The following is a 115,343-nucleotide window of genomic DNA, read 5'->3' as shown; positions in this document are numbered from 1 at the left end:
ACCGGTTGCGGGGCCACCAAATCAGCAAAGGGGAGGTGAAAATCAGCCGGCCTTAACCATGCTGGTCGGGGTCGGCGGCGGCTTCCAGCGCTTCCATATCCGCGTCGGAGAAGCCGAAATGGTGCCCGATCTCATGGATCAGCACATGGCGGACCAGATGGGTCAGATCCTCCCCCGTCTCGCACCAGTAATCCAGAATCGGCCGGCGATAGAGGAAGATCAGGTCCGGTTCCAGCCGGGGCTGGGTGACGCTTTGCCAGGGCATTCCCACGCCGCGATACAGGCCCAGCAGATCGAACGGGCTTTCCAGCTCCATCTCCTGCGCCGTCTCCTCATCGGGGAAATCCTCCACCCGGATCAGCACATTGCGCACATGCTGGCGCAATTCGGCGGGGATGCCGGCGGCGGCCTTCTCGGCAATGGCCTCCAGTTCGGCCAGTGTGGGGGCGGTGGTGAAACGGCGCAGCGACGACATGGGCGGGGTCATTTGTTGTATTTGCAACGATCAGGCTTGACGCGGCGGGGGCCAACGCCACACCTATCCCCCAAACATAGGCGATGGGAAAGGTGGATAGAATGGCACAGCAGCAACGGCCGGCCCGGTTGGCAGACCCGGCGGTGACGGAGGCCCTGACGGGCTTGCCCGGCTGGACCCCGGTGGAGGGACGGCGGGCGATTGCCAAGGAATACCGGTTCCAGGATTTCAACCAGGCCTTCGGCTTCATGACGCGCGTGGCAATGCTGGCGGAAAAGCTGGATCACCATCCGGAATGGTTCAATGTTTACAACAAGGTGGCGGTGACGCTGGCCACCCATGACGCCGATGGTGTGACCGAGCTGGACCTGACCATGGCCCGTTTCATGGAACAGGTCGCCGGGAAATGACCGGAGGGGCGGGCGGCGCCCGCCCGCCCGCCCCTCTCCCTTTAACCCATATCCCAATAGCCGCGGATCAGATTCTTGAACTCTGCCAGCAACCGCTGCTTCAGGGCGATGTCCGCTGCTTCGTCACCGCGCGACAGGCCGGCCAGGGCTTGCAGGAACTGCCAGGTCAGATGGTGGCCCATCTCAAACTTGACCGGGTCTTTCTGCTGATAGCTGCCATACAGCTCCACCGACAATGCTTCCCAGCGGCGATAGAATTCGGCCTTGGCCGGCCCCATCACGCCGGCCAGTTCCGCATCGGTGCGGGCAGCGGCCTCCAACTCCTTCCAGGCGGTCCAGAGCGGGTGGTGCCCCGCCTGCCAAAGGGCATCCAGCCCCTGGTCCAACCCCTCCCCACCCTCTTGCGGGCGAGCCGCGGCAAGGGCGTGGAAATATTCCATGAATTGCTGGGTGATATGGTCCACCGTGGCCCGCAGCACCGCCGGCGTGGTGGGAAAATAATATTGTACCGCGCCGCGCGTCACCCCAGCCAGCTTGGCAATCTCAGAAGTGGTGGTGCGATGATAGCCCAGATCAAGAAAACAACGGATCGCCGCATCAATGATCTTATGATGAGTGGCAATACTTTTGGGCGTCTGGCGCACGCGCGATGCCACCCCCTGGATGGAGCCCTTGCCCACATCGGCGTTAATCTCTTTCATTGCCTTCCTGCTGACTGATGCCGGTCGCCACCGCCGGTTCCTGTCTTCTGTATAAGGATATCGTATCCCATCTTCAATTGGCCGATATCGGCCCGTTACGATGAACCGCCTTGTTGACGAAGCGGGGGCGGGGCGGTCGGTTCTGTCTCGACACCCCGCCCCTGCCTGCGCTATGGGGAACCTGTCGGCCGTTCCGGCCCCGGACTTACCCGCCCGCCAGGGCAGCCCGGTGAGGGAGTGCAAGCGCCCGTGACCATGCGCCAAGAGGCACTGGACCTGCTGCGTCGCATCGGCGGCGCTGAGGATGATGCCATCGACCTTGCCGGGGCAGCCCTGTCGCTGGCCCTGCTGGACCATCCGGTTCCCGACCTTGCCCCCTATCGCGCCCATCTGGCCCAGATGTGCGCCGATCTGGCCGCCATCGTCGATGCCGGTGAAGCCGACGATCTGACTGGCCGCATCGCGGCTATCCGCCGCGTGCTGGTGGATCAGCATGGCTATGCCGGGGACAGCGAAACCTATGAGGATTTGCAGAACGCCAACCTGATCCGGGTGATCGACCGCAAGCGCGGCCTGCCCGTGGCGCTGGGCATCCTGATGATGCATCTGGCCCGATCCCAGGGCTGGGAAATTTGCGGCCTGTCCTTCCCCGGCCATTTCCTGATCCGGATGGATCTGGACGGCCAGCGCCTGATCCTGGACCCGTTCGAAGGCGGCAGCATCTGCGAGCCGCACACGCTGCGGGAGCTGCTGAAACAGACGGCTGGGCTGGAGGCTGAGCTTTCGCCAGAACATTACGCCCCCGTATCGAACCGGGAGGTTTTGTTACGGCTGCAAAATAACCTCAAGCTGCGCCATCTTTCCACCGATCAGCCGGCCAAGGCGCTGGAGGCGGTGGAGGTGATGCTGCTGTTCGCGCCCGATCATATCGGGCTGTGGCGGGAATCCGGCCTGCTGAATGCCCATGCCGGCAAGCTGACCGCCGCCATCGCCGCCTTTGAACATTTCATGGAACTGGCGCGTCAGCGCGGCGCCTCCCCGGCGCTGATGCAGCAGACCGCCACCTTGTTGCAGCAATTGCGCAGCCGCCTGAACTGAGCGGGGAAGTGACCGGGCGCACAGGGCAATCCGCCGGTGCGCCGTTACCATCCCGCCCCTGATCGACCCTGATTTTCCCGCCTGCCCGCCGGAGTGACAGCGATGACCCTGAAGGTCGCCATCCAGATGGACCCGATCCAGTCCATCAATATCGATACTGACAGCACCTTCATGATGGCGCTGGAAGCGCAGCGGCGCGGCCATGCCCTGTGGCATTACCATCCGCGTGATCTGGCGCTGCGCGGCAACAAGCTGTTTGCCCGCGTGGCGCCCGTGCAGGTGCGCCGGCAGAAGGGAGACCATTTCACCCTGGGCGCCTCGGAAATCATCGAGCTGTCGACCATGGATCTGGTGCTGATGCGCCAGGACCCGCCGTTTGACATGGCCTATATCACCGCCACCCATCTGCTGGAACATATCCACCCCAAGACGCTGGTGGTGAATGACCCGGCCGCCGTGCGCAACGCCCCGGAAAAGCTGTTCGTCACCCATTTCCCGGACCTGATGCCCCCCACCGTCATCACCTCTTCCAAGGAAGAGGTTCTGGCGGCGCGGGCGGAATGGAAGGACATCATCGTCAAGCCGCTGTTCGGCAATGGCGGTGCCGGCGTCTTCCACCTGAAGCCGGAAGATGAGAATCTGGGCGCCCTGCTGGAGACCTTCACCCAGCTCTACCGCGAACCGGTGATCGTGCAGAAATATCTGCCGGAAATCCGCCAGGGCGATAAGCGCATCATCCTGATCGATGGCAAGCCGGCTGGTGCCGTCTCCCGCATCCCGCAGGAAGGGGAGGCGCGGGCCAATTTCCATGCCGGCGGCAGCGCCGGCAAGACGGAACTGACCAAGCGCGAGCAGGAGATTTGCGAGGCCATCGGCCCGACGCTGCGCGCGCAGGGGCTGATCTTTGTCGGTATCGACGTAATCGGCGATTATCTGACGGAGATCAACGTCACCAGCCCCACCGGCATTCAGGAAATCAACCGCCTGAACGGATCGGCCTTGGAATCCGTGCTGTGGGACGCCATGGAAGCCCGATTCGCCGCCACGCGCAGCTAGAGCGGATCGCGGAAAAGCGGAATCGCTTTGAAGCGTGAATCCGCTCGCTGAACAAGGACTTAGCGCCGGGTGCGTTTTCGGTTAAACGCACCCGGCGCTAATTAAGGTTTACTCATTCCCCGCCTTGCGCACCGCCGGGCTGCCATTGCTGTTGGCGGCCGCACTGGCGGCGCTGGCGGCATGGGCCTGTTGCTGCTGGTACTTGGTAATGCCCATCAACATCAGCTCCGCCAGACGTTCCTTCGACGGCGGGGCCGAAGCGGCGGCGGCCTGATCGGCTGTCGGCGCGGCTTCGGCCGGCGGGGTGGCCTGGGCGGGCACCGGGGTTGCGGCGGTGGGTGCCGGCGCCGGGCTGCGGGCTGCGGCCGGTGCCTGTGTGGTCAAAACGGCGCGCGCACCGGGCATACCGCCATGCTGCTGCACCAGCTGGGCAGCGGTGGAGGGGATCAGCGGCTTCAGACCCATGCTGCCGGTCTGCACGGCATTGGCGCGGTAATCGGCCAGGGTCATGCCCTGGGCCGGGCCATTCTTGCGGTGACCAGCGCTGCCGCTGCTGACGGCGGCCGGCTGCTGATCCTGCTGCGCCAGGGCGGCCACGGCATTGCTGCCCACACCCGCCCCCGGTGTCGGCAGGCTGGCCACAGCGGCCGACGCCCCCAGACCGGAAGCGGCCGTCGCGGCGGCGGAAGCGCCCGGCAGGCTCTGCAAATCCTTCAATTGCTGGGCATTGCCGATGCCACCCAAGGCCTGGGTGGGCTTGCTGGCGGCGGGGGTTGGGGCGGCTGTGCCCTGGCTGGCGGCCATCAGCCGTTCCAGCGCGGCGGCCTGCCCGTCCGTCAGTTCCTGCACCGGCAGGGTGGCCACCTTCTGCGGCATGTCGCCCGCTGCTTCCGCCTTTTGCGGGCGCGGTGCGGTCACGGTCAGCGGATCATCCTCCCCGGTGGGGGAAGCGGGGGCGCTTTCGCCCCCCTTGCCGCCGATACCCAGCCAGCCGGTGACATTATCCACCGTATCCTTGCCCGTCTCCTTCTCCACCACCGCATCAGCCGCGGCGGCGGCCAGCCCAATCGGGCCGAAGAACAGGGCACTGCCAGCCAGTTTAGCCGGGGTCTTGATGGTATCGCCGGTGACGGCCTGATAAATCTTGTTGACGATGGGGATATGCTGCAGCGGGTTCACCACATCCAGCACATCCCAGAACGACATGCCCTCTTCCTTGCTGTCCGCCTTTTGCGGGGTGGGGGTGCCGGCCGATTCCGCACGCATCGCCTGCTGCGTGGCGCGGATATGATCCATATGGATGCTGCTCGGCGGCATGGGCGTTCCCCCTGGTTTCACCCACAACCATGCAGGGATCGTGCCAAAATGTGCCGTAATGGAATCAATGGTTTGGTGGGGAGGCCTCTGCTGCCCGGCGGTTTTTGCCGGGCAGGTTCATCAGAACAGATGGCCGGATTTTTCCGCCTTGGTCTTCAGATAGGCCTCGTTATGGCCATTGCTGGGGAAGATGTGCGGCACGCGTTCCGTCACTTCCACGCCCCAGCGGGTCAGCTGGGCGATCTTGTCCGGGTTGTTGGTCATCAGCCGCACCTGGGTGAAGCCCAGCTGTTTCAACATGCTGGCGGCGGGCAGATAGACCCGTTCATCCGCATCAAAACCCAGGACCGTATTGGCATCCACCGTATCCAGCCCGCCATCCTGCAGGCGATAGGCGCGCAGCTTGTTCATCAGGCCGATGCCGCGCCCCTCCTGGGCCAGATAGAGCACGATGCCGCTGCCGGCCTGCGAGACCTCCCGGATGGCGCCGCGCAATTGCGGGCCGCAATCGCAGCGCAGGGAGCCCAGCAGATCGCCGGTGAAACATTCCGAATGCAGCCGCGCCAGCACCGGCTGGCCCGGCGTCGGATCGCCGATGATGATGGCCAGATGTTCCGGCCCGCCATCGCTGGGCCGGAAAGCCACCAGCCGGGTCCGTTCGGCATCTTCCAGCGGCACGGCGGCATCGGCCACCCGCGCCAGCGACCGGGCGGACCGGCGCTGATAATCCAGAATATCCGCCGCCTCGGCCGACAACAGGTCATGCCGGCGGGCAAAGGCCCCGGCATCGCCGCTGCGGCCGGATGGCAGCGGGGCCACCACCGTGGCCGGCAGCAGACGGGCCAGCTTGGCCAGCATGATGGCCGCCGCCTCTGCCCCATCGGCGCTGTCCAGGCTGCGCACGGCGGCGCGCTGGGCCAGATCGGCCGGGGCGGGCCAGCGCGGACGCGGGCGGGTGGGGTCGGCCAGATCGCGGGCCAGATCAGCTGTCAGCCCGGCGGGCGGGGCCAGCAGCACCGGCCGGTCGACCGCCACATCCAGCCCCAGCGCCCGGCCACGCTGACCACTGACCAGCAGGGCCGGCGCGCCGCCAGCCATCGCCGCCAGCCGGTTCAGCGCATCGGTGCTCACCGCCTCCGCCGCCATCACCAGCAGGCCGGGGGCAGCGCCACCGCCCAGCACCAGCACCGGTTCCCCCCGCCGCAGATCGGACAGGGCACGATCCACCCGCCGCTGCGCAATGCGATCAGGCGACTGGGTGATGTCTTCGGGGGCGAGTTCCAGAACCATGCGATCCATTATTCAAATCCATCGGCGCGGCGGCCGTGGTGTATCAACCAAACCGTATCGGCCGCGAAGGAGAAAAGCAAAAGGGCAAAGGCTGCACCGGTGGCAACGCTGGTCAGCGGAGTTTCGATCCATGGCGTGGCGGCGGCCGCCAGCGTCACCACCTGCACCACACAGATGACCCGCCGCCGCTGGCTGGGCGGCAGGGGGGCTGCCAAGCGAGGCCACAGCTTGCCCGCCAGGATGAAGCCCGGCCGCAGCAGCCCCAGACCCAGCACCCAGGCCCCCACCTCCCCCGACAGGGCCAGCAGCAGACAGAGCAGCAGGATCAGCAGCGCATCCAGTTCCATATCGAACCGCGCGCCATAGGGGCTGGCCAGCCCCCGCCGGCGCGCCACCCAACCATCCACCCCATCCAGCAGCAGGGCGGTGATGGCAATCACCGCCACGGCCCAGGACTGGTCCTTGTCCAAAACCGGGGCCAGCGGCAGCGCCCCGCCGACCAGGGCGATCAAGCCGCCGCGCAACAGGGTGATGCGGTTGGCGGCCCCCCAGCGTTGATGGATGGTGTGCTGGCGCAGGTCCAGCCAGGAGAGGCCGGCCACCGGCAGGAAACACAAGGCGGCGCTGGCGGCATACCAGCCGGGCAGGCCCAACCAGCGGGCCAGCACCGCCCCGCCCAGCGCCACCAGCGGCCACGCCAGCAGCAGATGCAATGTCAGTTGCAGCCGCAGCCCCGGCAACCGGGCGGCACAATCAGGCGAAAGGTTGGCAGGGCCGTGCAACAGGCCGGGGCTGGTCAAGGTCATGCAGGAAAAGTTGGCGGTTTGGGCGATTTGACAAGGGGTTTCCCATCGGAACATCACCGATCCATGCTATGGCTTCACCACCCGGCCCCTTTCACGAAGCAGGGAGTATATAACCAACCATGCCCATTACCGCCCAAGCCTTCTGGGTGCTGTCGCCCGGCCGTGGCGCCATCTGCCGCCAGGAACTGCCGCCCCGCAGCCCCGATCAGCTGCTGGTGCGCACGCTGTACAGCGGCATCAGCCGGGGCACCGAAAGCCTGGTTTTCCGCGGCGGCGTGCCCCAGGACCTGGCCGACAGCATGGCCTGCCCGATGCAGGAAGGCGGCTTTCCCGGCCCGGTGAAATATGGCTATGCCCTGGTGGGGCAGGTGGAGGCAGGGCCGGAGGCGCTGATCGGCCGGCGGGTCTTCGCGCTTCATCCCCATCAGGATCTCTGCCTGATCGACGCCACCGCCTGCCGGCCGATCCCCGATGCGGTGCCCGACCGCCGCGCCGTGCTGGCCGCCAATATGGAAACGGCGCTGAACATCCTGTGGGATGGCGGGGCCGGCCCCGGCCAGCGCATCGCCATTGTCGGGGCCGGGCTGGTCGGCTGTCTGGTGGCGCGGCTGGCGGCAAGGCTGCCGGGGGTGGAGCTGACCCTGGTGGATATCGACCCCACCCGCGCCGATCTGGCCCGGCATCTGGGGGCCGGATTTGCCCTGGCCGGTGAATGCGGCGCGCTGGCCAAGACCTGCGATCTGGTGATCCATTGCAGCGCCAGCGGCGAGGGGCTTTCCACCGCCATCGCCCTGGCCGGGACGGAAGCCACGCTGGTGGAAGCCTCCTGGTATGGTGACCGGCCGGTGACCATCGCGCTGGGCGGGCATTTTCACCCTTCCAGATTGCGTATTATTTCCTCACAGGTCGGTATGGTTGCCAACAACCAGCGTCCGCGCTGGAATTTCGCGCGAAGACTGGACAAGGCGCTGCAACTGCTTGACGATCCGGCGCTGGACAGGCTTCTGGGTGCGGAAATCCCCTTTGCCGAACTGCCAGCGGCCATGGTGGCGCTGGCCGATGGTCGGGGGATGCCACCCGGTTGCCCGGTCGTATGTTATCCACCCGTGGATTTACAGGAAGCCGCATGTATTCCCTGACCGTCCGCGATCACATCATGATCGCCCACAGTTTCAAGGGGGCTATTTTCGGCCCAGCGCAGCAGTTGCACGGCGCCACCTTTGTCGTTGACGCCGAATTCCGCCGCCCCGCCCTGTCAGCCGACGGGCTGGTGGTGGATATCGGACAGGCCGCCGACCTGTTGAAGCAGGTGCTGGCCCCGCTGAATTACCGCAATCTGGATGACGTGCCGGAACTGGCGGGCCGCAACACCACCACGGAATTCCTGGCCGGGGAAATCCATCGCCGCCTGTCGGATGGCATCCGGGCAGGTGCTTTGGGGGCGGATGGGCAACAGGTGGCCAGCCTGAAGATCAGTTTGCATGAATCACATACGGCCTGGGCCGCCTTTGAGGCACCGGTCGCGGGAGAAGTCGCATGAACCGGCGTATCGCTGTTCCCGTCCATATCATCTCCCCCGGTGCCATCAACCAGTTGACCGGCGGCTATGGCTTCCTGCGCCGCATCCGCGATGGGCTGATCGCGCGCGGGGAGGAGGTGCAGGTGCATGAGCTGACCGGGCCGCACCCGTTCGTGGATGAACGGTCGCGCAGCAATGCCGACCAGATCATGAGCATGATCCCCGACGGGTCGGTGGTGCTGGTGGATGGGCTGGCCCTGCCCGTGGCCGCCCATGCCCTGTGGGTGGACCGCTATCGCCTGCGCATGACCGCCCTGGTGCATCACCCGCTGCATCTGGAAGCCGGGCTGGATGTGGAGGAATCGGCCCTGCTGCGCCGGCTGGAACGCGACACGCTGGCCTATGTCCGCCGTGTCATCGTGCCCAGCCGGGCCACGGCAGCCGATGTCATGGCGCTGGATGTGCCAGAAAGGCGCATCACCATCGCCAATCCGGGCACCGACCCCGCCAGCCCCAGCACCGGCAGCGGCGGGGAAACCCCTGTTCTGCTCTGCGTGGCCAGCCTGACCCCGCGCAAGGGCCATCTGGTGCTGGTGGAGGCTTTGTCCCGCCTGCGCCATCTGCCCTGGCGGCTGGCGCTGGTGGGGGCGGAGCGGCATCCCGGCCATGAGGCAGCCCTGCGGGAGGCTATGGCCGAACGCGGCATTGCCGAGCGGGTGGAACTGGCAGGCGAACTGGCCGCCGAAGCGCTGGAGGCACAGTGGCGCGGGGCCGACATCTTCGTGCTGCCCACCTTCCATGAAGGCTATGGCATGGTGGCGGCCGAGGCACTGGCCCGGGGCCTGCCAACCGTGGTCAGCCAGGTGGGCGCGCTGGCGGAATTCGTACCGGCGGCGGCGGGCGGTCTGGTGCCGCCGGGTGATGCCGGGGCGCTGGCCCGCGCGCTGGAACCGCTGATCGCCGACGGCAACGCGCGGGGGCGGGCGGCCGAGGCAGCAAAGGCCGCCGGTGCCGGCTTGCCAAACTGGGAGGATACGATCAGCATCATCCGGTCTGCCCTGGCCCAGAGCCTGGCCAGCAATCCGGAAATCGAGCGGATCGCATGAGCAATGAATTTGATGCCGACTGGCTGCGCCTGCGCGCCCCCCTGGATGAGGTGGCGCGTGTCGCCGCCTTCGCCTGGGGGTTCGGCCGCGTACTGCCGGCCGAACCGATGTTGATCGATCTGGGGTCCGGCACCGGCAATAATGTTCGCCAGTTGGCCCTGAAGCTGGGCCGGGCGCAGCAGGATTGGACCCTGATCGAAAAGGACCGCAAGCTGCTGGCCAAGGCACCGGGGGAGATGCAGCATTGGGCGGAGCGCAATGGCTGGACCCTTAAGGAACAGCGCCGCGCCTATCATATAAGCTGCGAGGATATGGGCATCCGGGTGGAGATGCGGAGCTGCGACATTGCCCGCAACCTGACCGATCTGGGGCTGAACCAGTATGATGGCATCACTGCCAACGCCCTGTTCGATCTGGTCTCCGCCCCCTGGGTGGAGAGCTTTGCCGATGAACTGGCGGTGGCGGGCTATCCGCCGCTGCTGTTCACGCTGATGGTGGATGGGCGCGTCGCGTTTTCCACGCCCGACCCGGATGATGGATTCGTGCTGGAGCGGTTTCACGCCCATATGGGCAAGGACAAGGGGTTCGGCCCTGCCCTGGGGCCCACCGCCCCCGCCGCCCTGGCCAAGGCGCTGGCCCGTGTCGGCTATAAGGTGGAACAAGGAAAATCGGACTGGGCCATCGGGGAAAAGCGGTTGGCCGCCCATCTGGCCCTGCTGCATTTCCACGCCAAGGCCGCCACGGAGATGGAACCCGCCGCCGCCGCCCGCATCGGCGAATGGCAGCAGCGCCGGCAGGCAATGGCCCGCGATGGCATATCCGGGCTGAGTGTGGGGCATATGGATATTTTCGCACGGCGCTGAAAAGCCGCCGCCATCCATGCTATCAATCGCACCGGTTCCCCCTGCCCGCCCCAACGCATGACCGGCCCGTTGATCCTTCTGGTCGATGACGACCTGCCGCTGCGCCAGTCCGTCGCGGAACAGTTGCTGCTGCGCGACATGCGGGTGGTGGAGGCGGCAACGGCGGCCGAAGCCACGGCGGCGCTGTCCGGCAGCGGCCCCTTCACCGCCATCCTGCTGGCCGGCACCCTGCCGGATGGCGACGGGGCCAGCCTCTGCACCCTCTGGCGGGGCCAAGGCATCACCTGCCCCATCATCCTGCTAGGCGGCAAGACGGTGGCCGCCGCCAATGACCATATCACCAAGCCTTTTCGGCTGGGCACCCTGCTGGGCCGGCTGGAGGCGTTGTTGCGCCCGCCAACAGCGGTGACCCGCCCGCCGCCCCTGCCGCTGGGCCCCTATCAGTTCCATGCCGATGACAAGCTGCTGGTCCGGCCGGCGGATGGCGGCAAGATCCGGCTGACGGACAAGGAAGCCGCCCTGCTGCGCCTGCTGCATGATGCGGCCGGGGCGGTGGTCGCGCGCGAAACCCTGCTGGAACAGGTCTGGGGCTACCGCCAGGGGATCAGCACCCATACGCTGGAAACCCACATTTACCGATTGCGCCGCAAGATGGAGGCGGACGCCGCCGCCCCTGCCCTGTTGCTGACCGAAGGGGGCGGCTACCGTCTCGCCCCCTGATCCGTCCTTGCCTGCCCTTTGCCCCTTACTGTCGCCGCCGGAGCCCACCCTTGCCCTTTTCCTGCCGTCACCTGTTGTTCCTTCTGCTGACCGCCGCCGCCCTGGCCCTGGCCGGCTGCACCAGCCGGCCGCTGCAACCGCCGCCGGAACCGGAAGTGGTGCTGCCGCCGCTGCCCGATGTGCGGCGCGTGGTGTTGACCTATCCACGGTCAAAGGAGATGGTGGACGTGATCTATTTCCATAATGGTGATTACGACCGCGATGCCATGGTCAAGATCAGCCATTTGCTGCGTGACCGGCGCACGGGGGAGGAACGGCCCATCGACCCGTTGCTGATGGATTTCCTGTTCGACCTGCTGATGCGCACCGGCCTGCCGCCCACCACGGTGGTGGAGGTGACGGACGGGTTCCGTTCCGCCGGCACCAATGCCGATCTGGTGAAGGTGAATGGCAATGCGGCGCGCGAAAGCTATCACCTGCAGGGAAAGGCCATGGATTTCCGCGTGCCGCTGCTGCCCGGCCCGGCCTTGGGCGAAATCGCCAAGACCATGCAGCGCGGCGGTTCCGCCTATTATCCGTCCACCGGCCATACCCATATCGATACCGGCCCCAACCGCACCTGGCGGACGCGATGAGGCAAATGATCCGGCAGGGTTTGGCCCGTACCCTGGCGGTGATGGCCGCCTGCCTGCCGCTGGGCGGCTGTCTGCTGGGGCAGAGCGCCACGCCGCTGCTGCCCACGGGGGAGGCGCTGCCGCATGGCGTCTTCTCCCGCGATATGCCCAGCGGGCTGGGCGATACGCTGACGGTGCGGGAAGAGACGATGCGTGCCGGCAGCCGCTATGTCGTTTCGGGAGCCGGTGGCCGCGTCGGCTCCGTCGCCTTCGCCCGCATCGTTGATGCCGACTTGTCGCGCCTGTCGGTACCGGGGGGTGAGGCACGGGCGCTCTACCTGGCGCAGGTGCGCCTGACCGGGGAAGGCCTGCAACGGCTGGACAGCCGCACCCGCCTGCCCGCCGCCCTGAAGGATGAGGATGCGGAGCGCTATGCCTATCTGCCCCTGGCCCTGGTGCGCCAAGGCACAGACGCGCCGACCCTGGTGCTGATGGAATGCAGCGGCCCCGACCCGGCCGCCCTGCTGCGCAAGGCGGGGCCGGAATTCAACCTGCGTTTCAGCGCCGACGGGCTGTTGCGCATCATCGACCGGGCGCAGATCCTGCGCGCCATCAATGCCGTGCTGAACCGGCAGCTGGCCAGCGGCAGCTGCCGGGCGGAACGGCGGCTGGAACTGTCGCCCCACACACCGCTGAAACTTCCCTGATCGCGAGCCGTCCCAGGTCTGCCGCGGGCGGACGGGGGCGTCAGCGGGCCGAATGCAAGCGGGTCGAAAAGAAACAGCAAAAAGGCCGCCGGGTTGCCCCGGCGGCCTTTTCACTACTCCAACAACCTGAACAGATCAGGCTGATCCGTTGCCGGATCAGTCGTTCTGCTGGCGGCGCTTCAGAGCCGCACCTAGGATGTCGCCCAGCGAGGCGCCCGAGTCGGACGAACCGAATTCGGCCATCGCGGACTTCTCTTCCTCAACTTCCTTGGCCTTGATCGACAGGCCGATCTTGCGGGAACCGCGATCGACCTGGGTGACCTTGGCATCGACCTTTTCGCCAACGGCGAAGCGGTCGGGGCGCTGCTCGGAACGCTCACGGCTCAGGTCGGACTTGCGGATGAAGCCGGTGAAGCCTTCACCAACCTCAACCTCGATCCCGCCTTCGGTGATCTGGGTCACGGTGCAGGTGACGACATCGCCCTTCTTGACGCCAGCGGCAGCCTGCTCGAACGGATCGGAAGCCAGCTGCTTGATGCCGAGGGAGATGCGTTCCTTCTCAACGTCAACGTCCAGGACCTTGACCTTGACCTGATCGCCCTTCTTGTATTCCTGGATCGCCTGCTCGCCGGGGGTGTTCCAATCCAGATCGGACAGGTGCACCATACCGTCGATGTCGCCCGGCAGACCAACGAACAGACCGAATTCGGTGATGTTCTTGACCTCGCCTTCCAGCTCGGTGCCGCCCGGGAACTTCTCGACGAAGGCTTCCCAGGGGTTCTGCATGGTCTGCTTCAGACCCAGGCTGATACGGCGCTTCACCGGATCCACGTCCAGCACCATCACTTCCACTTCCTGAGAGGTGGAAACGATCTTGCCCGGATGGACGTTCTTCTTGGTCCAGCTCATCTCGGAGACGTGCACCAGACCTTCGATACCCGGCTCCAGCTCCACAAAGGCGCCGTAGTCGGTGATGTTGGTGACGCGACCCTTGAACTTGGCCTGCGGCGGGTACTTGGCTTCCACGCCTTCCCACGGATCGGCTTCCAGCTGCTTCATGCCGAGGCTGATGCGCTGGGTCTCGGAGTTGAAGCGGATGACCTGGACCGTAACGGTCTGGCCGATCTGCAGGGCTTCCGACGGGTGGTTGATACGGCGCCAGGCGATATCGGTGACGTGCAGCAGGCCGTCAACGCCGCCCAGATCAACGAACGCACCGTAATCGGTGATGTTCTTGACCACGCCCTGCAGGATCTGGCCTTCCTTGAGGGAGGCGACCAGCTCGGAGCGGGCTTCCGCACGGCTTTCTTCCAGCACGGCGCGGCGGGAAACGACGATGTTGCCGCGCGAGCGGTCCATCTTCAGGATCTGGAACGGCTGCGGCGTGCCCATCAGCGGGGAGATGTCGCGCACCGGACGGATATCGACCTGGCTGCCCGGCAGGAAGGCCACGGCGCCATTGAGATCGACGGTGAAGCCACCCTTGACGCGACCGAAAATGATGCCGGTGACACGGCTCTGGTCGGTGAAGGACTTCTCCAGCAGGGTCCAGGCTTCCTCGCGCTTGGCCTTCTCACGCGACAGAACGGCTTCACCGTTCTTGTCTTCCATGCGCTCCAGATAGACCTCGACGGTGTCGCCGATCTTCAGCTCGACCGGCTGGCCCGGAACGGCAAATTCCTTGAGAGCAACGCGACCTTCAGACTTCAGGCCAACGTCGATCAGCACCATGTCGTTGTCGATATTGACGACACGACCCTTGACGACGGTGCCTTCCAGGCTGTCGGCGGAGCCGAACGATTCTTCCAGCAGGGCGGCGAAGCTTTCCTTCGCGGCGGAAACCTGTGCCATGTAAACTCCAATGGGCAGACTGTTTCGGGTTGATCCCAACGGCGCTTCCACCCATCCCCGGCACGCCCGAACCGGTTCTGTGGCTTCACCACCGCCGCGCCAGGCATCATACCCGGCGGCTTTGCCAAGCCAGCCCGAAGGCCAGCTTTCCTGTTCCCGAAGAGGGCGGCAGCATGGCCGCCCTTGATGAAAGCCCATGGCTACGCCACCATACCGGCGGCGAGGACGTTCAATAGCAGAACGCGAGCGATACCAGCGGGGCTGTTTTCCAGCCCCCGGCAACGCATCGCGTCATGATCTTTCATGCCCTTCGGGGCAAGGCGGGCTATATAGCCGGAAACTGCCTTCGCCGCAACCGATAGAGTCGGCATGGGCCCTGTCAGATCCGTGCGGATCAGTCGTTGGCGACGGCCCGCACTACAAATTGAAAGGGCAAGGCATCCTTGATCGCTATCTGCGCATTCCCGCCCTGGGCTTCGACGATGGCGGTAATGGCCTGCCGCATAAAGTCAGGCATGGTCTCGTCCAGTAAAACACCTTTAGCTTGTTCCACCCGATAACCGGTGGTGAATAACATCTCCAGCATCGTGACGCGCGTGAACCAGCGAAGATGGGTACGGTCCAGCAGACCCGATTCAACGTAGCGGAACTGACCAGTTGCTAACATTATCTGAACACTCCAATGCTGAACATTAGGAATGCAGATAATGAGATAGCCGCCGGGTGGCAGAATCGCACGGATGCGGGTGAGCACCTCCCAGGGATTCCGCAGATGTTCCAGCACATCGCCGAAAATCCAGGCTTGGGCACCTTGGAAAGCTGGCACCATGGCCAAATCCATCTGCTCGATATCACCTACCAGTATCTCGCTGCAGTGTGCGGCGGCGGCGGCGGCATATTGTGCATCAATTTCCACCCCCACATAATGGACCCCTGGATTGGTAGCGCGGTAAGCGGCGGCCAAGGCACCAGAGCTGCAACCAACCTCAACCACCCGCGATAGGCCTGAAGGGATTGTTGCCAACAGATTTTTGTTAATGAGTGGGTGCATCGGCGTCTGCTGCATGGCGCTTCACTCCCCCCATTTGGCCAGATAGTTTCGATATCCCTCTAACCAAGCGCCGCCGCCATAATTACCGGCGCTGGCGTGCAGAGCTGGGATTGGTGCCACGCCCATGCGTATGCCCAGAAGCTCCGCCTGTCGGCATAAATCCAGATCATAGAAATGGAAGGGAAAACCAACGTCGAACCGCAGACCGAAACGGCGAAATATTTCCGTGCGCGCGGCCAGAAACAGACCATCCATCAAGCGGCATTCCCGCCCAGGAGCCCCGTAATAACCAATGAGGCTGGGAAAGCTCAGTCCCGTTGATACGGCGCCACACAGATTTACTTCCTGGTCGGGCTCAAAATTCCCGCTTTCATTGAGAATATGGCCCCAGGTCGGCTGCAATGGGGTGCGGCGTACATTGCCGGCCAAGCCAACAATATCGAAAGTGCGCGTCCACTTCGACAATGTATCTGGCCAAAAAAAATCGAGCAGGGTCACATCATCATGGATAAAGACAAGTATAAGATCATCATCCCCCTCCTTCAGGGCCCGTTCGATCTCGTAATTGTATAGAAATGGCAGGCCCGTCTGGTTCTCCAGATATAAGGATAACTCGATCGGGAACTGGATACGCCAATGCCCCAACGACTTACCCAATAAACTATCCTTTTCGAACTGATCTTTCGCAGCGCGGGAAGCGCTCACCATACGTACGCGACTCATGCCGCCTCCTAAGGCGCCGAACAGGACGGGAAGAGAAAGGAAAAGCTGAACATCATTTGCCGCCGGCGAGGAAAAAAACGCGCAGCTTCAAGCCTGCTCTGTCATTACACCATTCTAAACAGAGTTGGATAGTGGCAAAGATATAATCAATGGAATATGGCCCACGCCCCAAAATAAAAAGCCGCCAGTTACCCGGCGGCGTCCTTGTGAAAATCAATTATGCGATGGTGATTATATGGTGGCGCGGATCACATCCATGGCGGCCTGAAATGCCGCATCGGGGCCCAGGTCGGAATTATCCAGCACCACGGCATCCTCCGCTGGTACCAGCGGGGCAAAGGCGCGGGTGGTGTCGCGTTCGTCGCGCGCCCGCATATCGGCCAGCACGGCAGTGAAATCCACACCGGCCGTGCCCCCGCCCAGTTCCCTGAACCGGCGTTCAGCCCGCACCTCCACCGAAGCGGTGACGAACAGCTTCACCGGCGCGTCCGGGCAGATGACGGTGCCGATATCCCGCCCGTCCAGTACCGCCCCCGCCGCCCCGCCCGGCGGGTTGGCCGCGAAGTCGCGCTGGAATTCCAGCAGCGCCTGGCGCACACCGGGATAGGCCGAGACGATGGAGGCGGCCTGCGCCGTTTCATCCTGGCGCAAGGCCGGATCAGCCGTCAGTTCGGCAATACGCTCGGCATCCAGCGCGCGCGCCGCCGCCATGGCCGCTTCGACATCGCGCACATCCTGACCGGCCCGGATCATCGACAGGCCCACCGCCCGGTACAGCGCGCCGGTATCCAGCAGCGCATAGCCCATGGCCTGGGCGACGCGGCGGGCAAGCGTGCCCTTGCCGCTGGCGGCGGGACCATCGATAGCGATGACAGGCTTGGTGGACATGGGCGTCAGGGCTCCCCAGAGCGGCAATGGACAATCACGGCGGCACCCTTGCCCGTACAGGGTCGAAGCGTCAAGCCATGCCGCTTATGCGCCAAGGGAGGCGAAAGGTCATTGACCTGCATCATCGGCACCAGCACCCCACAAAAGAAAAACCCGCCGGGCTGCCCCGGCGGGTTCTCTTTACTCAACGAAGCTGCTCTGGTCTGGCCTTAAGCTCAACCCAGCGCCTTCACCATGGTCGAGCCCAGGCTGGCCGGGCTTTCGGAGACATGGATACCGGCGGCGCGCATTGCTTCCACCTTGAACTCGGCGGTGTCGTTACCGCCGGAGATCACGGCACCGGCATGGCCCATGCGGCGGCCCGGCGGGGCAGTGCGACCGGCGATGAAGCCGACGACCGGCTTCTTCAGGCCGGAAGCCTTGATGTACTCCGCACCATTCACCTCAGCGTCACCACCGATCTCGCCGATCATGATGATGCCTTCGGTTTCCGGATCCTTGGCGAACATCTCCAGCGCGTCGACAAAGTTGGTGCCGTTGACCGGGTCACCGCCAATGCCGATGCAGGTGGTCTGGCCCAGGCCGGCCGCCGTGGTCTGCGCCACCGCTTCGTACGTCAGCGTGCCGGAACGGGACACGATGCCGATCTTGCCACGGCGATGGATGTGGCCCGGCATGATGCCGATCTTGCACTCGTCCGGGGTGATGACACCCGGGCAGTTCGGACCGACCAGACGGGTCGCACTGTTGGCCAGGGCACGCTTCACGCGCACCATGTCCAGCACCGGAATGCCTTCGGTGATGCAGACCACCAGCGGCAGTTCGGCATCAATGGCTTCCAGGATGGCGTCGGCGGCGAACGGCGGCGGCACATAGATGACCGAAGCGTTCGCACCGGTCTTCGACACAGCATCGGCCACGGTGTCGAACACCGGCAGGTCCAGATGCTTGGAGCCGCCCTTACCGGGCGTCACGCCGCCGACCATCTTGGTGCCATAGGCGATGGCCTGTTCGGAATGGAAAGTCCCCTGCGCGCCGGTAAAGCCCTGGCAGATGACTTTGGTGTCTTTGTTAACGAGAACGGCCATGTTACGCGGCCTCCTTCACGGCCTTCACGATCTTCTCGGCAGCGTCGGCCAGATTGTCGGCCGACAGGATGGGCAGGCCGGATTCGGCCATGATCTTCTTGCCGAGATCGACGTTCGTGCCTTCCAGACGAACAACCAGCGGAACATGCAAGGACACTTCGCGGGCGGCGGCAACGACGCCTTCCGCAATCACGTCGCAGCGCATGATGCCGCCGAAGATGTTGACCAGGATGCCTTCGACATTCGGGTCGGACAGGATCAGCTTGAACGCCGTGGTGACGCGCTCCTTGGTGGCGCCGCCGCCAACGTCCAGGAAGTTCGCCGGCTCACCGCCATACAGCTTGATGATGTCCATGGTGGCCATGGCCAGACCAGCGCCGTTCACCATGCAGCCGATGTTGCCATCCAGCTTCACATAGTTCAGGCCGTGCTTGGTGGCCTCGGTCTCCGACGCCTCTTCCTCGTCCTCGTCGCGGAGTTCTTCCACGTCCGGGTGACGGTAAAGGGCGTTGTCGTCGAAGTTCACCTTGGCGTCGAGCGCGATGACCTCACCCGCACCGGTCACGACCAGCGGGTTGATTTCCACCATGCTCATGTCCAGGTCGATGAACGCCTTGTACATGGCGGCCATGAACTTGGCCGCGGCGTTCACCTGCTTGCCTTCCAGGCCCAGGGCGAAGGCGACCTTGCGGGCGTGATAGCCCTGCAGGCCCTGCACCGGGTCGATGGCGACCTTGGTGATCTTCTCCGGATGGCTGTGGGCCACTTCCTCGATCTCCATGCCGCCTTCGGTGGAGGCGACGATGGTGACGCGGGAAGAGCCACGGTCCAGCAGCATGGACAGGTACAGCTCGCGCTTGATGTCAGCGCCTTCCTCGATATAGAGGCGCTTGACTTCCTTGCCTTCCGCACCGGTCTGCTTGGTGACCAGCACCTGGTTCAGCATGGCGGCGGCATTGGTCTGCACGTCTTCCACGCTCTTGACGACGCGGACGCCGCCCTTGCCGTTCGGGTCGTTCTGGAAACGACCAGCGCCACGGCCACCGGCATGGATCTGCGACTTGACCACCCAGACGGGGCCGCCCAGCTCCTGCGCGACCTTGGCCGCTTCCTCGGGCGTGTAGGCAACGCCGCCGCGCGGAACCGCGACACCGTACTTCTTCAACAGGCCCTTGGCCTGGTACTCATGAATATTCATAGGTCAGCCGTCTTGCTCTGGATGGGAGACGGGCCGGCCGCGACGGGGTGTCAACGGACCGCGCGCAGGGTCCGTCCCCACGCGGGCGGCACTTTAGCACTATGCCAACCGGGATCAACCGTCCAAAGGTCCCTCCCATGCACATTGATTTGCGCGCTGCCGCACAGGGTGGCGATGACCCCACCCTTGGCGGCACAAGGCTGAGGGACAGCCCACCCCTTGACGGGCACGCATCTGCAGCAAGGGTGCCATGTAACGGCGGCGTGGCCACTACAGCGGGACGATTGTTGCACTGGGCGAAACATTGCGTCCCAAATATGCCGGATAGTGGCAAAGCGGATTCTGGGTCATGCTGGCCCCCATGTTGAACCCCACCAAGACGGAGTTGCACACCATGTCCCGTACCCTTATCGCCGGTCTGTTCGGCGCCGCCCTGCTGCTGACCGCCGGCCAGGGCATTGCCCAGGATCTGACCCAGGATCCGGCGGCTGTGAAGTCCGGCACCTATGCGGTGGAGCCGACCCACACCAAGGTTGTCTTCGCCATCAACCACCTGGGCTATTCCACCTATTACGGCACGTTCCCCAAGGCCGAAGGCACGCTGGTGCTGGACGCCGCCAACCCGGCCAAGTCGGTGCTGGATGTGACGGTGGATGTCACCGCCATCTCCACCGACCTGAAGGAGCTGAACGAGCATCTGCTGTCGCCGGACTTCTTTGACGGCGCCAAGTTCCCCAAGGCCACCTTCAAGAGCACCAAGGTGGAGCTGACGGGCAAGAACAAGGCCAAGGTGACCGGCAACCTGACCCTGAAGGGCGTGACCAAGCCGGTGACCCTGGATGTCACCTTCAACCAGGCTGGCCCGAACTTCATCAATAAGGTCTACAGCGTCGGGTTTGACGCCACGACCACCATCAAGCGCTCCGATTTCGGCGTCAGCGCCTATGTCCCCGCCGTGGGCGACGAGGTGACGCTGCGCATCGGTTCGGAACTGCAGCTGAAGAAGTGATGTGATGCGGTGCGGGCGGTTTCCCCGCCCGCACCGCTCCATCTTTTTAAGGAGACCGGGGCCATGACGGGCACGGGAACGCATGATGGCCAGCACGACCCGCGCTATGGCGGGGTTGCGATGGCGCTGCACTGGGCGACGGCCGCCGCCATTTTCCTGATGCTGGCCAGCGGGTTGACCATGACCCGCATGGCGCCGGGCATGACGGCCTTCAATCTTTATCAATGGCACAAGGCGCTGGGCATTACCGTGCTGGCGCTGACGCTGATCCGGCTGGTCTGGCGCCTGGGCCATCGGCCGCCGCCTTTGCCCGATGCCATGCCGACCCTGGAGAAGCTGGGCGCGCGTTTGGCGCATCTGGGCTTTTACGCCCTGCTGCTGGGGCTGCCCTTGTCCGGCTGGCTGCTGGTCTCCGTCTCGCCCCTGAACCTGCCGACCAGCTGGTTCGGCTATTTCCTGATCCCGCATCTGCCAGCCCCAACGGATGCCGCCCTGCGCCAAACCCTGAACAGCCTGTCGGAAACGGCGCATGGGCTGGGCGGCTGGACCCTGCTGGCGCTGTTATTTGTGCATATCGCGGCCGCCCTGCGCCACGCGCTGATCCTGCACGACCATGTACTGCGCAGTATGCTGCCGCGCTGGCTGGCCCCCCGGAAAGGTTGATCATCATGATGTCCGCACTGAAACGCCTGCTGCTGGCGGGCTCCACCGTTGCCCTGTTGGCCCTGCCCGCCGCCGCCGGTGAATGGCAGGTGGAGGGGGCCCAGTCCCGCCTGGGCTTTACCGGCATCCAGCTGGGCCAGAGCTTCCAGGGCAAGTTCGAGAAATTCAGCGCCAAGATCGATTTCGACCCGGCCAAGCCGGAGGCGGGCGGCAAGGTGGAGGTGCTGATCGACATGGCCAGCGCCAAGACCGGCGATGCCCAGCGTGATGGCAGCCTGCCGGGGGCCGACTGGTTCGCCATCGATAAATTCGCCCAGGCGAATTTCACCGCGACCACGTTCCGCCGCACCGGTGACAATGCCTATGAGGCTGAGGGCACCTTGACCATGAAGGGCGTCAGCCGCCCGCTGGTGCTGCCCTTCACCCTGTCGCCCGACGGTGCCGCCACCCGCGCCAAGGGCAAGGTGACGCTGCTGCGCAGTGATTTCGGCGTCGGCCAGGGCCAATGGGCCACCGACCAATGGGTGGCCCTGAAGGTGGATGTCGATTTCGACCTGAAGGCGACACCGAAAGCCTGACGTTAAGGGGGCGGGCTTTCCCGCCCCTCCTTTATGCTCGCCCTCAATGTGCCTCCGCCCATGACGCCCCGTGCCCGGCCTCGGCCACCAGGGGCACGCCGATATCAGTGGCGGTTTCCATCACTTGTTTCACCAGGGCCGCCGTGGCGGTGATTTCTGCTTCCGGCACCTCGAACAACAGTTCGTCATGTACCTGCAACAGCATCCGCGCCTTCAGCCCGGCTGCCGCCAGGGCGGCGGGCAGGCGGATCATGGCGCGTTTGATGATATCGGCGGCTGTGCCCTGGATAGGGGCGTTGATGGCCTGACGTTCGGCATAGGAACGCCGCGCCCCCTTTTCCTGAATGCCGGGAATCCAGCATTTGCGGCCCAGCAGGGTGGTGACATAGCCCTGGGCGTGCGCTTCCGCCTTGGTCTTGTCCATATAGGTCTGCAATTCCGGGAAGCGCTCAAAATATGCCTTGATGAAGGCCCCGGCCTCGCCCGGTGAGATGCCCAACTGGCGCGAGAGGCCGAAGCTGGAAATGCCATAGATGATGCCGAAATTGATCGCCTTGGCCCGGCGGCGGATTTCCGACGTCATCTGGTCCAGCGGCACGCCGAACACTTGGGATGCCGTCATGGCGTGAATGTCGATCCCCTCGCGGAAAGCCTTTTGCAGGGCCGGGATGCCGGCCATTTCCGCCACCAGCCGCAATTCAATCTGGCTGTAATCCACCGACAGCATCACATGGCCCGGTGCCGCCACAAAGGCGCGGCGGATCTTGCGCCCCTCCTCCGTGCGGATGGGGATGTTCTGCAAGTTGGGATCGGTGGAGGACAGCCGACCGGTGGAGGTGATGGCCAGGGCGAAGCTGGTATGGACCCGGCCCGTCCTGGCATCAATCTGTTCGGCCAGCGTGTCGGTATAGGTGGATTTCAGCTTGGCGAACTGCCGCCAGTCCAGCACCTTCTGGGCAATCGGCACGCCCTGGTCGGCCAGTTCTTCCAGCACCGAACTGTCGGTGGAATAAGCACCGGTCTTGGCGCTTTTCTTGGCCCCGGTCAGCTTCATCTCATCAAACAGAATCTCGCCCAGCTGCTTGGGGCTGCCGACATTGAAGCTGCGGCCCGCCAGGGTGTGGATTTCCGCTTCCAGCTCCACCATGCGCTTGGCGAAATCGCCCGACAATTCGCGCAGCACGGCGCGGTCGATCAGCACGCCGTCGCTTTCCATCTGCGCCACCACGGGCACCAGCGGGCGTTCAATCGTCTCGTACACCGTCACCATGCGGTCGGCCAGCACGTCATGTTTCAGCACATGCCACAGGCGCAGGGTGATGTCGGCATCCTCCGCCGCATAGGCCGTGGCCTTGTCCAGCGGCACCCGGTCAAAGGTGATGCGCGCCTTGCCGGTGCCCGTCACCTCATCATAGGAAATGCAGCTATGGCCCAGATGGCGCTGCGCCAGCTCATCCATGCCATGGCCATGCTTGCCGCCGCCGATAACGTAGGAAAGCAGCATCGTATCGTCGATGGGGGCGACATTGACGCCATGCTTGGCGAACATCTGCCAGTCGAACTTGATATTATGCCCGACCTTCAGCACGCCTGGATGTTCCAGCAGCGGGCGCAGGATATCCATGGCCCGGCCCAGGGCAATCTGCTTGGGCGGCGGCGGGGCGGTGCCGAAATCCAAGCCCCCCTGATCGCCCTTGGGCGTGGACGGATCAATATGGGCGATGGGGATATAGCAGGCGCGGCCCGGCTTGGTGGCCAGTGAGATGCCCACCAGATTGCAGCGGGTCGGCGTCAGCCCGTCGGTTTCCGTATCCACGGCGACGATGCCGGCTTCCAGCCCTTCCGTCACCCAGGCTTCCAGGTCAGCCTCTTCCACCACCAGCAGATGTTCCACGGCACCGGGGCGGGGGATATGGGCATCGGCCCGCATCTCATCCGGGGCGGTGGCGGGCGTGGGGGCGTAGGATCGGCCATCGAGCGCCGCGCGCAGGTCGCGGCGCGGCTGTTCCGACCCGCCGGCGGCAATGGCGCGGGCCACGGCCCCATCGGCCAGCGTGCCGTCGGCGGCGATTTCCGCCTTCACCTTGGCGATGATGGAACGGAAACCCTGTACACCCAGCCATTCCAGCAGGCGGGCGCTGTCTGGCTCCCGCACCACCAGTTCTTCCACCGGCACCGGCACGGGGGCATTTTCTTCCAACTTCACCAGCCGCTTGGAAATGCGGGCCAGCTCGGCATTCTCGATCAGCTTTTGGCGGCGGCCCGCTTGTTTGATCTCCCCTGCTCGCTCCAGCAGGGTTTCCAGATCGCCATAATCGGTGATCAGCTGGGCCGCCGTCTTGATGCCGATGCCGGGGACGCCCGGCACATTATCCACGCTGTCGCCGGCCAGCGCCTGCACATCCACCACCTTGTCCGGGGTGACGCCAAATTTCTCAAACACCTCATCCGGGCCGATCACCCGGTTTTTCATCGGGTCCAGCAGGCGCACGCCATCGCGCACCAGCTGCATCAAGTCTTTATCGGATGAGACGATGGTGACGGGGCGGCCCAGGGCGCGGGCCTGGCGGGCGTAGGTGGCGATCAGGTCATCCGCCTCATAGCCTTCCAATTCAATACCGGGCAGGTTGAAGGCGTCCACCGCTTCGCGGATCAGGGCGAATTGCGGGCGCAGATCTTCCGGCGGCTCCGGGCGGTGGGCCTTATAGTCAGGATAGAATTCATTGCGGAAATTCAGCCGCTTGGCATCAAAGATGATGGCCACGGCCTCGGCCTTCAGTTCCGCCAGCAGCTTCATCAACATATTGGTGAAGCCCATCACGGCATTCACTGGCGTGCCATCGGGCCGGTTCAGCGGCGGCAAGGCGTGATAGGCGCGGAAGATGAAGCCAGACCCATCCACCAGATAAAGCGGGCTGCCATCGGCGGCCGGCAGGGCAGCGGGGTCAGCGGCTGGGATATCGGTGGGCATGGGGGAGGCCTGTCGTTCCGGGTGCGTTCACGCGCGGAACATGGCCCATGCCGCCGCCCCTGTCTACTGTTGAGCGGGAATGGCTATGGCCGGCGAGCCTTGCCCAAAGTAAAAGGCCCCGGCGCGTGGGATACGCCGGGGCCGCCGCGAATGGTGTGACTGGAGGGGGGACCGGCCCCAATGGGGGAGAGGGAGGGCCGGATCACACCATTCGAGGAGAGCTGGATAGGGGCGGAAACGCCCCTACCCCTGTTCCTGGAAACATCAGAAGCGGTACGCCACACCCACGCGGATCTGGCTGTCATCCGGCTGCAGGCTATAGGCGGTGCCACCAGCGGTATACTTCAAAGTCTTGTAGTCGGTGTAGTTATATTCCAGACGGGCCAGAATATTATCGGTCACCGCATATTCCACACCGCCACCGACGCGCACCCCGTTCAGCGTATCACTCTTGCTGACACTGTTGCCAGCCAGGGCAGACGTCACCTCGTAATTGGTGCGCTGCCAGCCAACGCGGCCATAGACCAGCGCATCATTGGTCACCAGGTAACCCGCACGGGCGGAAATGCCATAGGTCTCGTTACCATCCAGACCGGTGACACTGCCGCCGACCAGCTTGGTCTTGTCGCTCAGTTCCAGGCCGCCCAGTTCGCCTTCACCGCCGACATAGAAACGGTCGAAGGTCTTGCCATAGCCGAAGAAGCCGCCATAGGTCCAGCCATCCAGGTTCAGATCGGCCTTGGCGCCGGGGGCACGGGTGGTGTCGCTGCTGGTGGTGTAGCCCGTATAGACGCCGACATAGGGGCCGTCAAAGGCGGACTGGGCAAAGGACGGGGCCGCCGCAACGGTCATAAGGGCAACGCCACCAAGCATAGCATAAGCAAAACGCGACATTTTAATCTCCTCAAGGTTCCCTGAAGGCAGAGTCTGCCCGTGGCGTGAAATCATCACGCAGATCAGGACCACCTTCTTCTTTGGTCTTCCATTCACGTCGCCGGCCCGATGATTGATCGATCGCCGTGGCGCCGTGTTGTGTGATTGATATAGCCGGGGGTGAACGGTGTTCGATGTGCGTGGCATCACAGCAGCCATGAGCAGAGGCGATGGGCTGGTTGCGCGTGACGGATGGGCCCCTACTTGAATTGCCACAATTGAAATCCCATGCCGGCCCCGCCCAAGCGCCCGGCACAGCCACACCCGGTCAGCCGCCAGCGCCACCACCGCCGAACCGGTCCCGGTAATCGCGCGGGGACAGGCCGGTGGCGCGGCTGAAATGATGGCGCAGGGTGGGCGGGGCGCCGAAGCCGGCCAGCCGCGCCACCTCCTCCACCGGCAGGCTCGTCGTCTCCAGCAGGGTCTTGGCCAGTTCCACCCGTACCAGGGCAAGCCAGTCGCCGGGCGTGTGGCCCGTCGCTTCCTGAAAGCGACGCAGGAAGGTGCGCTCGCTCATCGCGGCGGCATCGGCCATGGCTGCCACCGTCCAGACCTGTTGCGGATCGGCGCGCATCTGGTCCAGCAGGGGGCTGAGGCGGCTTTGCGGCTGGCGCGGTACCGGGCGGGGGACGAACTGCGCCTGCCCGCCGCTGCGATGGGCGGGCACCACCAGCCGGCGGGCCACGCTGTTGGCGGCATCATGGCCGAAATCACTGCGGATGATGTGCAGCATCAGGTCAATCCCCGCCGCACTGCCGGCGGAGGTGAACAGGCGACCTTCCTGCACATAAAGCACATCGGCATCCAGCCGCACGGCCGGATAGGCCTGGGCCATGGCATCGGCATAGCGCCAGTGCGTGGCCAGCCTTTTGCCATCCAGCAGACCGGTGGCCGCCAGCACAAAGGCGCCGGAGCAGATGGAGGCCAGCCGGGCACCGCGATCATGCGCCGCGCGCAAGCGGTCGATCAGGAAAGGCGGCACCGGCACGCCGGCCCCCTTCCAGCCCGGCACAATGATCAGGTCCGCCTGATCCAACAGGTCCAGCCCGCCATCCACGGTAAGGCGCAGCCCGCCCTGCGCCTGCAAAGGCCCTGGTTCGATGGCGGCGGCCCCGAACCGGTACCAGCCCGGCCCCAGTTCCGGCCGGGACAGGCCGAAAATCTCCGCCGTGATGGCGAATTCAAAGGTGCAGAGCCCGTCATAGACGAGCGCCACAACGCGGGGGCCGGTGGGGTTTGGCGGAATATCATTCATCATTGGCAATCCTGCCACTTGGCTGCGCCCGGTGAAAGCGGGAAGCTTCGCCCTGCAACAAAGGGAGCCCTGATGATGAGTGCTGTCACCGAAATCCCCGCCGCCCCGTCCGATCTGGCCGTGGCGCATTTTGCCGCCGAATTCAGCTTTGAGACCGATTGCTGGGATGTGCATGACGCCCTGTCACGTGGCCCGGATTTCGTGCTGCTGGATGTGCGCGGGCCGGCGTTGTTTGCCCGTGGCCATGTGCCGGGCGCCATCAACCTGCCCCATGGCAAGATCACCGAACGGCGTCTGGCGGAATGGCCAGCAGAGACGCTGTTCGTCACCTATTGCGCCGGCCCGCATTGCAACGGGGCGGCGCGTGGGGCCCTGCGGCTGGCGCAACTGGGCCGCCCGGTGAAGATCATGGCCGGCGGCATCACCGGCTGGATCGATGAAGGGTTCGATCTGGCTACCGGGGAATAATACCAACCCGCCTAAAGGTTGACCTTTAGGCGGGTTGGAGGCCGGCGACGGCCGGCCCGCGCCCTCATGGGCGCGTAAGCCAAGCTGCCGGAGGCAGCGCCCGGCGACTGAGGGAGATTGGTATAAATGAAAAAGGCCGGCGGAATCGCTTCCGCCGGCCTTGAGAACAGCAACGAGTGTCAGCCCTTATTCCTTCACATCCAGGAAGCGGCTGGGGTGGCTGTCCAGCAGATTATCCTTCCAGCCGATCAGCTTGGGGCTAACCATGTGCTTGGAGCTGTAGAAATGCAGCGGGAAGACGGCCACATCCTCCACCATCAGACGTTCAGCCTGCTGCATCAGCTCGGCCCGCTGTTCTGCCGTCGGGGCAGCGGTGGCCTGATCCAGCAGCTTGTCATAGGCGGGGTTGCTGTAGCCGGACGGGTTCTGCTTGCCGATATCGCTGCGCGCCAGATCCAGGAAGCTGGCCGCATCGATATAATCGCCGATCCAGCCATGCCGGACCACATCCTTGAATTTCTTCTCATCACGCGTGTTCAGGAACACTTTCCATTCCTGATTATTCAGCGTCGTCTTCACCCCCAGCTTCTGCTGCCACATGGAGGCCACGGCGATGGCCAGTTTGCGGTGGTTTTCGTGGGTGTTGTAGAGGATTTCGATTTCCAGCGGCTTGCCACCCGGCCCATAGCCGGCCTTCTGCATCAGTTCCTTGGCCTTGGCCTCCCGCTGGGCCTGGGTCCAGCTGGCATAATCGGGCACCTGCTGGGTGTAGCCTGCCACACCCGGCGGCACGAAGCTGTAGGCCGGCAACTCCCCGCGCTGGTTGATCTTTTCCACCAGGATATTACGGTCGATGGCAAGGTTGAGCGCCAGCCGCAGATCCTTGTTGGACTTCCACGGTTCCTTGGTCAGGTTGGCGGCAAAGAAATAGGTGCCGAAATAGGGGGCCAGCCGCAGCTCGCTGGCCATATTGGCCCGCAGCCACTGCATCTGCGTCACCGGCACCTCATAGGTGACGTGCAACTCACCAGCGCGATAACGCTTCAGTTCCGCATCCAGATTCTCGGTCGGATAGAACATCACCGTATCAATGGGCGTCTTGGCCGCATCGGGGTGATAAGTGTTCTTCACCAGCTTCACATGGCTCTGCGGCACCGCCTCCGCCAGCTTATAGACGCCATTGGTGACCAGATTGCCGGGCTTGATGAAATCCGCGCCGAACTTTTCCACATTCGCCTTGGACAGGGCGTAGGTGGCATGGTGGTGCAGCATGGACAGGAAATAGGGGGTGGGCCGTTCCAACGTCACCTGGAACGTATAATCATCCACGGCGCGCACGCCCATCTGCTCCACCGGCAGCTTGCCCAGATTGATGGACTGGGCATTCTTCACCATCCAGAGGAAATAGCCGTACTTGGCCCCGTTCTTGGGATCGACCAGACGCTTCCAGGAGAAAACCCAGTCGGTCGCCGTCACCGGCGTGCCGTCCGACCATTTGGCGTTGCGGCGAAGATGGAAAGTATAAACCATCCCATCCGGCGAAATGTCCCATTTCTCCGCCGCACCAGGGATCAGCTTGTCGCTGCCATCGGGGATCAACAATCCTTCAAACAGGTCATATTGAATCCAGCTATCCGGCACCCCGCTGGACTTGGCCGGGTCCAGGGTTTCCGGCTCCGCGCCATTGCCCCGGTGCAGCACCTTTTCCGCCCAAGCGGGAGCCGTGGCGGCAGTCATGCTGGCACTGGCCAGCATCAGGGCCATGGTCATGCGGCGCAGGTGCCGGGTCAAAAATGACATGCGGGAACGCTCCTGTTCAAACGTCGGATTGCTGCTGATGGGTTGATTGGGGGCGGTGGCGGGCACCGCCCCCTGCTTTGTCACTTGGCGGCGACTTCCAGATAGCGCGAGGGCTGCACGCCCATCGGCGTCGGCCCCCAGCCCTTCACCCGCGGGCTGACCAGATTGCGATAGGCCTGGTGATAGATGGGGATGATCGGCGTATCGGCCAGCATGGCAGCCTCCGCCTCGGCCAGCAGCTTCATGCGCTGGGCCGGATCGGTATTGGCATTGGCGGCATCCAGCTTCTGGTCGAACACGGCATTGTCATAGCCCGACCGGTTCATCTTGCCCACATCGGAGCGCAGAAGCTTCAGGAAAGTATAGGGATCGGGGAAATCGGCGAGCCAGCCCAGCACGGCCGTGCCGGCATAGGATTTCTCGCCTGCATTCTGCAACACGATCTTCCATTCCTGATTGTTCAGGTTGACCTTGGCGCCCAGCTTGCTCTGCCACATGGAGGCGACGGCCACCATGATTTTGCGGGTGCTTTCATTGGTATTGTGCAGGATTTCCACTTCCAGCGGCTTGCCGCCCTTGCCATAGCCGGCTTCCTCGATCAGACGCTTGGCCTGGGCATCGCGTTCGGCCTGGGTCGCCTTGGCCAGGGCCGGCAGCGGCAGGCTGTAGCCGTCAATGCCGGGGGAGGTCAGCGTCCAGGCCGGCACGTCGCCGGCCTTGGTGATCTTCTCCACAATGATCTGCCGGTCGATGGCCAGATAAAGCGCTTCCCGCAGCTTAGGATTGGACTTGAACGGTTCCTTGGTCATGTTCACGGCCAGATACTGGGTGCCCAGCACGGGATAGAACATGATGGTTTCCGGCATGTTCTGGCGCAGCCAGTCGATCTGCGTCACCGGTGCCATCTGCACAATATCCAGTTCACCGGCGCGGAAACGCCGCAGTTCCGTTTCCGGGCTGTCGGAATGGTGGAAGACCACGGTATCAATCTTCACCGATGCCGCCTCGCGGAAATGCGGGTTCTTCACCGCCTTCACGAAGGATTGCGGCATATAGGCGTCCAGCTTATAGGCACCATTGGAGACAAGGTTGCCGGGCTTGACGAAATCCGCCCCGAACTTCTCCACATTGGCCTTGGAGATCGGGTAGGTCATGCGGTGCAGCAGGGAGCCCAGGAAATAGCCGGTCGGCCGTTCCAGCGTCACCTTGAACGTGCGGGCATCCACCGCCTGCACGCCCAACGCCGACACCGGCTGCTTGCCATTGCTGATCGCCTCCCCGTTCTTCACCGGCCAGAGGAAATAGGCATAGTCAGAGGCCGTCTTGGGATCGACCAGCCGTTGCCAGGCAAAGACAAAATCCGCCGCCGTCACCGGCGTGCCGTCCGACCATTTGCCATCGGCGCGCAGGGTGAAAGTATAGGTCAGCCCATCGTCGCTGACGGTCCATTTCTCCGCCGCCCCCGGAATGGCCTTGCCATCGGGGCCGAAGGTCAGCAGCCCTTCGAACAGGTCGTAGCCGATCCGGGCCGACTGCACATCGGTGCCCTTCTGCGGGTCGAGCGAGGTCGGTTCGGCCTGATTGCCCCGGTTCAGCACCATTTCCGCCCAGGCGGCGCTGGCGGAAAAGCCGGTGGCAAGGGTTAGGGCGACGAAGGCCGTCGCCAGACGGCGGGAAAGGCGCATTGTTATTCTCCAGGGCATCCAACTGCGGCCCCCAGCACCCATGTCCGACGGGGTGGGAATTCAGCTGTATGTGCGGTCTATCGCCCGGACTGTCCAGTGCTGGGGGCACGCTTTCCGCCGCCGAACGGCATTTTTCACCGGGCCGCGAGCGGTGACAGGAAGCGGCTGGGGTTGCAATCCACCGGATTGGGCTGCCAGCCCGCCAGCCGGGGGGAGACCAGCCGCACCCGTGCATAGGTGAAAAGCGGGATGATCGGCGCATCCGCGGCGGCCAGCGCCTCGGCCTGATGCAGAATCTCCAGCCGTTTGGCGGGGTCACGTTCCTGCACACTGGCCGCCATCAGCCGGTCATAGGCTGGATTGGCATAGGCGGCCGGGTTCTCCGGCCCCATCTCCGTGCGCAGGAATTGCAGGAAGGCATAGGGATCATCATAGGCGCCGATGATGCCGTGACGGGCAACACCGGCAAAATTATGCGTGCGCCGGCTGTCCAGAAACACCTTCCATTCCTGGTTGGTCAGGCTGGATTTCACCCCCAGCCGCTGCTGCACCATGCCAGCCACCGCCACGGCGATGCGGCGATGGTTATCGGCGGTGTTGAACAGGATATCCAGGGTCAGCCCCTGCCCGCCCGGATATCCGGCCTTGGCCAGCAGCGCCTGTGCCTCGGCCACCCGGCGTTCCATCGGCCAGTCGGCCCATGCCGGCCGGGCCGGTTGATAGCCCGTCACCGTCGGCGGCACAAAGGAAAGGCTGGGCATCTCCCCGCCCTGGCTGATCCGTTCGGTCAAGACCTCCCGGTCGATCACCATGGACAGGGCCCGGCGCAGGTCAGGCTTGGATTTCCAGGGTTCCTTTTCCGTGTTGAAGGCCAGGAAATAGGTGCCCAGCTGCGGCGACAGGCGCAGCGCATCGGGCAGGTTGGCCTTGGCCCAGGGGATTTGCGCGGGTGGCAGCGTATAGCTGGCGTCCAGTTCCCCGGCGCGGAAGCGCTTCAGCTCCGTTTCCTGATTCTCCGTTGGGTAGAAATAGACCGTATCGAAGAAGGCTTTGGCGGCATCGCGGTGGAACGGGTTGCGCTCCAGCTTCACATGACCCTGCGGCACCTGTTCTGCCAGCCGGTACCCGCCGGAAGAGACAAGGTTGCCGGGCTTGAAGAAATCCCGCCCCAGCGCCGTCACCCGGGATTCCGGCAGGATCACCAGCATGGGGTAAGAGAGCAGGGAGATGAAATAGGGGGTCGGCTCCTCCAGCGTGAAGCGCACGGTTTGCGCATCCAGCGCCGCCACGCCCAAGGTCGTCATATCCGTCAGCGTGCCGGTGCTGAGCGCGCGGGCATTCTTGATCGGCCAGACGAAATTATTGTTCCGGCTGGTCGCCGGGTTGGCCAGCCGGCGGAAGGAGAAGACGACATCGCCGGCCGTGATCGGGCTGCCATCGGACCATTTGGCCCCATCACGCAGATGGAAGGTCACCTGCAGCCCGTCAGCGCTGGTTTCCCAGCGGTCAGCGATGGCCGGCTGCGGCTTGCCATCGGGGCCACGGGACAACAGCCCTTCATAGATATCGTAGAAAATCATGGCTTCCGGCAGGCCGGTCGCCTGATGCGGGTCCAGCGTTTCCGGCTCCGCCCCATTGCCCCGCCGCAGCACCGTTTCCGCCCCCGCCAGCCCCGGCAACAGCAGACAGAAGAACAGGGCAGCGAACAGGCGCTTCATCATGCCGATGATCCTTGAAGGGCGTTGGGCCGGCCCGGATTGTGGGCAAAGCGAGGGGATGCCGCAATAGCGGGATGGGGGAAGCCCAAGGGTGAACGCGTGGAGGTGGAAGCCGGCGTGTCCGTCCATGAGCTTGTTAAGATTTTTCAGTTACTTAACCGTCATTCCCGCGAAGGCGGGAATCCAAAACCCGGGCTGTTGTATGGATTCCCGCCTTCGCGGGAATGACGGAGGTGAGGTAACAAAACGCCGGAGAACACAATAACAGTCCGAACAGATACGGAAACCTCCGTTTCGTTTCAGAAGAATCAAAGTATAAAAACCACCAAACGGCCCACTTTGAAAAACAATCCGTTTTATTTCAGACGAAACATCCGAAAAATTTAATAAATAATAATTTCCCAGCAAAACTAAATATACCGAATTCATCTATCAATTTGACTCACTGCTTCGCTGCGGCAAATTGTTACAGGGCGCGATCCATTGCCGCAGGCCGATACCCATGCGCATATTCAACAGGAAAGGCGGCAGCCAATGCCGCCGGTTGAAGATGCGGCAAGCAACGCTGGAAAAACCCCAAGAAGGTAGAAAATGTACGCCGACCGGATTCGCCGTCAGTCCCTGCTGGATAAGATCGTCACCCCCGAAGAGGCCGCCCTGCTGATCAAGGATGGCATGACCATCGGGATGAGCGGGTTCACCCGCGCGGGTGATGCCAAGGCCCTGCCCATTGCCATTGCCGAACGCGCGGCCAAGGAACCGATCCGCATCACCTTGATGACGGGCGCCTCGCTGGGCAACAATATCGACAAGATCCTGACGGAGGCCGGTGTACTGGCCCGCCGCCTGCCCTTCCAGTCCGACCCCACCCTGCGCGCCGCCATCAACCGCGGGGAGGTGATGTTCATCGATCAGCACCTGTCCGAGACGGTGGAACAATTGCGGTCGGGCCAGATGGGGCCGATCGATTATGCGATCGTGGAGGCAACCGCCATCACCGCCGATGGCGGCATTGTGCCCACCACCTCGGTCGGTAATACGGCCAGTTTCGCCATTCTGGCAGAAAAGGTGATTGTGGAGCTGAACCTGTCCCAGCCGCTGGAGCTGGAGGGGCTGCACGATATCTATATCCCCACCAAGCGGCCCTCGCGCACGCCGATCCCCGTGGTTTCCTGCGACAGCCGGGCCGGCACGCCCTATATCCCCATCGATCCGGCCAAGATCGCCGCCATCGTGGTGACGCATAAGCATGACAGCGCCGCCAATGTGGAACCGCCGGACGATGGCACCCGCGCCATTGCCGGCCACCTGATCGATTTCTTCAAGCATGAGGTGGCGCGCGGCCGGCTGGACATGACGCTGAACCCGCTGCAAGCGGGTATCGGTTCCATCGCCAATGCCGTGCTGCATGGGCTGATCGACAGCCCCTTCCATGATCTGCGCATGTATAGCGAGGTGTTGCAGGACAGCACGTTCGACCTGTTCGATGCCGGCAAGCTGAATTACGCCTCGGGCTCCTCCGTCACGCTCTCGGCGGAATGCGGCGGGCGGGTCTTCTCCCGCATCGCGCAGTATCGCAACCGGCTGGTGCTGCGGCCGCAGGAAATCTCCAACCATCCGGAGGTGATCCGGCGCCTGGGCGTGATCGGCATCAACACGGCGCTGGAGTTCGACATTTACGGCAATGTCAATTCCACCCATGTCGATGGCACCATGATGATGAACGGCATTGGCGGTTCGGGGGATTTCGCCCGCAACGCCTATCTGTCGATCTTCGTCACCAAATCCCTGGCCAAGGGCGGGGCAATTTCCTCTGTCGTGCCGATGGTCAGCCATGTCGACCATACCGAACATGATGTGGATATTCTGGTGACAGAGGTGGGGCTGGCCGATCTGCGCGGGTTGGCCCCGCGCGAACGCGCGGGCGTGGTCATCGCCAACTGCGTCCATCCCAGCTACCGCGACCAGCTTTCCGATTATTTCAATCGGGCCAAGGCGCGCGGCGGCCATACCCCGCACCTGCTGGAAGAAGCGTTTTCCTGGCATGTCCGCCGGCAGCAGACGGGCAGCATGAAGGGATAAACCCTACCACCGCCTCTCCCGCGCCAGCCCGAACCGGAAGCGCTGGCCCTGTTCCGTCAGGGCCAGCGTGCCGAACAGCCAGTCCCACAGGGAAAACACCGTGGCAAAGTTGCGGTCACGATGTTCCTCCGCATCGGAATGGTGCAGCTGGTGCATATGCGGCGACACCAGAATGAAGGACAACCAGCGCGGATAGCGCAGCGGCACCGGGCTGTGGCGCAGATGGACGAACCCCAGGCTCCAGGCCAGGGAAAAGACATTGACGCCCAGCACGGTCAGCGGCGTCACCGCCCCGCCGAACAGCCCGACCGCCAGCCCCAGGCCCAGGCCTTGGGCCAGCATGTTGGCAGACATATGGACCGCCTGCTCCCAGGGCCAGAAGCGGAAGGCCGTCAGCGGCGTCAGCACCGGCGGGGCATGGTGCAGCCGGTGCGCCCGCCAGAGCGGCGGGAAATGGTGAAAGGCGCGATGCGTCCAGTACAGCGCGAAATCCCCCGCCACGAAGGCGAAAGCCGCACAGGCCGCCAGGGCCGGCCAGCCGGGCTGCGTATCCCAGCCGCCCTGGATGCCGGATGTCAGGGCAATCCCCAGATGGCTACCCTTGACGCTTAACCAGAAGAAGAAGGGGGCCAGCAGGAAAGGCAGGGTGGAATTGACCAGAAAGCAGCCGGCATCCAGCGGCAGATGGCGCAGATAATCCCGCCATGTTCCCTGATCCCGCCACTGGCGCCATAACAGCAAGGCAGCCAGCCCTGCGATCAATAGACCTGGCCACCAGAAGACCGACGACGGCCCATCCAGCAGGCGCCCCATGGATTGCAGCCACGGGGCCAATTGGTCCGGTTGAGGCAGGAAATCATCCATGTCCCTGATAGTCGCAGGGCCGTTGCACGCTGCCAAATAAAAAGCGGCGCCGCCCCCTGTCGCAAAAGGAGCGGCGCCGTCAGCATTGCTACGGAGAAAGCAGAGAAGCAAACAAGAGCAGGAAGGGTGCCCCATATCAGGCCCGGCGGTATCGGCGATCCATCGCGCCGGCCATCCGGTATCCTGCCCCCCCTCCCATCCAGCGCGAAGGGGGTAGGATTGGTCCCGACAGGGGGCCAGGGGATGGGGGAATGCAGCCTCCCCTATCCCGGGGGCGTCCGCCCGTTCAGCCGGTGCGGACGCCGATCAGGTTCTGGTCCGTCCCGATCAATGGAACTGATCGGTCTCGGTGCTGTCCTTCATGGCGGTGGTGGAAGAGGTACCGCCAGAGATGGCCACGGCCACGGCATCAAAGTATCCGGTGCCGACCTCGCGCTGGTGCTTCACCGCGGTGAAGCCCTGTTCGACGGCAGCGAATTCACGCTGCTGCATCTCCGAATAGGCCGCCATGCCGCGTTCCTTATAGCCCTTGGCCAGTTCGAAGGTGGCGAGGTTGAGGCTGTGGAAGCCGGCCAGCGTGACGAACTGGTACTTGTAGCCCATGGCGCCCAGCTCGGCCTGATACTTGGCGATGGTCGTATCGTCCAGGTTGGCCTTCCAGTTGAAGGAGGGGGAGCAATTATAGGCCAGCATCTTGCCGGGGAACTTCTTGTGCACGGCCTCGGCGAAGCGGCGGGCATCGTCCAGATTCGGCTTGCTGGTTTCCCACCACATCAGGTCGGAATAGGGGGCATATTCCAGGGCACGGGCGATGCAGTAATCCACCCCCACCCCCTTCTTGATGCGGAAGAAGCCTTCCGGCGTGCGGTCATTGCGGTCGATGAAGGGATGGTCGCGTTCATCCACATCGGACGTGATCAGCTGGGCGCTTTCCGCATCGGTGCGGGCCACCACCAGGGTGCTGGTGCCGCAGACATCGGCGGCCAGACGGCCGGCATTCAGGGTACGGATGAATTGCTGGATCGGGATCAGCACCTTGCCGCCCAGATGGCCGCACTTCTTCTCTGATGCCAGCTGATCCTCGAAATGCACGGCGGCCGCACCGGCCTCGATCATGCCCTTCATCAGTTCAAAGGCGTTCAACGGGCCACCGAAACCGGCCTCGGCATCGGCGATGATCGGCGCGAACCAATAGGTGTCGCCCTTGCCTTCCGCCGTCTGGATCTGGTCGGCGCGCTGGAAGGCATTATTGATGCGCTTCACCACGGCGGGCACGGAATTGGCGGGGTAAAGCGACTGATCCGGGTACATCTGGCCGGCCAGATTGGCATCGGCTGCCACCTGCCAGCCGGACAGGTAAATCGCTTCCAGGCCGGCCTTGACGTGCTGGAGGGCCTGATTGCCGGTGAAGGCGCCCAGCGTATGAACATAGGGGCGGGTGTGCAGCAATTCCCACAGGCGACGGGCGCCCATTTCGGCCAGCGTATATTCGATCTTCACCGAACCGGCCAGACGCCGCACATCTTCCGCCGTATAGTCGCGCTTGATCCCCTCATAGCGCTTGGCGTGGATGGCGCTCAGGTCGATGGCAGAAGAAGGATTATCCAGCGGGGCCATGGTGTCACTCCTCGAAGATCGAAGCCTTGTTTCTGGCTTCTATTTTAAGGGCGCTGCACCTGTGCGCTTGTGCGGTGCAACGTTGATGAGGGGAGAATGACGCCGCGAAATAAAATGTTCAATACGCTGCGTTTCGTAAAATAGTGTTGCTGTCACGGCTTGTAACGCTGGTTGCTGTGATGTTGTAAATCTTGTAAATTGACAAGGTGAAGCGGCACTTCTGCGGTTAAGGGACAGGGCCATGTCTGAAAAGAAGGCGATGCTGGGCCACAAGGTCCGCCGGCTGCGCCGCGACCTGAAAATGACGCAGGCGCAGATGGCGGAGGAGATTGGCGTCTCCCCCAGCTATCTGAACCTGATTGAGGCGAACCAGCGGCCGCTGACCGTGCCGCTGCTGCTGAAAATCGCCTCTGTCTATGGCATCGACATGGCCAGCTTTGCCGAGGATGACGAGACGCGGCTGGTCGCCTCCCTGCGCGAGGTCTTCGCCGATCCGCTGTTTGAGGCGGGTGACATCAAAACCCAGGACATGAAGGAATTCGCCGCCGTGGCGCCGACACTGGGCCAAGCAGTGGTGGCGCTCTACCGCGCCTATCGGGAGGCGCGGGAGGATCTGGGCGGCTTGGCGGAGAAGGTGGCCGACCGCGACAAGCTGCAGGTGATGGGGGCGCAAGCCTTCCCACAGGAAGAAGTGTCGGAATTCTTCCAGGCCGAACAGAACCATTTCCCCGAGTTGGAGGAAGCGGCGGAGGAAATGTGGATCAGTGCCGATCTGGATAGCGGCAACCTGCAGGGCAGCTTGGCAGCCTATCTGGAAAAGCGCCATGGCGTGCGGGTGCGGCTGATGCCGCAGCCGGTGATGGGCGGGGCCGTCTGCCGCTATGACCGGCATTCCAAGCGGGTGCTGATTTCCGAAATGCTGGACCCGGCCGGCCGTATCTTCCACCTGGCGGCGCAGACGGCCCTGCTGAGCCAGGGGGCGGCACTGGAGGCTGCCAGCGGGCGCGGGGGCTTTGGGCATGAAGAATCGCGCCGGCTGGCCCGGGTCAGTCTGGCCAATTACTTCGCCTCTGCCCTGATGATGCCCTATGGACGGTTCCTGACGGCAGCGCGGGAGGTGCGGTATGATATCGAAATCCTGCAACGGCGTTTCGTGGCCTCTTATGAACAGGTGTGCCAGCGCCTGACCTCCCTGCAACGGCCCGGCGCCAAGGGGGTGCCGTTCTTCTTTGCCCGCACCGATCAGGCGGGCAATATGTCGAAACGGTTCAGTGCGGCGCCCGGCTTCCATTTCGCCCGGTTTGGCGGGGCCTGTCCGCGCTGGAACATCCATGATGCTTTCCGCCAGCCGGGGCAGATGCAAACCCAGATCGCCCGGATGCCCGATGGCAGCGCCTATCTCTCCATCGTGCGCAGTGTCTCCAAGCCCGGCGGCGGCTGGAAACAGCCGGCCCGGCATTTCGCCATCGCCATTGGCTGTGACATCGCCCATGCCGGCCAGCTTGTCTATGCCGATGGGCTGGACCTGTCCAACCTGGACGCGGCCACCCCGGTGGGGGTGAATTGCCGCGTCTGCCCAAGGCTGGACTGCACCCAGCGCGCCTTCCCGCCCTTGTCCCACCGGCTGGCGGTGGATGAACATATCCGGGGTATCTCCAGCTATGTCAGCGTCGGCGCGGGGGTTTAAGGGGGGGGGACTCCACCCGGTGGTAAAAACAACGGCTGCCCGCTGATAAAGGATTGACGACAACAGGATCGTTTGCCAGTCTATAGGAATAAATACCCCAACCATGCCCGGCCGCTCCCTGCGGACCGGGCTTTTTCTTTTCCACAACCCGCTGCGTGGTGCCGACGGATCAGCCGATCCGGCGACGGCGCACGCCCCTATGGAGCGAGCCGATGTCCGAATCCTTCAACCTTTTCAACCGCCTTTCCTCCACGTTCCGCGACGTGAAGGATTTTGTCGATCGCAATGTGGAGGGGTTCCTTGGTGATGATGAGGAGGAGGCTGACACCCCGCCTGCGGCCGATCCGGCCCCGCCGCCCGTCGATTACCGCAGCCTGTTCAATGACGAACCGGAGAAGGTGCCGGTCTATGGCTCCCCGCCTGCCGGCACACAATATATGGTGCGCCATCCCACCCTGGTGGAGGAAGCGGACGATCCCCGCTTCCCGGCCTTTCAGCAGGCCTGGCGGGAAGGCAAGCCGGTGGAAGACTTGCTGGGCGACACCCCGTTCGGCCTGAAGGCCAAGGTCGCCAGCAATGGCGGCGATAATTGGCGCCCCGATGTGGCCAAGGTTCAGGTTCTGCTGAACAAGGCCGGATACCATGATGTGATACCGGAAGATGGCCCCAGCGGCTATCACAGCACCAAGCTGGACCAGGATGTCCGCCGGTTCCAGCGGGACAACAAGCTGCGCGTCGACGGCAAACTCTCCCCCGGTGGGGAGACGATCCAGGCCCTGGAAAAACTTCTGGCGCAGAAGCCCAAGCCGGCACCCGCCAGTGCCGGGCAAGACGCGGCCACGATACAACCGACAAACAAGGCCCCCACCCCACCCGCCGCTTCTGGCGGCACAACCGCCCCGACCAGCAGCGACCCGTCCCGCCCCGACCAGCCGCCCCCGGTAAAACTCGCCCCCGGCCGCCGGCTGTTCAAGGAACCCGATTGGAAGAGCGAAGCCATGTTTGAAGAACTGGTGAAGAATATTTTTGAGAAGGAAGCGGGTTATTCAAATCATGAATACGATAAAGGAGGTGAAACAAATTATGGGATTACTGAGAGAACCCTTAAAAGCTATCAAATAATGCACGGAGGAATGGGGAAAGATGGTAGTTTTGTCGAGCCGAAAAATTTAAGCCGGGATCAAGCAAAGGAAATTTACCGCAACGAGTTTTTTTATGGCCAAAGGGTCAACGAAATTTCCGATCTGGGGGTGGCTTCTGCACTGATTGACTCGTTCGTTCTCCACGGTCCCAAATATGGGTGGCAGCTGTTTCAGAAATCTGCAAACGCGATTGACAAAGAGAATAATCTAGTAGAAGATGGTAACGGTGGATCAAAAACTATCTTGAAAATCAACAAGATACCGCAGAATCAGATATCCAATCTTTTGGAACAAAATTACACAGATAGATTAGATTTTGTTTCAAAAAATGCTGAAAATAACAAAAAACAAAAAGTATTCGAGAAAGGGTGGATAAACAGACTGGGGTGGGTAAATGAAAAATCAAAAGAACTGTCACGTAAAAAATACATTTCGTAGGTTGGTATTTTCTATTCTATGCACCATGTCTCTTTTCACGATGGCTGCCGCCGCTGAGTGCGACAGCTACAGCCTTGCGTGGTCCAAAGCTGCCAAGGCGGGCATAGTGAAGCCTGAGCAAGGGCCTCGCCTTTATTTCCAGCGGGTGGAGGCTGGGTGCCCTGGCAGCGACACCTGTAAAGCCAAAGCCTATCTGGTGCCGGGAGACAAGGTGATCCTGGATGACACCGGCGAAGCTTGGATTTGTGCCCATTTCCAAGGACCAAAGCGGGGCACCCTCGGCTGGTTGCCCCGCACCGCTTTGGCGATAGAGGACAAGCCGCCCGTGCCCAAGAAGCAGGATTGGGTGGGCCGCTGGCAGGTCCGTGAAAACACAATTCTGATTGATGACACGCAAGGGGCAAAGCTGCAGTTCGAAGGATGGGCAAGGCATATGGCCACCTTCTCCCTATCGAAGTTTGAGTTCACCAAATCACCGAACGGTAATAAGGTTGTCGATAAAAGCGGAGGTGGTAGATGCGTGGTGACGATTTACTGGTTGGCCGGGTTCTTACTGGTCAATAGCACTCAAGACTGCGTAGGTTCTGCCAACTCTTTTATCGGCGTATATCACCGCACCGCCCTGACGACTGATCCCAAGGATGAACAGTGAATGCGCCGTTCATCCCTTCTCACCCGGGCCGCTTTGGTCATCCTGATCGCAGCGTTGTTTCCGTTCGCAGCCTCCGCCGCTGAGTGTGACGACTATAGCCTTTCTTGGTCCAAGGCTCCCAAAGCGGGAACTGTCAAAGCCGACCAAGGGCCGCGTCTGCATTTCCAGCGGGTGGAGGCTGGGTGCCCCGGTAGCGACACCTGCAAAGCCAAAGCCTATCTGGTTCCGGGGGACAAGGTGATCCTGGACGATACCGGCGAAACCTGGATTTGCGCCTATTTCCAGGGGCCAAAGCGGGGCACCTTCGGTTGGTTGCCCCGCACCGCCTTGGCGATAGAGGACAAGCCGCCGGTACCCAGGAAACAGGATTGGGTGGGCCGCTGGCGCGTCGGTGAGAACTTAATTCTGATTGACGACACGCAAGGGCCAAAGCTGCACTTCGAAGGATGGGCAAGGCGTATGGCCACCTTCTCCCTATCAATGTTTGAATTCACCAAATCCCCCAGCAGCAACAAGGTTATTGATAAAAGTGGTGGCGGTACATGTGTGGTCAAGATTTACTGGCTGGCTGAATTGTTGCTGGTGAATAACACCATGGACTGTGCAGGTCTTGGTAATTCTTTTATTGGTGTCTATCGGCGTACCGCCCTGACGACTGATCCCAAGGCTGAACATTGAATGCGCTGTTCATCCCCTCCCGCCAGGGCAGCCTTGGTCATCCTGATCGCAGCGTTGTTTCCGTTCACTGCCTCCGCCGCTGAGTGTGACGACCACAGCCTTTCTTGGTCCAATACCCCCAAAGCGGGAACCGTCAAAGCCGACCAAGGGCCGCGTCTGTATTTCCAGCGGGTGGAGGATGGCTGCCCCGGTGGCGATACCTGCACGGCTAAAGCTTATCTGGTACCGGGCGACACAGTAGTGCTGGACGATACCGACGAAACCTGGATTTGCGCCTATTTCCAGGGGCCAAAGCGGGGCACCTTCGGTTGGTTGCCCCGCACCGCCTTGGACATTGATAATAAGCCGCCAGCGCCAAAGAAACAGGACTGGGTGGGGCGCTGGCGCGTGGGCGAGAACACAGTACTTATTGATGATCGGAATCGGGAAAATCTGCGTTTTAAGGGTTGGGCCAGGCACATGGCCAGTTTTTCACTATCCGATTTCGAATTCTTTACCCTGCCAAAGGGCAATAAAGTGGTCGATAAAAGTGCTGGAGGGGAGTGCGTCGTTACCATCCGATGGGTTGCCACATTACTGCTGGTAAATAGCACGCAATATTGCGTGGGGGCTGCCAACTCGTTTGATGGCGTCTATCGGCGCACCGCCCTGACCACTGATCCCAAGGATGAACATTGAATGCGCTGTTCATTCTTTCTCACTAGTGCCGCCTTGGTCATCCTGATCGCAGGGCTGCTTCCGTTCTCCGCCACCGCCGCTGAGTGTGACGACCACAGGCTCTCTTGGTCCAAGGCCCCCAAAGCGGGAACCATCAAAGCCGACCAGGGGCCGCGTCTGCATTTCCAGCGGGTGGAGGCTGGGTGCCCCGGCGGGGACACCTGCAAAGCCAAAGCCTATCTGGTACCGGGCGACAAGGTGGTGCTGGATGACACCGGCGAGGCCTGGATTTGCGCCTATTTCCAGGGGCCAAAGCGGGGCACCTTCGGCTGGCTGCCCCGCACCGCCTTGGACATTGACAACACAGCCCCCAACCCCAAGAAGCAGGATTGGGTGGGCCGATGGCGGGTCGGCTACAATACCTTCCTGATCGATGAAAGAAAGGGAAGGACACTGTATTTCTGGGGAAGTGCCGTAGAACCTACCGGCCTTTCGATGCCAGATATCGACTTCGATGCTACTCCTGAGAACAATAAGGTTGTCTTTAAGATACCCTATGATGGGTGCGACATGACATTACGCTGGGTCAATGGCTTGTTGCTTGTCGCCAGCACCTACCAATGCGGCTCCCTCGCCGCAAATTTTTCGGGCGTCTACCACCGCACCGCTTTGACGACTGATCCCAAGGATGAACATTGAATGCGCTATTCATTCTTTCTCACCAGGGTCGCCTTGTTCATCCTGGGGGCAATATCGCTTCCGTCTGAAGCCGCGGCGGAAAAATGCGACGACTTCAGTCTTTCCACCAGCAGCACGCCGAAAGCGGGGACCGTAAAGGCCGATCAGGGGCCGCGCCTGTATTTCCAGCGGGTGGAGGATGGCTGCCCCGGTGGCGATGCCTGCAAAGCCAAGGCCTATCTGGTGCCGGGCGACAAGGTGGTGCTGGACGATACGGGAAAGGCGTGGCTCTGTGTCTATTTCCAAGGCCCCAAGCGGGGTACTTTCGGCTGGTTGCCGCGAACGGCCCTGAAAATCGATAATCCGCCAGCAACGACCCGGAAGCAGGATTGGACAGGGCGCTGGGAGCTTGCCGAGAATTCGATTGTGATTGATGAGAGAAAAGACGGAAAACTTCACGTCGAAGGGGTGGCTATAAACTCATCAGAATTTGGGTTGTCAAAATTTGAATTCGATAAATCCATCAAGGGAAATCAAGTTATTGATAGAAGTTCTGGCGGGCAATGCATTGTCACCCTTCGTTTAATCAATGGCTTGATTTTGGCGGAAACCACATCCTATTGCGTTGGCGTTGCCACTTTTGAGGGCATCTATCGGCGGATGACGCTGACCGCCGATCCCAAGGACGAACGGTAGGCCGACAGCCCGGCCGCTCCGCGCACCCTGTCACACAAGCCACACTTGACCATCCGGCCCCACATCGGCTTGATGCGCGGACTGTCTCAACCGCCCAGCCCGCGAGTATCGCCATGGCCGTGTCTCCGCTTGCCCCCGCTTCCTTCCCGTCGCTGCCGCCCATCGCCGGCCTGCGTCTGGCCGGGCACCGTGCCGGCATCCGATACAAGACGCCGCGCAATGATGTGATGGTGGCGGTGCTGGATGAAGGGTCCAGCGTTGCCGCCGTGCTGACCCGTTCGTTGACGGCCAGCGCCCCGGTGCATCGCTGCCGCGACCATCTGAAGGGTGGGGTTGTGCGGGCGCTGGTGGTGAATGCTGGCAATTCCAACGCCTTTACCGGCAAGGCCGGGGAAGCGTTCGTGGATGCCACGCTGGACGCCGCCGCCGCACTGGCCGGCTGCAAGACCAGCGAAATCTTCCCCGCCTCCACCGGCGTGATCGGCCAGCCCATGCCGGCCGACCTGATTGCCAAATCGCTGCCGGAAGCCTTCACCAAGCTGGTGCCGGCCGAGGGGGAGGCCTGGGAAGTAGCCGCCCGCGCCATCATGACCACCGACACTTTCCCCAAGGGCGCTGCGGCCACGGCCACCATTGATGGCGTCACCGTCACCGTGGCCGGCTTTGCCAAGGGCAGCGGCATGATTGCCCCCGACATGGCCACCATGCTGGCCTATGTCTTCACCGACGCCAATATCGCCCATGCGCCGCTGCAGGCCGCACTCTCTGCCACCACCGACCGCAGCTTCAATTCCATCACCGTGGATGGCGACACCTCCACCTCTGACACGCTGGTGCTGTGCGCCACCCGCAAGGCGGCGCATCGGGCGATTGAAAGCGCTGATGATCCGCGCTTTGCCGCCTTCCAGGCCGCCTTGGATGCCGTCTGCCTGGATCTGGCCCAGCAGATCATCCGCGATGGCGAGGGGGCGACCAAGTTTGTCGAACTCCGCGTCAAGGGGGCCGACAGCGACGAAGCCGCCAAGCGCATCGCCATGACGGTGGCCAATTCCCCGCTGGTGAAGACCGCCGTGGCCGGGGAAGATGCCAATTGGGGACGCATCGTCGCCGCCGTGGGCCGTTCCGGCGAACGGGCCGACCGCGACCTGCTGGTGATCTCCGTCGGCGGCGTGCAGATCTGCGCCAATGGGATGGAAGTGCCGGGCTATGATGAAGCCCCGGTAGCCGCCCATATGAAGGGCCAGGAAATCCTGATCGAGGTGGATATCGGTCTGGGTTCCGGCAGCGCCACGGTGTGGACCTGCGACCTGACCCACGGCTATATCGACATTAATGGCAGCTACCGCTCGTGAGCCAGCACGACACGCCCTGTTGGCAGGAACCGCCTTCCCACCGTCCCAGCCGCATCGTGCTGGTGGCGGCGGTGGCCCTGGTGGATGTGGATGGGCGGGTGCTGCTGGCGCAGCGCCCGCCGGGCAAGTCCATGGCGGGCCTGTGGGAATTTCCCGGCGGCAAGGTCGATGCAGGCGAAACACCCGAAGCAGCCCTGGTGCGGGAATTGCGGGAGGAGCTGGGGATTGAGACGGCGGAAAGCTGCCTCTCCCCCATCGCCTTTGCCAGCCATTCCTACCCGGACTTTCACCTGCTGATGCCGGTTTTCGCCGCGCGCGTCTGGAAAGGCACGCCCACCCCGCTGGAAGGCCAGCAACTGGCCTGGGTGAAGCCGGCCCGCATGGGCGATTACCCGATGCCGCCGGCCGATATCCCGCTGGTGCCGCTGCTGCGGGATTTGCTGTAGCGGCCGACAGTGCCCCCGACCTGGAGCCACCTGCGCGCAGAGTCACGCCAAAAGGTGATTTCACCTTTTGGCGATCCGCTCTAGAGCCTGTGCTTCCATGTGAAATTCGCCCATCTCCCGCGCTTGACCGGCGGGGGCCGGCGGGTGAAAAGTCGCCTCACCAACTTTTGTAACTCCTTACAAGCTAGGGGAAAGCCATGTCTTCGGCTGAAGTGCCCGTTTCCAGCGCCCAGGTTGCCATTACGCTGCCCGATGGCAGTGTGCGGACCTATGCGCAGGGCACAACTACCGGGGCCGATGTGGCCGCCTCCATCGCCAAGTCGCTCGCCAAGGCCGCCGTTGCGGTCAAGATCAATGGCGAGGTGAAGGATCTGGCGACGCCGCTGACGGGGGATTGCCGTCTCGAAATCGTGACGGACAAGAACGAGGCCGACATGCTGGACCTGATCCGGCATGACTGCGCCCATATCATGGCGGAAGCCGTGCAGGAGCTTTATCCCGGCACGCAGGTGACGATCGGCCCCGCCATCGCCACCGGCTTCTATTACGATTTCGCCCGCGACACGCCGTTCACGCCCGACGATCTGGTGAAGATCGAAAAGCGGATGCATGAGATCGTGGACGAAAACCGCCCCTTCACGCGTGAAGAATGGGACCGGGCCGAGGCGATTGAGCATTTCAAGTCGATCGGGGAAAAGTACAAGGCCCAGATCATTGAAGATCTGCCGACGTCCGAGACGATCACCATCTACCGCCAGGGCAAATGGTACGATCTGTGCCGCGGCCCGCACCTGCCCGCCACGGGCCGGGTTGGCCATGCCTTCAAGCTGATGAAGGTGGCCGGTGCCTATTGGCGCGGCGATGCCAAGAACGCCATGCTGCAGCGTATCTATGGCACCGCCTGGCGGACCGAAAAGGAACTGGCCGAACATCTGCACCAGATTGAAGAGGCCGAGAAGCGCGACCATCGCAAGCTGGGCCGCGAGATGGACCTGTTCCATGTGCAGGAAGAGGCGACAGGCTCCGTCTTCTGGCACCCGAAGGGCTGGGCGCTCTATCGGGCGCTGGAGGAATATATTCGTGCCAAGCTGAAGGTGGCCGGCTATGTGGAGGTGCGCACCCCGCAGCTCTATGACAGCAGCCTGTTCAAGGCGTCGGGCCACTGGGACATGTATGGCGACAACATGTTCAAGATCCGCGAGTCGGTGGCAGAAGACGGCACGGAGAAGTTCTTGGGCGTGAAGCCGATGAACTGCCCGGCCCATGTGCAGATTTTCCGCCAGGGGCTGAAGAGCTACCGCGACCTGCCGCTGCGCATGGCCGAATTCGGCAATTGCCACCGCAATGAGCCGTCGGGCGCCCTGCACGGTATCCTGCGCGTGCGCAATTTCACCCAGGATGACGCGCATATCTTCTGCACCGAGGATCAGGTCGGCGACGAGGCGAAGGAATATTTCGCCCTGCAGCTGGGCGTTTACAAGGATCTGGGCTTCGACAAGATCGCGGTGAAGCTGGCGCTGCGCCCCGATGTGCGTCTGGGCACGGACGAGACCTGGGACAAGGCCGAAGAAAGCCTGCGCGTGGCGCTGCGCGCCAATGGGCTGGAATTCGAGGAATTGCCGGGCGAAGGCGCCTTCTATGGCCCGAAGGTGGAATTCCACCTGACCGACGCCATCGGCCGTTCCTGGCAGTGCGGCACCCTGCAGCTGGATTTCCAGCTGCCGGAACGGCTGGATGCCAGCTATATCGGCCAGGATGGCGCCAAGCACCGCCCGGTCATGCTGCACCGGGCCATCCTGGGCAGCCTGGAACGCTTTATCGGCATGATGATCGAACATTATGCTGGCAAGTTCCCGCTCTGGCTGGCCCCCACCCAGGTGACGGTGGCCACCATCGTGTCGGATGCCGATGCCTATGCCGAAAAGGTGGCGGCGCGGCTGAAGAAGGCCGGCATCCGGGTGGAACTGGATACCCGCAACGAGAAGATCAACCTGAAGGTCCGCGAACATTCGCTCCAGAAGGTGCCGGTCATGTTCGTCGTGGGTGCTCGCGAGGCGGAGCAGGGCACCGTGGCCGTGCGGCGTCTTGGCTCCAATGCGCAGGAATTCCTTGCCCTGGACGAGGCAATCGCTACACTTCTCACAGAGGCGCTGCCGCCTGCCAGTAGCGACTCGACCGAATCCGCGTTCTAAGCTAATCTGCCACCTAACCGTACCAACAAGGTGCGTCCTTGCCGTCCGGTACCGTTCCCTGTCAGGGGTTTTCTGACGGGGAACGGGTTCGCCGATCCAATGGCCGCAAGGGCCACCCTTTGTGAATAGGAGAAGTTTCCATAGCCAGGCCTACCAATCAGGACCGCGAACCGCAACGCGACGGTCCCCGCATCAACCGCGAAATCAATGTTCGTTCCGTGCGCCTTGTCGATGCCGAAGGCGAGATGGTTGGCGTCGTCAGCCTGCGTGACGCGCTGTTCGCCGCGGAGGAAGCTGGCCTCGATCTGGTCGAGGTGAGCCCGAATGCCGAGCCGCCGGTCTGCAAAATCCTCGACTATGGCAAGTACAAGTACGAGGCGCAGAAGAAGGCCAACGAGGCCCGCAAGAAGCAGAAGATCATCGAGGTCAAGGAAATCAAGCTGCGTCCGAATATCGACGAGCATGATTACGACATCAAGATGAAGGCCATGCGCCGCTTCCTGGAAGAAGGCGACAAGGTGAAGGTCACCATGCGCTTCCGTGGCCGTGAAATGGCCCACCAGGATATCGGCATGAATGTGCTGGTAAAGGTTCGCGACACGCTGGAAGACCTGGGCAAGGTCGAACAGATGCCGAAGCTGGAAGGCAAGCAGATGATCATGGTTCTGGCCCCGCGCTAAGAAACCGCTGATCCGGCTTGCTGGTGCGACGTAATGAACAGGCCGTCCGGGCAACCGGGCGGCCTGTTTGTTTTTCCAGCCCCTCGCCGACACGGCCTATGCCTTTCGTCTGGGTCACCGGCGGCGACCAGTTCGCAGAGAACTGCCATTTTTATGCTGCACCGCACACAATCACACTCACCCGTTCGGGTTACCACGAAAAGAGATATAGGCCGATATAGGACGAATGGTTGACTTGCGGTCACGGGTTTTGGTCGAAATAGTTATGCCAGTTTCGTGAAAAATTTGAAAAGACATGAAAGATACAATTTTAATAATTGTGTCGCCAATTCGTGCGCTTTTTTTCCGAAGCCAAATTACTTTTCTTGCCTCGCTGATCGAGACTGGCTCTAACCCTGGAGAATCGTCGATGATCGCCAAAATCCGTGATCTTTCCATCGGCAGGAAGCTGCTGATTGCTTTTGGAGCCTTGATCTTTACCGTGCTGATCGTCGGTGGAGTCAATCGGGCTCAACTTGCTGCAATCCGCAGCGGGAATGAGATGACCATCCACACCTATGAGGTTATCCGCAATCTGCGAACCCTGCTGACGGCGAAGGTGGACCAGGAAACCGGCCTGCGCGGCTATGCCCTGACAGCCAATCCCAGCTACCTGCAACCTTACACGGCCGGGCAGCGGCAATTTGCGGACCGGCTGAAGGACTTGCGCGATCTGGTCCAGGATAACCCGCCCCAGCTGACGCGCCTGGACGAGATCGCGGCAGCGTCTGGTGAATGGGATCGCACCGTCGCCGAACCGCTGCTGGCGAGGATGCAGAAGGAAGAGAGCCGGGCCGCCGCCCTGGCCGCCTTCACCGCCACCGACGGCCGCCGCCAGATGGACCTGATCCGGGCCAAGGTTGATGAGGTGCAGAATGTGGAGCGCACCCTGCTGACCCGGCGCAGTGAAGATTTGGAACACGCCTTCAGCACCGCCGCCTGGGTTACCATCGGCGGCGTGCTGGCGTCGCTGCTGATCGCCCTGGTGGCCGGCTGGGGGCTGGTGGGCAGCATCGCCAAGCCCATCAATGCCATGACCGGCCTGATGCGCCGTCTGGCCGGCGGCGACACCGCCATCCGCATCGAGGGGCTGGAGCGCCGGGATGAGGTGGGCGGCATGGCCCAGGCGCTGGAGGTGTTCCGCCAGAACGCCATCGAGGCGGGCCGGCTGGCCGCCGAACAGGCGGCCGAACACGCCGCCAAGGCCAAGCGCACCGCCGCCATTGAAACCCTGATCGCTGATTTTGACAGCAATATCGCCGAGGTGCTCAAAACCATCGGCAGCGCCACCGGCCAACTGGACAGCACAGCCCAGGGCATGTCCGGCATTGCAGAGGAGACCCGGTCCCAGGCCACCGCCACGGCGAGTGCTGCCGAACAGACCGCCGGCAATGTGCAGACCGTGGCCGCCGCCGCGGAGGAAATGGCCGGCTCCATCCAGGAGATTTCCCGTCAGATCACCCATTCCAGCCAAGTGAGCGACAAGGCCGCCGCCGAGGCCGCCCGCACCAATGACACGGTACAGGGGTTGGTGGAAGCAGCCCAGCGCATCGGCACCGTGGTGCAATTGATCGCCGATATTGCCGGCCAGACCAACCTGCTGGCCCTGAATGCCACCATTGAGGCCGCCAGGGCCGGCGATGCCGGCAAGGGCTTTGCCGTGGTGGCATCGGAGGTGAAAAGCCTGGCCACCCAAACCGCCAAGGCCACCGAAGAGATCGGCCAGCAGATTCAGGCCATTCAGAATGTCACCGGCGATGCCGTCGGGGCCATCCGCACCATCACCGGCACCATCAACGATATCAACGAGGCCATGGCGACGATCGCTGCGGCGGTGGAACAGCAGAATGCCACCACGCTGGAAATCAGTCGCAATGTGCAGCAGGCAGCCCTGGGAACGCGGGAGGTCTCGGCCAATATCGTGCATGTGACCGAAGCGGCGGGCGAAACCGGCATGGCCGCGACCCAGGTATTGGGGGCGGCCCGGGAGCTGGGCCGGCAGGCCGACCGGATGAAGGATCAGGTGGAAGGCTTCCTGTCCGGCATTCGGGCCGCCTGATCACGGCGATTACAAGTAAATTGGTGGACGCATAGCGAAGGGGGAAAGTCCCCCTTCGCGCTATTCCGCATCATTACCCGTAATTTTCCATTTTGAGACGAAAATAAATTGTATTTATTTTTCAATAAAAGAATAAATTTGTAAATAATTCACATGTATTCATTTATTTTTGAATGTTATAATTTCAACGCTTAGATAAAATCCCGGCTGGAAACATATACTTCGGAATAGATCAGGCAGATTCATAATATCTGCCCTTGATCAAAATACGCCCATATGTAGATAGTTAAAAAAGTCAGAACAGCAGATATCCGTCACTGGAACTGCCTAAAAATAAAACAATAAAATCATAGGGTTGTAATTCGCCCCCTTACGATAACCCGGACCCCTGGTGCCGGGCGCGTGGTCTTGTGCCTTATTGATCCTGCGGTTCTTCGGAGGGAAGAGATGTCGATACTGTATTTTCTGCAAAATCTTCGTATCGGCCGGAAATTCCTGCTCGCCTTCGGCGCGCTGGTCCTCACGGCGGGCATCATCGGGCTGTTCAATCTGGGTCAGCTTGCCAGCATCCGGCAAAGCAATGACGAGATGGTGACCAGCTACGAGGTCATGCGGGGGATGCGGTTGGTCATGGCAGCCAAGACCGATCAGGTCGCCGGTGTGCGGGGCTATATGTTGACGGGCAAGGAATCCTTCCTGGAACCTTATCAGACGGCACGGAAAATCTTCGACAGCAATCTGGCAAAGGTGCGCGGGCTGCTGACCGACCCGCAGCAACTGGCCAGCATTGATCGGATTGAACGCCTGTCCCAGCAATGGCGGGCGGAGGTGGCCGACCCGCAGATTGTCGGTTACCGCGATCCCGCCACCCGGGCGGCGACGCTGGAGGCGATCAGCGCCGGCAAGGGGGCCGAACTGGTGGCGGAACTGCGCCGGTTGGGCGAGGATATCCAGAATGGCCACCGCGATCTGCTGAATGAACGCCGCGCCACCATGGTGGATACGTTCGAGGTGGCGGAAAATGCGGTGGGCATTGCCGGCTTGCTGTCCCTGCTGCTGGCCGTATCTGCCGGCGTCGGGCTGACACGGATGATCGCCCAGCCGATTTCCGCCATGACCGACCAGATGGGCCTGCTGGCCGCCGGTGACCGTGCCGTGGTGATCGCCGGTACCGCACGCCGGGATGAAATTGGCGGCATGGCCCGCGCGCTGGAAGTGTTCAAGCGCAATGCTGTGGAAGCCGACCGGCTGGCCGCGGAACAGGCCGCGGAACAGGAGGCCAAGCTGGCCCGGTCCCGCGCCATAGAAGTGCTGATCTCCGGGTTTGACCATAAGGTTGCCGGGATTCTGGGAACCGTGGCCGGGGCAACCGGGCAACTGGACAATACCGCCCAGGGCATGACCGGCATCGCCCTGCAAACCCGGACGGAGGCCAATGCCTCTGCCAGCGCCGCCGAACAGACCGCCGCCAATGTGCAGACCGTGGCCTCCGCGGCGGAGGAAATGGCCAGCTCCATCCAGGAGATCGCGCGTCAGGTGGCCCTGTCCACCAAGGTGGCCGATACCGCCAACCAGGAGGCGGCGCGCACCGGCAGCATCATGGCGGAGATGGCGGATGCCGGCCACCGCATCGGCAATGTGGTGCAGCTGATCGCCGATATTGCCAGCCAGACCAACCTGCTGGCCTTGAACGCCACCATTGAGGCAGCCCGCGCGGGAGAGGCCGGCAAGGGCTTTGCCGTGGTGGCGGCAGAGGTGAAGAACCTGGCCGCCCAGACGGCCCATGCCACGGAGGAGATCAGCCAGCAGGTGGCCGCCGTACAGGCCGTTTCCGCCCAGGCGGTGCAGGCCATCGGCACCATCACCACCACCATCGGCCAGATTGATGAAGCGATGGCCGCCATCTCCGCCGCCGTGGAAGAACAGAATGCCACCACCCGCGAAATCAGCCGCAATGTGCAGCAGGCGGCGGTGGGCACGCGCGAAGTATCGCAGAATATCGCCAATGTGAATGTTGCCGCCGACAAGACCGGCCAATCGGCCAGCGACGTGCTGGACGCAGCCCGCCATCTGGGCCAGCAGGCCGCTGTGATGAAAGGGGAACTGGAAAGCTTCCTGGCCGGCATCCGGGCCGCCTGATCCCCCCCTCCCCCAGCCTCGAACCCTCCAACAGATGGTCGGCCCCGTCCCCTGTGGGTGGCGGGGCCGGCTTATTTACCGATAGGGTGATGTCTGCCTGTCCAATCCGGGGAACCCCATGCCCAGCCAATACCGCAGCACCGCCCTTGCCGCCGCCCTTCTGCTGGCTGGCTTCTTCCCTGTCACAGCACAGGCCGCCGCCAAATATGTCGCCATGGGCAGTTCCTTTGCCGCCGGGCCGGGCATCACCCCCTATGTGGCCGACGCCCCGCCGCGCTGTGGCCGGTCCACCCGCAATTACGCCCACCAGCTGGCGGAACGGCGCGGGCTTGATCTGGTGGATGTCAGCTGCAGCGGCGCCACCACCGCCGCCATTCTGGAACCCTGGAACGAGCTGCCGGCCCAGATTGACGCGGTGGATAGGGATACCGCGCTGGTGACGGTCACCATCGGCGGCAATGATGTGTTTTATATCGGCAATCTGATGTCGGCTTCCTGCCAGGAACTGGCGGGGCAAGGGAAGATCGCTGCCGATAAATGCCGCCCGCCCCAGACCGCAACAGAGGCCGATTATGCCCGGCTGGAAGAAGGCCTGCGCCGCATCGCCGCCGGGGTGAAGCAGCGGGCGCCCAAGGCGACCCTGGTGTTCCTGGATTATCCCGTCGTTCTGCCGTCCAAGGGAACCTGTGCTGCCACCCCGCTGCCGGACGAAGCCGCCACGGCCGCCCGTGCTGCCACCGCAAGGGTGGAGGCGCTGACCGCCAAGGTGGCGCAGGAAGCGGGGGCGAAGCTGATCAAGGTCTCCGCCCTGTCGCAAGGCCATGATGCCTGCGCTGCCGAGCCCTGGATGACAGGGTTTGCGTCGGCTGGCGGCGTGCCGTACCACCCCAACCTTGCGGGCATGACGGCGCAGGCGGCAGCCTTGGAGGGGCTGCTGGGCCGCCCGTGACGATCTGCTCCCTGCCCGCTTTTCGTCAGGCGCTGGCGCCGCCAGAGGCCGTGCAGGCCAGCTGCACCCGGTTACGCCCGGCCCGCTTGGCGGCATACAGCGCCATATCGGCGGCATGGTGCAGATCCTGCCAGTCGTACCCTGCCCGGTCGCAACGGGCCAGGCCGATGCTGGTGGTGACGGGGATCGGTTGCCCGCGATAAGAGACGGCCAGCGCGGCGATGGCCGCGCGCAGCCGTTCCGCCAGCATCAGGGCCTGTTGTTCCTCCAGTTCCGGCAGGAACAGCACGAATTCTTCACCGCCCATGCGGGCCAGACAATCCCCTTGCCGCAGGCTGTCGCGCAGCAGGCCGGCGACAGCCACCAGCGCGACATCGCCGCCGGCATGGCCGTGGCGGTCATTGATTTGCTTGAAATGGTCCAGATCAAGGCACAGGACCGTGTCGCCGGTACGCAGCGAGGTGGGCAGGCTGGCCGCCAGCCAGCGCCGATTGCCGATGCCGGTCAGGGCATCCAGGCTGGCCTGCCGGCGCAGCTGTGCCTCTGCCCGGTCGGTGGCCATGCCGCTGACCAGGATGACCAGGGTGAAATTACCCAGAATCTGCACGCAAAATTCCAGCGCTATCCAGGGAACGAAATTCGTCACCCAAAGAATGATGGCCGCCCCGGCAGCGAATGACAAAGCACTGCCCCCCAGCACCAGGGCCAGGGGGCCGCGGGACGGCAGCGGTTCCAGCCGCCGGCCCCGCCGGATGCCCCAGGCCGCCACGCCCAGCCAGAAGGCCGCATTCAGGTGAAAGATGATGGCACGCAGATGGTTTTCCAGGTGGAACTGCGTCAGCACGGCCGCCAGCCAGAACGGCAAAGGCCATAGCAGCACCAGCAGGCCCCAACGCCGGGGTGGCCGCCCACGGTCCAGACGGGCCATGCCGACTGCCAATAAGGCATGGCCCCACAGGCCAGTCGTGAGACTGCCCAGGGTCCAGAATTGCAGCGGCAAAAGCGCCTGTTCCCCCAGGCTGGCCAGCAAGGCCCCTGCCCCCAGCAGGCCCAGGGCCGCCGACAGGATACCCAGCCCCCGCGTTGCCCCTGTCTGGCGGCGATTCAACAGAAATGCCAGCGCCCCCACCAGCAGCGATGACTGGTAGAGAAACAGCACGGTGGCAATGTCGAGCGTGATCATGGCCGGCAGCGCAAAGGGGGAATCCAAGGGGTGGGGACGGCATATTCCCGCATGGAATCCCAAAGGGCCAAGTAAATCGACAGACGGGCTGCCAGCGGCCTGTTTTTAAACAATATTCAGCAACTATGCTGGAAAATTTCCAGAGTCTGTCTGGAAGGTTATCCTGCCTTTCAAACCTTGCCCTTTCTCCACTGACATTCCCGCGAAGGCGGGAATCCAAAATCCGCGCTATCGTATGGATTCCCGCCTTCGCGGGAATGACGGTTAATAGATTGGAAAAAAAGTGAAAGTTCCTGGATGGACACTTAAAGAATCGGCAAATCCTGAGCGCCCTGCAAACGGGCGTCCCGCAGGTCGCAATGGGTGAAATCCGCGCCCCGGCAGAGGGCGCCGGACAGATCGGCACCGACCAGATTGGCATCGGCCAGCTTCGCGTCGCACAGGATGGCGCCGATCAGATTGGCCTGGCCCAGCACGGCGCGGCGCAGGTCGGCCCCGGTCAGGTCGGCCCCGTCGAAACGTGCCCGCAGCAGATTGGCGCTCCACAGCCGGCTGGCATTGCTCTGTATCTGCACCGGCCCCAGCTTCCCCCCCGGCAGCTTGGCACCAGACAGGGTGGCGCGTTCCAGGGAGGCACCGCGCAGATCGGCCTTGGATAGATCAGCCCCCCGCAGGTCCGCCAGCGACAGGTCGGCCATGGGCAGGGTGGCCCCGGCCAGCGTGGCGCCGCGCAGCATGGTGCAATGCATCAGGGCAGCCGACAGAACCTGCCCCGACAGATCCTGGCCGCTGAGATCAACGCCCGACAGGTCAGCCCGCAGGCCGGCCTTGCCATTGCTGTCCACCCATTGCCGATGATCGGCCAGAATGCGGGCCAGATCGCGCCCATCCGCCCCCAGTTCCCGCGCCGTGACGGCACCGGCCAGATTGGCCGTGCGCCGGGTGGCATCATCCATGATGACGCCGATCAGATCGGCATTGATGAAGCGGGTGGCATTCAGGTCCGCCCCCGACAGGTTGGCACCGGCCAGCTTGGCCCCGGAAAGGTTGGCCTCCCGCAGGTCGGCCCCGGTCAGGTCACAGCCGGTAAGGTTGGAATTGGTCAGGTTGGCGCGGATAAATTTGGTGCCGCGCATGATGGCATCTGTCAGGTCCGTCTGCATGACGAAGGCATTGGACAGGCGGGCGCGCGACAGATCGGCCGCGCGGATGGTGGCCACCGACATTTCGGTCGCCACCTCAATTGCCTCGAACTCATGCAGGGAAATGTCGCCATTGCCGCGCACATGCATGATGGTGCCGTCGCGCAGATCGCTGTCGACCAGCAGCGCCTCTGACAGCACGGCCCCGCGCAGACAGGCCCCCCGCAGATCGGCCTTGCGCAGGTCCGCCCCTTCCAGATTGGCCAGACGCAGATCGGTGGCGTACAGATTGGCCCTGGCCAGATTGGTGCCCGTCAGCCGGGTGCCGAACATCTTGGCGCCCGACAGATCGGCATCGGCAAGATCGAAGCCCGACAGATCCATATGGCTGAGGTCGCGCAGCTTCAGGCTGGCGCGCACACCGCCGGCCTGACGGCGCAAAAAGGCCTGATGGCGGCCGAGAATCCCCTGCAGCTCCGCCACCGAAATGCGCGAACGGTCCGGTTCCTGCCCGATCGTTCCAGCCATGGTCCCCAGCTTCCCCACACCGCACAACAACGGGTTAACACTACTGTGATGACAGCTGGTTGTGGTTTCAACAAAGACTTTCTGAAAACCCACCCGAAATCGGTATATCGCGGCCGGGTGCCGGCGCAGACCAGCCAGCCGGGCCTGCATTATTGACTCAATTCCTTCCTCCCTGTATCACCCGCCCATCATTCCGGAAGAGGGTTGGCCTTTTCCGGTACGGTCTATCGGCGCCAAGGCGCCCCGCCAGTCCGCGAGTGTCGCGCACTGGCGCTTTTGCGTTTGGGGATACCCCATCTGCAAAGGCAGGGGTGTGGCGGCAAGGGCGACCAGGAGGATTTGGATGTTCGATGGTCTGACGGGACGGCTTGGCGATATCTTCGACCGCCTGCGCAAGCGCGGGGCGTTGTCGGAGGATGACGTCAATGCGGCGCTCCGCGAAGTCCGCATCGCCCTGCTGGAAGCCGACGTCGCCCTGCCGGCCGTGAAGGCCTTTGTGCAGGGCGTGAAGGAAAAGGCCATCGGGACGGAGGTGCTGCGCGGCATCAATCCGGGCCAGATGGTCATCAAGATCGTACATGACCATCTGGTGGAACTGCTGGGCAACACGGTTGAGGATATCAACCTGTCCGCTGTGCCGCCGGTGCCGATTCTGATGCTGGGCCTGCAGGGCTCGGGCAAGACCACCACATCGGCCAAGATCGGCCTGCGCCTGAAGAACCGGGAAAAGAAAAAGGTTCTGATGGCGTCGCTGGATACGCGCCGCCCCGCCGCCCAGGAACAGTTGAAGGTTCTGGGTGAACAAACCGGTGTGGCCACGCTGCCCATCGTCAAGGGCCAGACCCCGGTGGAAATCGCCCGCCGCGCCATGGAAACGGCGCGGCTGGAAGGCTTTGACGTGGTGCTGCTGGATACAGCCGGCCGCCTTGCCATCGACGAGGAGTTGATGGATGAGGTGGTGGCCATCCGCGACGCCACCCAGCCGGTGGAAAGCCTGCTGGTGGTGGATGCCATGACCGGCCAGGACGCCGTGACGGTCGCCACCAATTTCAATGACCGGGTGGGTATCACCGGCATTGTCATGACCCGTATCGACGGTGACGCGCGCGGCGGTGCCGCGCTTTCCATGCGCCATGTCACCGGCAAGCCCATCAAGCTGATGGGCGTGGGGGAAAAGACCGACGCGCTGGAGCCGTTCCACCCTGACCGTATCGCCGGCCGCATCCTGGGCATGGGCGACGTGGTCAGCCTGGTGGAAAAGGCCGCCGAGAGCATCGATAAGGAAGAAGCCGAAAAGCTGGCCAAGAAGCTGGAAAAAGGCGGCTTCGACCTGGAAGACATGCTGACCCAGATGCGCCAGATCACCAAGCTGGGCGGCATGGGCGGGATGCTGAACCTGTTGCCCGGCGTGGGCAAGATCAAGGAACAGCTGAAAAACGCCAATATCGACGAGAAGATTCTGAAGCGGCAGGAAGCCATCATCCTGTCGATGACGAAGAAAGAGCGCAAGAAGCCGGAAATCCTCAACGCCTCGCGCCGCCGCCGCATTGCGCTGGGGGCCGGGGTGACGGTGGCCGACGTCAACCGCCTGATCAAGCAGTATCAGGACATGTCGGAAATGATGAAGAAGATGAAGAAGCTGGGCCAGAAGGGCCTGATGCGCCAGGGCCTGGGTGCCCTGATGCCCAAAGGTATGCGCTGATGGTTCTGCCGGTGGGTCAGGATACGGGTGTGGCGGCCTCGTCCCCCGATCATGCGACGCTGATGACGGCGCGGCTGGTGCTGCGCCCGCTGTCGCGCGCCGACCTGCCGGCCATGCACGCGCTGCTGTCCGATCCGGACAGCATGAAATACTGGTCCCACCCGCCCCATACCAACCTGGACCAGACGGAAGCCTCGCTGGATCGGGCGCTGGTGGAGGATGGCACCTGCCGCACCTGGGCCATCACCACCGACGGGCAGCATTGCCTGGGCTGGACCACCATCTTCGCGGTCAAGGACCGGATGGGCTGGGTCGGCTATATCCTCTCCCCCGCCCTGCGTGGCCAGGGTTACGCGGAAGAGGCGATGCGCACCGTGCTGGATTACGGGTTCGAGGTCTGGGGCCTGCACCGGCTGGCCGCCAATATCGACCCGCGCAACCATGCATCCGGCGGGCTGCTGCGACGTCTGGGCTTCACCCAGGAAGGGCTGCAGCGCCGCGATTATCTCTATGACGGGGATTATCTGGATACCGGCGTGTTCGGCCTGCTGGCCGATGAATGGCGGGCCAAACGCAACCTGCCCAGTCGCGTGCCAGTGCTGCATGAAGGGCCGGTGGTGCTGCGCCCGCTGCGCAACAGCGATGCCGACGCGCTGCACGCCGCCTATGGTGATGAAGACAGTATGCGGTACATGCCGCACGCCCATTACACCAGCATCGACCAGACCCGCGCCAAGATTGCCGGCATCGTCGCCGGTGCGACTGGCAGCCGCAACTGGGCCATCACCACCGATGGCGGCGAATGCCTGGGCTGGGCGCTGCTGCACAAGGAAACCACGGCGCAGATTGAGCTGGGCTATATCCTGGTGCCGGCGGCCCGCGGTCGCGGGCTGGTCAAGGCCACCGGGGCCGCCCTGCTGCGCCATGCCTTTGTCGATCTGGGCAAGCACCGGGTGGAAGCCGTGCTGGACCCGCGCAATCTGGCCTCTGCCGGGGTGCTGCGGGCGCTGGGTTTCACCCTGGAAGGCGTGCGCCGCCAGGGCTTTGCCCGCGACGATGAATTTGTCGACAGCGCCATTTACGGGCTGCTGGCCCCGGAATGGGCCGACACGCAATTGCGGGGGAAGGGCTGATGCGCCACCCCCGCTTTCCCATGGTGGCCGAAGGGGCATTTACCTGCCCCGGCCTGCCATCCCGTGATGCCGGCATCCGGCGTCACATCTCTCCCGTCTTTCGTGCCCGATCTGGACGGGCACAGGCTTCAGACGGTCTGTCCCATCCAGAGAACAGCTTTTAAACCAAGGAAGTAATCAAATGTCCGTGAAGATCCGTCTGGCCCGTGGTGGTTCCAAGAAGCGCCCGTTCTACAGCATCGTCGTTGCCGACAGCCGCGCCCCGCGCGATGGCGCCTTCATCGAGAAGGTTGGCACCTACAACCCGATGCTGGCCTCCGATCACCCGGAGCGCGTGGTGCTGAAGGAAGAGGCCATCAAGGGCTGGCTGTCCAAGGGCGCGCAGCCGACCGACCGCGTTGCCAAGTTCCTGGGCAAGGCCAACCTGATCGAGGCCCCGGCCATCATCGAAAGCCCGAAGAAGTCCGCCCCGAAGGCCAAGGCCCAGGAGCGCGCCAAGCTGGCCGCCAAGGCCGCTGAAGCCGCCGCCGAGTAATGAGGCGACGGGCCGGGATGGTACCCCCATTCCGGCCCGGTGGTTTCTAAGGAACGAGTAATGACCGATCGCGTTTGCGTCGCCCAGATCATTGGATCGCATGGGGTTCATGGGCGTCTGCGGGTGAAGAGCTTCACCGCGGACCCGGAAGCCCTGTTCGATTACAACCCGCTGACCGACGAGACCGGCACGCGCCAGTTCACCCTGCGCATGACCGGCATGGGCAAAGACCATCTTCTGGTCGAGGCCAGCGGCGTGAAGGGGCGTGATGCCGCCGACGCGCTGAAGGGCGTGCGCCTGTTCGTTGACCGCGACCGCCTGCCCGCGATCGAGGATGAGGACGAGTTCTACCATACCGACCTGATCGGGCTGGTGACTGTCACGGAAGGCCCGGAAGGCGATGTCGCTTTCGGGACCATCAAGGCCATCCATGATTTCGGCGCCGGCGACATGCTGGAGATCAACCATGTCTCCGGCAAGACCGTCTTCATCCCCTTCAGCCGCGCCTGCGTGCCGCTGGTGGATGTGAAGGCTTCCCGCGTCGTCGTCGATCCCCCCGTCAACCTCTTCACCCCGGCCAGGCCGGACCCGGAAGAGCTGGCGGAAATGGGCGGCAAGCTGGACCTGGATGACGAGCCGGCAGCGGGCGAATCGGAAGCCGACGCGGTGGAGGAGACGGGCGAGGCCCGTTGATCCCATGTCCGACGTGCAAAGCCCCCATACGCCGGCCGAACAGCCCGCCTTCCATGTCAGTGTCTTGACCCTGTTCCCGGAGATGTTTCCGGGTCCGCTGGGGTTGTCACTGGCCGGAAAGGCGCTGGAACGCGGCACCTGGGCGCTGGAAACGCTGGACATCCGCGAATTCGCGCGCGATAAGCATCGCTCCGTGGACGACACCCCGTTCGGCGGTGGCCCTGGCATGGTGATGCGGGCGGATGTGCTGGATGCAGCCATCCGGGAAGCATTGGCCCGGCAGGAAGCCAAAGGCATCAAACGGGGTCGGCTTGTCTACCTCTCCCCGCGCGGTCGCGTGCTGGATCAGACTCTTGTGCGAGAGATCGCGCAGGAAGGGTCTATCACCGTGCTGTGCGGGCGGTATGAAGGGGTGGATGAGCGGGTCATCGAGGAACATCACCTGGAGGAGGTTTCTCTGGGTGATTTCGTGCTGTCCGGTGGTGAACCGGCGGCCCTCTGTCTGATCGACGCCGTGGTCCGGCTGCTGCCGGGCGTCATGGGCAACGTGGAGACGGCAGGGGAAGAGAGTTTTGAGCGGGGATTGTTAGAGTATCCCCATTATACGCGGCCACCCGTCTGGAATGGCCGTGCGGTGCCGGAAGTCCTTTTTTCCGGCCACCATGAGAAGGTCCGGGCTTGGCGGCTCGACCAGGCAGAACAGATCACAGCGGCCCGACGGCCGGACCTGTGGTCCGCCTATCTGGAAAGCCGCCCGGTCCCAAAGGTGAAGAAACGCCGCACCCGCAGGGTAGCGGCCGAGCCAACAACAGCCGTTGTATCCCCGGACGGGAACAGCGGCAGCAGTGAAGGATGAGTATTATGAACATTCTGCAGAAGTTGGAAGCCGAACAGGTTGCCAAGCTGTCCGAAGGCAAGAAGATCCCGACCTTCTCCCCCGGCGACACCGTGAAGGTGAACGTGAAGGTGACCGAAGGTACCCGTGAGCGTATCCAGGCTTACGAAGGTGTCGTGATCGCCCGCAAGAACGCCGGCATCAATTCCAGCTTCACCGTCCGCAAGATCTCCTATGGCGAAGGCGTGGAACGCGTGTTCCCGCTGTACAGCCCGCGTCTGGACAGCATCGAGCTGGTCCGCAAGGGTCAGGTCCGTCGCGCCAAGCTGTATTACCTGCGTGGCCTGACCGGCAAGTCCGCTCGTATCGCCGAGCGCACCACCGGCCGCGGCATGAAGAACGGCCGCTCGATCGCCGAGTAATTCATCACTCCCCTTCGGGACTGATGCGCAACACCCCGCCGGACGCTGTCCGGCGGGGTGTTGTCGTTTTGGGCCCAGGCGGGGCGATGGTTGGAGTCGCAGTCAATTGTATCCCGAAGCATATCTACAGCTACGCCCGCCAGCGCGATAACCTCTACCGCTAAATCGGACATTTTGTTGAAGCCCGGACCGGGCGACGGAACGCGAGAGAGTGCCCCCATGCATTGGACCATCCGTCGCAAGTTGCTGCTTGTCTGGTGCATCGCGCTGGCGGGGCTGAGCATCATCAGCGTCAGCACCTATTGGATGAATGGGGTGCTCTCGGCCAAGATCAGCCAGACCAACAGCCGGCAGGCCCAGGTGGCGGAGGTGGAGGCGGCCCGGCGTAGCGCGCTGGAACTGGCGCTGGTGGCCATGGATATCATCGTCGACCGCGCCGATGGCCGGGTCGACGATGAACGGCGCAAGATCATTGATAAGGAACTGGGCCAGCTTTCCACCCATATTGCCGACTGGCAGCGCCAGAGCATGGCCAGCGGGGAAACGGCTGCCATCCGCGCGGCCGCTGAACAGGTGGCCGTGTTGCACCGCGCCCTGCTGGAAGGGCTGGTGCCTGCCGTGGATAAGGGGGCCGATGATGCCCGTTTCGCCGCCCTGGATGATGAAATCGACACCGCAGCTGCCACATTGAATGATGAGTTGGGCAATCTGAACAACCTGATCCAGAAGGAACTGTCCCAGGCCCGCACCGAACAGGAGAACTGGCTCGCCCAGTCCAGCCTGCTGGTCGGCAGCAGCTATCTGTCAACCCTGGTGCTGGTTTCCCTGGCGTTGTTGCTGGTGGGGCTCAGCATCATCCGGCCGGTCCGGCGCCTGACGGCGGCGATGCGCCAGCTGGCCCAGGGGCAGCTGGAAACCAGCGTGCCCGTGCTGCGCAGCGGCGACGAGCTGCAGGAGATGGCCGAGGCCACCAACTTTTTCCGCGCGCAGGCCGTGGACAAGCAGGCGCTGGAGGCCAGCCAGGCGGCCAGCGCCATCGCCGCACGAGAGGAACAGCAACGCCTGCTGCTGGGCGTGGCAGATGCCATCGAGGCACGGGTGCGCGATACGGTACGACAGATCGGCGATGGCATCGCACAACTGCACACCCTGTCCGCCGATATGGCCGCCAAGGCCCGTGACGCCGAGGGGGCAGCCGCCCGCATTGCCGGCGATGCCGATCAGGCCGCCACCAATGTGCAGTCCGCCGCCGGGGCGGCGCAGCAGCTGGATGCCAGCAGCGGGGAGATCACCCAGCAGGTGACCGGGGCCGCCCGCACCAGCCAGGAGGCGGCGCAGGAGGCGCGGGCGGCCCGGCAGGTGGTCGACGGGCTTTCCACCGCCGCCACCCAGATCAGCGATATCGTGGCCATGATCAATGATATTGCCGGCCAGACCAACCTGCTGGCCCTGAACGCCACCATCGAGGCGGCGCGGGCCGGCGATGCCGGCAAGGGCTTCGCCGTGGTGGCCACAGAGGTGAAGGCCCTGGCCAACCAGACCGCCCGCGCCACCGATGAGATCGGGGAGCAGATCGGCCGCCTGCAGGCCAATGTCGCCCAGGCCGTGGCCAGCATCGGCCGGGTGGCCAGCACCATTGATGCGGTGAATGGCAATGCCAGCGCCATCGCCGGCGCCGTTCACCAGCAATCACAAGCCATCCGCGAGGTGGGGCAGAATGCCGGTGCAGCGGCGCAGGCGGCCCGGCGCGCCTCTGAACGGGTGAAGGAAATTTCCAGCGGGGCCACCGCCACCCTGCGTTCTGCCGATGGAATCGAAGACTGGATCGGCACTCTCGGCAGTCTTTCCGCCGACCTGAACCGCGAGATCGAACGGTTTGTACAGGATATCCGTCAGCGCGGCCACTAGGCCTAGGATTTTCCACCGGAAACCCCTGTGGCGAGCGCGGAATCCCCACCAAACGCAGCCCACCTATCCCTTTGATGCATGGATGCAGTGGACAGGCCCCCCGTCTGACAGGCACCATCCATCACCTTTGACATGACGGGCCACCTTCATGGCTGCACACGAAATGATGGGGAGGGCTGCCGCGACCCAGCGCGCGCCGCAGCCCCCCCTGCAAACCGGCGAACCGGCAAGGCTGCCGGTGCTGCAATCACTGTTGCCCTGGTGGCGGCAATTGCCCCGGCTGGAAGAGGGGTTGCCGGTCTGGAATGGCGACCTGATCGCCCCGCTGCGGCCCTGGCTGGCCCATCTGCTGATGGTGCGGTTTCCCCGCAACGGCGCCATGCCCCGCTTTACGCTCTATGGCAGCGCGCTGACGCGGTTCAGCGGGACGGACGCCACCGGACGGGACATTGATACCGGGCTGATGCCGGCCTTCGAGGGGGCCGCCGCCTCTTACCTGCGTACCCATGGCGCCGCCCGCCCGAACTGGAGCCGGGTGCGGGTGGAACTGCCGGGCGGCCTGGGCGTTCGTTACAGCCGGCTGCTGCTGCCCTTTGGCTGCGACGACGGCGACCGGCGGCTGCTCGGCATCATCCATTTTGATGACCCGCCGCCGGAAACCGCCGCTGGTGCGCCCGTGCGGCTGCTGATCGAGCAGGAGGCGATGCTGGTCTGTTGAGCCGGGGGCTCAAGCATTGCCGATCGGCCCGCCCTCATCATCATCGTCATCCTCCTCGTCCTCCTCGTCCTCATCCAGCAGCCCCTCTTCATAGGAGCTGGGGAAGAAGGGAAGCGATGGGTCGGCATCGTCATCCTCTTCATCCATATCGTCGTCGTCATCGGCATCCAGCAGGTCGGCCAGGCTGAAGCCGCCGCCATCCATGCCGGGGATGGCGGCAGCAAGGTCGTCGCCATCGCCCTCTTCCTCGCTGGCGGGGCCGATCATGGCCTGACGGATTTCCCGTTCCAGCATGGTGACCAGTGTTCCCTCCCGCTCCCCCCCGCAGGCGGCCAGCGGATAGGCGAAGCTAAACAGGGCGACGATGGTCTGGCCTTCCTGTGCCACGCCCCGCAGCCAGAGGAAGAAGCGCAATTTCTCGCCATCCTCCTCCCCGTCGGTGACGAATCGGGCCATTACCTCCCCATGTTCCAGCCATTCCAGGCTGCCATGGCCGATACGGCCATCCGGGCCTTCGGCGAACTGCTCCGCCGTCTGACGCAGCACGGTGCGGGCCAGCAGCTGGGCTTCCGGCCCTTCATGGTTGAAGCCATGGACGGCGACGCGCAGGGTGCCGCTGCCCGTCTCTTCCCGGTGGAACAGGGTCAGTTCGTCCTCCCGCACGCTCACCCAATCCCAGGGCAGGCGGAAGCGCACCTGATCCCCATGGCTGACATTGCGCATGGTGACGCGCTGCACCGGCCCCTGCACGGGGGCCGGGTAGAACTTGATGCGCGCCGCCTCCTCCCCCAACCGGTCGATCAGGGCGCCCAGGTCGGGTGCCGCACTGGACAGGGCCGGCACATGCAGTTGCAGGGAGACAACGCGCACATGGTCCGGTGGCTGGAAATCCGCCACCTTCCAGACGAAAATCTGCCGGTCGGGCGGCTGGGCCACGGCATAGGCGATCCAGCGCCGCTCCTCATCCCCCGCCGGGCCTTCATCATCGGACGGGACAATGCCGCGCGGCAGCACATTTTCCCGGTCCAGATACTGGATGGCCTCATCCGCATCGACGCCATAGGGATTGCGATAGGTGGTGACGGAGACCAACAGATCGACCGGATTCGCCCCCGGCGACTGGAAAGCCAGCCCGCCATCATCGCGTGACAGGCGTTGCCAGCTGGCCGGCACGCGCAGGCTGGCAACCCCGCCCCGCAGGGCGATGGAGTTCCAGTCGGCGTCCAGGGCCGGGTCGCTATCGTATGGCTCGTCCCTCATGGTCGATAAACTAGGCGCAGCCGGGCACGGTGTCCATGTCCGGGATGCGGAGATGCGGCAAAGACAGATGAAATTTCGATGCGATCCCCCCGGATTATCACCCAAAGGGCGGGGAACATTTCCACATAGGAAATGTCTTATAACCATATGGCGTCATAATACCTTCGACAACCCATTGTCACATACAAGTAGATTCAATATGTTCCGCACAACTGTGAACCAACCTTGAAAATAGGACGGACGGTCCCCGTATGGCAGCCAAGCGTCGCCCCCCGTCTCAACCCGATGATGTCGCCCCGGAATCGATGCGCGCCGTGTGCCGCAATGTGGTCGTGGGGGGCCGCCGAACCAGCGTGCGGATGGAACCGCTTTTATGGGATAGTCTGGCGGATATCTGCCGACGGGAGGCCCGCGGCGTTCACGAGATCGTCACCATGATTGATGGGCGACGCGGCGACAGCGCGCTGACAGCAGCGCTGCGCATCTTCATCCTGTCCTATTTCCGCACCGCGTCGCAGCCAATCGCCGTGACCGGGCTGGCGGAGGAACAGGCGCCATTCGGCACCACTGCAGGATATTCAACCACTTTCCGTCAAGCCCTGTGCATTTTCGACGAAGAGTAGCAAAAATAATCCATCGACCCGAGAGGTATGATCCGCCGGGGCTGGAAAAAATATCCAAAAAGGAAACGATTTCGCCAAAGATTGACAGGCGGTGATATCCTTGCTGGGCATCACCGCCCTTGAAAGCGCTTCCTTTACCAGCGCAGGCCCGGAATCGCCGCTACAGGGCGGTGGCCGCTGGTTTCCACCAGCCGGCCCAGGGATTGCGGATCGGGATGGCTGCCCCAATTCGCCCCCAGCTCCTCCCGGTGGATACCACCGGTCACCAGCAGCCCATCGATACCGGCTTCATTGGCGCCGGCAATGTCGGTGCGCAGGCTGTCACCCACCGCCAGAATGCGCGACGGGGCCAGATCGCCCAACAGCTGGAAACAGCGGCGATAGACCGGCGCGTGGGGCTTGCCGTGATAACGCACCTCCCCGCCCAGATCCTCATAGCGGCGGGCCAGCTCCCCGGCGCAGATCACCAGCTTGTTATCGACCACCACCACCAGATCGGGGTTGGCGCACAGCATCGGCAGGCGGCGTTCCACGCAGGCCGTCAGCACCGGCTCGTAATCGGCCAGCGTCTCGTCAAAATCATCAATGCCGGTATTCAGCACGAAATCCGCCTGATCGGGCGTATGCACCCGGCGGCGATTGGGCAAGGTCTCATAGACATCATTGTCGCGCGGCGGGCCGATATGGAACAGGTTGCGACCCAACCCCTGGTGCCATTCATCCGGCGGGTCCAGCAACGCCTCATAGGTCGCCTCACCAGAGGTGAAGATCGCGTCATAGAGGTCAACATCCACGCCCATATCATTCAGCTTGGCCACGGCGGCCGGCACGCGGCGCGGCGCGTTGGACAGCAGGCAGACCCGCTTGCCGCGGTTGCGCAGTTCCGTCAGGCAATGGACGACGCCGGGATAGGGCCGGACCCCGTCATGGATGACACCCCAGAGATCCAGGATGAAGCCGTCATAACGGTCAACAATGGCGGACAGTCCGTCGATCAGCGGCAGGGCGGTCATGCGTGCTTCCGGCTGGAGGTTGTTTGCTGGCCGGAAGGGTGGGGCCTGACCGCGTGAGGGACAAGGCCGGGTACGGCATGGCAGATGCGAGTGGTTGGCAGCCAACCGCCAGGGGCGGGGCGGGCGTTAAGCCAAACCGCTACCCCTGCTTCTTGGCCAATCGCGGTTCGCCGAACAGATAGCCCTGGCCGAAATCGATATAGAGGTCGAGCAGCTCGATCAGCTGGGCATCGGTTTCGATCTTCTCCACGATCAGGTCGATATTGGCCCGGTCCAGTTCCTGGCGCAGGTCGCGCACGGCGCGCGGGTCGGCGAAGCGGCCATCGGGGTCCAGCAGGCGGGCGGCATCCAGCTTCACATGGCGGATATCGTGGCGGGCCAGTTCCGACCAGTCCATCTCCAGCCGCCAGACCTGATCCATGGAGAATCGAAAGCCCAGCCGCCGCAGCCCATCCAGAAAGCCGGTGGCAAACAGGCCACCCTGCATCAGCTGATCCTGGCTCAGTTCAAAGATCAGCTTGGAGGCCAGATCGGGATGCTGGCCCATATAGGAGACGAATTCCCGCATGAAGCCGGCATCATTCAGCGTGGCGGTGGAGATATTGCAGAAGAAGCCGACATTCTGGTGCCGCTTCTCCGTCTCCCGCACCAGCTGGATGCAGCGGAACAGCAGCAGATTGTCGATGGTGGCGATCAGCCCCGCCTCTGCCGCCACGCCCAGATATTGTTCGGGCAGCAGGTAAAGCGGCTTGCCATCCGCCCCCTCCCCCGCCCGGATGCGGGAAAACAGCTCGTAATAGCGATGCCGGCGCTGCGGCAGGCTGACCACGGGCTGTAAGAAGATATCCACCTTGTCGGTGCGCAGGGCATCGCGCACCTGATCCAGGATGGCGGCGGCATCGGCCGCCGGGGGCGGATAGGATGAGACCGGCGCCGGCATGGCCGTCAGCGGCGGCCGGGCGGGGGCGGCGGCGGTCCGGGGGGCGGGGGGCGGCTCGGCCGGGGCGCTGCGCAGCGGCGGCAGCTGGCCGGCCAGCTGTTCCAGCACCCGCGCCTCCGACAGCACGGCCTGCACCTCCCCCCGGACCAGGGGCTGGCCATCCTCCAGCCGGCGTTCCAGGGCGGCCACCATCTCCATCACCTCTTCCTGCTGTTCGCGCAGGTGCCAGAGGCGGCGGTCATTGCGTTCCTGGGCATCCTGGCGGGCCCAGAATTCATGCAGCAGCCCGCCAAAGGTGAGGATGACCAGCCCGAACAGGATGCCGGTATGCCGGTCCATCCCCTCCACCGACAAGGGCAGGGTCAGCGCCACGGTAACGGCCAGGGCCACATAAACACCGGCAAAGACAAGGTGGCGGAACCAGCGCATGGGCGGGGCCTATTCCTGTGCCGTGCGGCGGGGTGCGCGATGATCGGCCCCCACGGCTTCCGCCACCGTGAGGTAACCATCGGCAGCCAGCAGGCGCGCCAGCTCCGCCTTGACCCGGCCCACCAGCCCCGGCCCTTCATAGACCATGGCGGAATAGAACTGCACCAGGCTGGCCCCGGCGCGGATCTTGGCATAGGCATCAGCGCCTGAGGCAATACCGCCCACGCCCACCAGCGGCAGCCGCCCGCCCAGCAGGCGGTAAAACTCGCCCAGCACGCGGGTGGAGGGCGCCATCAGCGGCACGCCCGACAGACCGCCGGCCTGGGATGCCAGTTCCGCCGGAATCTCGGCCGGGCGGGCCAGGGTGGTGTTGGAGACGATCAGCCCGTCAATGCCGCTGTCCAGCACCACCGCGGCAATATCGGCCTTGTCCTCCTCTGTCAGGTCGGGTGCCACCTTCAGCAGCAGCGGCGGGCGCGTGCCCGACCGGGTGCGCGCTTCCAGGCACTGGCCCAGCAGATGGGCCAGTGCGTCGCGCGATTGCAGCGTGCGCAGGCCCGGCGTGTTGGGGGAGGAGACATTGACGACCAGATAATTCACCAGCGGGGCCACCCGTTCGATACAGGCGACATAATCGGTGGCGGCGTCCGCCGTTTCCTTGTTCTTGCCGACATTGCCGCCCACGATGCCGGGGCGGCCATGGCGCTGGCGCAGATGGGTGCAATAGACATCCAGCCCGGCATTGTTGAAGCCGAACCGGTTGATCACCCCGCGCACGTTGGGCACCCGGAACAGCCGGGGCTTGGGGTTGCCATCCTGCGGGCGGGGTGTGACCGTGCCGCATTCAACAAAGCCAAAGCCCAGGCCCAGCATGGCGTCCGGCACCTCGGCATTCTTGTCGAAACCGGCGGCCAGCCCGACCGGGTTGGGGAAATCAATCCCGAAAACGCGGGTGGCCAGCACGGCCGGATCGCGCCCGCCCAAGGGCGGCAGCAGGCCGGTCTTCAGCGCCTTGATCGTCAGGTTATGGGCCTTTTCCGCATCCATCGCCATCAGCAGCGGGCGGGCCAGATGATAGAGGTTGAAATCGGCCATCACACAGCCTCCCCGGCAGCAGCGGCCGCCACATGGGCCGGCATGATATGCAGGCCATCATCGCCCAGCGGCAGCGGATCGACCCGCAGCACCGCACCCGGCAGCAGCGGGCCGTACAGATGCGGGAACAGCTGGCCGCCCCGCGACGGCTCCCATTTCAGCGCATCGCCGCAGGCAGCCGCATCCACGGTCAGCAGCAGCAACCCTGTCTGGCCTGTGCGGTGACGGGCGGCACTTTCCGGCAGCTGGGCAGCGGTGGAAAAATGGATGAAGCCATCCGCCTGATCCTGGGAAGAACCGTCATAGCGGCCGGCGGTCTGGGCCGCCTGCCATTCCAGGCTGCGGCACATGTGAAAGATGGGGTGAGCCATTTTGTCCAATCAGGCGGGGCTGTTCCGGATGCGACCGACACCCTAGCTATAATGCATTGATTTCGCCAGACCGGTGGCGGGATCGACCAGGGTGGATTTAACCCCACGGTCACGGTTGCAGCCGCCACCCTGTACGAATGTCGGGTGAGGATATCGGACCTCTATACGTCCGAATAGTAGTAATGAGCGGGTTTGTCAGCATATAGTTCAGTCATGGCCAATGGCCGACCGAGCAGCGCCAAATTAAGGAATGCCACGATGAAAGATGCCGCCCGTTCCCTTCAGGCTGTGAATGACGCCGCGTTGAGCGACCGTATGCAACAGGCGCTGAACGAGGTGGAACAGATGGGCATTCGTGGCCTGACGGCCGTTCCGGTCAAACCAACCCAGGAAATGCTGACGGCAGGCGCGCAGGCCGGCAGCATCAGCATCGAGGCGGCGATGGCGGTTTACACTGCCATGTTGCGTGCCGCTGATTGATGCAACCTTCAGCGCGGTTTTGTGTTCCTGTTCTCGTAGTCTCTCTTCTCTCCCTGTTCTGACCTTAACGCCGCCGGGGTTAGCCACCCCAGCGGCGTTTTCTTTTATGCATTATTGCTGATGCTCAGGCTTGATTACATAGAAGATGATGCCAGCGACTTCCGCAACCGGTTTGGCCCTGGCCTCCCAGGCTGGCAAATCGCCGCTGGCATGAAAACAGGTGGCCCCCCGGCTGGGGTCGGGCTGGCCGGGGGGTGGGGTCATGGCCCGCCGGGCAATGCGCAGGGCCATGGCAAAAGTGGGATTGCGGCTGTCCGCGTCCTGCATGGCCGTGTTAAGCGGATGAAAGGGCAGCTGGCAGGCAAACAATTCCCCATCGCGCGCCACATGGCCGGGGCTGACGCCCAGCAACCGCGCCCGGTTGACCGCCATGGCGGCCAGCGCCTCCATCGCCCGCACGCCCAGCGCCGCCGCCGTGGCCCAGATGGAACGGGCCAGTTCATAGGCGGGGTCACTGCTGCTGATGCGCGGCGGGGGCAGGGGTGCGGCGCTATCGGGGGTCAGACAGGGCCGGCTCATCGCACACCGCCATCGGCCAGACGGCCATCCAGCTTGGTTTCGATGCGCAAAAGATGGCTGGTCAGCCGGTCCTCCAGCGCCTTCACATCGGCGATGGAGGCATAGTTCTTGGCCACTTCCAGCTTATAGGCGGCCAGCGCCTCCCGCAGCTGGGCTGAGGTGGTTTCCAGCCCCCGCCGCAGCGGGTCGAGGGCCTGTTCATTATCCTTGCGCGTCTGCTGCACCATCCAGAACAGCCCGGCCAAGGCCGGCAGTTCAATGGCGGTGATCCACCAGATCAGGTCAAGGGTGGGGGCGGGATTCATTTTGGGGGAGACTCCTGATTGGGGGGATGTTGGTGATGATCCCACTAAGGCCTATCGGCGCTGCCCTTGGAGATTTTCCGCACGAATTCCACCCATTCTCCCGTCGCCCCGGCGAAGGCCGGGGTCCAGAAGCACAGGCACTCTGCCTTACGAAACTGGACCCCGGCCTTCGCCGGGGTGACGGTGGATGATAACGGGAAACCAACGGTCAACTTCTTGAACAGGCGTCGACAGGCAAAGGCGGGACCAATGGAAGCGATGGGGTGACAAAAGAAACCGGCACAACAGGGGACAAAACGCCCCCCGTCACACCGCAAAATCCCCCGCCGCCACCACCATCGACCGGGCCGGCCGGTTCTCGGGCAGTTGCGGGGGGCAGGCCAGGATGGCGCCGGCGGCGGCGTCCAAGCCATCATCATGGCCCTTGCCGCCGGGCCGCCATTCCCGCATTTCCGCCAGGAAAGGCGTGTCGCGGGCGCTGTCATGGATGAACAGGTCACCGCGATAAAGCGGGGCATCCAGGGCCGACAGGATGCGTTCCTCCTTGGGCCGGTTGGAGTTTTCGGCCATCACTCGCGCCTTCAGCCCGCGTTCCGCCAGCACGCCGCGCAGGGTTTCCGGCAGGAACGAGCCGATGCCATTGGCTTCCACATGCACAGTGGGGATGGCATGGTCGGCCACCATGTCGGCGATCTGGCCGCATTGCACGGCCCCGGCCTGTTTCTCCATCCCCGCCGGCACCGCCAGATAGCGGATGCGGTGCAGGAAGAACCGGCCCCTGCCATCCTCGCCCAGCAGCACGGCAACGCTGCCGTCACCGGCCTTGTGGGCATGACGGCGGCGGATACCCAATGCTGGATCCCACCACAGGCGCAGGGTGCGCAGCGCCCGGTCCGCCAGCCGGAAGCGGGTTTCTCCACCGGCCCGGATGATCTGCAATTCCGCCTCATAGGTTTGCAGCCGTTCCAGTTCCAGCCGCCCATCCTCGGTCGACACCGGGATCAGCAGCATCTGGCTGGCGAATTTGTTCGGGCCGTTGCGACGGCGGATATTCTCAATCACCTCCGGCGGGAAGCGTTCCGGCCAGGCGGACATGCCGTCCGCATTCAGCACCGGCTTTTCCAGCCGGGTGAACCCGTCCAGAAACGGCACCTCCTCCCCCAACTCCGAACAAGGGAGGCGGCTATAGATGGAATGGAACGTGTGCGGCGTGCCGATATAGAGCACCAGACCCTGCGGGGAGATCACATTGGCGATTTCTGCCAGACGCTGGCGCAGGCTGGCGCGCTTATCGGCGCTGTTGGCGCTGTTGGGCACCTCCACATCGTCACAGACAATGATATCGGCATGGGAACCGGTGAAATTCGCCGTTATCCCCTTGGCCGCCATGGAAGGATCACGATCCACGCGGCTGCGGGCGATGATGAATTCTTCCGCCCCCCACAGTTCCGGCTTGGCCGGCTTCAGGCCCTGGCAGGCGGGGTGGCGCTCCACCACCAGCTTGACCATGCGCACCATCTTCTTGGCCAAGTTATAGTCGGCGGCCAGCACCAGCACCCGCCGATCCGGGGCCAGATAGAGCAGCCAGGCGCAGAACAGGCCCACAAGCGTGGATTTGCCGCTGTCGCGGAAGGCCAGCAGCAGCAATTCCCGCCTGTCCTGCCGCCATTGATCTTCCAACCATTGGCAGATATCGGCGTGCAGGGCCGGCGTGCCCATCCCCTGTTCCCCGTTCCAGACCGCGACGAATTGCTGGAAATCCAGCATCTCAGGCGGCGGCGCTGTCATCGGCAGCGCCCGACCAGATGCCAGGCCGCCCCGTTGGAGAGCGCCACCACCCCGTCATACTGGGCCGCCAACGTCACCCGCCCACCATCCGGCCCGGTGGTGCCATCGCCGCTGCTGATGGTGACGGGATGGCTACCGGGGTCAGTCTTCTTGATGGTGACGGCGATGCCGCTATTGCCCTCTGCCGGTGCCGGCAGGCGCACCTCCACCGGGCCGGCATAGGCCGACACCAGATAGAAAGCCGCCCCCAGATCGGGCTGGAACAGGCCCGCCGCTTCATGGAAATGCAGCGGGGCCGGGCTGCGGCTGGCCGCCGTCACCCACCAGCCGGCCCCGTTGGAAAACACCCGCACATATTCATAGCGCTTGCCCAGCCGCCAGACGCGGCCATCCGGCCCGATGCCGGTGGCCGCGGTCACCGTCACCACGCCGTCACTGTCATCGGCCTTCTTGATGGTCAGGCTGCGGCCCACGGCGTGGCTGGCCGATGGGCTGGGCAAGCGCACCTCCACATCGCCATCAGCCCCGCTGATCAGATAGAGCGCCTTGGCCAGATCGGGTTCGAACAGCCCGGCCACATCGCGGAATTCCGCATTGCCGGGCTGGGCCGTGCCGCCGGTGACCCACCAATTGGCCCCGTTGGAAATGACCGACACGCTGTCATAACGGCTGGCCAGCACCACCGGCCTGCCATCCGGCCCCGGCCCGCCCAGCTCCGTCACCCGCACCGGGTGGGCGCTGGCATCGGTCTTCTTGATGGTCAGCATCCGGCCATTGGCGGTACCGGCGGCCGGCAGGCGGAATTCCACCTCTCCCCCGAAGGCCGAGACAAGGTGAGAAGTGGAGGTCAATTCCGCCTCCACCAGCCCGCCGGCTTGCGGTTCCACATAGTTGGTGTCGACGCTGAACCCCTCCACCCGCAGGTCGGTGATGTGGGTTTCCTTCAACAGGTTGCGCAGCGGATAACCCGCATTCATGGCGGTATAGGCGCGGGCCCCCGTGGGATCCCAGATGGGCTGGCCCGCGGTGGCGCTGAACAGGTTGACGATACCGCTATTCTGGCTGCCATTATCAATGCGGATGCCGGGCAGGGCTCCTAAGCTTTCGGCATAGAAATTGACGATCAGATTCTGGTCCGTCGCCGCCCCCAGCCGCATACAGGCTTCCGCCCCTGGATGCAGGTTAGCCTCACAGTCGGTGAAGGCATTGTTGAACCGCCCCGCTGAAACAAAGAAGCCGCAGCCGCTCATGGGGGCGGACAGGCTGTAGACGCGGACATCCTGGAACTTGTTGGCGTTGGGCGTGTCGCCATCGCCTTCCACCGTCAACAGCACACCATGCAGGGCGGGACGGGCCACCAGCACGCGGGCGATATGGTTCCAGTAACAGGGGCGGTTGGTATCGTCATAGCCATCCAGCACCAGCCCGATCAGGCTGTCCCAGATGGAAATATTCTCCACCACATTCTTCACCGCCGGCCCGTCACGGCCATAGATTTTCACCCCCGATGCCCCGCCGACAATGCGCAGGTTGCGAAGCGCGGCGTAACCATCCACCATCTCCACCGCATTGAATTGGCTGGGATATTCCGGCAGGTTGACGGGGTCATAGGCACTGGCGCGCGCCTGGATCACACTGCCCTCCCCCTCCCCATACAGCGTCTGGCCATAGCCCAGCGTGATGGTGGCGCTGGTGCGATAGGTGCCGGCGGGCAGAAAGACGGAGCGATGGGCGGCCAGTGCGGCCAGGATGGCACCGGTATCATCAGCCACCCCATCACCGACGGCCCCGAAATCCCGCACGGAAACCAGATCGCGCAGCTTGTCCGCCACCGGGCGAGCGACGGCCCCGGCGCCATGGGCGCTGGCCTGGGCGGTGGTGGGCAGGGCCTCCAGGCCCAGCGCCACCGGGTTGCCCGCTTCATCAAAGCCCAGCGCCTTGCCGGCGCGCACGGAACGGCCTGGCAGCAGGGGAGAGGCCGGCAGGTCGGTGGCGGCCAGTTTCAGCATCTTGTCCTGGTCGGCGGCCAGTTGCTGCACCATGGCGGTCAGCCGGTTCAACTGGGCATTCAGGCTGCGGGCGGAAATCGCCCCGCTTTCCAGGAAATCGGCCTGCCGGTCCAGTGAGACACGGCGCTGAATGGTGATGCGGCTGCCGGCTGCCGGCGGGGTGGCAAAGCGGACGGCCCCGCCACCCGGTTCCCCCAGCCCATCCAGGCTGAAGCCCATGGTGACGGGCGCATCATCCAGATGCAGGGTCAGGTCCGCCGCCGCATAGACGGGAAAGGCAAAGGCAAAGCGGCTGGCCACGCCATCCGCCAGATAATGCACGCGCGGGCTCACCGCCGGCACGGGGATTGTGTCGGTTGTCATGGGGGGGGATTCCTTTTGGGGGGATCAGGTGGGGTACGGGTGGGGATGCGTGGGCGTTGTGTGCGCCTCTGTGCCTCTTCCGCTCACGCGCAAAGGCTTTGACTTGACGGGCGGTCCGCCACAGTCCCGCCTTCTCCACCGTCACCCATGCTGCGGCATAGGCGCTACGTTAGTCCCATGGAATAAAGTGCCTTCCCCGCGAAAGCGGGGATCCAGGGGCCGCCAGTGTCAACGCTTCGGTGCCTTTGCCCCCTGGACCCCCGCTTTCGCGGGGGAGGCAGGGAGAGGGCCATGGGCAAAGTTAGCGCCTATGCGCGAAGGCCGGGGTGAGGGTTGGGATATGTGAACGGGGACGATGAAGCCCTACCGCCGCGCCAGCCGCTCCAGCCGCTGGCGTTCCTGCAGCTCCGACAGTTCCAGCAGGTTGCGCTGATATTCGCTCTGCTGCTGCTGTTCCAACGCCTTGATCCGCAGGGCGTTCAGCCGGTCGGCATCGGCTTTCTCCTCCCCCGCCTCCTGCATCTGGCCCAGCAGGATCGCCTCCCCCGACCCATCGGCGGTGGAAATCCCCTGTGACCCCAGTTGTGCGCGGGTGCGACCCACCGCCCGGCGCAGCGCCTGCTGGCGCTTGCGTTCGTCGGCGGCGGCATTGGTGGCGATCTGGTCGGCCTGGTTCTGCACAGTGGCCCGCAACGCCACACTGTCGGCATCCTGGCGGGCGCGCAGGCTGTTCAGGGCGGATTGCTGACGCTCGGCCAATTGCCGTTCCGCCTGGCGTTCATTGGCCCCGGTCAGGTCGCGCACCTGATCGATGGTGCCCTTCACCGTATTGACGCCGGAAAGCACGGTCTGAACCGGGGTGGTGACGGCAGACAGGGCGGAAAGGGCGGGGGTGGTAATACCAGCCATCAGTCATTCACCTTCATCTCTTGGGTCACGGACAGCAATGTGAAGGGCAGCGGCCGGTCCTCCATGATGCGCCAGGGCGGGCGCACCGGATCCAGCGACCAGCCCAGCGTGGCGATGCGTTTTTCCCCGGTGAAGGGGGGCGGGGCCGTATCGGTCAGGGTGGGCACGGCCAGGGGGCCGGTGGTCCGCCGCAGTGGCACTTCCACCGGCCCCCGCCCCAGGTCGGCGCGCAGCAGGGGCGTGTCCTTCAAGCGGAAGGTCACGGCCAGCAGACGGGCCCGCCGTCCCTGTCCCTCCGCCGCCACAGGGTTGGGCGGCATGGGTTCGATAATATGGCTGAAGGGCAATCCTGCCTGGATGCTGCGGGCCGCTTCCGGCAGGCGGATGCGCCCGGCCGCCACCGGCCGGTCAGGCATCAGCTTGCCATCGGCCAGCACGCGGGCCTTGCGCCCATCCAGATGGTCCAGCCCCTTCCAGCGGCGGGTGGCGCTGTCGGCCGATCCGGTCAGGCCGCTATCCACGCCCAGCGTGGCATCCCAGGCCTCCACCGCCACCGCCCCGTCGCGTTCGACCAGCCAATAGATCACCCCGCCCACCAGCGCGATGGAGAGGATGCGGCCCTGCGTGGTCAGCCTTGTCCAGGCGCTGACCTGTTCGGCGCGGTAGAGCGTCAGCGCGGCCAGCGTGCCATCTTCCTGCACCGCCAGCAGCAGCCGACGCCCCGCATCATGTTCCAGTTCCACCGTGCCGGGCAGCAGATGGCGGGCCATGACGGACAGGTCGGTGGCGGCATAGGAACGGTCCAGATCGGTCCAGAGAAATTCGCGGATGCTGCCATCGGCGGCGGCAAAGATGGTGGCACCATCCACTTCCCTGGGCGGGATTTGCCGGCTGGCCGGGCTGCCGATGCGGGTTTGCCGGTCCAGCCGGATGGCGGCCGGGGTCAGCGGTTCCCCCGTCACCGCCCATTCGCCGCCGGTGGTGAAGACTTGCAAATGCCGGCCGGAGAAGATGCGGCGGATCGGGTTCACCTCATCCGACAGGATGGCGAATTCAATGGCGCTGTCATCTTCCCCCTTGCCCAGGTCGAAATTGAACAGGTCGCCGGATTTGGACAGCCACAGCCGGTTGGGCAGATCGCGCGATCCGCCAATGACCAGCCGGTCCTGGTGGAACCCCACACTGACCGGCCAGCCGCGCATGGCGGAAAAGGCGGCCTCATCCCAATCCGCCGTCGGGTTCAGATGGGGCAGGCTGTCCACCACATCCCATTCCACCTCTGTGGGGGATCGCACGGCGGCAATCCGCCCCGGCTGGCGATGCACCCGCAGCGCCATGCCTTCATGCCCCAGCCCGAAGACCGGGGCCGATGCCCGCAGCCGCACCCGCCCGGTCAAAGCTGATGGCGTCAGCGTCACCGCCGCCTCGGCAAAGCGGTAAAAGGGGATGCGGGGACGCCCTTCCTCCTCCACAAAGCTCCAGGGCTGCAACCGCCATTGGTCAGCCCCCAGCCGGGTCAGCCGCTGCGGCGGCACCACCGGATGGCAGACCAGCAGCACGTCACCACTCTGCGCCCATTGGATGGCGGGCAACTGATCCAGGGTCCAGGGCGTGGGCAGGCGGGCCAGCACCGCATCATTGGCGAAGATGGTGACCTGCCGGTCGGTGAAGGCCAGCAGATGCGTCTGTTGGGTGGAAAAGGTGAAGGCGACCAGCCGGCCCCGCCCCGCCAGGCTGGCGATGAAGGCCGTACCGGGCCGGCGGGTGACGCCGCCGGTCGGCTCCACCAGCACATTGGTCAGGTCCAGCGCGCCATTGTCAAAGGCGCGCAGATCGCCACGCCCCAGCAGGGCACGGCTGACACAGCCACCGGTAAAGCTGGTTTTGACGGGGCGGACACGGGTCATGTGAATCGGGCCTCGATCAAAGAGAAATCGGTGAAGCCGGGCTGGCTGTCCTGCCCGGCGTCAATCTGGCGGGCGCGGCGGAATTCCGTTTCCGCCAGCCGGTTCAGGCTGTCGGCACGGCTGCTGTTTTCGGTCAGCGGCACACAGAATTCCGCCGCCAGCCGGGCGATCAGCGCCTGGGCGAAGAAGGCGGGGAACGTCTCCTCCGCCACCCGGGCGATATAGGTCAGCACCACGGCCGGCGCGTCGCAGAGCAAAGCTGCTCCCTGGATGCGATATTCCAGCCCCCGCCCGCGCCCGGCGGTGCCCAACGACAGGGCGCGCAGGAAATCATCCGGCAGGGCGAAACCATGGGCGAAATCGGCGGGCGGGGGCTCTGCCAGCCGCGCCAGGGGAGCCTGACGGGTGGCAAAGCTCCAGCCATTGGCGGCCAGCAATGCATCACGGCAGCCGGGATAAAGCCCGGCGGCCAGTTCGGCCTCCGCCGTGCCGTCCTGAAAACTGGCAAGCGGGGCCGCCCCGATCTTCATCAGGGCGCGGGCACACAGCCCGACGGCGGGGTCGGTCATGGGGGAAGCCTTTTTGTGGGGGGGCCACGGATACCATCCCCCACCACCGTCACCCCGGCGCAGGCCGGGGTGACGGTAGAGAGAGGGGAACGGGTGCGGAAAACAGGAGTGATAACGCCTATCCCCCCTTAATCGCTGTCCACCGCCCCCACTTGCGTCAGGTCGGACACGTCGACCGTGCCGCCATTGTTGCCATTGACCAGCAGGATGCCGGCAACCGGCGTGCCACCGGTGCCAGTATTGGCCAGGATCATGTCGCCCAGCCGCAGCATGTGGTTGGCCGCGTTGAAATAGCCCGTCACCCGCACCGACGTGTGGGCATCGGGCGTGGTGTAGTGCCAGAGCGTGAAGCCATTGGCATAGGCCAGCACGCCCAGGTCTTTCGGCAGAAAGGCCATGGATCAGATTCCTTCGATGAGGGCAGAGGACAGAAGACCGGCTGGGGGCACCCCCGCCGCTTATTCCTTGCAGGCCAGCGTCACCACGCCGTCGCCATCAATCAGGCAGGCGCCCTGCGACATCATGTTGTTGACGAAATGGGCGGCCCGGTCGCCATGCCAGGTGACATCGGTGGAGACATCCGCCCCGCTGGCATGGCCGATGGCGGTGCGGTGGTACCAGTGGCAGAGCCGGGCGCCGCTGGCCGTGCGGGTCAGGCCGGAATGCGGCATCCACAGCGTGCCCAGCCAGCGCTTGGCCTGGGTGCCGCGCCAAGGCAGCTCACCATCGCCGACATAATTGGCATTGGCAAATTCCTCGATCCCCAGCAGCTGGCTCCATTGTTTCCAGCCGACAATGGCGAAGCGCTGGCCATCATCGGGCACGTCGCTGCCGCCCAGCAGCTCAAACGCCGTCAGCACCTTGTCGCGGGTCAAGCCGTCACTGTCGGCCCCGGCCAGCCGGGTATTCTTATCCAGCTGGGCGATGATCAGCTCATCCGTCTTGCGGCCCAGCGCATAGGCGCCGGCATTGGCGATGACGCCGCGCTCGTCACCGTTGGTCTTCAGCTCATCCAGCTTGTCGACCCAGTCGCCGGCATAATAATCGGCCAGCAGACATTCCACGCTGCCATGGTCGACATTCATCACCGGCACCGGCGCATTGCGCGCCTTGGTGGAGGCGGTGCCTTTGCCGACCTTCTGGAAGGTCGTGCTGGCGCCCTGCACCGTGCCCTTTGACCGCACGGTGGCGCGCAGCTTGGACCCCTGGCGCTGATAGGCTTCATGCACTTCGCGTTCGAACTGCTTCACAAAGGCCTTTTCAATATCGATGGCCATGCTCTGGATTTCCTTCCTATGGAAAAGGCAGCCAAGCGCGGTTGCCGGGCGCCAGAAGGCGCATCCGACCGGTATCGGTGCTGCGGGAATGGGGGGCCTCCCCCTGTCATCCCAAAAGACCGCCGATGAAGCGGGGCGACGGGCACCAAGCGGCACCCGGCGCTTATCCATCACCGGCGGCAGTGGGGAACAGGGGAGCGGACAGAGGATCAGCGCCCGACCCGCACCAGGCATGGCTCGGGCGTTGACAAAAACAGTTATAGGATATTGATCCTAAAACCGTCAATCAAAAATCCATCACCCTGAAAACCTTCTCCTTTTGGAGACGAGATGGCATCCTAGAACCATCACTACCAAGGGATGCAATCCATGGAAATCTATCAGCCGAACCTGTTCGTCCCGACCTATGCCCCGATCGAGCGGACGGACTGGCGGATTTCCATCAACGCGATGGTTTTGTCCAAAGGCTATTGGAGCCCGCCACGCCTGTGCCTCAACATGGCCGCCCTGCTGCGCCGGGGGCCGGACGGGCAAATGGAAACCTGGATGTCCACCAGCCCGATGGAGCTGGAAAGCCAGGAACTGGGTTGCCTGGCGGCATCGGGCCATGTGGTGGTGATGGGCATGGGCATGGGTTGGGCGGTGGCCAATACCGCCCTGAACCCGGCCGTCACCCGCGTCACCGTGGTGGAAATTGATCCCACTGTGCTGGAAATCAGCCGGGAACTGGGCGTGCTGGAACAGTTGCCGGCGGACGTGCAGGCGAAAATCCAGATCGTGCAGGGCGATGCCTATCAATATCGGCCCGACCAGCCGGTGGACCTGCTGATGCCGGATATCTGGCTGTGGCTAATGAATGATGAGCGGCTGGCGGAGGTTCGCCAGATGGCCGCCAACTGCCAACCGAAGCAGATTTATTTCTGGGGTCAGGAAATGGAAATCGCCCGCCATGCCCGCGCTCGTGGCATCGCGCTGGATGAGGCCGGGGTGCAGCAGGTGATTGACGGTTTCGGCCTGCCCCTGCTGGTACCGGCAGGGGTGGATTACCCCACCCTGATTGGGCGGGCGGCAGAGGCCTGGATGCGCGACCGCTGGCTGCCCGCCGTGGCGTGACAACAGAGAAGGCGGGAGAAGTATTCCGCCCAAACCAGCGCTTAAAGCGCCTCGCCCCGCACCAGCCGGGGCAGTTCGCCGACAATGCCCATGGCGTGGCGCATGAACAGCTTTTTCATCGGCTTCAACGGCGGCAGCCGGTCAATCGCCGCCATGCCCAGCCGGCGGGCATGGGCCAGCGGGGCGATATCATTGCTGAACAGGCGGGTCAGCGTGTCGGTGGTGGCCAGCAGCGACACGGTGTCGAACCGCCGCCAGCGCTGATAGCGTTCCAGCACATCCGCCGCACCGGGGTCCAGCCCGACACGGATGGCATCCACCACCACTTCGGCCAGAGCCGCCACATCGCGGATGCCGACATTCAGCCCCTGACCGGCGATCGGGTGCATCCCATGCGCACTTTCGCTCACCAGCGCCAGCCGCGTGTCGGTATAGCGTTCAGCATGGGACAGGCCCAGCGGCCAGGACCAGCGGCCGGGCACCGGCGTTACCCGGCCCAGCCAGTCGCCGACGCGGGCCTGCAGCTCCGCCTGGAAGCGGGATTCGGGCAGGTTCAGGTAGAAATCCACCATGCGCGACCGTTCGGTCCAGACGATGCTGGTATGGTGCCCGCCGGCCAGCGGCAGCATGGCAAAGGGGCCGGCGGGCAGGAACAGTTCCACCGCCACCCCGCCATGATCAATCTCATGCTGCAACGTGCAGACAATGGCGTGCTGCTGATAGGACCAGCCGATCTGGCGAATGCCGGCATGGTCGCGGCAGAAGCTTTTCTTGCCATCCGCCCCCACCACCAGCCGGCCAGCCACACGCCGCCCATCAGCAAGAGTGACGGAGACGCCGCCGCCATCGCGCACCATGCCGGTCACCGCCATCGGCGCCAGATGGGTGACGGTACCCGCCAACTCTGCCAGCCGGCGGAACAGAGCGCGGCGCATATGCCGATTCTCAATGATCCAGCCGAAGGGCTGGTCCCCCACCTCCCGGTGGTCATAATGCAGGAACAGGGGCGAATTCTGGTCCGTCACCCGAATGTCCAGCATCGGCCCGACCTGGCCATCCAGGTGCTGCCAGATGCCCGCCCCTTCCAGCACCATGCCCGATCCATAGGCGATGGCCGTGGTGCGCCCGTCAAAATCAGGCAGCAACTGGTCGTCTGGCGCGTCCCGGTCGATGACAATGCAGGGCACGCCCGCCGTGCCCAGGGCACAGGCCAGCGTCAGCCCGGCCAGACCACCGCCGACAATGATGATGTCGGCCTGCAGGTCGGCACCGGTCGCCAGGGCCGGGGACGGGCGGTGACCGGCGGTGCCGCTGGCGGGGGCGTCGGTCGGGCGGGTTGTGTCATGCGTCGTCATAAGGCGCAGAATTAGGCACTTGTCGCAGCTTGTCCAGACCGCCATCGGTCGCATCTGACAAACAACCGCGACATGCCCAAATTTTAGCCAGACCGCGCCACCATCTGCGCCCATTACGGGCAGTGTTCCGTTATTTTTGCCCGTCTATGGCGGAAAATGGCTGCGGCACGTTTCTTGTAAGTTATCATCACTACGCGCCGGGGCCACAGCAGCGGCCAGCGCCGGGAACCAGTGGTTGATACCTGTTCACGCCAGAGGAAGGGAGAGCGCAATGAAGCTCGTCATGGCCATCATCAAGCCGTTCAAGCTGGACGAGGTGCGCGAGGCCCTGACGGCGCTCGGCATCCAGGGCCTCACCGTGTCAGAGGTCAAGGGCTTTGGCCGTCAGAAAGGGCAGACCGAGATTTACCGTGGTGCGGAATATTCCGTCAGCTTCCTGCCCAAGGTGAAGGTGGAAGTCGCCGTCACGGATGAGCTGGTGGACAGCGTCGTTGATGCCATCCAGAAGGCCGCCAATACCGGCCGCATCGGCGACGGCAAGATCTTCGTGCTGGACGTGGTGCAGACCGTGCGCATCCGCACCGGCGAGCAGAACGCCGACGCGCTGTAATTTCTTTATAGCCGGGCGGACCTTGCCAAACTGTCAAAGGCTTGTCCTTTGGCAGTTTGGAGGCTGGCGACCGCCAGCCCGGCGCCCATGCGCCGCAAGCCAAGCCCGCGGATGCGGGCGCCCGGCGCTTGAGGGAAGATGAAATCTCTCTTGATCGCTCCGATCAAGAGAGATTGTGCCTAAACCGGCCGGGCGATCCCATCGCCCGGCCGGTTTCATTTCAGGACTCTGCCGTTAACCCATTCAAACTTCCCCTTCCATCCCAAGGGGATAAGCTGTGGATAACCCTGTTCGCGGAAGGTTCCATGAACGGTTTTTCCTGATTCGTTCACTAAAATTTCTGAATCAGATCAATGGCTTAGAAAAGTTTTCAACGTTTTTCTCAGTTTTTATCCACAAGCCTTTGGAATCACGGGACTCTCCACCCCTTTTGGTGGGGTGGCACCCGGCTTGTGCCGCGCAAGGCCGGCGGGTTACAATCAGCGCGGCCAGATGCCGGTGGTGAACCGGCATCACGAAGCGGTTCCAGATCCATAGGCATGTGATGCGTGAAGCGGACACGGGTGCTGTGATGCCCGCCCTTAATGACAGGCTGGGCGGCCTCAGCGATTATCCTTTCCCCCGGCTGGCGGCCTTGCTGGCCGATGTGAAGCCGCGTGCCAACACGCCCCCCACCATCCTGACGATTGGGGAGCCGCAGAACCAGCCGCCCGCCCTGATGCTGGAAGCGATGGCGGCGGCGTCCACCCTGTGGGGCAAATATCCGCCCGTGGCCGGCACACCGGAATTCCGCGCCGCCGTCTCTGCCTGGCTGAACCGGCGTTACCAACTGCCCCCCGGCATGGTGGAGGCCGACAGCGCCATCCTGCCGGTCAGCGGCACGCGCGAAGCGCTCTATCTGCTGGCCCAGATGGTGGTGCCGGCGGAGAAGGCGGGCAGGAAGCCGGTGGTGCTGATCCCCAACCCGTTCTACGCCGTCTATCAGGGCGCGGCCGTGATGGCCGGGGCCGAACCGGTCTTCCTGAATGGCACGCGCGAAACCGGCTTCCTGCCCGATCTGGATGCGGTGCCAGAGGAGACCTGGGCGCGGACATCGCTGTTCTATCTCTGCACCCCCGCCAACCCGCAAGGGGCCGTGGCCAGCCTGGATTATCTGAAGCGCGCCATCACCCTGGCGCGAACCTTCGGATTCGTGCTGGCCATCGATGAATGCTATGCGGAGCTGTGGGACAAGGCGCCGCCGCCGGGCGGGCTGGAAGCGGCGCTGGCCCTGGGGGGCAGTCTCTCCAACCTGCTGGTTTTCCATTCGCTGTCGAAACGGTCCAGTGCGGCTGGGCTTCGTTCCGGTTTCGTAGCGGGTGATACGGATTTAATCCGCACATTTACCCGCTTGCGTAACTATTCCCTGCCGGGGGTGCCGCTGCCATCCATGGCGGCAGCCACCGCGCTTTGGCAGGATGAAACGCATGTGGAACTGAACCGGCAGCTGTACCGTGCCAATATCGATGCGGCGGAGGCGGCCCTGGCCGGAAGGCTGGGCTTTTACCGCCCCGATGGCGGCTTCTTCCTGTGGCTGGATGTCGGCGATGCCTGCGGCAGCGGGGAGGAAGCGGCCCGGCGCCTGTGGCAGGAAGGGGCGATCCGGGTGCTGCCCGGTGCCTATCTGACCCAGCCGGACGCCACCGGCTATAATCACGGGCATCGCTATATCCGCGTCGCCCTGGTGCATGATACCGAAACCATGGCCCGGTCGCTGGACCAGCTGGGCCGCATCCTGGCCTGACCCATCCGGTTTGGAAGCAGCAAGAGAGCATGATGTCGAGCCGCCCCGCCCCCCGTTCCCCCCAGACCGGCCGCCCCACCGGGCCACGCGGTGCGGCCCCCGGTCCGGCTGCTGCCCCCGCACCGGCACGCGGCCTTTCCAAGGGGCGGCTGCTGCCGGAAGGCACGCTGGTGTTTTTGAAGCGCCGGCTGCGGGAAGCGGGCGGGCTTGGCATTCTCGGGTTCGCCCTGGCCCTGTCGGCCGCCCTGGCCAGCTATAATTCCCGCGACCCTTCCTTCAGCACGGCCGTGCCGAACGAGGCGGCGCTGGTGCGCAACATGTTGGGCCTGCCCGGCGCCTATACGGCCGATCTGCTGTGGCAGACGCTGGGTTTTGCCGCTTTCAGCATCGTTTTCATCGCCGGGGGCTGGGGCCTGTCGCTGCTGCGGCATCGGGCGATCCGGCAATGGCCCTGGCGGATTCTGGCCGCCATGCTGACCGTGCTGCTGTCGGCCATGCTGCTGATCGCCATCACCGGCGCGCCGGCCGCCGGGGGCAGTGCCGGGCTGATGCTGATCAACCCGCTGGCCCGGCTGGCGGGCGATCTGCTGGGGGTGCTGGCCCTGCCTGTGCTGGCGCTGACCCTGCTGCTGCCTTTCCTGCTGGCCCTGCTGGCCGCCCTGGGCATCCGCCTGTCCACCGCGCGGGACTGGCTGACGGATTTGCGCGGCTGGTGGAAGGCGCGCAAGGCGGCAGCTTCGGCAGCGCCCGCCCCCGCCACCCGTTGGACCGACGCCCCGGCCGACGATCATCCCACCGAAGCGCCGGCCGGCCTGCTGGCCCGCTGGCGAGACGGGCTGGCCGGGCTGAAGGCCCGCCTGCCCGGCCGTCGTGCAGCGACCCCGGTGGCGGCCCCCATTTCCAGCGGCAGCCGCGCGGCGCCGAGCTTCGGCACGATGCCGCCGGTCGCCACCGATGAACTGCCCCTGGCCGCACCCCCGCCGCCGCCGGCCCCCGCCGCCCCCGCGTCCAGCGGGGCAGAGGAACGCCGCCGCCCGGCCCCGGTGGTGGAACGCGGGCCCAAGCCCATCCTGCCGGACGTGGCCCGCAAGATGGAAAAGGCCCGCCAGCCCGGCCTGCCGATGGAAGCGGAAATCCGCGGCGACCATGAATTGCCGCCGGTCGACATCATGCAGATGCCGCCCCCCGGCATCGGCCCCGCCATGGATGAGGCGGCGATCCAGCGCAATGCGGAGATGCTGGAGACGGTGCTGGATGATTTCGGCGTGCGCGGGCAGATCGTGAAGGTCAGCCCCGGCCCGGTGGTGACCCTGTATGAGCTGGAACCCGCCCCCGGCGTGAAGTCCGCCCGCGTCATCGGTCTGGCCGATGATATTGCCCGGTCGATGAGTGCGGTGTCGGTGCGTGTGGCCGTGGTACCGGGCCGCAATGTCATCGGCATTGAAATGCCCAACCAGCGGCGCGAAACGGTTTACCTGCGCGAATTGCTGATGTCGGACGCCTATGAGAAGAGCCAGCAGAAACTGGCCCTGATCCTGGGCAAGGATATTGGCGGCGGGCCGATCATCGCCGATCTGGCCCGGATGCCGCACCTGCTGGTGGCTGGCACCACCGGTTCGGGCAAATCGGTGGCCATCAATACCATGATCCTGTCGCTGCTCTACCGGCTGCCGCCGGACAAGTGCCGCTTCATCATGGTCGATCCCAAGATGCTGGAACTGTCCATTTATGAAGGCATTCCGCACCTGCTGGCCCCCGTCGTCACCGATCCGAAAAAGGCGGTGGTGGCGCTGAAATGGGCAGTGCGGGAGATGGAGGACCGCTACCGCAACATGTCCAAGCTGCAGGTGCGCAATATTGACGGCTATAATGCCCGCCTGCGCGAAGCCCGGCAGAATGGGGAGATCCTCACCCGCCGGGTGCAGACCGGTTTTGACCCCGATACCGGCAAGCCGATTTTCGAGGAACATCCGCTCGACCTGACGGAACTGCCCTATATCGTTGTCATTGTTGACGAAATGGCCGACCTGATGCTGGTGGCCGGCAAGGATATCGAAGCCGCCATCCAGCGTCTGGCCCAGATGGCGCGTGCCGCCGGCATCCACCTGATCATGGCCACCCAGCGCCCGTCGGTGGATGTGATCACCGGCACCATCAAGGCCAATTTCCCCACCCGTATCAGCTTCCAGGTGACGTCGAAGATCGACAGCCGCACCATCCTGGGCGAACAGGGGGCCGAACAGCTTCTGGGCCAGGGCGACATGCTCTATATGGCCGGCGGCGGCCGCATCACCCGCGTGCATGGCCCCTTCGTCCGGGACGAGGAGGTGGAACAGGTGGTCCGCTTCCTGAAGGCTCAGGGCGAGCCCGCCTATGTCGATGCCGTCACCGAGGAAGAGGATGAAGAAGCCGGCGGCGGGGACGATGGCGGCAGCGGTGGCGGCGGTACCCTGGCCACCGGCGATGATCTCTATGATCAGGCCGTGGCGGTGGTGACGAAGGAGGGCAAGGCCTCCACCAGCTTCATCCAGCGCCATCTGCGCATCGGCTATAACTCCGCCGCCCGCCTGATTGAACGGATGGAAAAGGAAGGCGTGATCAGCAAGGCCAACCATGCCGGCAAACGCGAAGTGCTGGCCCGCAATATCGATGATAATGAACGGGTGAATTAGCGCCGGGTGCGTTTAAACGGAAACGCACCCGGCGCTAAACCCTTGTTCAGCGAGCGGATTCACGCTCCAAAGCGATTCCGCTTTTCCGCGATCCGCTCTAACGTCGGTTGGGCAGCGGCAGGGGGCACCACCCCCTGCTTAAGTACCAAGGCGGAAAGATCAGCCCTCCATCCCCTCCGCCAGCACCTCGCACAGGTTCACCAGCATTCCCGCCGTGGCCCCCCAGATATAGCGGTCGCCATAGGGGAAGGCCCAGAAATGGCGGATGGTGCCCTTGAACTCCCGCCCCTCCCGCTTGCGGTTGGCGGGGTTCAGGATGAAGGAGAGCGGCACCTCGAACACCGTATCCACCTCATAGGGATCGGGGTTCAGGATGAAGGGCGGGCGCACCAGCCCCACCACCGGCACCACGCGGTAACCGGTGCGGGTAATATAGGTGTCCAGATTGCCCAGCAGCTCAATATGGTGGCGGGGCAGGCCCACCTCCTCCTCCGTCTCCCGCAGGGCGGTGGCCTGGGGATTTTCATCCTCCGGCTCCACCCCGCCGCCGGGAAAGCTGATCTGGCCGGCATGGCTGGCCAGATGGGCGGTACGCTGGGTGAACAGGATGGTGAAACCATCCGGCCGGTCGACCAGCGGCACCAGCACGGCGGCATCCCGCAATTCGGCCGGGATCATCAGGCCGGGATTGCCATCCCCATCGCCGCGCACATCAATCAGGCGTGATGGTTGATGCCGGCGGCGCTGGAACACCGACCGGATGTCATTTTCGCCGATGCTCAGCCCTCCGGCATCGGCCCCAGTGGAAAGAACTCCCCCTTGCTCCATAACCCGATTTCGACCCCGCGCTCTGTCTCAACCGTTTCGGCCCGTTCGACCAGCTCATAGAAGACCGCACGGTTGATGCGTGCTTCCAAGGGCGTCGTCTCAGGCCCACGGATCAGGATATAGGGGTTCGGCTCCCCTGTCGCGGGGTCCGTTGATACCCGGATGGGATGATCCTTTCCGGCAGTGACCTCTTCATCCAGGTTGGTGCGGAAAATCAGTGTCTGATCACGGCCCTGGCCGGTGGCCTCCACCGCCACTGCGACAAAGGGCGCATCCTCCACCAGGATGCGCCCGCGTTCGGCCGGGGTGATCAGCCAGAAATCACCGGCCTCATCCCGTCGCAGCACGGTGGAAAACAGTTTCACCATCGCTGGGCGGCCGATGGGGCTGCCGTGATAGTACCAGGTGCCGTCACGGGCGATGCGGATATCATAGGCTTCGTCTTCCGCACTGGGGCCCTTGCGGGCACCAGCCAGCAGGCCGGCGGCCTGATCGGCAGAAACGGGGGACTTTGCCTTATTCTGCTTGCTTTCCGGCATGGTGGCATCAAACCATGTGGTAGAGGATGGGCAGGCGATGGCCTGCCCTATTGATAACATAGTCGTGACGGCTTGGTTCTGGTACCCACTGCACTTAAGTGGATTAAAGGGCCGCCGGCCTGCCGCCCCATTTCCGGTTTCAAGGGAAGATGATGGTAGACACCCTGGATTTCAGCCGTTCGACCGACCCCCAGGCCCTACTGCGGGAGGTGGAGGCGTTGGGCGTGAAGCTGGCGGCGGCGCGCGACGCCATCGGTCGGGTGATCTATGGCCAGCAACAGGCGATTGACCTGTCGCTGGTCACGCTGCTGGCCGGCGGGCATCTGCTGCTGATCGGCGTGCCGGGCTTGGCCAAGACGCGGCTGGTGGAAACGCTGGGCACGGTGATGGGGCTGGATGAACGCCGCATCCAATGCACGCCCGACCTGATGCCGGCCGATATTCTGGGCTCCGAAGTGCTGGAGGAAGGGCAGGATGGCCGCCGTTCCTTCCGCTTCATCCCCGGCCCGGTATTCAGCCAGTTGCTGATGGCCGACGAAATCAACCGCGCCAGCCCGCGCACCCAGTCGGCCCTGCTGCAGGCGATGCAGGAAGGGCGGGTCTCCGTCGCCGGGCATTATCACCCGCTGCCCCGCCCCTTCCATGTGCTGGCCACCCAGAACCCGCTGGAACAGGAAGGGACATACCCGCTGCCCGAGGCGCAGTTGGACCGGTTCCTGATTCAGGTGGATGTGGATTACCCGGATCGGGAGGCGGAACGCCGCATGATGATCGCCACCACCGGCGCCGATGCCGCCACCGCCCCGGCCGTGCTGACCCCGGTGGATTTGATGGCGGCACAGGCCCTGGTCCGCCGCATCCCGGTGGGCGACAGCGTGGTCGATGGCATTCTGGACATGGTACGCAATGCCCGCCCCGGTGACAGCAGCCTGGCCGCCGTGCGCCAGCATGTGGCCTGGGGCCCCGGCCCCCGCGCCTCGCAATCCCTGATGCTGGCCGCCCGCGCCCGTGCCCTGCTGGAGGGGCGGCTGACGCCCTCGCTGGATGATGTGGTGGAACTGGCGGGGCCGGTGCTGCGTCACCGCATGGCGCTGAATTTCTCCGCCCGCGCCGACGGGGTGACGCTGGACGATGTGATCGACCAGCTCTGCGCGCCGCTGCGCTGACGGCGGTTTGCCCATGGCCCCCCGCCTGCCCTATGATCACAGCGCCCAGGCGCTGCGCGCGCAACACCGGGCCGAGGATCTGGCGCTGGCCCTGCCGCCGCTGCTGGTTGCTGCCGAACGGGTGGCGGCCAGCGTGGCCCAGGGGGCCCATGGCCGCCGCCGGGTGGGCACGGGCGAAACCTTCTGGCAGTTCCGCCGCTATCAGCCCGGTGACGCGCTGACGCGGGTGGATTGGCGGCAATCCGCCAAGACCGCGCATATTTTCGTGCGGGAAAATGAGTGGGAGGCGGCGCAGACCGTCTGGCTGTGGCGCGATGACAGCCCGTCCATGCATTGGCGTTCCACCAAGGCGCTGCCCACCAAGCGGGAACGGGCCGACCTGCTGGCCCTGGCCCTATCGGTGCTGCTGGTGCGCGGCGGGGAGCGGGTGGCGCTGGCCGGCAGCGATGTGCCGCCCTCTGCCGCGCGCAGCATCATGCCCCGGCTGGCCCTCTGGCTGACGGGGCAGAGCGCGTACCACCAGGGCAGCGGCCTGCCGCCCGATGAACCTTTGCCGCGCCATGCCCGCGCCGTGCTGATCGGCGATCTGCTGGCCCCGCTGGACCCGGTGCGGGCTGCGGTGTCGCGGCTGGCCGGGCGGGGTGTGCGGGGCCATCTGGTACAGGTGCTGGACCCGGCGGAAGAAACCCTGCCCTTTGACGGGCGGGTGGAATTCCGCGGCCTGGAAGGCGAAGGCCGCCTTCTGGTGCCCAATGTGCAGGCGGTGCGCGAGGCCTATCGCGAAAAGCTGGCGGCCCAGCGCGATGGGCTGGCCGCCATTGCCCGTGCGGCTGGCTGGACGCTGACCCTGCACCGCACCGACAAGCCGCCGCAGACGGCCCTGTTGTCGCTCTGGTCGTCGCTGTCGGCGGCGACGGGGCTGGATTGAACCCATGCTGAGTTTCGGAACGCTCGCCTTTGCCGCCCCCTGGCTGCTGGTCCTGCTGGCAGGCTTGCCGCTGCTCTACTGGCTGCTGCGTGTCACGCCGCCCAACCCGCGGTCGGTCAGCTTCCCGGCCCTGCGCCTGCTGCTGGACCTGTCGGCGCGGGAGGAAACGCCGGCCCGCACACCGCTTTGGCTGCTGATCCTGCGGCTGCTGCTGGCGGCGCTGGTGATCCTGGCGCTGGCCCGCCCGCTGCTGAACCCCGCCGCCGATCTGCCGGGCGGCGGGCCGCTATTGCTGGTGGTGGATGATGGCTGGGCGGCGGCGCGCGACTGGCCGGCGCGGCAACAGGGCATGGAACGGTTGCTGGCCCAGGCCGACCGCCAGGGCCGTAGCGTAGCGATCCTGACCACCGCCCAAGCCGCCAATGGCGATGCCCCTGCCCTGCGCGGGCCGATGGCGGTGGGCGATGCCCGCGCGCTGGCCCAATCGCTGCGGCCCAGCCCCTGGGCCACCGACCGCGCGGCCGCCACCAAGGCGCTGGATGCATTCCGCCCCGATGGGTCGCCCTATATCGCCTATCTCAGCGATGGCATTGCCGCATCGGGCAATGATACCGCCACGGCGGGTTTGATCGCCCGGCTGCGCCAGTTTGGTGCCATGTCGGTGCTGGCGGATGGGGCCGAACGCCCGGCCCTGCTGCTGCGCCCGCCGCAGGATGATGGAACCGGGCTGGTGGTGACGGTGGAACGCTCCCAGGCGGACCTGCCGCAACCGGTTTTGCTGCGGGCACTGGGCGAGGATGGGCGGCTGCTCAACAGCGTGGATATCCTGTTTGCCGCTGGCGAACAGCGTAAGCAGGTGAAGCTGGACCTGCCCACCGAACTGCGCAACCAGCTTTCCAGCCTGCGGCTGGAGGGCCAGGAAACGGCGGGGGCCGTGGTGCTGCTGGATGAACGCTGGCGCCGCCGCCCGGTGGGGCTGGTGTCCGGCAATGCGGCGGGGGAAACGCCGCTGCTGTCTGATCTCTATTATCTGGACAAGGCGCTGGCCCCCTTTGCGGAGGTGCGGCGCGGCGATATTGGCAAGCTGCTGGACCGCGATCTGGCGGTGTTGATCCTGGCCGATGTCGGTAACCTGTCAGAGGCCGAATCGGCCCGGCTGGAAGCCTGGATGCAGCAGGGCGGTGTGCTGCTGCGCTTTGCCGGCCCGCGTCTGGCGCAGAATGCCGACCGGCTGGTGCCGGTGTTCCTGCGCGCCGGTGACCGCGCGCTAGGGGGTGCCTTGTCGTGGGAGGAGCCGGCGCGGCTGGCCCCCTTTGCCGAAGACAGCCCCTTTGCCGGCCTGCCCGTGCCCGATGATGTGACGGTAAAACGCCAAGTGCTGGCCGAGCCCTCCGTCGATCTAGCCGGGCGCACCTGGGCCCGGCTGGCCGATGGCACGCCGCTGGTGACGGGGGAACGCAAGGGGCGGGGGGCGCTGGTGCTGGTGCATACCAGTGCCGGGCCGGAATGGTCCAATCTGGCCCTGTCCGGTCTTTATGTCGATATGCTGCGCCGGCTGGTGGCGCTGTCCGCCGGGGTGGCCGGTGGGGATCAGGTGGGCACCCTGCCGCCGCAACAGGTGCTGGATGGTTTCGGCCATCTGACCCCGCCGCCGGCCACCGCCTTCCCCGTCGCCGCCAAGGCGCTGGCGGCGGCCCCGGCGGGGGGCTTGCCCGGCCCGTCGCATCCGCCCGGTTTTTATGGCACCGCCGATGCCCGGCAGGTGTTGAACCTGTCGCCCGCCGTACCGGCGCTGACCGCCATCGACCCGCTGCTGGCGGGGCTGCCGCGCACGCTTTACGCGGGCGGGGGTGAGAGAGATTTGATGCCGACTCTGCTGACCCTGGCGCTGATCCTGGGCCTGATCGACCTGCTGGCCGGCCTGTGGCTGCGCGGCCTGCTGCCGCGTGCGTCCGGCCTGCGCCGCGCCGCGCCGCTGGCCTTGTTGCTGCTGGGCGTGTCGCTGGCGCTGCCGTTGCCGCGGGCGGATGCCCAGCCGTCCGTTCGTCCCGCCAGCACCCCGGATGAAAAGGCGGTGCAGGCGGCCAATGCCAATTGGCTGGCCTATGTCCGCACCGGTGACAATCTGGTGGATAATACCAGCCGTGCCGGGCTGGAAGGGCTGGCCCGCGCGCTGGATGAGCGTACGGCGATCGAGGTGGCGGGCGCCATGCCGATCGACCTGGAAACGGACGAACTGGCCTTTTACACCCTGATCTATTGGCCGCTGACCGACGGGCAGACCAGCCTGTCCGACCCGGTGCGGGAAAAGCTGAACCGCTATATGCGCCAGGGCGGCATGGTGCTGGTGGATACACGCGCCGGCGGTGCTGGCAATGGCCGCGGCCCCGGCGGTACGGCGCTGGAGGCGCTGTTGAAAGGGTTGGATATCCCCCCCCTGGCCCCGGTGGGGCCGGACCATGTGCTAACCCGCGCCTTTTATCTGCTGAATGATTTTCCCGGCCGCTATGCCGGTGGGGAACTCTGGGCGGAGGCGCAGGAAGACCAGATGAATGACGGGGTATCCGGCATCATCATCGGTGCCAATGACTGGGCATCGGCCTGGGCGGTGGATGAAGGCGGGCGACCGCTGAACGCCATGGCCTCGGGGTCCGAACGGCAGCGGGAAATGGCCATCCGCACCGGCATCAATTTCGTGATGTATGCCATGACCGGCAATTACAAGGCCGATCAGGTGCATGTGCCGGCGATCCTGGAAAGGCTGGGGCAATGAACGGCACCGCCATCGCGCTTGATCCGCTGATCCCGCTGGGTTTGCTGCTGGCCCTGGCCACCATCGCCCTGATCCTGTCCGCCTATGCGCTCTGGCGGCGGGCGCGGGGGGCTTGGCTGCGGCTGGGCGGCTTCGCCGTCATCCTGCTGGCCCTGCTGAACCCCGCCTGGGTGGAGGAAAAGCGGGAGCCGATCAAGGATGTCGCCGTCATCGTGCTGGACCAGTCGCCCAGCCAGAAGATCGGCGACCGCATGGCGCGCGGGGAAAAGGCCCTGGCCGACTTACAGCAACACCTGCAACGCTACACCGACCTGGATGTCCGCGTGGTGCGCAGCCAGTCCGCCGATGGGCCGGACGGGGCCGCCGTGGATGAAACACGGTTGATGGAGGCGATGACCCGCGCCGTGGCCGATGTGCCGCGCCGCCGCATCGCCGGTGCCGTGCTGATCACCGATGGGCAGGTGCATGATGTGGCGGCCAGCCTGCCGGGGCTGGCCGGCTTCGGCCCCGTGCATACGCTGCTGACGGGACAGAAGGATGAGGGCGACCGCCGCCTGACCATCGTGCAGGCCCCCAGCTTCGGCATTGTCGGCAAGGATGTCTCCGTCACCATCCGGGTGGATGACCTGCCGGGCGGCGGTGACGGGGCGGCCACCGTGCAACTGCACCGCGATGGGCAGCCGGCAGAGGAACTGACCGTGCCGGTGGGCCAGGAGGTGCCGCTGACCCTGCCGCTGTCGCATGGCGGGGTGAATGTCTTTGAACTGACGGTGGCGGCGGGGCCGCAGGAACTGACCCTGGCCAATAACAAGGCGGCCATTGTGGTCAATGGGGTGCGCGACCGGCTGCGGGTGCTGCTGGTCTCCGGTGAGCCCCATGCCGGGGAGCGCACCTGGCGCAACCTGCTGAAGGCCGATCCCTCGGTCGATTTGGTGCATTTCACCATTCTGCGCCCGCCGGAAAAGAATGATGGCACCCCCATCCGCGAATTGTCGCTGATCGCCTTCCCGATCCGCGAGCTGTTTGAGATGAAGCTGTCGGAATTCGACCTGATCATCTTCGACCGCTATAAAAAGCGCGGTGTGATCAACAACATGTATCTGGCGAATATCGCCGAATATGTGGAAAAGGGCGGGGCCTTCCTGGAAGCCAGCGGGCCGACCTTCGCCACGCCGCTCTCGCTCTATCGTTCGCCGTTGGGGACCGTGCTGCCGGGGGAACCGACGGGGCAGGTGATTGAAAAACCCTTCACGCCCAGCGTCACCGATCTGGGCCGCCGCCATCCGGTGACAGCAGGGCTGACCGATGCGGCGGACGGGGTGGGCCCATGGGGCCGCTGGTTCCGCCAGATCGACGTGACCGCCGACCGGGGGGCCACAGTGATGGCCGGGGCCGATGGCCGCCCGCTGCTGATCCTGGACCGGGTGGGACAGGGGCGGGTGGCGCAACTGGCGTCGGATCAGATCTGGCTCTGGTCACGCGGTTATGAAGGCGGCGGGCCCCAGGCCGAGCTGCTGCGCCGGCTGGCCCATTGGCTGATGAAAGAGCCGGAGCTGGAAGAAAACGACCTGCGCACCGCCGTGGATGGCAGCCGCATCACCATCACCCGCCGTTCGCTGGAACCGGACACGCGGCCCGTCCGCGTCACCTCGCCTTCCGATGTGGAACGTGAGGTGGCGATGCGCGAGACCGGTGACGGGCTGGCGAGTGCCAGCCTGGCCGCCACGGAACCCGGCATCTGGCGGGTGACGGATGGGGAGCGCACGGCATTGGCCGTGGTCGGCACCCTGAACCCGCCCGAACTGGCCGATATGCGCAGCACCACGGAAAAACTGGCCCCGGTGGCCAAGGCCACGGGCGGCGGTTTCTTCTGGCTGGCGCCTGATGGCGGGGCGGGGGAGATCCCCAGCGTGCGCCGCACCCGGCCCGACCGCGATCAGGCCGGATCGGGCTGGTTGGGCCTGCGCGCCAATGGGGATTACACGGTGACCGGCGTCACCCAGGTGCCGCTGCTGCCCGGCCTGCTGGTGCTGGCCGGCGTGCTGGGCCTGTTGCTGGCGGCCTGGCGGCGTGAAGGGCGGGGCGGGTAATATCAAGCTGTTGGCATGTTGGTACTATCGATGGATGGCAACAGAGTATCCCCTCTCGCTCGCACGAAATCGTAGCCATGAAATTTATGAACCTAATACCACCCCGCCCAAAGGTTGACCTTTAGGCGGATTGGAGGCCGGCGACTGCCAGCTCAGCACCTCGTGGCGCGTAAGCCAAGGGCGCGGATGCGCCCGCCCAGCGACTGAGGGAACGCAAAATCTCCCCAGATGGGTCACGATCAAGGGAGATTGGTATAAGTTTCTGGGTAAACACCGATAATGTTTCCAATTTTCCCAGAAGCGATATGAATTCGAGCAGATCGCCCGATTAATTGCCCGAAAACACAGCATTTTTATTGAAGAAGCGTTGTGCAGCCGCACCATATCCACGGTGCGGATAGGTGCCGCATCTCCGCTGATGATTCCATGCTATTTGGACCACAATTTTCGCATCCGAACGGGCATGGCGCCCGTTGGGCTGTCGCCATCCTTTATGGAGATAGCGCCATGCGGTTTTACGCGCCGACAGGGTAGGCCCAGCGCCCACCCCTGCCCCACCCTTGCCGCCTCCCCGGCAAGGGATACCCCCATTGAAACGGCCGCCAGAGGGCTGTTGCCAGCCTTCGCGCCATCTTGCGTTCAAGGAACCCCCTGTCATGGCCTTCCGGCACCCCCTGTCGCGGTCGCTGCTGCTGGCGACCGCCTTATCCAGCCTTGCCGTGCCCGCCCTGGCCCAGAATGCCGGGCCGATGCTGGATGAGATCATCGTCACCGCCCAGCGGCGCGAAACCGCCTTGCAGACCACCCCCGTTGCCATTTCCGCCCTGACGGCCGACGCGCTGGCCGACCAGCAGATCGGCAGTGCCGAAGACCTGACCAGCGTGGTGCCCAATCTGGTGCTGATGCCGGTGACGGCCAGCCGTTCCACCTTGCAGGTGGGCCTGCGCGGCGGGTCGGAACAGTCGGGCGGGCTGGTCACCTCCGAATCGGCGGTCGCTTTCTATGCCGATGATGTCTATCGCGGGCGGCTGGCTGGGTCGAACCTGGAACTGGCGGATATTGAGCGGATTGAGGTGCTGCGCGGGCCGCAGGGTACGCTTTATGGCCGTAACGCCTTTTCCGGCGCGGTGAAGATCGTCACCCGCACGCCAGGGGAAAAGCGCTGGGCCGAGGCGGCGGTGGGCGTGGGTTCCTATGACCAGCGCAAAGCCAGCGCGTCCATCGGCGGCGATGTGGTGGAAGGCACCCTGGGGGCCTCGCTCTCCGTGCTGTATAATGACCAGGATGGCTATGTGCATAACCAGGCGCTGGACCGCGATGTCTTCGGCCAACGCAATCTGGCCCTGCGCGGCAAGCTGCATTTCCATGGCAGTGACTGGTTGAAGGCCACCCTGACCGTCAGCCGCACCCAGGATGATAATGACGGCCCCGCCAACCTGATCCCGGTCGGCTGGGCGCGCACCTATCCGACCAAGGCCGCCAACCATGTCACCACCGGTGATGCGCGGCCGCTGGCTGGTGACGCCTATACCACCCTCTCCCCGGTGGTGCCGGATGGCTATACCGATCAGACGGCCGTGTCGCTGGATGTCAGCGCTGAGCTGGGCGACATGACCCTGCGGTCGATCACCGCCTTTGTGCGCACCGATGATGGTTTCCTGTTCGACATGTCGGGCGGCATCCGCGATGCCGATGGCAGCTATCGCGCCAATGGTCTGGTCCGCGATGCCAATAGCGACACCAACCAGTACAGCCAGGAACTGCAATTGCAGGGCGACGGGTTCGGCGGCGACCTGACCTGGATCACCGGCCTGTATTATTTCCGGGAAGAGAATCAGCAGACCTTCAAGGATGTGCTGGTGCTGGGCCCCGGCTTCTCCCTGCCCGTGCTGCCGCAGACCATCGACAGCACCACCAATTCCTATGCCGCCTTCGCCCAGGCCAGCTATCAGCTGACCGAACGGCTGTCGGTCACCGGCGGCCTGCGCTATACGCGCGATGAGAAGGAATTGAAGGGAACCATCCAGAACCGCCTGCCGCTCAGCCCCGGCCCGGCGGTGGCCCTGGTCTCGCTCTACCGCGATCCGTCTTTCGAGTCCTGGACACCCAAGGCGGGGCTGGATTTCAAGATTACGGACGATGTGTTCAGCTATCTCTCCGTCTCCCGCGGGTTCAAGGCCGGTGGCTTCAACGGGCTGGCCGTGGCCAACCCGGCCGTCTTCGGCACCGTCTATGGCCCGCAAACCGTCTGGGCCTATGAGGCGGGCCTGAAGGCCACCATGCTGGAGGGACGGCTGCGCACCAACCTGTCGGTCTATCGCAACGATCTTTCCGACCTGCAGCAGACCATCGAGATCGCCCCCAGTTCCTATGCCGTGCAGAATATCGGCGATTCGCGGGTCTATGGGGCGGAGCTGGAGGTCACCTTCATGCCCGTCGAAGGGCTGAACCTGTTCGCCAATCTGGGCCTGATGGATGATAAATACACCCATCTGGACCCGCTCTCCGATGCGGCGGTGGCCGGCGCCCGGCATCTGCCGCTGCTCACCCCCTGGACGGTGCAGACGGGCTTCACCTATGACACGCCGCGTTTCTGGCAGGATCGGGTGAAGCTGCGCCTGTCATCCAGCTATCAGCACCAGGCGGATTATTATTCCACCGTGGCCAACCTGCTGGAATCGAAGATGCCCGGCCTGATCAACGCCTCCATCGCGCTGCTGGATGGGGAAGAGGGCTGGAACATCACCTTTGCCGGCAAGAACCTGTCCAACAAGACCTATTTCACCACCGCCCCCACCAACGCCGCCATCGCCGTGGCCGAACCCCGGACCTGGAGCCTGACGGCAGGGTATAAGTTCTGAGTGTTTGTCCGGAAAGCGGCATTTCCTTTCAAAAGGTTAAATGCGCCTCCCTTTATCACCACCGTCACCCATGCTGCGGCCGGGGTGACGGTGATGTGAGCATGAACGTCTTGGAAATTCCCAATCCACCCCTGACCGGTCGCAAAAAAGAGGGGCGGGCACCACCACCCGCCCCCCAAAAAACCTTACCGGAACAGCCAGACGATCACCGCTGTCATCGCCAGCAGGGCCACCGCCTGCACCCGGTAGTTCTGCCAGAGCGGCCGGCCGGCCAGCGCGGTCGACTCGGCATCATAATCGGCCCGCGTCCACATCAAGGTTGCGGTCTTCTCCACCGGCGGCGGGGCCGTCAGCAGACTGGCGATAATCACCGCCGCGAGCGAGATGAAGAACAGCAGCGTTGCCGCCAGCAGGAAATGCAGCTGGATGCTGTGGGCGATCTGCACCCCGTGGAACAGCCAGCCACCGGCCAGCAGCCCCACCAGCACGCCGGCCCGGGCGCCGGCGACATTGGCGCGGCGCCAGAAGATGCCGGCCAGGAACAGGGCCACCACCGGCGGCACCGCATAGGCCAGTACGGCCTGCAGATATTGCCACAGCGTATCGGTCAGGTTTTCCACCACCGGCACCCAGGCCACCGCCAGCACCATGAAGGTGACGGTGGTGATCCGCCCGATTCGTACCAGCGACGCCTGGGAGACATCGGGGTTGAAGCGCCGCACGAAATCCATCGTCACCAGGGTGGAGGCGGAATTGAAGGTGCTGGCGATCGACGACATGATGGCCGCCAGGAAGCCCGCCACCACCAGCCCGATCACGCCCACCGGCAGCAGGTCGAAAATCAGCGTCGGATAGACCAGATCCGGCCGGTCCAGATGCGGATAGATCAGGATGGCAGCACTGCCCGGCAGCACCATCAGGAACAGCACCGGCAGTTTCAGCAGACCGGCAAACAGGCTGCCCCAGCGGCCATGATCCAGATTCTTGGCCGAGAGCACCCGCTGCACCATGAACTGATTGGTACACCAGAAATAAAGCCCGATCAGCGGCACCCCGGAAATCAACCCGGTCCAGGGCAGGTTGCTGTCATCGGCGGGGCGGATCAGGCTCATCTTCTCGGCCGGCACGGCGGCCATCACCGCATCCCAGCCGCCTGCCTTGTCAAAGGCGAAGATGGCCACGAAGATGGAGGCACCGCCCAGAATGACCGCCTGCACCACCTCCGTCACCAGCACGGCCTTCAGGCCGCCGGCCACGGTGTAGGCACCGGCCGCCAGTGCCAGCAGGCCGGCAATCTGCCACAGCGGCACATCGGGCAGGATCAGCTTGAACATCAAGGCACCGCCGAACAGCGTGCCCGCCGTATCCACCACGATATTGAGGAAAATGGTCAGGCCGGAGAAATAGAGCCGGATGGAACCATCATACCGACGTTCCAGGAACTCCGGCATCGTATAGACCTGACTGCGCAGGATCACCGGCAGCAGGAACAGGCAGAAAAAGACCAGCACGACGCTGGCCATCCATTCATAATTATAGACGGCAATCCCCGCCGCATAGGCCGCCCCCGCCAGACCGATCAGCGTGGTGGAGGAGATGTTGGAGGCCAGCAGCGCCAGCCCGATGGTGGGCCAGGTGGAACTGCGCGCCGCCAGGAAATAGTCGGTGGCCGTCGTCGCCTTGCGGGAGGCGAACAGCCCCAGGGCAACGACAGCCAGCAGATAAAGACCGATGATGGCGGCGTCCAGCCCCGCCAGGGTGACGTGACCCTGCAGCATCCTGCTCCTCCCGATATCGATTGTTGCTTTTTGACCTTGTGCGGACGGTAACGCCAGCCCAACAATCTTGCAATCGATTGCTTAACGATCAACATAAAATTCTGCCCGCAGAAGGCCCGGTATGTGGCGATTTCGCCATAGGTTGCTGCAACTGCGAAGATAGGTTTACCTTACCCTATCCCTAAGAATAGAAGATTTTGAATTTAGCATCTTGCAAACGATTGCGAGATTTCTATCATCATGGGTGACCGAGGGGACGGCAAGAAAGACCCAAGACCCCGCAGGTGATCCTTATGGGAGGAATAATATGAAGAAGTCCTTGCTGCGCGCGTCCGCGATGGGCGCCGCCCTCAGCGCGTTCGCCTTCACCGCCGCCTTTGCACAAGATGCCGCCCCGGCGGCCGGCACCACCCCGCCGCAGGAAGACGGGCTGCTGATGGACGAGATCGTCGTCACCGCCGTCGTCAGCCAGACCTCCAAGATGCGCTCCTCCGTCTCGGTCAGCGCGCTGTCGGCCGACGAGCTGTTGCAGGTCGCCCCGCGCAACACGGCGGAGATTTTCCGCAATATCCCCGGCATCCGTTCGGAAGCCAGTGGTGGCGAGGGCAATGCCAATATTGCTGTGCGCGGCCTGCCGGTCGCCTCGGGCGGGGCCAAGTTCCTGCAACTGCATGAAGATGGTTTGCCGGTGCTGGAATTCGGCGACATCTCCTTTGGTAATGCCGACATCTTCCTGCGCGCTGATGCCAATGTGGCGCGGGTGGAGGCCATCCGTGGTGGTTCCGCCTCCACGCTGGCCAGCAACTCACCGGGTGGCGTGATCAACTTCATCTCCAAGACCGGGGAGAAGGATGGCGGCTCGCTGGCCATCACCCGCGGCCTGGATTACGACACCACGCGCGGCGATTTCGATTTCGGCGGCCATATTGATGAGAATTGGCGCTTCCACATTGGCGGCTTCTACCGGGAAGGCGAAGGCCCGCGCAACGCCAACTACACGGCCGAATCGGGCGGTCAGGTGAAGGCCAACCTGACCCGGGAGTTCGAGAAGGGCTATGCGCGCGTCTATTTCAAATATCTGAATGACCGCGCCATCTCCTTCCTACCGCAGCCCATGCTGGTCAGCGGCAGCAACAGCGATCCGGATATCCGTTCCGTCCCCGGCCTGGACATGCGTGACCAGACGCTGCACAGCGCCCTGTTCCTGACCAATACCGGCCTGGACGGCAACAACAACCTGCGCACCAACAGCCTGAAGGACGGGATGCACCCCGTCTCCACCGCCGTGGGGGCAGAGTTCAAGTTCGATCTGGCCGAGGGTTGGAGCATCTTCAACAAGGTGCGCATGGCCCAGACCGATGGCGGCTTCGTCTCCATCTTCCCGATGCAGGTGACGGGCGCCCAGGCCCTGGCCACGGAAATTGGCGGGGCCGGTGCCAGCCTGCGCTATACCGACGGCACCCGCATTACCAACCCGTCGGCGCTGAATGGCAACGGCCTGGCCACCCGCGTGGCGCTGTTCGATGTCGATATCAATGATTTCAGCAACTTCGCCAATGACTTCAAGTTGACCCGCGCCATTGTGGCCGGTGACAGCACCATCGATCTGACCGCCGGTTACTACAAGGCACGCCAGAATATCGAGATGGACTGGGTCTGGAACTCCTATGTCATGGAAGTAAAGGGCGATAATGCCCGGCTGCTGGATGTGGTGGCCGCCGATGGCACCTTGCAGACCGCCGGCGGTCTGCTGGCCTATGGCGTGCCCTATTTCGGCAATTGCTGCACCCGGCGCTATGACGCGCAATATGACATTGATGCGCCCTATGTCTCCGCCGCGCTGGAAATGGGCCAGTGGAACATCGATGCCAGCCTGCGCCGTGACGAGGGCAAGGCGCGCGGTTCCTATACCGCTTCCCGGCAGGCACAGGTGGATGTGAACCGCGACGGCAGCATCTCCGTTCCGGAACGCAGCGTCTCCATCATCGATACGGCCAACCCGCAGCCGATCAATTATGATTGGGGTTACTGGTCCTGGTCGGTGGGTGCCAACTATATGATCAATCCCGACCTGTCGGTCTTTGCCCGCGCCAGCCGGGGCGGGCGCGCCAATGCTGACCGCCTGCTGTTCGGCCGCGTGCGGGCCGATGGCTCCGTCGCCACCGAAGATGCGGTGGATATGGTCAACCAGTATGAAGGCGGGGTGAAGTGGCGCGGCGACGGCATCAGCCTGTTTGCCACCGGCTTCTTCGCGAAGACGCAGGAGCAGAATTTCGAGGCGACCAGCCAGCGCTTCTTTGACCGCACCTATGAGGCCAAGGGCATCGAGCTGGAAGCCAGCTATCGTTACGAAGGTTTCGCGCTGACCGCCGGCGGCACCTGGACGGATGCGGAAATTTCCAAGGATGCGCTAACCCCGGCGCTGAAGGGCAACAAGCCCCGCCGTCAGGCCGATTTCATCTATCAGCTGACGCCGTCTTATTCCTACGACGTCTTCACAGTGGGGGCGAACATCATCGGCACCACCAAATCCTATGCCCAGGACAGCAATGAACTGGTGATGCCGGCCTATACCCAGGTCAACCTGTTCGCCGATTACGCCATCACCGAGGGGCTGGTCCTGTCGGTCAATGTCAACAACCTGTTCAATGCCAAGGGCCTGACGGAATCGGAAGAAGGGTCCATCACCGAGGGCCAGACCAACATCATCCGCGCCCGTTCCATCAACGGGCGCACCAGCACCGCCACGCTGAAATACACGTTCTGACACCCATCCAGGCCGGCCGGTCCCGTAACCCGGCCGGCCTGGATCAGAACGGGTTCCCGGCCAGGGGCCTATCCCCCTCCAACCTCTGCCCCTGGCCGGGTCTTTTTGTTGATTGCTTGATACCGTTTTCAAGAAAGCCCTTTGCCATGAGCAGCTTTCCCCTGCCGGTCACCCTTGCCGATGCCGATCTGGCCCAGCGCCTGACGGAACGGATCGCCCGTCACTGGCCGGCCGCCCTGGCCGCCTTCCGCACGCTTTATGCCGGTCACGCCGATCTGGCCCTGTGGGAACAGAAGCTGGCGGCCCGCCTGCTGGCCAGTGCCGCCGCCCGGCCCCCCGACCTGCAGGCCCTGGACGTGGCGCGACAGGAAACGCCGGACTGGTTCCAGCAGCCGGACATGGTGGGGTACTGCACCTATATCGACCGGTTCGGCGGCACGCTGGCCGGCACGAAAGAAAAGCTGGATGAGCTGTCGCGCCTGGGCGTGCGCTATTTCCACCCGCTGCCGCTGCTGAAGCCGCGCAAGGGCGACAGCGATGGCGGCTTTGCCGTGGCCGATTTCCGCGATGTTGATCCCAAGCTGGGCAGCCTGGATGATCTGCGCGATCTGGCCTCCGCCCTGCGCGCCCGCCAGATCAGCCTGTGCCTGGATATTGTCTGCAACCATACGGCAGCTGAACATCCCTGGGCGCTGGCAGCCCTGGCGGGCGACCCGCATTTCCGCCAGTTCTATCATGTACTGGAAGACAAGGCGCTGGTGGAGGCCTATGAATCCCACCTGGGGCAGGTGTTCCCGCAGACAGCGCCCGGCAATTTCACCCATGTGCCGGACATGGGTGGTTATGTCTGGACCACCTTTTATCCGTTCCAGTGGGATTTGAACTACGCCAACCCGGCCGTCTTCATTGAAATGCTGGATGTGCTGCTGTTCCTGGCCAACCAGGGGGCGGAAGTGTTCCGCCTGGACAGCGCACCCTTCCTGTGGAAGCGCATCGGCACCGACTGCCGGGGCCTGCCAGAAACCCATCTGGTGGTGCGGGCTTGGCGGGCGCTGCTGGCGATTGCCTGCCCCGCCGTGGCACTGAAGGCAGAGGCGATTGTCGGGCTGGCGGAGGTGCTGCCCTTCCTGGGCACGCCGGAGAAGCCGGAATGCCATCTGGCCTATAATAATACCGCCATGACGGCGCTGTGGGCGGGGCTGGCCACCGGTGATACCGGCCCGCTGCGCCGCTGCCTGACCGATGCGCTGGCCCGACCGGCGGGGGCCGGCTGGCTGACCTATGTCCGCTGCCATGATGATATCATCTGGGCCGCCCTGAAGGGCGTGATCCCTGACGACAAGCTGGCCTGGATTTCTGATTTCTATGCCGGTCAGGCCGCCGGCCCCTTCCAGCCCGATGGGCGGGCGTTCCAGGGGGAACCGGGTGCCGTGCGTTCCACCAACGGCATGGCGGCCTCGCTGGCAGGCCTGCGGGATGGCGGGGTGGATGATGCCTCAGCGCTGGCCCGGCTGCGGCTGGCCTATGGCGTCACCTTCGCGCTGGATGGCATTCCCGCCATCTATATGGGCGATGAACGGGCGCTGACCAACGATGCCGATTATGCCAGCGTGCCCGATCAGGCGCTGGATGGGCGCTGGTTGCACCGGCCGCAGATGGATTGGCAGCGAGCGGAAGGCCCGATCCACGCCGCCCTGTCCCAGTTCGCCACCCTGCGCCAAGGCCGCAAAGCCATGCATGGCGGCAACCCCGCCCGCCCGCTGGAGCTGCCCAACCCCGCCCTGCTGGCGTTCGAACGGGCGGACCAGGGCGGCGACCGGCTGATCTGCCTGGGCAATTTCAGCGGCCAGACTCTCGCGGCGGACCTGTCCGCCTGGGCGGGTGCTGGCGGCTGGGTCGATCTGTTGAGCGGGGAAGCCGTCTCGGTAGAGGGCGTGACACTGGACCCGTGGGGCCTGCGCTGGCTGGTGCCTTCTGTGGCATGATGGAACGGCTATAAAGCGGGGAGGCAAAAAATGCGCATCGCAGGGATTGAGTTGGGTGGCACGAAGATCGTGGTGGCGGCGGGCAGCGGGCCGGATGACCTGAGCCCCGGCATCCGCATCCCCACCCGCGACCCGGCCAGCACCATGGCGGCGGTGATCGACGCGCTGGCCGGGCTGGGGCCGTTTGATGCCATCGGCGTGGCCAGCTTCGGCCCGCTCTGCCTTGACCCCACCGATCCGGGCGGCTTGCGCATCACCAACACGCCGAAACCCGGCTGGACCGACACGCCCCTGGTGGCCCCGCTGGCCGAACGGTTCGGCGTGCCGGTGGTGCTGGATACCGATGTGAACGGTGCCGCCTTGGGTGAGGGGCGCTGGGGGGCGGCCAAGGGGTTGCGTGATTACGCCTATATCACCGTCGGCACCGGCATCGGCGTCGGGCTGGTGGTGAATGGCGTGCCCGTGCATGGGCTGCTGCATCCGGAGGCCGGGCATCTGCTGGTCCGCCGCGATGCCCAGCGCGACCCGTTCAAAGGCCATTGCCCCTTCCATGGCGATTGCCTGGAAGGGCTGGCCAGTGGCCCGGCCATCGCCGCCCGCCTCGGCCAGCCGGCGGAAACCTTGGGCGAGGATCACCCGGTCTGGGAACTGGTGGGCGATTATATCGGCCAGCTCTGCGCCTCCCTGCTGCTGGTCACCTCGCCGCGCCGGATCATCCTGGGCGGCGGTGTGGGCCAACGCCCACAGGTGCGCGCCAGCGCCGAAGCGGCGATGCGCCGCCATCTGGCCGGCTATGTGCGCAGCCCGACCCTGGAAGGCGATGCAAAGATGATCGTGCCGCCGGGGCTGGACAGCCTGTCCGGCGTGCTGGGGGCGATTGTGCTGGGGGCGGGGGCACTGGCGGGTTAACGCCAGGACGCATCGTCGCGCGGCAGCCTTCCCAAATCATCCACCACCCGCACCTGATGCGGCGGATCGGGCGACCAGTGCCAGAAGATGGCATTGACGTCGCTCGCTTGCGCCCCCGCCGCAAAGCTGGGCGCCAGGATGCCGGCGCAGCCCGCCGCGACCAGCCGCTTTGCCAGCGCCCAGCTCGGCGGTTCAATGCCCCGGTCGGCCATATCTTCCCAGGCGCAGGCCAGATCGGCCCCGGCGATCCCCCAAGCGGTCAGAATCGCCGGATCGGTCAGGTCCACCATATCCGCGCAATCCACCTGATAGGCCACCATGGTCATGGGCTGGGCCTTGAAGGGGAAAGCCTGCTGCGCCTCCGTCCAGGCGCCCTGCAGGCGCAGGGCCGTGTAAAGCGCGGGTGTACCCACCGGGTTGAAACGACCACCGAACCGGGCCGCCCCCTCCCCGCTGTCTGGTGCGAAGGCCCAGCGCGGGTGATGGGCGCGGTACACCACGCCCTGCCAGGGCTGTTTCACGCGAAACCGCCCAGCGCCAGCCGGGACAGGTGACGCTTCACGGCGTCAGCCCGCCCCTCCCGCACCAGATCTTCCGCCGTCTGATCCCCGAAGGAGGGCAGCGGTTGCGACCGATACCAGGCAAAGGCCTGCTGCACCGACCCCGCCCAGGGCTGCACGCGGTTAATGATCTCCACCAGATCGCGCAGGCGGGCCTGGGTATTGCGGCTGTGCAGACGCGCGGTTTTGGAGACGGCATCACGCGACAGGCCCGCCGCCTGGGCCAGTTCCGTCTTGGTCAGATGCAGATGATCCGCCAGCCTGTCGGTGGCGACAATGCCATCAGGCTGGATCATGTCGGCCAGGATCGATGCAACAGCCATCACCAGCGCCCCATAAAATGCCCCATCTTGATATCATAAGATGAGGCACAGCAGCCTTCCCTGCAACCCCCACCACAAGGCGGATAGGACAGGGTGGCAGGATGGCGGCACCGCAACCCAACGCGTAAAGGCAAAGGCCTGAACAACCGGCGCCGGTCCTGATCCGCCGCCACGCCGACCGGGGGCCGGACATGACGCGCGCACAGATCAACCGCCGCCAGACCATGTTTTTCGGGCTGGCCAGCGCCGGGCTGACCCTGGCCGGGGCACAGGCGGCCCCACCCGCCAAGGGGGACGCGGCGCCCACCGGGTTGGCCGGCCCCGCCGGCACCCTGCTGCACAGCATGGCCCCCTGTCGGTTCGGGTCGATCCATTATCGCTATGTCAAGCCGGCTGCCGCCAGCGGCAAAACCCCGCTGCTCTGCCTGCACGCCTCCCCCGGTTCCAGCACCAGCTATGCCAAGCTGCTGCCGCTGATGGGGACTGACCGGCTGGCCGTTGCCGCCGACAATCCCGGCTATGGTCTGTCGGATAGGCCGCCCAATCCTTCCACCATCGCCGATTTTGCCGGGGCGATGGGCGACCTGCTGGATGCGCTTGGCATTGAACAAGTGGATTTGATCGGCAGTCATACCGGTTCGGCCACCGCGGTGGAACTGGCCCGCCAGCGGCCGAACGCGGTACGTCGCATCATATTGCATTCCGCCTTGATGTTCACAGCCCAGGATATTGCGGATTACCGGGCAAAACAGGTCGGCAGCGTACCAGCCAACCTGGACGCCGCCGCCGACCGGCTGCCCGATCTGTGGAAGCGTTTCGACAAGGTGCGCGCCGAGTTGGGCGATGAACTGGCCTGGCAGCTCTTCTGGGAAATGAATCGCGATCCGCTGCATGTGGGCTGGGGCCATGAAGCCTCGTTCAACTACGACTTCCCGGCCAATTTTCGTCAGTTGCAGCAGCCGATCCTGGTCCTCAATCCCCAGGAAGGGCTTTCCCCCATCACGGCCCGCGCCCGTGGCATCGCCCCCAATATCGAGGTGATGGACCTGCCCTGGACAGAGTCGCCGTTCCGCACCCGCGCCGCCGATGTGGTCCCCATCATCCGCAGGCATCTGGGATAAACCCGCCCGTCCGCGAAAGCCCTATGCGGGAAAGGCGGGGCCGGGCGGGTGGAATTGTGGCATGGTGCGCGCCACATGAACCCTTTATCGCCCCCTGCCTGGATTTGCGCGCCCGTGAAGAACCCGAAGAAAGAAGCCCCCTTCCCCACCAAGGAACAGGTACTGGAATTCATCCGGGAAAGCCCGGTGCCGGTGGGGAAGCGGGAAATTGCGCGGGCCTTTCATATCACCGGCGATAACCGCATCCTGCTGAAAGACCTGCTGCGCGATCTGGAAGGCGATGGCGCCATTGAAAAGGGCGGCCGCCGCCGGCTGGCCCCGCCCGCCAGCCTGCCGCCGGTGGGTGTGCTGATCATCAGCGATATTGATGCCGATGGCGAGGTGATCGCCCGCCCAATGAACTGGGCCGACCCGGAAAATGATCCACCGCGCATCGTTATGATGCCGGAACGACGGGGTCAGGCGGGTTTCGCCATCGGTGATCGGGTGCTGGCACGGCTGAACCGGCTGCGCGATGATTATTACGAAGGCAAAACGATCCGCAAGCTGGATGGCAACCAGCAGGCGCAGATGGTCGGCGTCTATGAGTTGGGGCGCGAAGGCGGGCGGCTGCGCCCGGCCGACCGCCGCGCGAAGTCGGAATTCGTCATCCTGCCGCAGAATGCCGGCGAGGCGAAGCCGGGCGATCTGGTGGTCGCCGAACTGCTGCCCTCCTCCCGCCTGGGCCTGAAACAGGCGCGTGTGGTGGAGGTGCTGGGCGGGGTGGATGAACCCCGCGCCATCAGCCTGATCGCCATCCACCAGCATGGCATCCCGACTATTTTCCCCACCGCCGCCCTGGAAGAGGCGTCCGCGGCGGAGGAGCCGACGCTGGCCGGGCGCACCGACCTGCGTGATTACCCACTGGTGACCATCGACGGGGCGGATGCGCGCGATTTCGACGATGCCGTCTTCGCCGAACCGGATACCGACCCCAACAATAAGGGCGGCTTCCATCTGCTGGTCGCCATCGCCGATGTCAGCTTCTATGTCCGCCCCGGCAGTGCGCTGGACCGATCCGCCTATGAGCGGGGGAATAGCTGTTACTTCCCCGACCGGGTCGTGCCGATGCTGCCGGAGGCGCTGTCGAATGAGCTGTGCAGCCTGAAGCCCGGCGTCAACCGCGCCTGTCTGGCCGTGCATATCTGGATCGACGCGTCGGGCCAGATCAAGCGGCATAAGTTCGTGCGCGGGTTGATGCGGTCGGCCGCGCGGCTGATTTATGAACAGGTGCAGGCGGCCCAGGATGGGGCGCCGGATGATCTAACCGGCCCGCTGCTGGACCCGGTGATCCGCCCGCTCTATCAGGCCTATGCGGTGCTGGCCCATGCGCGGGGCCGGCGCGGCACACTGGAACTGGACCTGCCCGAACGCAAGGTGGCGATCGGGGAGGATGGCAAGGTCGCCAGCATCGGCGTGCGCGCCCGGCTGGACAGCCACCGGCTGGTGGAAGAATTCATGATCGCCGCCAATGTGGCGGCGGCGGAGGCCTTGGAAGCGAAATCCAGCCCCTGCATGTACCGTGTCCATGCCGAGCCGGCGCTGGACAAGCTGGAGCCGCTGCGCGAATTCCTGAAAAGCCTGGGCTATAATCTGGCCAAGGGGCAGGTGATGCGCCCGGCCACCTTCACCAATATTCTGGACAAGGCGCGCGAGACCCCGGAGTCTGAAATCATCTCCACCGTCATCCTGCGCTCCCAGGCGCAGGCGGTTTATCAGCCGGATAATATCGGCCATTTCGGGCTGGCCCTGGCCCGTTATGCCCATTTCACCAGCCCCATCCGCCGTTATGCCGACTTGGTTGTCCATCGCGCCCTGGTGCGTGCCTATGGGCTGGGCGATGGCGGCCTGACCGACGAGGAAATGGGCCGGTTCGAGAAGATGGGCGAACAGATTTCCGGCACCGAACGCCGCGCCGCCGAGGCGGAGCGTGACGCGCTGGACCGCTATATTGCAGCCTATCTGGCCGACCGGGTGGGGGCCACCTTCAGCGGCAAGACCAGCGGCGTCACCCATTTTGGCCTGTTCGTCACGCTGGATGAAACCGGGGCGGAAGGCATTGTGCCCATTTCCACCCTGCCCGATGATTTCTATGACCATGATGAAATCCATCATGCCCTGATCGGGCGGCGACACCGCCGCGTGTTCAAGCTGGGCGAGCGGGTGAAGGTGCGGCTGCTGGAGGCTGACGCCATCACCGGGTCCATGGTGTTCCGCCTGCTGCATGATGATGGGTCGGAGATGCCGGCCGGGCGCGGCAGTGGCACCGGGGCCAGCCATCGCGGCCGCGGCAAGCGGGGGGAGGAGGCGCCGGCACCTTCCATCGACGCCCCCCGCCCGCCGCGTCGGCGGCGCTGAAAAAAGCCTGTGCGCCTGACCCTTTGCGTGTAACAGGCGGCTTTACGCCCCCTGCCGGCTGCGGCACTCTCTGTTGTTACAGAGGTGCCGCCAATGAAGCCGGCACCCGCGCGGGGGAAATGTGCATGGTGAGACGACGGCTGGCGCCTGTCCTGCTTCTGTTCAGCCTGATCGGCGGCTGTGCCGCCAACCATGCCGAGCTACAGCAACCGGGCCAGGCCGGCAGTGTCACCGCCGAGCAATTATTCACCGTCGCCTTCCGCCCCATTGCCGATAACTGGCTGAAGCCCGTTGCCATGCCGCAACTGGTGACGGACGGGCTGCGCCGGGTGGCCACCGCCGATGGGGCGCTGTGGGTGGTGCAGCATGACGGCCAGTTCTTGCTGCTGCGCGATGGCAAGGAACAGGCCCGCCTGCCCCAGCCCAGCGATACCATCCCGGAGCGCTGGGCCGCCCTGACGTCGGAGATGCTGCGCGCCATGCGCACTGCCTCCCCCACGCTGGCCGCCCGCCCGGCGGAGGCGGTCTACCGCGACATGTTCGACGGCATGATGGCCGATCTGGACCAATATTCCCGCTATGCCGAACCCAACAAGGCGCAGAAGGAGCGATCCCAACGCGAAGGCTATGATGGGATCGGCATTTCCATCCGTGATGTCGAAGGCGGCGGGTTCGAGGTGTCGGACGTGGTGCCCGACGGCCCTGCCGATCAGGCCGGCATCAAGGTCGGGGACCGGATTCTCACCGTGGCCGGCTTGCGCACCGTTTCCATGGGGTATGACACGCTGTCATCCATGATCCAGGGGCCGGAAGGCTCCAGCGTTGAATTGCGCGTCGGGCCGGATGATGCCCAGGCCCGCACGCTGACCGTGCGCCGGCGGCATCTGGTGCCCAATATGGTGAAGGCCAGCTTGGCGGATGGCGTGCTGGTGCTGAAGATCGAGCGGTTCAACAACGCCACCCAGGAACATGTGCGCCAGGCCGTGCTGCGCGCGCAGGAAAAATCAGGCCCCCTGAAGGGCGTCGTGATGGATCTGCGCGGCAATCCCGGCGGGGTGATGGTGCAGGCGGTGGGGGTGGTGAACCTGTTCGTGCCGCAGGGCCGAATCATCACCACACGCGGCCGCCACCCCAATTCGGTGCAATGGTTCGAGGCGCAAAAGCCAATGACGGCCTTCCCCGACCTGCCGCTGGTGGTGCTGATCGATGGTAATACGGCCTCTTCGGCCGAAATCGTCGCGGCGGCCCTGCAGGATGCCGGCCGCGCCCTGCTGGTGGGCAGTTCCAGCTTCGGCAAGGGCAGTGTGCAGCATGTGACCCAGTTGCCCAATGGCGGGGAACTGTTCATCACCTGGTCCCGCATCTATGCCCCCAGCGGCTACAGCTTCGATGGTCAGGGCATTCAGCCGAATCTCTGCCTCTCCCGCAGCGGCGTAACCATGGAGTCGCTGCTGGGTGAAGCCGGTCGGGTGGATCGGGGCGCCCAGACCCAACTGGTGCGCCTGCGCATGGCCGCCACAGAGGATGAATCGATGCGCGCCAGTCTGCGCCAGGAATGCCCGCCGGCAAGCGCCACCGGGCCGGAATCGGCCCTTGGCATGGCCGTGGCGCGCAATCTTCTGCGCGACGGGGCCTTTTACCGCCAAGCCCTGGCATCGCGTCAGACCAACGTTGCGGAACGATAGGGTCTTTACGCTTGACAGACGGGGGCGGATGCGTAGATTTCGCTGCCGTACCGCGCTGGTTCGCCCGACGCGGGTGGGAAGATATTGGATCGGCCGCGCGTCCTTGCGGTGGCCGCAAGTCTGACGCAGGTAGGATTTATCATGGCTAAGCAGAATACCGTGCTGATCAAGCTGGTGAGCACCGCTGACACGGGTTACTTCTATGTGAAGAAGAAGAACCCCCGCAAGACCACCGAGAAGCTGGAATTCAACAAGTACGATCCGGTGGCCCGCAAGCACGTGGCTTTCAAGGAATCGAAGATGAAGTGATTGCCGGCTGGCAATCCCATCTTTCCGGCCTGTTCGCAGGACCGGCTGAAACAGAACCCCGCCTCACGGCGGGGTTTTTGTTTTGGGCTTTGCCGATGCTGCCGGCCACCGTCAGTTAAAAATCAGACATTCGAACGGTTGAAATCATTACAGATTTGCCATTATGCGGCATGGCTTGATAGGTTGGGTCACCTTGTTATTTGGCAAAGATAGGACCAACCGATGCGCCTGTTGCCCGTGGCCCTGCTCGCTCTGGTGTGGGTTAGCAGCCCTGCCTACGCTGTTGATTGCGGTGATCTCGTCACCCAGGCGCAAATTAACCAATGTGCATTCGACATGTATGACGAAGCCGATCTACTGCTGAACCAGACATATAAACAGGTCATGGCTAAGCTGGACCCGCACAGACAGGCGGCCTTGAAAAAAGCGCAGCGGGCCTGGATTAAATATCGTGACAGTCATTGTGAATCAGAGGCGTCGGTGGTTGAAGGGGGAAGCATGTATCCGACGCTGCAATATTCATGCATGAGGAGCGAGACAGAAAAGAGAACAGAACAGTTAATTTCAATGCTTGAATGAAATTTCATTATAGACATTTTCGACGGAATTGAAATATCACCGAAATACCCAGTTCTGACGCTTGGGTATTTAAGTTCCAATCTTTGGTAAGCGGGTAAGCAGACCGCCCGCCGCGTTCCCCCCTCACCCGGCCCTTCGCCGGGATGAGGGCAGGGTGGGATCAAGCCATACCCCCAACAAAATCACCCCAATCCTGAAAATGATATTGATTCTCACCCACACTCGCATTATCCAATTGAGAACGATTTGCAATTGAGATGTCGAGAAGGTGGCCCTGATGCGGCGGAGTATGACGGCACTTCCCCTGGTGATGCTGGCAATGGCTGGAACGGCCATGGCCCAGGGTGTGCCGGTGACGGAACAGCAGGTGGCAGAAACGCAGGTCAGCGAGCTGACGGTGATCGCCACCCGCACGCCGAAGACCACGGTGGAGGCGCCCGCCACGGTCAGCGTGATCGAATCCAAGCGGATCGACGACCAGATGGTCAACGATATCAAGGATCTGATCCGTTATGAGCCCGGCGTTTCCGTCCGGGCCGCCCCTGCCCGTTTCACCGCCGCCGGTGCCAATACCGGGCGTGACGGCAATAGCGGCTTCAACATCCGTGGCCTGGAAGGCAACCGGGTGCTGATCCAGACTGATGGCATCCGCCTGCCCGACGCCTTTGCCTTTGGCGGCCAGTCGGTGGGACGGGGTGATTATGTCGATCTGGATTTGCTGAAATCGGTCGAAATCCTGCGCGGTCCCGCCTCGGCACTTTATGGCAGCGACGGCGTGGCCGGTGCGGTCAGCTTCGTCACCAAAGACCCGTCCGATTTCATCAAACCGGGCAATTGGTTCGGCGGCCAGATCAAGGCCGGCTATGCCAGCGCTGATGAAAGCTGGGCCAAGGGCATGGTGGTGGCCGCCAGCAGTGGCGCTTGGTCGGTGATGGCGGCCTATAACCGCCGCGATGCCAAAGAGACGGAGAACCAGGGCAGCAATGCCAGCGCCACGGCCGACCGTACCAAACCCAACCCGCAGGACATTGGCAGCAATGCCGTGCTGGGCAAGATCGTCTTCCAGCCCAATGACGCGCACAAGCTGCGCCTGACCTATGAATATGATGATCGGGAGATGAGTGCCGACGTGCTGACCGCGCGGTCCAGCACGGTCAGCGGTCTGCTGGTCAAGGACACGTCCAAGCGCAACCGCATCAGCCTCGACCATCAATATCAGGCCGATCTGGCGTTGTTGGAGGCGCTGCACTGGACCGCCTATCACCAGAACAGCAAGACCCGCCAGTTCTCGGGCGAAGATCGCACCGTGCTGGCCGACCGCATCCGCGACAATTATTTCGACAATAAGGTCAGCGGCGTGAATATCGATGCCCGCACCCGGCTGAAGGGCGATGGGATCGAGCATCTGCTGGTCTATGGCGGTGATTATTCCTTCACCAAGCAGGTGGGCACGCGCAGCGGCACGGTGCCGCCGGCCGGGGAAAGCTTCCCCACCCGCGCCTTCCCCACCACCGATTACCAACTGGCCGGCCTGTTTGTGCAGGATGAGGTCACCCTGCTGGATGGCGCGCTCTCCCTGTTCCCGGCGCTGCGCTATGATTATTACAAGCTGGACCCGAAGCAGGACCGGCTGTTCCCCAGCACGGCATCAGGGCAGAGCGATGACCGGCTGTCGCCGAAGATCAGCGCGCTCTACTGGTTCGCGCCGTCGGTCGGCCTCTATGCCAATTATGCCGAGGGCTTCAAGGCCCCGGCCCCGTCGCAGGTGAATAACGGCTTTTCCAACCCGGTGCAGAATTACCGTTCCATCTCCAACCCCGACCTGAAGCCGGAAACCAGCCGCACCGTGGAAGCGGGATTCCGCTTCCGGGGCGAGGGCTGGAGCGGC

Annotated in this window: 98 protein-coding genes (1 of these 98 cut by a window edge); 57 read left to right on the top strand and 41 right to left on the bottom strand. The window is 64.2% G+C overall.

The window, feature by feature from the left end:
* Positions 1–52: 52 nt before the first annotated feature.
* Positions 53–475: a metallopeptidase family protein gene (locus tag CHB97_RS14145; protein WP_089288673.1), complete on the bottom strand. Its 423-nt coding sequence runs from the start codon at positions 473–475 to the stop codon at positions 53–55.
* Positions 476–576: 101 nt separating this feature from the next.
* On the opposite strand from CHB97_RS14145, the gene CHB97_RS14140 reads away from it, so the two are divergent.
* Positions 577–885, top strand: a complete 309-nt coding sequence (locus CHB97_RS14140; protein ID WP_089288626.1) for a 4a-hydroxytetrahydrobiopterin dehydratase — start codon at positions 577–579, stop codon at positions 883–885.
* Between the two features lie 41 nt (positions 886–926).
* On the opposite strand, the gene CHB97_RS26415 is transcribed toward CHB97_RS14140, so the two are convergent.
* On the bottom strand, positions 927–1,586 hold the full coding sequence (locus CHB97_RS26415) for a TetR/AcrR family transcriptional regulator (RefSeq protein WP_160105871.1): 660 nt from the start codon (positions 1,584–1,586) through the stop codon (positions 927–929).
* Positions 1,587–1,841: 255 nt separating this feature from the next.
* Here CHB97_RS26415 and CHB97_RS14130 point away from each other — a divergent pair, with 255 nt between their 5' ends.
* Positions 1,842–2,684 (top strand): SirB1 family protein, encoded by an 843-nt coding sequence (locus CHB97_RS14130; RefSeq protein WP_244559545.1) that lies wholly within the window; start codon positions 1,842–1,844, stop codon positions 2,682–2,684.
* Positions 2,685–2,786: 102 nt separating this feature from the next.
* On the top strand, positions 2,787–3,740 hold the full coding sequence (gshB, locus tag CHB97_RS14125; protein WP_089288623.1) for a glutathione synthase: 954 nt from the start codon (positions 2,787–2,789) through the stop codon (positions 3,738–3,740).
* 108 nt (positions 3,741–3,848) lie between these two features.
* Here gshB and CHB97_RS14120 read toward each other — a convergent pair whose 3' ends face one another.
* The 3 genes from CHB97_RS14120 to CHB97_RS14110 form a co-directional block, all read right to left on the bottom strand.
* Positions 3,849–5,057, bottom strand: coding sequence for a hypothetical protein (locus CHB97_RS14120; protein WP_089288622.1), 1,209 nt, complete (start codon positions 5,055–5,057; stop codon positions 3,849–3,851).
* A gap of 120 nt (positions 5,058–5,177) precedes the next feature.
* On the bottom strand, positions 5,178–6,356 hold the full coding sequence (gene ribA, locus CHB97_RS14115; protein ID WP_244559539.1) for a GTP cyclohydrolase II: 1,179 nt from the start codon (positions 6,354–6,356) through the stop codon (positions 5,178–5,180).
* Positions 6,356–7,153 (bottom strand): CDP-alcohol phosphatidyltransferase family protein, encoded by a 798-nt coding sequence (locus CHB97_RS14110; RefSeq protein WP_143270909.1) that lies wholly within the window; start codon positions 7,151–7,153, stop codon positions 6,356–6,358. Before CHB97_RS14110 ends, ribA begins: the two co-directional genes overlap by 1 nt.
* A 119-nt stretch (positions 7,154–7,272) precedes the next feature.
* Between CHB97_RS14110 and CHB97_RS14105 the strand changes: the two genes are divergently transcribed.
* From CHB97_RS14105 to CHB97_RS14075, 7 genes are all read left to right on the top strand, one after another.
* Complete coding sequence (locus CHB97_RS14105; RefSeq protein WP_089288620.1) at positions 7,273–8,292, top strand: zinc-binding alcohol dehydrogenase; 1,020 nt, start codon at positions 7,273–7,275, stop codon at positions 8,290–8,292.
* Positions 8,280–8,693, top strand: a complete 414-nt coding sequence (locus CHB97_RS14100) for a 6-carboxytetrahydropterin synthase (protein WP_089288619.1) — start codon at positions 8,280–8,282, stop codon at positions 8,691–8,693. The genes CHB97_RS14105 and CHB97_RS14100 overlap by 13 nt, the downstream gene beginning before the upstream one ends.
* Positions 8,690–9,778: a glycosyltransferase family 4 protein gene (locus tag CHB97_RS14095; RefSeq protein WP_089288618.1), complete on the top strand. Its 1,089-nt coding sequence runs from the start codon at positions 8,690–8,692 to the stop codon at positions 9,776–9,778. The genes CHB97_RS14100 and CHB97_RS14095 overlap by 4 nt, the downstream gene beginning before the upstream one ends.
* Positions 9,775–10,641, top strand: coding sequence for a class I SAM-dependent methyltransferase (locus tag CHB97_RS14090; RefSeq protein ID WP_089288617.1), 867 nt, complete (start codon positions 9,775–9,777; stop codon positions 10,639–10,641). Before CHB97_RS14095 ends, CHB97_RS14090 begins: the two co-directional genes overlap by 4 nt.
* 69 nt (positions 10,642–10,710) lie before the next feature.
* Complete coding sequence (locus tag CHB97_RS14085; RefSeq protein WP_244559538.1) at positions 10,711–11,361, top strand: response regulator transcription factor; 651 nt, start codon at positions 10,711–10,713, stop codon at positions 11,359–11,361.
* A 50-nt stretch (positions 11,362–11,411) separates the two neighbouring features.
* The gene (locus CHB97_RS14080) at positions 11,412–11,996 is read left to right on the top strand and encodes a DUF882 domain-containing protein (protein WP_089288615.1); all 585 of its coding nucleotides are present in this window, start codon (positions 11,412–11,414) and stop codon (positions 11,994–11,996) included.
* Positions 11,993–12,682, top strand: a complete 690-nt coding sequence (locus tag CHB97_RS14075) for a hypothetical protein (RefSeq protein WP_143270906.1) — start codon at positions 11,993–11,995, stop codon at positions 12,680–12,682. The genes CHB97_RS14080 and CHB97_RS14075 overlap by 4 nt, the downstream gene beginning before the upstream one ends.
* Positions 12,683–12,838: 156 nt before the next feature.
* Here CHB97_RS14075 and rpsA read toward each other — a convergent pair whose 3' ends face one another.
* From rpsA to sucC, 6 genes are all read right to left on the bottom strand, one after another.
* A complete protein-coding gene (rpsA, locus tag CHB97_RS14070; RefSeq protein WP_089288613.1) occupies positions 12,839–14,533 on the bottom strand; it encodes a 30S ribosomal protein S1 in 1,695 nt (564 codons plus the stop codon).
* A 394-nt stretch (positions 14,534–14,927) separates the two neighbouring features.
* Positions 14,928–15,599 carry a bifunctional 2-polyprenyl-6-hydroxyphenol methylase/3-demethylubiquinol 3-O-methyltransferase UbiG gene (locus tag CHB97_RS14065; RefSeq protein WP_089288612.1) on the bottom strand — a complete coding sequence of 224 codons (672 nt, stop codon included), beginning with the start codon at positions 15,597–15,599 and terminating at the stop codon, positions 14,928–14,930.
* Positions 15,600–15,605: 6 nt separating this feature from the next.
* The gene (locus tag CHB97_RS14060; RefSeq protein WP_143270904.1) at positions 15,606–16,307 is read right to left on the bottom strand and encodes a hypothetical protein; all 702 of its coding nucleotides are present in this window, start codon (positions 16,305–16,307) and stop codon (positions 15,606–15,608) included.
* A gap of 231 nt (positions 16,308–16,538) precedes the next feature.
* Positions 16,539–17,195 (bottom strand): (d)CMP kinase, encoded by a 657-nt coding sequence (gene cmk, locus CHB97_RS14055; RefSeq protein WP_089288610.1) that lies wholly within the window; start codon positions 17,193–17,195, stop codon positions 16,539–16,541.
* A 215-nt stretch (positions 17,196–17,410) separates the two neighbouring features.
* The gene (gene sucD / locus CHB97_RS14050; RefSeq protein ID WP_089288609.1) at positions 17,411–18,283 is read right to left on the bottom strand and encodes a succinate--CoA ligase subunit alpha; all 873 of its coding nucleotides are present in this window, start codon (positions 18,281–18,283) and stop codon (positions 17,411–17,413) included.
* A gap of 1 nt (position 18,284) precedes the next feature.
* Entirely contained in the window at positions 18,285–19,481 is a 1,197-nt protein-coding gene (gene sucC / locus CHB97_RS14045; RefSeq protein ID WP_089288608.1) for an ADP-forming succinate--CoA ligase subunit beta, read from the bottom strand.
* 349 nt (positions 19,482–19,830) lie between these two features.
* Between sucC and CHB97_RS14040 the strand changes: the two genes are divergently transcribed.
* The 3 genes from CHB97_RS14040 (at position 19,831) to CHB97_RS14030 (ending at position 21,731) form a co-directional block, all read left to right on the top strand.
* Entirely contained in the window at positions 19,831–20,490 is a 660-nt protein-coding gene (locus tag CHB97_RS14040) for a YceI family protein (protein WP_244559537.1), read from the top strand.
* A gap of 63 nt (positions 20,491–20,553) precedes the next feature.
* The gene (locus CHB97_RS14035; protein ID WP_089288607.1) at positions 20,554–21,153 is read left to right on the top strand and encodes a cytochrome b; all 600 of its coding nucleotides are present in this window, start codon (positions 20,554–20,556) and stop codon (positions 21,151–21,153) included.
* A gap of 5 nt (positions 21,154–21,158) precedes the next feature.
* Entirely contained in the window at positions 21,159–21,731 is a 573-nt protein-coding gene (locus CHB97_RS14030) for a YceI family protein (RefSeq protein ID WP_244559536.1), read from the top strand.
* A 43-nt stretch (positions 21,732–21,774) separates the two neighbouring features.
* On the opposite strand, the gene polA is transcribed toward CHB97_RS14030, so the two are convergent.
* From polA to ftrA, 3 genes are all read right to left on the bottom strand, one after another.
* Positions 21,775–24,702, bottom strand: a complete 2,928-nt coding sequence (gene polA, locus CHB97_RS14025; protein ID WP_089288606.1) for a DNA polymerase I — start codon at positions 24,700–24,702, stop codon at positions 21,775–21,777.
* A 264-nt stretch (positions 24,703–24,966) separates the two neighbouring features.
* A complete protein-coding gene (locus CHB97_RS14020; RefSeq protein ID WP_160105869.1) occupies positions 24,967–25,596 on the bottom strand; it encodes an outer membrane protein in 630 nt (209 codons plus the stop codon).
* A 307-nt stretch (positions 25,597–25,903) separates the two neighbouring features.
* Positions 25,904–26,893, bottom strand: a complete 990-nt coding sequence (gene ftrA / locus CHB97_RS14015) for a transcriptional regulator FtrA (protein ID WP_089288604.1) — start codon at positions 26,891–26,893, stop codon at positions 25,904–25,906.
* Positions 26,894–26,962: 69 nt separating this feature from the next.
* Here ftrA and CHB97_RS14010 point away from each other — a divergent pair, with 69 nt between their 5' ends.
* The gene (locus CHB97_RS14010; protein WP_089288603.1) at positions 26,963–27,358 is read left to right on the top strand and encodes a rhodanese-like domain-containing protein; all 396 of its coding nucleotides are present in this window, start codon (positions 26,963–26,965) and stop codon (positions 27,356–27,358) included.
* 186 nt (positions 27,359–27,544) lie between these two features.
* On the opposite strand, the gene CHB97_RS14005 is transcribed toward CHB97_RS14010, so the two are convergent.
* The 3 genes from CHB97_RS14005 to CHB97_RS13995 form a co-directional block, all read right to left on the bottom strand.
* The gene (locus tag CHB97_RS14005) at positions 27,545–29,158 is read right to left on the bottom strand and encodes a peptide ABC transporter substrate-binding protein (protein ID WP_089288669.1); all 1,614 of its coding nucleotides are present in this window, start codon (positions 29,156–29,158) and stop codon (positions 27,545–27,547) included.
* A gap of 80 nt (positions 29,159–29,238) precedes the next feature.
* A complete protein-coding gene (locus tag CHB97_RS14000; protein WP_089288602.1) occupies positions 29,239–30,843 on the bottom strand; it encodes a peptide ABC transporter substrate-binding protein in 1,605 nt (534 codons plus the stop codon).
* Between the two features lie 134 nt (positions 30,844–30,977).
* On the bottom strand, positions 30,978–32,564 hold the full coding sequence (locus CHB97_RS13995; RefSeq protein ID WP_089288601.1) for an ABC transporter substrate-binding protein: 1,587 nt from the start codon (positions 32,562–32,564) through the stop codon (positions 30,978–30,980).
* Between the two features lie 588 nt (positions 32,565–33,152).
* Between CHB97_RS13995 and CHB97_RS13990 the strand changes: the two genes are divergently transcribed.
* Positions 33,153–34,643: an acetyl-CoA hydrolase/transferase family protein gene (locus CHB97_RS13990; protein WP_089288600.1), complete on the top strand. Its 1,491-nt coding sequence runs from the start codon at positions 33,153–33,155 to the stop codon at positions 34,641–34,643.
* A gap of 3 nt (positions 34,644–34,646) precedes the next feature.
* Here CHB97_RS13990 and CHB97_RS13985 read toward each other — a convergent pair whose 3' ends face one another.
* Both CHB97_RS13985 and aceA read right to left on the bottom strand, forming a co-directional pair.
* On the bottom strand, positions 34,647–35,507 hold the full coding sequence (locus CHB97_RS13985) for a sterol desaturase family protein (protein ID WP_160105868.1): 861 nt from the start codon (positions 35,505–35,507) through the stop codon (positions 34,647–34,649).
* Between the two features lie 327 nt (positions 35,508–35,834).
* Positions 35,835–37,124, bottom strand: coding sequence for an isocitrate lyase (aceA, locus tag CHB97_RS13980; RefSeq protein ID WP_089288598.1), 1,290 nt, complete (start codon positions 37,122–37,124; stop codon positions 35,835–35,837).
* A 241-nt stretch (positions 37,125–37,365) separates the two neighbouring features.
* Here aceA and CHB97_RS13975 point away from each other — a divergent pair, with 241 nt between their 5' ends.
* The 14 genes from CHB97_RS13975 (at position 37,366) to CHB97_RS13910 (ending at position 53,608) form a co-directional block, all read left to right on the top strand.
* A complete protein-coding gene (locus CHB97_RS13975; protein WP_089288597.1) occupies positions 37,366–38,811 on the top strand; it encodes a short-chain fatty acyl-CoA regulator family protein in 1,446 nt (481 codons plus the stop codon).
* Between the two features lie 212 nt (positions 38,812–39,023).
* A complete protein-coding gene (locus CHB97_RS13970) occupies positions 39,024–40,391 on the top strand; it encodes a glycosyl hydrolase 108 family protein (protein ID WP_089288596.1) in 1,368 nt (455 codons plus the stop codon).
* A complete protein-coding gene (locus CHB97_RS13965; RefSeq protein ID WP_143270901.1) occupies positions 40,348–41,043 on the top strand; it encodes a hypothetical protein in 696 nt (231 codons plus the stop codon). Before CHB97_RS13970 ends, CHB97_RS13965 begins: the two co-directional genes overlap by 44 nt.
* Positions 41,044–41,721 carry a hypothetical protein gene (locus tag CHB97_RS13960; RefSeq protein ID WP_089288594.1) on the top strand — a complete coding sequence of 226 codons (678 nt, stop codon included), beginning with the start codon at positions 41,044–41,046 and terminating at the stop codon, positions 41,719–41,721.
* Positions 41,722–41,754: 33 nt separating this feature from the next.
* A complete protein-coding gene (locus CHB97_RS13955) occupies positions 41,755–42,399 on the top strand; it encodes a hypothetical protein (RefSeq protein ID WP_089288593.1) in 645 nt (214 codons plus the stop codon).
* Complete coding sequence (locus tag CHB97_RS13950; RefSeq protein ID WP_089288592.1) at positions 42,400–43,077, top strand: hypothetical protein; 678 nt, start codon at positions 42,400–42,402, stop codon at positions 43,075–43,077.
* Positions 43,078–43,752 (top strand): hypothetical protein, encoded by a 675-nt coding sequence (locus CHB97_RS13945; protein WP_089288591.1) that lies wholly within the window; start codon positions 43,078–43,080, stop codon positions 43,750–43,752.
* A gap of 107 nt (positions 43,753–43,859) precedes the next feature.
* Entirely contained in the window at positions 43,860–45,104 is a 1,245-nt protein-coding gene (gene argJ / locus CHB97_RS13940) for a bifunctional glutamate N-acetyltransferase/amino-acid acetyltransferase ArgJ (protein ID WP_089288590.1), read from the top strand.
* Positions 45,101–45,550 (top strand): (deoxy)nucleoside triphosphate pyrophosphohydrolase, encoded by a 450-nt coding sequence (locus CHB97_RS13935; RefSeq protein WP_089288589.1) that lies wholly within the window; start codon positions 45,101–45,103, stop codon positions 45,548–45,550. The genes argJ and CHB97_RS13935 overlap by 4 nt, the downstream gene beginning before the upstream one ends.
* Before the next feature lie 197 nt (positions 45,551–45,747).
* Positions 45,748–47,742 carry a threonine--tRNA ligase gene (gene thrS, locus CHB97_RS13930; protein WP_089288588.1) on the top strand — a complete coding sequence of 665 codons (1,995 nt, stop codon included), beginning with the start codon at positions 45,748–45,750 and terminating at the stop codon, positions 47,740–47,742.
* Between the two features lie 140 nt (positions 47,743–47,882).
* Positions 47,883–48,422, top strand: a complete 540-nt coding sequence (infC, locus tag CHB97_RS13925) for a translation initiation factor IF-3 (RefSeq protein ID WP_089288587.1) — start codon at positions 47,883–47,885, stop codon at positions 48,420–48,422.
* 409 nt (positions 48,423–48,831) lie between these two features.
* A complete protein-coding gene (locus CHB97_RS13920; protein WP_089288586.1) occupies positions 48,832–50,520 on the top strand; it encodes a methyl-accepting chemotaxis protein in 1,689 nt (562 codons plus the stop codon).
* A gap of 447 nt (positions 50,521–50,967) precedes the next feature.
* Positions 50,968–52,659 (top strand): methyl-accepting chemotaxis protein, encoded by a 1,692-nt coding sequence (locus CHB97_RS13915; RefSeq protein ID WP_089288585.1) that lies wholly within the window; start codon positions 50,968–50,970, stop codon positions 52,657–52,659.
* A gap of 118 nt (positions 52,660–52,777) precedes the next feature.
* On the top strand, positions 52,778–53,608 hold the full coding sequence (locus tag CHB97_RS13910) for an SGNH/GDSL hydrolase family protein (protein ID WP_089288584.1): 831 nt from the start codon (positions 52,778–52,780) through the stop codon (positions 53,606–53,608).
* A 25-nt stretch (positions 53,609–53,633) separates the two neighbouring features.
* Here CHB97_RS13910 and CHB97_RS13905 read toward each other — a convergent pair whose 3' ends face one another.
* Both CHB97_RS13905 and CHB97_RS13900 read right to left on the bottom strand, forming a co-directional pair.
* Positions 53,634–54,791: a GGDEF domain-containing protein gene (locus tag CHB97_RS13905; RefSeq protein WP_143270898.1), complete on the bottom strand. Its 1,158-nt coding sequence runs from the start codon at positions 54,789–54,791 to the stop codon at positions 53,634–53,636.
* A gap of 305 nt (positions 54,792–55,096) precedes the next feature.
* Positions 55,097–56,461, bottom strand: coding sequence for a pentapeptide repeat-containing protein (locus CHB97_RS13900; protein WP_089288582.1), 1,365 nt, complete (start codon positions 56,459–56,461; stop codon positions 55,097–55,099).
* A 343-nt stretch (positions 56,462–56,804) separates the two neighbouring features.
* Here CHB97_RS13900 and ffh point away from each other — a divergent pair, with 343 nt between their 5' ends.
* From ffh to CHB97_RS13860, 8 genes are all read left to right on the top strand, one after another.
* Entirely contained in the window at positions 56,805–58,163 is a 1,359-nt protein-coding gene (ffh, locus tag CHB97_RS13895; protein WP_089288581.1) for a signal recognition particle protein, read from the top strand.
* Positions 58,163–59,296 (top strand): GNAT family N-acetyltransferase, encoded by a 1,134-nt coding sequence (locus CHB97_RS13890; protein WP_089288580.1) that lies wholly within the window; start codon positions 58,163–58,165, stop codon positions 59,294–59,296. Before ffh ends, CHB97_RS13890 begins: the two co-directional genes overlap by 1 nt.
* A gap of 181 nt (positions 59,297–59,477) precedes the next feature.
* Positions 59,478–59,831, top strand: coding sequence for a 30S ribosomal protein S16 (gene rpsP, locus CHB97_RS13885; RefSeq protein WP_089288579.1), 354 nt, complete (start codon positions 59,478–59,480; stop codon positions 59,829–59,831).
* 60 nt (positions 59,832–59,891) lie between these two features.
* Complete coding sequence (rimM, locus tag CHB97_RS13880) at positions 59,892–60,524, top strand: ribosome maturation factor RimM (protein ID WP_089288578.1); 633 nt, start codon at positions 59,892–59,894, stop codon at positions 60,522–60,524.
* A gap of 4 nt (positions 60,525–60,528) precedes the next feature.
* Positions 60,529–61,380, top strand: a complete 852-nt coding sequence (gene trmD / locus CHB97_RS13875; RefSeq protein ID WP_089288577.1) for a tRNA (guanosine(37)-N1)-methyltransferase TrmD — start codon at positions 60,529–60,531, stop codon at positions 61,378–61,380.
* Between the two features lie 5 nt (positions 61,381–61,385).
* A complete protein-coding gene (gene rplS / locus CHB97_RS13870) occupies positions 61,386–61,781 on the top strand; it encodes a 50S ribosomal protein L19 (RefSeq protein ID WP_089288576.1) in 396 nt (131 codons plus the stop codon).
* A gap of 219 nt (positions 61,782–62,000) precedes the next feature.
* Positions 62,001–63,689, top strand: coding sequence for a methyl-accepting chemotaxis protein (locus CHB97_RS13865; RefSeq protein ID WP_089288575.1), 1,689 nt, complete (start codon positions 62,001–62,003; stop codon positions 63,687–63,689).
* A gap of 148 nt (positions 63,690–63,837) precedes the next feature.
* The gene (locus CHB97_RS13860) at positions 63,838–64,407 is read left to right on the top strand and encodes a hypothetical protein (RefSeq protein WP_089288574.1); all 570 of its coding nucleotides are present in this window, start codon (positions 63,838–63,840) and stop codon (positions 64,405–64,407) included.
* 9 nt (positions 64,408–64,416) lie between these two features.
* On the opposite strand, the gene CHB97_RS26410 is transcribed toward CHB97_RS13860, so the two are convergent.
* Positions 64,417–65,667 (bottom strand): hypothetical protein, encoded by a 1,251-nt coding sequence (locus CHB97_RS26410; protein WP_089288573.1) that lies wholly within the window; start codon positions 65,665–65,667, stop codon positions 64,417–64,419.
* A 251-nt stretch (positions 65,668–65,918) separates the two neighbouring features.
* Between CHB97_RS26410 and CHB97_RS13850 the strand changes: the two genes are divergently transcribed.
* Positions 65,919–66,290 carry a ribbon-helix-helix domain-containing protein gene (locus tag CHB97_RS13850; protein ID WP_244559535.1) on the top strand — a complete coding sequence of 124 codons (372 nt, stop codon included), beginning with the start codon at positions 65,919–65,921 and terminating at the stop codon, positions 66,288–66,290.
* A 134-nt stretch (positions 66,291–66,424) separates the two neighbouring features.
* Here the strand turns inward: CHB97_RS13850 and CHB97_RS13845 are convergent, their stop codons facing one another.
* The 4 genes from CHB97_RS13845 to CHB97_RS13830 form a co-directional block, all read right to left on the bottom strand.
* Complete coding sequence (locus tag CHB97_RS13845) at positions 66,425–67,303, bottom strand: TIGR01459 family HAD-type hydrolase (protein ID WP_200819947.1); 879 nt, start codon at positions 67,301–67,303, stop codon at positions 66,425–66,427.
* A gap of 139 nt (positions 67,304–67,442) precedes the next feature.
* Positions 67,443–68,672: an EAL domain-containing protein gene (locus CHB97_RS13840; RefSeq protein ID WP_089288571.1), complete on the bottom strand. Its 1,230-nt coding sequence runs from the start codon at positions 68,670–68,672 to the stop codon at positions 67,443–67,445.
* Between the two features lie 9 nt (positions 68,673–68,681).
* Positions 68,682–69,767, bottom strand: coding sequence for a quinone-dependent dihydroorotate dehydrogenase (locus CHB97_RS13835; RefSeq protein ID WP_089288570.1), 1,086 nt, complete (start codon positions 69,765–69,767; stop codon positions 68,682–68,684).
* On the bottom strand, positions 69,767–70,138 hold the full coding sequence (locus tag CHB97_RS13830; RefSeq protein ID WP_200819946.1) for a DUF952 domain-containing protein: 372 nt from the start codon (positions 70,136–70,138) through the stop codon (positions 69,767–69,769). Before CHB97_RS13830 ends, CHB97_RS13835 begins: the two co-directional genes overlap by 1 nt.
* A 258-nt stretch (positions 70,139–70,396) precedes the next feature.
* On the opposite strand from CHB97_RS13830, the gene CHB97_RS13825 reads away from it, so the two are divergent.
* Positions 70,397–70,618 carry a hypothetical protein gene (locus CHB97_RS13825; protein WP_089288568.1) on the top strand — a complete coding sequence of 74 codons (222 nt, stop codon included), beginning with the start codon at positions 70,397–70,399 and terminating at the stop codon, positions 70,616–70,618.
* A 111-nt stretch (positions 70,619–70,729) separates the two neighbouring features.
* Here the strand turns inward: CHB97_RS13825 and CHB97_RS13820 are convergent, their stop codons facing one another.
* From CHB97_RS13820 to CHB97_RS13780, 9 genes are all read right to left on the bottom strand, one after another.
* On the bottom strand, positions 70,730–71,197 hold the full coding sequence (locus tag CHB97_RS13820; protein WP_089288567.1) for a cell wall hydrolase: 468 nt from the start codon (positions 71,195–71,197) through the stop codon (positions 70,730–70,732).
* Positions 71,194–71,502 carry a hypothetical protein gene (locus CHB97_RS13815; protein ID WP_089288566.1) on the bottom strand — a complete coding sequence of 103 codons (309 nt, stop codon included), beginning with the start codon at positions 71,500–71,502 and terminating at the stop codon, positions 71,194–71,196. The genes CHB97_RS13820 and CHB97_RS13815 overlap by 4 nt, the downstream gene beginning before the upstream one ends.
* A gap of 306 nt (positions 71,503–71,808) precedes the next feature.
* Positions 71,809–73,290, bottom strand: a complete 1,482-nt coding sequence (terL, locus tag CHB97_RS13810) for a phage terminase large subunit (RefSeq protein WP_143270896.1) — start codon at positions 73,288–73,290, stop codon at positions 71,809–71,811.
* Entirely contained in the window at positions 73,287–75,662 is a 2,376-nt protein-coding gene (locus CHB97_RS13805) for a glycosyl hydrolase family 28-related protein (RefSeq protein ID WP_089288564.1), read from the bottom strand. The genes terL and CHB97_RS13805 overlap by 4 nt, the downstream gene beginning before the upstream one ends.
* A gap of 363 nt (positions 75,663–76,025) precedes the next feature.
* Positions 76,026–76,571 carry a hypothetical protein gene (locus CHB97_RS13800; protein WP_089288563.1) on the bottom strand — a complete coding sequence of 182 codons (546 nt, stop codon included), beginning with the start codon at positions 76,569–76,571 and terminating at the stop codon, positions 76,026–76,028.
* Positions 76,571–78,478, bottom strand: a complete 1,908-nt coding sequence (locus CHB97_RS13795) for a hypothetical protein (RefSeq protein ID WP_089288562.1) — start codon at positions 78,476–78,478, stop codon at positions 76,571–76,573. The genes CHB97_RS13800 and CHB97_RS13795 overlap by 1 nt, the downstream gene beginning before the upstream one ends.
* Positions 78,475–79,047, bottom strand: coding sequence for a hypothetical protein (locus CHB97_RS13790; protein ID WP_089288561.1), 573 nt, complete (start codon positions 79,045–79,047; stop codon positions 78,475–78,477). Before CHB97_RS13790 ends, CHB97_RS13795 begins: the two co-directional genes overlap by 4 nt.
* Before the next feature lie 128 nt (positions 79,048–79,175).
* Entirely contained in the window at positions 79,176–79,445 is a 270-nt protein-coding gene (locus CHB97_RS13785; RefSeq protein WP_089288560.1) for a hypothetical protein, read from the bottom strand.
* Between the two features lie 60 nt (positions 79,446–79,505).
* A complete protein-coding gene (locus CHB97_RS13780; RefSeq protein ID WP_089288559.1) occupies positions 79,506–80,324 on the bottom strand; it encodes a phage capsid protein in 819 nt (272 codons plus the stop codon).
* A 369-nt stretch (positions 80,325–80,693) separates the two neighbouring features.
* Between CHB97_RS13780 and CHB97_RS13775 the strand changes: the two genes are divergently transcribed.
* Positions 80,694–81,437, top strand: a complete 744-nt coding sequence (locus tag CHB97_RS13775; protein ID WP_244559534.1) for a hypothetical protein — start codon at positions 80,694–80,696, stop codon at positions 81,435–81,437.
* Positions 81,438–81,478: 41 nt separating this feature from the next.
* Here the strand turns inward: CHB97_RS13775 and CHB97_RS13770 are convergent, their stop codons facing one another.
* Positions 81,479–82,792, bottom strand: coding sequence for a UbiH/UbiF/VisC/COQ6 family ubiquinone biosynthesis hydroxylase (locus CHB97_RS13770; protein ID WP_089288557.1), 1,314 nt, complete (start codon positions 82,790–82,792; stop codon positions 81,479–81,481).
* A 271-nt stretch (positions 82,793–83,063) separates the two neighbouring features.
* On the opposite strand from CHB97_RS13770, the gene CHB97_RS13765 reads away from it, so the two are divergent.
* The 3 genes from CHB97_RS13765 to CHB97_RS13755 all read left to right on the top strand — a co-directional run bounded on the left by CHB97_RS13765 (position 83,064) and on the right by CHB97_RS13755 (position 87,857).
* Positions 83,064–83,402, top strand: coding sequence for a P-II family nitrogen regulator (locus CHB97_RS13765; protein ID WP_089288556.1), 339 nt, complete (start codon positions 83,064–83,066; stop codon positions 83,400–83,402).
* Between the two features lie 571 nt (positions 83,403–83,973).
* Complete coding sequence (locus CHB97_RS13760; RefSeq protein ID WP_089288667.1) at positions 83,974–85,185, top strand: aminotransferase class I/II-fold pyridoxal phosphate-dependent enzyme; 1,212 nt, start codon at positions 83,974–83,976, stop codon at positions 85,183–85,185.
* A 29-nt stretch (positions 85,186–85,214) separates the two neighbouring features.
* Positions 85,215–87,857, top strand: coding sequence for a DNA translocase FtsK (locus tag CHB97_RS13755; RefSeq protein ID WP_244559533.1), 2,643 nt, complete (start codon positions 85,215–85,217; stop codon positions 87,855–87,857).
* 159 nt (positions 87,858–88,016) lie between these two features.
* Here CHB97_RS13755 and CHB97_RS13750 read toward each other — a convergent pair whose 3' ends face one another.
* Positions 88,017–88,685, bottom strand: a complete 669-nt coding sequence (locus CHB97_RS13750) for a CoA pyrophosphatase (RefSeq protein ID WP_089288555.1) — start codon at positions 88,683–88,685, stop codon at positions 88,017–88,019.
* Positions 88,637–89,224, bottom strand: coding sequence for a DUF1285 domain-containing protein (locus tag CHB97_RS13745; RefSeq protein ID WP_089288554.1), 588 nt, complete (start codon positions 89,222–89,224; stop codon positions 88,637–88,639). Before CHB97_RS13745 ends, CHB97_RS13750 begins: the two co-directional genes overlap by 49 nt.
* A 149-nt stretch (positions 89,225–89,373) precedes the next feature.
* Between CHB97_RS13745 and CHB97_RS13740 the strand changes: the two genes are divergently transcribed.
* From CHB97_RS13740 to CHB97_RS13720, 5 genes are all read left to right on the top strand, one after another.
* Positions 89,374–90,390 (top strand): MoxR family ATPase, encoded by a 1,017-nt coding sequence (locus CHB97_RS13740; RefSeq protein WP_244559531.1) that lies wholly within the window; start codon positions 89,374–89,376, stop codon positions 90,388–90,390.
* 13 nt (positions 90,391–90,403) lie between these two features.
* Positions 90,404–91,318: a DUF58 domain-containing protein gene (locus CHB97_RS13735; RefSeq protein WP_089288553.1), complete on the top strand. Its 915-nt coding sequence runs from the start codon at positions 90,404–90,406 to the stop codon at positions 91,316–91,318.
* A 4-nt stretch (positions 91,319–91,322) separates the two neighbouring features.
* The gene (locus CHB97_RS13730; RefSeq protein ID WP_089288552.1) at positions 91,323–94,091 is read left to right on the top strand and encodes a DUF4159 domain-containing protein; all 2,769 of its coding nucleotides are present in this window, start codon (positions 91,323–91,325) and stop codon (positions 94,089–94,091) included.
* Positions 94,088–96,181: a hypothetical protein gene (locus CHB97_RS13725; protein WP_089288551.1), complete on the top strand. Its 2,094-nt coding sequence runs from the start codon at positions 94,088–94,090 to the stop codon at positions 96,179–96,181. The genes CHB97_RS13730 and CHB97_RS13725 overlap by 4 nt, the downstream gene beginning before the upstream one ends.
* A gap of 656 nt (positions 96,182–96,837) precedes the next feature.
* Positions 96,838–99,042: a TonB-dependent receptor gene (locus CHB97_RS13720; protein ID WP_089288550.1), complete on the top strand. Its 2,205-nt coding sequence runs from the start codon at positions 96,838–96,840 to the stop codon at positions 99,040–99,042.
* Between the two features lie 185 nt (positions 99,043–99,227).
* Here the strand turns inward: CHB97_RS13720 and CHB97_RS13715 are convergent, their stop codons facing one another.
* Positions 99,228–100,820, bottom strand: a complete 1,593-nt coding sequence (locus CHB97_RS13715; protein WP_089288549.1) for a sodium:solute symporter — start codon at positions 100,818–100,820, stop codon at positions 99,228–99,230.
* 307 nt (positions 100,821–101,127) lie between these two features.
* Between CHB97_RS13715 and CHB97_RS13710 the strand changes: the two genes are divergently transcribed.
* The 3 genes from CHB97_RS13710 to CHB97_RS13700 all read left to right on the top strand — a co-directional run bounded on the left by CHB97_RS13710 (position 101,128) and on the right by CHB97_RS13700 (position 106,481).
* The gene (locus CHB97_RS13710) at positions 101,128–103,587 is read left to right on the top strand and encodes a TonB-dependent receptor domain-containing protein (RefSeq protein WP_200819945.1); all 2,460 of its coding nucleotides are present in this window, start codon (positions 101,128–101,130) and stop codon (positions 103,585–103,587) included.
* Between the two features lie 146 nt (positions 103,588–103,733).
* Complete coding sequence (locus tag CHB97_RS13705) at positions 103,734–105,572, top strand: alpha-amylase family glycosyl hydrolase (protein ID WP_089288548.1); 1,839 nt, start codon at positions 103,734–103,736, stop codon at positions 105,570–105,572.
* 30 nt (positions 105,573–105,602) lie between these two features.
* The gene (locus CHB97_RS13700) at positions 105,603–106,481 is read left to right on the top strand and encodes an ROK family protein (protein ID WP_089288547.1); all 879 of its coding nucleotides are present in this window, start codon (positions 105,603–105,605) and stop codon (positions 106,479–106,481) included.
* On the opposite strand, the gene CHB97_RS13695 is transcribed toward CHB97_RS13700, so the two are convergent.
* Both CHB97_RS13695 and CHB97_RS13690 read right to left on the bottom strand, forming a co-directional pair.
* Entirely contained in the window at positions 106,478–107,002 is a 525-nt protein-coding gene (locus tag CHB97_RS13695) for an RES family NAD+ phosphorylase (protein ID WP_244559530.1), read from the bottom strand. The genes CHB97_RS13700 and CHB97_RS13695 overlap by 4 nt on opposite strands.
* Positions 106,999–107,364, bottom strand: a complete 366-nt coding sequence (locus CHB97_RS13690) for an antitoxin Xre/MbcA/ParS toxin-binding domain-containing protein (RefSeq protein ID WP_089288546.1) — start codon at positions 107,362–107,364, stop codon at positions 106,999–107,001. The genes CHB97_RS13695 and CHB97_RS13690 overlap by 4 nt, the downstream gene beginning before the upstream one ends.
* 191 nt (positions 107,365–107,555) lie before the next feature.
* Here CHB97_RS13690 and CHB97_RS13685 point away from each other — a divergent pair, with 191 nt between their 5' ends.
* From CHB97_RS13685 to CHB97_RS13660, 6 genes are all read left to right on the top strand, one after another.
* Positions 107,556–108,485: an alpha/beta fold hydrolase gene (locus tag CHB97_RS13685; RefSeq protein WP_089288545.1), complete on the top strand. Its 930-nt coding sequence runs from the start codon at positions 107,556–107,558 to the stop codon at positions 108,483–108,485.
* 114 nt (positions 108,486–108,599) lie between these two features.
* On the top strand, positions 108,600–110,882 hold the full coding sequence (gene rnr, locus CHB97_RS13680) for a ribonuclease R (RefSeq protein ID WP_244559529.1): 2,283 nt from the start codon (positions 108,600–108,602) through the stop codon (positions 110,880–110,882).
* A 125-nt stretch (positions 110,883–111,007) separates the two neighbouring features.
* Positions 111,008–112,567, top strand: a complete 1,560-nt coding sequence (locus tag CHB97_RS13675; protein WP_160105867.1) for a S41 family peptidase — start codon at positions 111,008–111,010, stop codon at positions 112,565–112,567.
* A 141-nt stretch (positions 112,568–112,708) separates the two neighbouring features.
* Complete coding sequence (rpmG, locus tag CHB97_RS13670; protein WP_029012212.1) at positions 112,709–112,876, top strand: 50S ribosomal protein L33; 168 nt, start codon at positions 112,709–112,711, stop codon at positions 112,874–112,876.
* Between the two features lie 222 nt (positions 112,877–113,098).
* Entirely contained in the window at positions 113,099–113,455 is a 357-nt protein-coding gene (locus CHB97_RS13665) for a lysozyme inhibitor LprI family protein (protein WP_089288542.1), read from the top strand.
* A gap of 277 nt (positions 113,456–113,732) precedes the next feature.
* On the top strand, positions 113,733–115,343 hold the 5' portion of the coding sequence (locus CHB97_RS13660) for a TonB-dependent hemoglobin/transferrin/lactoferrin family receptor (RefSeq protein ID WP_200819944.1). The gene runs 570 nt beyond the window's last position; only the first 1,611 of its 2,181 coding nucleotides appear in the window; the start codon lies at positions 113,733–113,735; its stop codon lies off the right edge, out of view.

It is taken from the genome of Azospirillum sp. RU38E (assembly GCF_900188385.1).
GTDB lineage: Bacteria > Pseudomonadota > Alphaproteobacteria > Azospirillales > Azospirillaceae > Niveispirillum.
This window is presented reverse-complemented; position numbering and strand designations above follow the sequence as displayed.

Excerpts from the sequence above, each read along its gene's own strand:
- CHB97_RS14145 (WP_089288673.1), bottom strand. The coding sequence starts at position 475 with ATGTCGTCGCTGCGCCGTTTCACCACCGCCCCCACACTGGCCGAACTG.
- CHB97_RS14140 (WP_089288626.1), top strand. The coding sequence starts at position 577 with ATGGCACAGCAGCAACGGCCGGCCCGGTTGGCAGACCCGGCGGTGACG.
- CHB97_RS26415 (WP_160105871.1), bottom strand. The coding sequence starts at position 1,586 with ATGAAAGAGATTAACGCCGATGTGGGCAAGGGCTCCATCCAGGGGGTG.
- CHB97_RS14130 (WP_244559545.1), top strand. The coding sequence starts at position 1,842 with ATGCGCCAAGAGGCACTGGACCTGCTGCGTCGCATCGGCGGCGCTGAG.
- gshB (WP_089288623.1), top strand. The coding sequence starts at position 2,787 with ATGACCCTGAAGGTCGCCATCCAGATGGACCCGATCCAGTCCATCAAT.
- CHB97_RS14120 (WP_089288622.1), bottom strand. The coding sequence starts at position 5,057 with ATGCCGCCGAGCAGCATCCATATGGATCATATCCGCGCCACGCAGCAG.
- ribA (WP_244559539.1), bottom strand. The coding sequence starts at position 6,356 with ATGGATCGCATGGTTCTGGAACTCGCCCCCGAAGACATCACCCAGTCG.
- CHB97_RS14110 (WP_143270909.1), bottom strand. The coding sequence starts at position 7,153 with ATGACCTTGACCAGCCCCGGCCTGTTGCACGGCCCTGCCAACCTTTCG.
- CHB97_RS14105 (WP_089288620.1), top strand. The coding sequence starts at position 7,273 with ATGCCCATTACCGCCCAAGCCTTCTGGGTGCTGTCGCCCGGCCGTGGC.
- CHB97_RS14100 (WP_089288619.1), top strand. The coding sequence starts at position 8,280 with ATGTATTCCCTGACCGTCCGCGATCACATCATGATCGCCCACAGTTTC.
- CHB97_RS14095 (WP_089288618.1), top strand. The coding sequence starts at position 8,690 with ATGAACCGGCGTATCGCTGTTCCCGTCCATATCATCTCCCCCGGTGCC.
- CHB97_RS14090 (WP_089288617.1), top strand. The coding sequence starts at position 9,775 with ATGAGCAATGAATTTGATGCCGACTGGCTGCGCCTGCGCGCCCCCCTG.
- CHB97_RS14075 (WP_143270906.1), top strand. The coding sequence starts at position 11,993 with ATGAGGCAAATGATCCGGCAGGGTTTGGCCCGTACCCTGGCGGTGATG.
- rpsA (WP_089288613.1), bottom strand. The coding sequence starts at position 14,533 with ATGGCACAGGTTTCCGCCGCGAAGGAAAGCTTCGCCGCCCTGCTGGAA.
- CHB97_RS14065 (WP_089288612.1), bottom strand. The coding sequence starts at position 15,599 with ATGCAGCAGACGCCGATGCACCCACTCATTAACAAAAATCTGTTGGCA.
- CHB97_RS14060 (WP_143270904.1), bottom strand. The coding sequence starts at position 16,307 with ATGAGTCGCGTACGTATGGTGAGCGCTTCCCGCGCTGCGAAAGATCAG.
- cmk (WP_089288610.1), bottom strand. The coding sequence starts at position 17,195 with ATGTCCACCAAGCCTGTCATCGCTATCGATGGTCCCGCCGCCAGCGGC.
- sucD (WP_089288609.1), bottom strand. The coding sequence starts at position 18,283 with ATGGCCGTTCTCGTTAACAAAGACACCAAAGTCATCTGCCAGGGCTTT.
- sucC (WP_089288608.1), bottom strand. The coding sequence starts at position 19,481 with ATGAATATTCATGAGTACCAGGCCAAGGGCCTGTTGAAGAAGTACGGT.
- CHB97_RS14040 (WP_244559537.1), top strand. The coding sequence starts at position 19,831 with ATGCTGGCCCCCATGTTGAACCCCACCAAGACGGAGTTGCACACCATG.
- CHB97_RS14035 (WP_089288607.1), top strand. The coding sequence starts at position 20,554 with ATGACGGGCACGGGAACGCATGATGGCCAGCACGACCCGCGCTATGGC.
- CHB97_RS14030 (WP_244559536.1), top strand. The coding sequence starts at position 21,159 with ATGATGTCCGCACTGAAACGCCTGCTGCTGGCGGGCTCCACCGTTGCC.
- polA (WP_089288606.1), bottom strand. The coding sequence starts at position 24,702 with ATGCCCACCGATATCCCAGCCGCTGACCCCGCTGCCCTGCCGGCCGCC.
- CHB97_RS14020 (WP_160105869.1), bottom strand. The coding sequence starts at position 25,596 with ATGTCGCGTTTTGCTTATGCTATGCTTGGTGGCGTTGCCCTTATGACC.
- ftrA (WP_089288604.1), bottom strand. The coding sequence starts at position 26,893 with ATGATGAATGATATTCCGCCAAACCCCACCGGCCCCCGCGTTGTGGCG.
- CHB97_RS14010 (WP_089288603.1), top strand. The coding sequence starts at position 26,963 with ATGATGAGTGCTGTCACCGAAATCCCCGCCGCCCCGTCCGATCTGGCC.
- CHB97_RS14005 (WP_089288669.1), bottom strand. The coding sequence starts at position 29,158 with ATGTCATTTTTGACCCGGCACCTGCGCCGCATGACCATGGCCCTGATG.
- CHB97_RS14000 (WP_089288602.1), bottom strand. The coding sequence starts at position 30,843 with ATGCGCCTTTCCCGCCGTCTGGCGACGGCCTTCGTCGCCCTAACCCTT.
- CHB97_RS13995 (WP_089288601.1), bottom strand. The coding sequence starts at position 32,564 with ATGATGAAGCGCCTGTTCGCTGCCCTGTTCTTCTGTCTGCTGTTGCCG.
- CHB97_RS13990 (WP_089288600.1), top strand. The coding sequence starts at position 33,153 with ATGTACGCCGACCGGATTCGCCGTCAGTCCCTGCTGGATAAGATCGTC.
- CHB97_RS13985 (WP_160105868.1), bottom strand. The coding sequence starts at position 35,507 with ATGGATGATTTCCTGCCTCAACCGGACCAATTGGCCCCGTGGCTGCAA.
- aceA (WP_089288598.1), bottom strand. The coding sequence starts at position 37,124 with ATGGCCCCGCTGGATAATCCTTCTTCTGCCATCGACCTGAGCGCCATC.
- CHB97_RS13975 (WP_089288597.1), top strand. The coding sequence starts at position 37,366 with ATGTCTGAAAAGAAGGCGATGCTGGGCCACAAGGTCCGCCGGCTGCGC.
- CHB97_RS13970 (WP_089288596.1), top strand. The coding sequence starts at position 39,024 with ATGTCCGAATCCTTCAACCTTTTCAACCGCCTTTCCTCCACGTTCCGC.
- CHB97_RS13965 (WP_143270901.1), top strand. The coding sequence starts at position 40,348 with ATGAAAAATCAAAAGAACTGTCACGTAAAAAATACATTTCGTAGGTTG.
- CHB97_RS13960 (WP_089288594.1), top strand. The coding sequence starts at position 41,044 with ATGCGCCGTTCATCCCTTCTCACCCGGGCCGCTTTGGTCATCCTGATC.
- CHB97_RS13950 (WP_089288592.1), top strand. The coding sequence starts at position 42,400 with ATGCGCTGTTCATTCTTTCTCACTAGTGCCGCCTTGGTCATCCTGATC.
- CHB97_RS13945 (WP_089288591.1), top strand. The coding sequence starts at position 43,078 with ATGCGCTATTCATTCTTTCTCACCAGGGTCGCCTTGTTCATCCTGGGG.
- thrS (WP_089288588.1), top strand. The coding sequence starts at position 45,748 with ATGTCTTCGGCTGAAGTGCCCGTTTCCAGCGCCCAGGTTGCCATTACG.
- CHB97_RS13920 (WP_089288586.1), top strand. The coding sequence starts at position 48,832 with ATGATCGCCAAAATCCGTGATCTTTCCATCGGCAGGAAGCTGCTGATT.
- CHB97_RS13915 (WP_089288585.1), top strand. The coding sequence starts at position 50,968 with ATGTCGATACTGTATTTTCTGCAAAATCTTCGTATCGGCCGGAAATTC.
- CHB97_RS13910 (WP_089288584.1), top strand. The coding sequence starts at position 52,778 with ATGCCCAGCCAATACCGCAGCACCGCCCTTGCCGCCGCCCTTCTGCTG.
- CHB97_RS13905 (WP_143270898.1), bottom strand. The coding sequence starts at position 54,791 with ATGATCACGCTCGACATTGCCACCGTGCTGTTTCTCTACCAGTCATCG.
- CHB97_RS13900 (WP_089288582.1), bottom strand. The coding sequence starts at position 56,461 with ATGGCTGGAACGATCGGGCAGGAACCGGACCGTTCGCGCATTTCGGTG.
- ffh (WP_089288581.1), top strand. The coding sequence starts at position 56,805 with ATGTTCGATGGTCTGACGGGACGGCTTGGCGATATCTTCGACCGCCTG.
- CHB97_RS13890 (WP_089288580.1), top strand. The coding sequence starts at position 58,163 with ATGGTTCTGCCGGTGGGTCAGGATACGGGTGTGGCGGCCTCGTCCCCC.
- rpsP (WP_089288579.1), top strand. The coding sequence starts at position 59,478 with ATGTCCGTGAAGATCCGTCTGGCCCGTGGTGGTTCCAAGAAGCGCCCG.
- rimM (WP_089288578.1), top strand. The coding sequence starts at position 59,892 with ATGACCGATCGCGTTTGCGTCGCCCAGATCATTGGATCGCATGGGGTT.
- trmD (WP_089288577.1), top strand. The coding sequence starts at position 60,529 with ATGTCCGACGTGCAAAGCCCCCATACGCCGGCCGAACAGCCCGCCTTC.
- rplS (WP_089288576.1), top strand. The coding sequence starts at position 61,386 with ATGAACATTCTGCAGAAGTTGGAAGCCGAACAGGTTGCCAAGCTGTCC.
- CHB97_RS13865 (WP_089288575.1), top strand. The coding sequence starts at position 62,001 with ATGCATTGGACCATCCGTCGCAAGTTGCTGCTTGTCTGGTGCATCGCG.
- CHB97_RS13860 (WP_089288574.1), top strand. The coding sequence starts at position 63,838 with ATGGCTGCACACGAAATGATGGGGAGGGCTGCCGCGACCCAGCGCGCG.
- CHB97_RS26410 (WP_089288573.1), bottom strand. The coding sequence starts at position 65,667 with ATGAGGGACGAGCCATACGATAGCGACCCGGCCCTGGACGCCGACTGG.
- CHB97_RS13850 (WP_244559535.1), top strand. The coding sequence starts at position 65,919 with ATGGCAGCCAAGCGTCGCCCCCCGTCTCAACCCGATGATGTCGCCCCG.
- CHB97_RS13845 (WP_200819947.1), bottom strand. The coding sequence starts at position 67,303 with ATGACCGCCCTGCCGCTGATCGACGGACTGTCCGCCATTGTTGACCGT.
- CHB97_RS13840 (WP_089288571.1), bottom strand. The coding sequence starts at position 68,672 with ATGCGCTGGTTCCGCCACCTTGTCTTTGCCGGTGTTTATGTGGCCCTG.
- CHB97_RS13835 (WP_089288570.1), bottom strand. The coding sequence starts at position 69,767 with ATGGCCGATTTCAACCTCTATCATCTGGCCCGCCCGCTGCTGATGGCG.
- CHB97_RS13830 (WP_200819946.1), bottom strand. The coding sequence starts at position 70,138 with ATGGCTCACCCCATCTTTCACATGTGCCGCAGCCTGGAATGGCAGGCG.
- CHB97_RS13825 (WP_089288568.1), top strand. The coding sequence starts at position 70,397 with ATGAAAGATGCCGCCCGTTCCCTTCAGGCTGTGAATGACGCCGCGTTG.
- CHB97_RS13820 (WP_089288567.1), bottom strand. The coding sequence starts at position 71,197 with ATGAGCCGGCCCTGTCTGACCCCCGATAGCGCCGCACCCCTGCCCCCG.
- CHB97_RS13815 (WP_089288566.1), bottom strand. The coding sequence starts at position 71,502 with ATGAATCCCGCCCCCACCCTTGACCTGATCTGGTGGATCACCGCCATT.
- terL (WP_143270896.1), bottom strand. The coding sequence starts at position 73,290 with ATGACAGCGCCGCCGCCTGAGATGCTGGATTTCCAGCAATTCGTCGCG.
- CHB97_RS13805 (WP_089288564.1), bottom strand. The coding sequence starts at position 75,662 with ATGACAACCGACACAATCCCCGTGCCGGCGGTGAGCCCGCGCGTGCAT.
- CHB97_RS13800 (WP_089288563.1), bottom strand. The coding sequence starts at position 76,571 with ATGGCTGGTATTACCACCCCCGCCCTTTCCGCCCTGTCTGCCGTCACC.
- CHB97_RS13795 (WP_089288562.1), bottom strand. The coding sequence starts at position 78,478 with ATGACCCGTGTCCGCCCCGTCAAAACCAGCTTTACCGGTGGCTGTGTC.
- CHB97_RS13790 (WP_089288561.1), bottom strand. The coding sequence starts at position 79,047 with ATGACCGACCCCGCCGTCGGGCTGTGTGCCCGCGCCCTGATGAAGATC.
- CHB97_RS13785 (WP_089288560.1), bottom strand. The coding sequence starts at position 79,445 with ATGGCCTTTCTGCCGAAAGACCTGGGCGTGCTGGCCTATGCCAATGGC.
- CHB97_RS13780 (WP_089288559.1), bottom strand. The coding sequence starts at position 80,324 with ATGGCCATCGATATTGAAAAGGCCTTTGTGAAGCAGTTCGAACGCGAA.
- CHB97_RS13775 (WP_244559534.1), top strand. The coding sequence starts at position 80,694 with ATGGAAATCTATCAGCCGAACCTGTTCGTCCCGACCTATGCCCCGATC.
- CHB97_RS13770 (WP_089288557.1), bottom strand. The coding sequence starts at position 82,792 with ATGACGACGCATGACACAACCCGCCCGACCGACGCCCCCGCCAGCGGC.
- CHB97_RS13765 (WP_089288556.1), top strand. The coding sequence starts at position 83,064 with ATGAAGCTCGTCATGGCCATCATCAAGCCGTTCAAGCTGGACGAGGTG.
- CHB97_RS13760 (WP_089288667.1), top strand. The coding sequence starts at position 83,974 with ATGCCCGCCCTTAATGACAGGCTGGGCGGCCTCAGCGATTATCCTTTC.
- CHB97_RS13755 (WP_244559533.1), top strand. The coding sequence starts at position 85,215 with ATGATGTCGAGCCGCCCCGCCCCCCGTTCCCCCCAGACCGGCCGCCCC.
- CHB97_RS13750 (WP_089288555.1), bottom strand. The coding sequence starts at position 88,685 with ATGGAGCAAGGGGGAGTTCTTTCCACTGGGGCCGATGCCGGAGGGCTG.
- CHB97_RS13745 (WP_089288554.1), bottom strand. The coding sequence starts at position 89,224 with ATGCCGGAAAGCAAGCAGAATAAGGCAAAGTCCCCCGTTTCTGCCGAT.
- CHB97_RS13740 (WP_244559531.1), top strand. The coding sequence starts at position 89,374 with ATGATGGTAGACACCCTGGATTTCAGCCGTTCGACCGACCCCCAGGCC.
- CHB97_RS13735 (WP_089288553.1), top strand. The coding sequence starts at position 90,404 with ATGGCCCCCCGCCTGCCCTATGATCACAGCGCCCAGGCGCTGCGCGCG.
- CHB97_RS13730 (WP_089288552.1), top strand. The coding sequence starts at position 91,323 with ATGCTGAGTTTCGGAACGCTCGCCTTTGCCGCCCCCTGGCTGCTGGTC.
- CHB97_RS13725 (WP_089288551.1), top strand. The coding sequence starts at position 94,088 with ATGAACGGCACCGCCATCGCGCTTGATCCGCTGATCCCGCTGGGTTTG.
- CHB97_RS13720 (WP_089288550.1), top strand. The coding sequence starts at position 96,838 with ATGGCCTTCCGGCACCCCCTGTCGCGGTCGCTGCTGCTGGCGACCGCC.
- CHB97_RS13715 (WP_089288549.1), bottom strand. The coding sequence starts at position 100,820 with ATGCTGCAGGGTCACGTCACCCTGGCGGGGCTGGACGCCGCCATCATC.
- CHB97_RS13710 (WP_200819945.1), top strand. The coding sequence starts at position 101,128 with ATGAAGAAGTCCTTGCTGCGCGCGTCCGCGATGGGCGCCGCCCTCAGC.
- CHB97_RS13705 (WP_089288548.1), top strand. The coding sequence starts at position 103,734 with ATGAGCAGCTTTCCCCTGCCGGTCACCCTTGCCGATGCCGATCTGGCC.
- CHB97_RS13700 (WP_089288547.1), top strand. The coding sequence starts at position 105,603 with ATGCGCATCGCAGGGATTGAGTTGGGTGGCACGAAGATCGTGGTGGCG.
- CHB97_RS13690 (WP_089288546.1), bottom strand. The coding sequence starts at position 107,364 with ATGGCTGTTGCATCGATCCTGGCCGACATGATCCAGCCTGATGGCATT.
- CHB97_RS13685 (WP_089288545.1), top strand. The coding sequence starts at position 107,556 with ATGACGCGCGCACAGATCAACCGCCGCCAGACCATGTTTTTCGGGCTG.
- CHB97_RS13675 (WP_160105867.1), top strand. The coding sequence starts at position 111,008 with ATGGTGAGACGACGGCTGGCGCCTGTCCTGCTTCTGTTCAGCCTGATC.
- rpmG (WP_029012212.1), top strand. The coding sequence starts at position 112,709 with ATGGCTAAGCAGAATACCGTGCTGATCAAGCTGGTGAGCACCGCTGAC.
- CHB97_RS13665 (WP_089288542.1), top strand. The coding sequence starts at position 113,099 with ATGCGCCTGTTGCCCGTGGCCCTGCTCGCTCTGGTGTGGGTTAGCAGC.